We start from the raw sequence: 115343 nt of genomic DNA on the forward strand, positions 1-115343 counted from the left end.
ACCGTTGTCAGCCAGTTGCGGGCGATTTCATCGCCAAGCACATCATGACCGTACATTTTAAAGCCTTGAATGGCCATCCATTGCAGCGGCGCCCAGCCGTTGGGTTTATCCCATTGTTCGCCGCTTTCATACTCGGTGGTCATCAGTCCTCCCGGCGTCAGCAGGCGTGCGCGCACCGCTTCCGCCAGCCTGTCGGCCTGTTCGTGGGTGGCGAGTCCCACATAGAGCGGTACGATGCTGGCGGCGGAAAAGAGCGCCATCCGCTGGCGATGCCAGTCATAATCACGAAAACAGCCTTCCTCTTCATCCCACAAATAGCGGGTAACGGCCGCGCGCCGGTCTTCCGCCTTTTGGCGAAATAGCGTCTCTGTTTCTTTATCGCCTTTTAACACAGAAATATTGGCGATGGCGCTCTCCAGCTTGTAAAGAAACGCGTTGAGATCCACCGGGATAAACTGTGTGGTGCGAATACTGGCGAGGCGATGCACATCACGCAGCCAGCGTGATGAATAGTCCCACCCTGAAGCGGCGCCGGCCCGCAGATCCCGGTAAACCTCATTGGCCGGGCGGGTGGAGTGTTTTGCGGTTTCCACATCTTCCAGCCAGGACTCATCGCGCGGAGTATCCCTGTCATCCCAGTAGCGGTTTAACAGCGTACCGTCCGGCATCCGCACCACGTGGCGATAGGCCTGATTAAGCGACAGCGATTCGGCGCCGTCCATCCAGAAAGCATACTCTAGCAACAAATGATCCAGATAACGCCGGGCGCCGCGCACGCCGTCTTCTTCAAACAGTTCCACCATCAGTGCGAATACCGGCGGCTGCGAACGGCTGAGATAATAAGTGCGATTGCCATTGGGAATGTGCCCGTAGGTTTCAATCATCCAGGCGAAATTATCCGCCATACAGCGCAGCAGATCGTTGCGTCCGCTTTCCGCCAACCCCAGCATGGTGAAGTAGGAGTCCCAATAGTAGGTTTCGCTGAAGCGTCCGCCCGGCACAATATAGGCCTGCGGCAGCGCCAACAGCGACGACCACGGAATGTGATCCTGAGGCTCACGCGTCAACACGCCCCATAGATTATCGATATGCTCTTTGAGGGAGCTCTGCGGATTGGAGACGTAATCGTGGTTATCGTTTTCCGGCAGCCAGAAATGTTCTTCAATAAACTGCTTCAGGTCAAAACCGGGTTTATTTTTCACTCGCCGGTAGCGAATGAGAATATCCAGCGGATCAATTTTTGGCGCACAGTCGGGGAACGTTTTACTGTCGTCAAAAATACGCGAAGACTGGACGCGTTCAAACAATTCCAGATAGCGATCGGCGGGCGTTAATGCATCAGAAGGCGGCAGCCCTTCGATCATTTCCGGCTCCGGCTCCGCTTCTGGCATGATATCCGGTGTTAATTCGAGGGGGTCAAGCTCGTATTGGCGATTTTTATCGATGTCAAACTTCACTGATTCAGCAACGTGTAATTTCGAATTTAACATGTGCTACAAACCTCAGCATTGCGTCGTAAAAATACGGGATGTGATCCAGGTTGATTTCTCTCTATTAAGTGTAGACATTCGCTTCATCACTTACAGTAAAAAACGTGCTATCCATCACATTTTCATCTAGCACAAAAAACGAAGAGATTATATAACTCATTATTTATATTAATAAAAATAACAAATCCGCATAATGCGCCAAACCGTAATTTGGCGCATTTCATTTGCAACGTTTTATGAATAGCGCCCCGGTTGACGGGGCCGATTAAAAGAGGATGATGCCGCCGCCTGAAGACTGAGACGGCGTTATAGATGCGTCGCTTTGGCGACGGCGCTATGTGGCCTGGATGGCCAGCAGGTCTTTCAGGTAACTGTCGCACCAGTGCGTGACATCATTTTTGCGCAGTAGCGCCATCATGTCGTTGTAGCGGGAAATACGCTCGGCTCGCGGCATGGTCAGCGCTTGATCCAGCGCCGCCGCCACGTCATCCCGATCGTAAGGGTTGACGATAAGCGCGGCGGTCAGCTCATTGGCCGCGCCGGCGAATCGTGACAGCACCAGTACGCCGGGATCGTCAGGATCCTGCGCCGCCACATACTCTTTCGCCACCAGGTTCATGCCATCGCGCAGCGGCGTGACCAGGCCGACATCCGTCAGACGAAATATTTTCATCAGCAGCCGGCGGTCGAAATGCTGGTTGAGATAGTAGAGCGGCGTGCTGTTCAATGTTCCGTATTTGCCGTTAATCCGTCCGACTTCCATCTCCAACTGATGGCGGATATCCTGATAAGCCTGCACATCCCCGCGCGAGGTGGGGGCGATTTGCGAATAGCGAACCTTGCCGCGATGCTGCGGGTAGTTCTCCAGCAGGGCTTCATACGCCAGAAAACGTTCCGGCAGACCTTTGGTATAATCCAGCCGCTCGCAGGAAATAATATTCTGCGCATCGCTCAGTTCGCGTTTCATGGCGGCTATTTTGGGCGGCAGCGGACCTTCCGCCATTTCCTGAATACTGTCCGGCGCGATGCCTATCGGATAAACTTCCGTCATGAAAGTATGGCCGAAAGCGCGATGGGTTTTTGCCCCGATCGGCTGTAGCGCGGTTAGTTGCCCGAGGTTGTCGAGAAACGCCATCCGGTCGTTTTCCGTTTGGAACCCGAGCAAATCGTATTCGCACATCATTTTCAGCAGATCTTCACGGGTGGGCAGCGCATTGAAAATTTCCGGCGTAGGGAAGGGGATATGCAGGAAGAATCCGATGCGGTTATTCACGCCTAATTTGCGCAGCGCGGCGGCAAACGGCAGTAAATGATAGTCATGGATCCACAGAATATCGTCCGGTTTGATCAACGGCTGCAAGCGTTTTGCCAGCAGTTCATTGACCCGACGATAGCCTTCCCAGGCTTCGCGCTGAAACTGCACCAGATCGATTCGATAATGAAACGCAGGCCAGATGACGGCATTGGAAAACTGACAGTAATAAAGATCGTAATCGTTTTGATTGAGCGGAACGGAGGCATAAGTGATGCCGTCATTTTCCAGCAGATTCAGATCATCCTCATCTTCACCTGATATTTCACTTATCTCTCCGCTCCAGCCAAACCACAATCCACCGGTGGTTTTCAATGCATCCAGAATACCTACGGCCAATCCGCCTGCGCTAGACTTCGATTTATCGGGAATAGCGATACGGTTAGATACGACAACCAGACGACTCATAACCTTAACTCCCGTAATCTTACTTTAGTTGTAATAGTAATTGTTCAAGCCAGCGATAAACGTCCGCTACCTGCCTGAGGCGGTAGCGGGCGTGGCCTGAACCGTCTCCAACCTTAACGGAAATGCCTTGCATGGCGTTCACAGCCAGAAATCCTTGCTCATCCGTCAGGTCGTCTCCAACAAAAACCGGAATGCGCCCGCTGAAAGGCGCTTCCCGCATGAAGGCGCCGATCGCCGCGCCTTTATCCGTTCCTCGCGGTTTTACCTCTACCACGCACTTGCCGGGCTGTAGCGTCAGTTGAGGAAACTGCGCCACGGCGGATTCCGCCAGCTTCAGTATCTGCGGCTGATACGGCATCGCCTGGCGATAGTGCAGAGCGAAGGCCATGCCTTTGGCTTCCAGCAAGGTGCATGGCATGGCGGTCATACCTTGCTCCAGCATCTGCCGCAGAGGAACCGCCACTTCCGCCGGCAGCGTGACGCGATGCACGTTACCTTCGCCGTCGCGCCGCTCAGCGCCGTGTACGCCAGCCAGCGGCAGCTTGAGCGGCGCGGTCAGTTTATCAAGTTGTTCGATAGGGCGGCCCGATACCAGCGCCAGCGCGCCGTGACATGCCGTTGATAGCGCCTGCAAGTTGGCGCGGACGGCGGAAGGAATGGTAACGGCGTCCGGCTCCGGCCGAATTTCCGCCAGTGTGCCGTCGACATCGAAAAAGAAGGCGTATCGCCTGCCATCGAGTTCGGGGAGGGGCTCCGTGTCTGTCGTGTTGTCTGTTGCAATGGTGATCAAACGGGTTCTCCTGTCTGCATAGTGTTCGTACTGCACTGCGTCACACGCTATGGTGTTACGCGACCTGTCGTCGCGGAGCCACTGCGGGCGCGTCAAGTGAAGTTCCAGAATCGCAATCGCGCGAGGAGTGTCTGATGTCACGGTGAAGAGGGGATACGCTGCAACTGAAATAACATGAACATACAGCTAATGGGCAGGATAAAATCGCTGATAGCACGTTCTACAACTGAACAGATATAACCCAATAACCACAACATAACTGTGAACATCATTGCAATTCATTGTAGACGTTGCTGGATGTTTGTCCAGATTCCCGGCCTTTCTCATCACCGCCGGTGACATTCCCGGTCGTCTTTCATCTCTTCATAATGCCGGTAGCGGGTTAGATAAGTGTTTAGCATTATCATAGAGATACAGTCTGTGCCGGATGAGAAAAATAGCCGTGAAGCAATTCATTCCTTCACGGTGCCAGGAAGTTAATGCCAGCGGTCGTGTGAACGATGGGATTCATGCCAGCGTTTATCATCCTTATGATGGCGGTCCGGGGTATTATGGACAATGCAGCCACTGAGCAAGAAAACGGAAAGCAGGCAAACGGTGGCGATGAGCTTTTTCATAATCATTTCCTTCTTTTTTGTCAGACCTTTTTATTGGGTGAACACGGGATGCAACGGTGATTGAATTCATTAAAAACTAAACTGTATGGTATAGTTTATGGATTTGTTAATGAAAATCAACGGACATCGCAAGAGGAATGAATAATTAAGAATATTCCTTTCGGCATAAATGCAATGACATAATTTATGTTTTTAAATGAATTGATGATGTTGTACGGAAATCTTGGTAAACCCAAAGAGGGGGCATGAGAACATTGACTGAAGAACGGCGGCAGGCTTTTTTTACCTCTGCTGCTTATGCTCAGACAAAGGCCGGCCGCGGTAATAAACGCGGCAGATAAGGTTGACTTATCTGCCTGCGCGGAGAATGGGACGATCTTAGAACGCGTAGTTAAAGTTCACGCCGTACAGCCACGCTTTACCCTTGGAACTGAATTCATAACGTGGCGAACCGGCGCTATCGGCGATAGGTTCGCTGATATTGACTTTTGTACCATGCATGTAGGAAACACCGACATCAACAGAGGCGTCTCTGTTGAAAGCATAGGTTGTGCCTGCGCTCAACCAGAAACGATCCTGATCTGGAATGGAAATAGAACGCTTATCGGCCGGCACCGGGCTATCATCGAACGCGATGCCGCCACGGAAGGTCCAGTTTTCATCGTGGTAGTAGGTCGTACCGAGCGCGATACGGTACGCATCACGGAAGCCTTCTTCTTTCTGAAACAGCGTCTGCCCGTTACTGCCCGTGGCGCGCAGTTCCTGGAACTGGCTCCAACTGGTGTAGGCCAGGCTGTAATGGACAGCCCATTTGGGCGCGACGCGGTGATAAGCCGAGACTTCCCACATTTCCGGCAGATTCAGCGTCAGCTTGCCGGGGATGGTGGCACCGCCGGTGCCGCCCACCGCCGTTGGCAGATCGTTGCTATAATCGCCGTTGAAATCGATATCGACCTTGGAGCGGTAGGTCAGGCCGAAACGGTGATTTTCATCGACTTCATACAGGATACCGGCGTTCCAGCCAAAACCCCACTCGTCCCCTTCAAGATGCGCCAGACGAGAGGATGGGCCGGCGACAACACCCTGCAACCCTCCAGCGGCGACGGGGATGTTCGCTAATTCACCGGCTCTGCGTTCAATTTTCGCATCGGCATAGACCGCATTCACACCCAGGCCAAAGCTGAAGTGCTGGTTAAGACGATAGGCGGCGCTCAGGTTAATGTTGGAGGTGACCAGATCGGTTTTCCCCCCGATAGAGCCTGCGGCGTAATTGTCATTGAACTCGGTTGCCAGGCCGTAATTGGTCACGGCGGACGCCCCGACCGCCCATTGTTCATTCAGCGGCATAATAAAATGCAGGTTGGGTACCCAAGCGTGCGGCGCGATGTTTTTGGCGCTGGTATTCTGGCCGGTCAGGGAATTTTTTCCCTGAATATCAATATCCGGGTTGATATAAGTCACACCGCCGGAAAAGGAGGGACGATCGAACATGGTCATGGTCGCAGGGTTACGGCTACCTGAAGTTGCGTTGTCAGCAACGGCACCTTCGCCTGAAAACGCACGTCCCAGGCCCGATGATGAATATTCATTAAGCTGGAAACCAGCGGCGGATGCGTTTGCTGAAACCAGTGCCACTGCAACAGCTATTGCAGATTGTTTTAACAGGTTTTTCTGGCTCATGACCAAAACCTCTTTATGTGCTTGTTATTTAACTTTGTTACACGGAGTAACAAGGGACGCGCATTGTAGGGGGCGCATTCGGTCTGACAAATCAGACCAGTGGGCAAAGTATAAGTTGTGAATATGGGAATGTTGCGGTTATGTATTATAAATATGTCCAAAATGATACGAAAATTAGATCCGCTTAACAGTTTGGTTAATTTTACTGAGGGGGGATTACGCAAATTTTACTCTGCTCTAACAATGATATGTGATAGATATCACTAAATATCGCCGTGAACAGTAAGTTCTAGTGCTGACGTGACCCGACGAGTAAAATAAGCAGGAAGAGAAGGTTTTTTGAACTGGATCAAATCTGCTATGCGGGTTATTGCCCCTATGAGGAAAGAACGATGACAAACGCGATAAACAAATGTAGTGCTGAGGAAACTGCCGCCTGCTGCTGCGTTGATGTTGGCACGGTAATGGATAACACGGACTGTACCGCGTCTTACAGCAAGGTCTTTGCTGAACGTGCCGAGGCGGAATCCATGCTGAGCTTGTTAACCGAAAAAGCGCGCGCGGTCGAATCCGAACCTTGCCAGATCGACAGCAAGATTGAGGCCGTCGAGGGCGGTGTAAAGCTGGATATTGATTTCACTTTCTCTTGCCAGGCTGAAACCATGATTTTCCAGCTCGGCCTGCGTTAATTTACCTGGCTTAATCCGATCTGGCAGTTATCCGTATCGACGCGGTTGCCGCCAGATCGAGGCCGCGTTTTTATCCCCCTGCTCTGCGGCAACATGCCTGCCTCCCCCCAAAATAATGAGTACCCTCCATCGTCACATTTTTGTGCTGTACCCGTTTGCGTAATGTAACTATCTGGTTAACAATGAGATCAGGTCTGACCTGTTGTGCGCATGTTTAATTTCTCTGTCGAACAGGAGCGTTTATGAACGAGGTGTTACCACTGACAACCCGGCGTGGCGATCGCGTGGCGATTGTTAACGGGTTACGTACCCCATTTGCCCGTCAGGCAACGGCATATCACGGCGTGCCCGCGATGGATTTGGGGAAAATGGTGGTGAGTGAACTACTCATACGTACCGGAGTGGATCCTGAAATGGTGGAACAACTGGTATTCGGCCAGGTGGTGCAAATGCCGGAGGCGCCCAATATTGCCAGAGAAATTGTGCTGGGCACGGGCATGAGCGTCCATACTGATGCTTACAGCGTCTCGCGCGCTTGCGCCACCAGTTTTCAGGCCGTGGCCAATATTGCCGAGGGCATTATGGTCGGAACGATTGACGTGGGGATTGCCGGAGGAGCGGATTCTTCCTCGGTGCTGCCAATTGGCGTGAGCAAGAAATTTGCCAGAATGCTGTTGGATTTGAGCAAAGCCCGTACGTTGAGCCAGCGCCTCAAACTGTTGGCCCGATTGCGTCCCGGAGATTTGCTGCCTGTCGCGCCTTCCGTCGCTGAGTATTCCACCGGATTGCGAATGGGCGACACCGCTGAGCAAATGGCGAAAACCTATGGTATTTCGCGTGAGGAACAGGATGCGCTGGCGCATCGCTCGCATCGTCTGGCAGCCCGCGCCTGGGAAGAGGGGAAGCTGTTTGACGAGGTCATGACCGCCTATGTTCCTCCCTACCAGCAGGCGCTGCGTGAAGACAACAATGTTCGCCACGACTCGGCGCCAGAGCATTATGCACGACTACGCCCCGCCTTCGATCGCCGGCATGGCAGCGTAACCGCCGCTAACAGTACGCCTTTGACTGACGGGGCCGCCGCAATTTTGATGATGAGTGAATCCAAAGCCAAAAGTTTGGGGATCGCGCCGCTGGGGTATCTGCGCAGTTACGCATTTAGCGCCATTGATGTGTGGCAGGATATGCTGCTGGGGCCGGCGTATGCCTCTCCTATTGCGCTGGAGCGGGCAGGGATTACGCTGGCCGATCTGACGCTGATCGATATGCATGAGGCGTTTGCTGCTCAGACGCTGGCAAACCTGAAGATGTTTGCCAGCGAGGCGTTTGCCCGTAATAAGCTGGGACGACATTCGCCGTTGGGCGAAGTGGATATGGAGAAATTCAATGTACTTGGCGGTTCTATTGCCTATGGGCATCCGTTTGCGGCCACCGGCGCCCGGATGATTACCCAGACATTGAATGAATTGCGTCGACGTGGCGGCGGATTGGGACTGACCACGGCCTGTGCTGCGGGCGGACTGGGCGCCGCCATGGTTCTGGAGGTGACACCATGATCGACAAACCATCTTTATCTGCTGCATCTGCGGAAAACTCGGCTTTTTCTCTGACTATTCGACCGGACAACATCGGTATCGTCACGATCGATGTGCCGGGAGAAAAGGTGAATACGCTGAAGAGTGAGTTTGCCGGGCAGATCACGCATGTCTTTGAACAAGCCCAGCAGCATGCGGCGCTCAGAGGGCTGATTCTGATTTCCGCCAAATCCGATTCGTTTATTGCCGGGGCGGATATTGCCATGCTGGATAAATGTACCAGCGCCGGACAGGCCGAAAGTCTGGCCAGACAGGGACAGGAAATCTTTGCCCGCTTTTCATCATTCCCTTTCCCGGTGGTCGCTGCGATTCATGGCGCCTGTCTGGGCGGCGGGTTAGAACTGGCGCTGGCCTGCGATCATCGGGTGTGCTCGCTGGATGATAAAACCATGCTCGGTCTGCCAGAGGTACAGCTGGGCTTGTTGCCCGGTTCCGGTGGTACGCAACGCCTGCCCCGTCTGATCGGGGTGGGTAAGGCATTGGATATGATTCTGACCGGGCGGCGTATCGGCGCGCGTCAGGCATTGAACATGGGATTGGTTGACGACGCGGTGCCCTACAGCATTTTGCTGCAAGCGGCGACGGAACTGATCAAAAAAGGAAAACGAAAAGTACGAACGCTGGGATGGCGCGCCCGTCTGTTGGGGAGTCCCGGAGTTCGGCGGGTGCTGTTTAAAATCGTTAAAGCTAAAACGCGAGCGAAAACATACGGTAATTATCCGGCCGCCGATCGAATCATTCAGGTGATTCGCCGCGGCATGGAACAGGGGATTGAGGAAGGTTACCGCCAGGAAGCCAGAGCATTCGGCAAACTGGTGATGACGCCAGAGTCTGCCGCGTTGCGCCACCTGTTTTTTGCTTCGACGTCCCTGAAAAAAGAATCTGGCTCTGCGGCCGGGGCCGGACCGCTTCATCGGGTGGGGATTCTGGGGGGCGGACTGATGGGGGGCGGCATCGCCAGCGTGACCGCGGTTCGCGGGGCGTTGCCGGTTCGGATTAAAGATATCAACGAACAGGGGATTAACCATGCCCTGAAATATAGCTGGCAGTTGCTCACCAAACGGGTACAGCGTAAGCGGATGAAACCGGCAGAGCGGCAGCGGGTGATGACGTTGATTTCCGGCAGCACCGATTACCGGGGGTTTGAATTCGTCGATATCGTCATTGAAGCGGTGTTTGAAGAGTTGTCCCTGAAGCAGAAAATGGTTGCTGAGATCGAACAGCACGCGGCGCCGCATACTGTCTTTGCCTCTAACACGTCGTCATTGCCCATCCATCAGATTGCAGCGCAGGCCCATCGTCCGCAGCAGGTGATTGGTTTACATTACTTTAGCCCGGTGGAAAAAATGCCGCTGGTTGAGGTGATCCCCCATGCGCAAACCAGTGCGGAAACGATCGCCACGACGGTGTCACTGGCAAAAAAACAGGGTAAAACGGCCATTGTCGTTGCTGACCGCGCGGGGTTTTATGTTAACCGTATTCTGGCCCCCTACATTAACGAAGCGGCCTATTGCCTGCTGGAAGGTGAGCCGGTTGAGTCCATTGATGATGCGCTGGTGCGTTTCGGTTTTCCTGTCGGCCCGCTGACCTTGCTGGATGAGGTTGGTATTGATGTCGCGACCAAGATTGTTCCGGTATTGAGCGAGGAACTGGGTGAGCGCTTTAAATCGCCACCGACGTTTGATGCCATCCTGAAGGATGGCCGTAAAGGCCGTAAAAATGCGAAAGGTTTTTATCGGTATAGCGAGAAACGTCGCTTCTGGCCTGCGAAAAGAGAAGTGGACAGCACGATTTACGCTCTGCTGGATGTCACGCCGAAAGCCCATATTGATCCCGCGTTGATTAGTCAGCGCTGTGTCATGATGATGTTGAATGAAGCGGCGCGTTGTCTGGATGAAAAGGTCATTCAGTGCGCCCGTGACGGCGATATTGGGGCGGTTTTTGGCATCGGTTTCCCTCCTTTCCTGGGCGGACCGTTTCATTATATGGATCGTCTTGGTATGGAAACGGTGGTGAAAACCTTGCAGGTGTTGCAACAACAATACGGTGAGCGCTTCGCGCCCTGTGAGCGTTTGCTGTCAATGCGGGACAATCAGCAGCGGTTCTACCCGGCCACGATCGATAACGCCGCGGGCGAATCCGCAGCCGGGCAGGAGGATGCCGACCGGGTTAGTTGATCGTCACGGTGACAGTCACCGTATCGGCGTAGCTCCCTTCCGGTTTGTTGGCCTGGCTGGCATTTACCCGGGCGGTGTAAGGAATGGTTTGCGCCAGCCCGGTTCCCGTTGCCGAATAGTCGTCGTTTTCCGTCCAGGCTACGTTGCCGGTGCGGTAGAGCTGATATTGCAGATAATAGGACGTATCGCCTGCCGTGGCGGTCATGCGGCGCCAGTCGGCATCATCCGGATGCGTGCTGGTCAGCTTTACGGTATACGCGCCCAGATTGGTGCAACGAACGCCCAGACTGTTGGTGACTTCAGGAAAGTCGGCCGGCAACGCCGCTGCGCCAAAGCTGATGTTCGGCGCGCTGGTTATCTGACAGTCATTGGTGATGTTCATGGTGATACTCAGCGTTGAGGTGATTGAGCCGGTGTCCTGAAAACAGAGGCCAAATAACCCTATCGCGCAAAGGTTGTAATCCCAGTTGATGGTGACCACATCGGTGTAGGTGCCAGCGGCGACGTTGTTGCCCACGCTGGTACGAATATAGATAGGCATGGTGCCGTCGGCGGAATTGAACAGGCCTAATATTCCCAGAAAGGTTGTCTGACTCCAGGTATAGCTGGACCCAATGTTATACAGCGTGCCGCAGCCGGAATCCATGCACAGACTATAGGGAATATAATCGCTGCTGGCGCCGCGCCGCATCCGCATGCTGGTGCCGCTGGGGTTGGCGTCACCCGCGATAGTGGCGGTGATGGTATTGGTGCCGGCGATGCTTAATAGGCTACCGCTGCACTGGAATCCGCTGCCGGAGGTAACGATCTGCGGTGCGCCCCCGTTCTCGGTTGGCCCGACGACCGACGACGCATACGGCCCCAGCGTAGTCGAACTGGAGGGGGCTGAACAGTCGGCAAAACTGTCGTGTGCCGCGAACAACCCGAAGAGAAGTATCAGACGCTGTAACCACGCTTTTTTTTGCATGCTGTTATCCTTTGGGTTCCACCTGACACGCCAGCGGCCCGATCGTCGCCATTATTGTCTGGGTTTCCGGCAGAGAGAATTCCACCTGACAAATTTGCCCGTCCGCTTGCTGAAAGCGCAGGCGGTTAAACGTGCGCAGGTGAGAGAAATAGGTCAACCCTTCATGACCACTGAAGGTGGTGTTACCGCTGAACGTATCGGTGACCGTCGTACCGATGGCGGGAGGCTGACCTGAGGTATCGCGTAAAGCGATATTGGCCGCCAGCACCTGATGAAGCGGGAAGGTCACCACGATACCGCTGCCTTCTCTGACCGAAACACGGTCTTCTATATGCGGCGTGTCCACGTTGGCGGGCAAAGCCAGTGAATCGATTTCGACTTTCGCCGGATAGTTTGAGGTGACCCACGGCACCAGCAGATGACCGCGCTTGTCGGTGACGCCTACTAACTGGTTCTCATATTTTACCGGCACCCCTTCATAGCCTTCGGTATCGACCACCAGAAAAGCGTCATTGATGCGATTGCTGGGGAACAGGCTGCCGTTCATGTAGATCAGCGCGCCGCTGAGTTCTCCCCAGCGGGTCGTGTTTCCTTCATTGCCGTACACGCCCCCCTGAAGCAGGTTGTAAGGCCCGCGCCAGCTCAGCGCGCCCTGATAATATGGCTCCCGGCCAGCGGCATAGGCGGCATTCCAGCCGAAACCGCCGTCGGTCGGGGTCGAGCGGGTGATGCCGAGACGCGGTGAGTAATCGTTGCGGGTGTTGCGCTGTAAGCTGGCGTTGATCGTGTCGTTTGAGCCAAACGGTATAACAAACTGCAACTGTGCACTGTAATCGTTGTCGCCCAATGTTTTATTGAGGGCGAGATAAACGGAACTGCCTTGCCATAATTGCCGGGTATAGGAAACGTTCAGCAACCGGGTTCGCGAGCCGTCAAATGCCTGGATATCGAAATAGCCGATGCCGGCCGTACCGTTTCCTTTGCCAAACAGCTGGCTGCTCAGGGTCGCCTGATTGCTCTGCCGGCTAAGCAGGCGGCTATTATGCAGGGTAGTGAGATCGCGGTAGGCGGCATCGCGTTTTGCATGCTGTAGATTCAGGCCAAACGGCTGAGTGTAATAGGAGTAGCCGAGGGTATATTGATGACCTACTGCCGCTTTCTCACTCTGGCTGTAAGAAGAACTGACGGTGCCCCAGCGGCCGACGGTGAAGTCTGCCCCTGCGCCCAGCAGAAACAGATCGTTTACCGCCTCCGTGTGGGTTGACAGCGTCAGCCAGTTTGTCAGGCCGTAGCGATAAATCCCGCTGACGACGGGGTCGGATGCGTAGGCCTCATTCCTGAAACCATAGTCCTGACGCAGTACGCCGACGGACAGATCAAAATCACTCAATCCGGCGCGTAATAAGGTATTGGATACGTAAAAAGGCACGGTTGTGGAGATTTGTCTGCCCTGAGCATCGGTGGTGATTACCGTGGCTTCGCCCGCGCCGTTGAGATAAGGGGTATTGGTGAGTGTAAAAGGCCCCGGATTTAGCGTCGAACTGCCCGCTTTATAGCCATTAATAAACAAATCCAACGTGCTGGGTACTGCCGCCGACCCGCTGTATTGTATTAACGGGTAGGTGACGATGTCGGGTCTGATGGCGAAGTTGCGGCTGAAGCGCACGCCTCCCATACGAACGGAATTACTCCAGGTCAGCGAGTCGCTGATCAAATCGCCCACCTGATAGGTCAGCATCCTGTCACTGTCGCTATAGCGCCAATAGGTATCAAAACGTCGATAGCCCTGCCGCTGACTGACCCCGTGGTTTCCCGTCGAAAAATTATAAATGCCGGTATTGGTCACCATGCCGTAGTCGCTGAAAAAACGCTGTTCCAACAGGGTGTTCAAGGTATCCGTACTCCCTGAGGGCGCCGCATAGTAAACGTTATAGTTCAATAGCAGACCTGGGCTGCTGCGGGGGGGAAGGCGTTGGGTGCCAGTCCCGGCTCCCGCCACTTCCTGAGCCGGCAGCCAGTGCGGCGGGACGTTCAACTTTAACTGCTGTTGGCTGGGATCGTATTCTACCGTCACCTCCGGCAGCGCATTAACGTTAATCAGCCCTGATGGTTGTGCCGGCACTTTGACCCTGTTTTGGAGCAGCACGACGGCATCAACATAATAGCTGCCGCTTCGGTAGGTTACCGGCACCACATTGTTATCGCTCTGCCCGTTGACCGTAATGGTCAAATAATAGATCGCTTCATTAATCACCGGCTTACCGTGTGGCGGAGCCGGTAAATCGGTAAATTCTTCCGCCGCCAGCAGCGCGGAATGAAAAAGGGGCATGATAATAGCGCTCCACAGTATCAGGGAGGCGGTATCGGCATATTTTCGTGTATAGAGAATGAGCTTTATCATAGACCTGCTACCGGACAGATATCATTCACGTTTAATCAAAACAGGTTCGGCGATGTCCGAGAGCTGGGTAAAAAGCTGGAGAGCGGAGCCCGGGGGCGATACGCCCGGCGGTAGCGGCCAGCGCATTGCCTGCCCGGGCAATACGTAGCCCAGAAAGCCGCTGTTGATCTGAATTTTGCCTACGTTGTTCGTTTGGGATGATGCCCAGAAAACGTTGCTCAGCCGGGCGCTGACAATGCCTCGATTGCGCACGTACAGGTGGGGTTTTCCGGAAACATGGGCGATTTTCCAGTACAAGTCGGGCAGGGTGGGGTCACGGGTGGCGCGTTTTTTATCTGGTCTTACCTGCGTCCATATGCCTTTGCCGTCAATAAACAAGGGCAGCAGATAGCGCATCTGAAACTGTAGCCCCATTTTCGGCGTCTCTTGCGCATTGTTATAAGGTTCGGCAATTTCATCAATAATGAGCCGGTACGATTGTTGGCTATTAACGGGCGCAGGCGTCGTGCGTATCAGTCGTATCATGTGCCGTTTGCCGGGTTCCAGCGTGGTGAATGGTGGTGTGGCGATCACCTCTTTTTGTTCGGCGTAGCGATCTTTAAAATCGATTTGTTTCCATGCCATGATGCGAATTTGCAGCGCAACAGGTTTTCCTCCTTTATTTTCCAGCCATAAAGCCGAACTGTTTTCGTCGGATTCGATGACCTGATAAATCGGCCAGACAAGCAGACTGTTAGCGGCGAAAGCCGATGCGCACATGATACCGAGAGTTAACATAATAAATTGAAAAATAACAACTATATTTATTTTCATGTGACTACCATGCATATTCTAATAGGTTAGGCTGACCGTTATGCTATCGGTGTATTGCCCGGCTGGTGGATAGGGCGACGCACCGAAGTATCGTGCGTAGACGGTGTAGGTTTGCGTGGCGCTGGGAAAGGATGAGATATTCAGTGCTGACGCATCGGTTCCCCACACCTGTGTACGGGCGGCATCGCGGTAGAGTTGATAGGGCAGTAAATGCGTTCCCGCCGTATTCATGACGTAACGCTGTGTGCTGTTTCCGCCGTGCAGGCCATAGTCCATCTCCACTGTCACCGTGATACCTGGCGTGCAGGTGATGACAATGGAACCATTACCCGCGGTGCTGGCCACATCGACATTGCTGGCTGCCGCACTTTGCGTACCGAAATTAATGGTTCCCATAGCGGATTGGCTGCTGTTGACGCTACTACCGAACGCGCACCCTTTTTGAATGCTGGCGTTCACGGTAAACGAACTGCTCACCGTTAAGGCGAATAACGGTGAGGTCAGAAGCGCAAAAAATGAAAACCATGCCGACTGAATACGCATCCAGAGTACCTGTACCTGTGATTAAGACGGATGCTGACTGGTTGAATCGATTACCATTCCACTGTCGCCGCCACGGTGTCGGTGTAGGTTCCCGCCGCGGGTGATAGCACGGTCTGATCCGCAGGCAGGATCCGGGCGTGAATGGGGATTGATTGCGGTATTCCGGTTGAGGTAAGCGGGATCCCGGTCGTGTCATTCAACGGAATTTCGTTGGATCTGGCCGAGTCTGTGTAGAGACGATAGGGGATATTGTAGGTGCCGCTGCTGGGAGCCAGCGTGCGCAGCGTGCCGGAGTCATTCGCGCCCGCGCCGATACGCACGATAACCGGCGTACCTGTTGAACAGGTTACCGTCAGGCCGCTACCGGCGGTGCTGGTGACATCGGCGTCAATGTTGTCGGCCAGACTGTCATGCGATCCGAAGTCCAATGTTCCCCAGGTGGAGCCTGCTCCGGCGCCGTTATCAACCGTACAGGCCGTTGTAATGGTCAAGGTAACGTCGATATTGCCATTGATGGTGACCGCGCCAGCTACAGATGAAACACCCAACGTAAGTAAGGCAGCCAAAGAGGAAAGTATTGTGCTCTTCGCGTTCATAGCGATTCCTTTATATTGATATTGCATTTATTTCACCAATAAAAAAACGATTTTCGAAATTCATATTGCAGATATCGCTTACGGCTCAGCTGGTTTATTTTTCTGCTTTTAATAAGCATGATAATTATTTCTATCATCACTTAAAAATAAGCTAACCGATCACCATACCGAACCGGCTAAAATTACCGTGTTCGTCTTTTTTTGTTGCGGTGGTCAGGTGTGAATTCCAGTCGCCTTATTTTTGGCGTTACTGCTGTTAATCATTCCCCTATTTCCGGGGGTTGGAATCCATTCGATACACCGTATTTTTAGATGCTTTTACCTGGTGAGTTATAAATGTAAATAAAAGAACAGCTGGATAACGTTATCACCTTGTATACACTTATCTTCGCTCCGTGTGGTGGATGGTCCGTGTATTATGATTTGAGTAAATAAAATTAGCGTGCGATTGAAGAAAATAAATGTCTGCTTCTATCTGTTTTTAAATTTCGTTTCTTTATCGATAAATCATAACCGCAGTTATCCTTTATATTTTTTTTATTTCCTATTATATCCGTTAGTCTGCAATTTGCCGGTGGCATTATTAGCATGAATATCGTTGTTTCAGTTTCATGAACGATATTTTGCTATCGCGCCTTGCTTCCCGATATTTACCGGGTACAGGTTAATCCGTTAAATTTAAAGATAGAGGCTGTGTTAAAATTTAACAACGCGATAAAATTATTATGTGATAAAAAAGTTATAACCCACATAAAGGGAAAGTTTTGTGCTTTTTTATATCAAATTTTTCGTGTTTTGTAGTGTTTTAATTCATAAAAAATAGATTTTTTGCTATGAGATTGACTCTCCTTTATACGTACTATGGATGCGCCAGCCATAAGTGAGGTAAAACGCGTTTTACTTAGTGATTAAATTTACAGCGGGAATCTGCGATAATAGGTTTCTATCGTAGTTTGATACCGTATCGGTTTAAGCCGTTTTTACAATTCAACTTGTTGTTTTGTAAATTTTTTTAATTGCAATGTGTTCGTCAACATAGCGGTGTGATATGCAAGTTTTGATAATGCGTCACGGTGATGCTGTACCTGACGCCGCCAGTGATGCGCTACGGCCGCTCAGCGTTCGTGGTTGTGATGAATCGCGTCAAATGGCGTTTTGGTTGAACGATCAGCAAATAGACATTGATCGTGTCCTGGTAAGCCCTTATTTACGCGCGCAGCAAACGCTGGCAGTGGTGCAGGCCATCCTGCCTTTGCCTGAAGAAAATGACTGCTTAACCGAACTGACGCCGGGCGGCGATGCGCAGTTGGTCAGCTATTATCTGCAAACGCTGGCGAAAGAGGGGACGAACGCGGTGCTGGTGGTGTCGCATCTTCCGATGGTGGGCTATCTGGTGGCGTCGCTATGTCCGGGAGAAACCGCGCCGATGTTTGCCACATCTGCGATTGCCTGCGTCACTATCGAAACGCAATCGGGCAACGGGATTCTGGATTGGCAGATCGGCCCGGCGCAATTAACGCGGAAGTCCTGACCGTTCCGCGAGGCGCGCAGCGCGCCTCTGGTTCCTGACGATATCTTATTCAAGACCGGGCGCTTCCAACGCCACCAGCACCAGTAGCGCCGCATCGCCGCCGAACTCCTTGGGGGCCTGATGAAAAGCCAGCACGTCCGGGTGCTGTGCCAGCCATAACGGGGTTTGCTGCTTAAGAATATGTTTGCCATGACCGTGCATGACGCAGGCGCAGTAAACATGTTCCCGGCGGCAGGCCGCCAGCAGGGCGCCCAGCTCCTGTTTGGCCTGCAACTGGGTCAACCCGTGCAAATCCAGAAACAGTTCAGGAGAGTAATCCCCTCTGCGTAGTTTCTTCAATTCATAATGACTGGCGCCGGGACGCACGTAGCGTGTCGGTCCTTCACTTTCCAACTGTGGCTGAAATTCGTCTGAAAAGTAAAAGCTGGCGTCGACCTGTTCCTGTAAGCGTCGTTGGGCTGGCACTTCGCCAACTTTTTTGCGGCGTGGCTTATGGGTATAAGTATCCTGGCGCAATTTTTTAGTCCCGGAGATTGACGAGCGAAAAAGCTGCAATTCGTCATCACTCAGTGAATATTTATTACTCATCGGTCGTTCACCCTGCATCAACATCCGGCCAGTTTACCCTGTCTCTGTTCCGTCGCTAAATAAAAGTCGGGATAACCGTTAGTTCTACCGGTTATATCTGCTGATTTGTCGCGGGCTTCATGGCAAACTAAGCGCCAATTTTCTATTCCGATGTGTCTGCGGAGGCAACCTTGGACAAAATTTTCGTCGATGAAGCCGTCAGCGATCTTCATACCATTCAGGATATGTTGCGCTGGGCCGTCAGTCGGTTTAACGCAGCCAACGTCTATTACGGTCACGGTACGGATAATCCCTGGGACGAAGCGGTTCAACTGGTCTTGCCCAGCTTGTTTCTGCCGCTCGACATTCCGGAGGATATGTATACTTCCCGTCTGACGTCCAGCGAGCGTCATCGCATCGTCGAGCGCGTCATCCGCCGGGTCAATGAACGTATCCCGGTCGCGTATCTGACCAATAAAGCCTGGTTCTGCGGTCTGGAGTTTTATGTTGATGAGCGGGTTCTGGTGCCTCGTTCGCCTATTGGCGAGTTAATCAGCGATTATTTCGGCGATCTGCTGCCAAAAGCGCCGAACCATATTCTGGATATGTGTACCGGCAGCGGCTGTATTGCCATCGCCTGCGCGCAGGCGTTCCCGGAAGCCGAGGTCGATGCGGTGGATGTTTCCAGCGACGCGCTGGCGGTGACCGAACAGAATATTCAGCAGCATGGCGTGGAATACCGCGTTACCCCGATTCGTTCCGATTTGTTTCGTGAATTGCCAGCCATCCAGTATGACCTGATTGTGACCAATCCCCCTTACGTCGATGAAGAGGATATGTCGGATCTGCCGCAGGAATTCCGCTATGAGCCTGAACTGGGGTTAGCGGCTGGCAGCGATGGTTTGACGCTGGTACGGCGTATCCTGGCCTGTGCGCCGGATTACCTCAGCGATGATGGCGTGCTGATTTGCGAAGTCGGCAACAGCATGGTGCACCTGATTGGTCAATACCCGGATATTCCTTTCACCTGGCTGGAGTTTGAAAACGGCGGGGACGGGGTATTTATGCTGACCAAGGCGCAGTTGATTGACTGCAACGCGCATTTCCACATTTATCGAAATTAAGCGGTATGGGCCCGGCGCGTCAGCGCTAAATCCATGCCGATACGCTATCCAATAGATTTCGAGCGGCGCAAAGGCGGCGAAAGCGCCAGCCGCTCGAAAGATAACGGGTATAAACCCTATATGCATACGCTAAGGAGTTGTGATGGCAGGAAACAGTATTGGACAGTTTTTCCGCGTCACCACATTTGGTGAGTCCCACGGCATTGCTCTGGGATGTATTGTTGACGGCGTTCCGCCGGGGATCCCACTGACAGAAGCCGATCTGCAACGCGATCTGGATCGCCGTCGTCCGGGGACTTCCCGCTACACGACCCAACGTCGTGAGCCCGATCAGGTTCGCATTCTGTCCGGCGTGTTTGAAGGGGTGACCACCGGCACCAGCATCGGTTTACTGATTGAAAATACCGATCAGCGTTCGCAGGATTACAGTGCTATTAAAGATGTGTTCCGTCCCGGTCATGCCGACTATACCTATGAACAAAAATACGGCCTGCGCGATTATCGCGGCGGCGGTCGCTCGTCTGCGCGTGAAACCGCAATGCGCGTGGCCGCGGGGGCCATTGCCAAAAAATATCTGCAACAGCAATACGGCGTAAAAATTCGCGGTTATCTGTCGCAGATCGGTGATGTCACGTGCGAACTCAAGGACTGGGATCAGGTTGAGCAAAATCCCTTTTTCTGTCCGGATGCCGATAAGCTGGAAGCGTTGGATGAACTGATGCGCGGGCTCAAAAAAGAGGGAGACTCTATCGGGGCCAAGGTCAGCGTGGTTGCAGAGTCTGTCCCCGCTGGATTAGGCGAACCCGTATTCGACCGACTGGATGCCGATTTGGCCCACGCGCTGATGAGTATTAACGCGGTAAAAGGCGTCGAGATTGGCGACGGTTTTGCCGTGGTGACCAAGCGTGGCAGCGAGAACCGTGATGAAATCACGCCGGAAGGTTTCCAGAGCAACCATGCGGGCGGCATTTTGGGCGGCATCAGCAGCGGACAGCATATTATCGCGCATCTGGCGCTTAAACCGACATCCAGCATCATGGTGCCCGGCAAGACGATTAATCGTCAGGGGGAAGCGACGGAAATGGTTACGCGTGGACGTCACGACCCGTGCGTTGGGATTCGTGCGGTGCCGATTGCCGAAGCGATGATGGCGATTGTTCTAATGGATCACCTGCTGCGTCAGCGTGCGCAGTGTGGCGATGTGGTGAGTCAGGTTCCCCGTTGGTAGAAAATCATGAGAAAAGGGTTTATTGGGGTTCTCGTATTGGTATTCAGTGCGCCGTTGTTGACAACGTCATTGTTGACAACATCATTGTTGACAACAAAGGCGTGGGCGAAAACGCCCTGGCAGGAAATGACGCACCCGGTTGCGGGTACGCCGCAGGCCATAGGCGGTTTTTCCAATGGTTGTATTATCGGCGCGCAGCCGCTGCCGTTGCAGTCGCCGGATTATCAGGTGATGCGTGTCGATCAGCGACGTTACTACGGCCACCCCGATTTGCTGGCGTTTATTCATCGCCTGAGCGCGCAGGTGAAACGCCGCACTGCCGCCAATGTGTTGGTCGGCGATATGGGGATGCCGGTTGGCGGACGGTTCAGTAGCGGTCATGCCAGTCATCAGTCCGGTCTGGATGTGGATATCTGGCTGCAATTGCCGAAACAGCGCTGGAGCCAGCAGCAACTGCTGAAGCCGCAACCGATTGATCTGGTGATGGCAAATGGCCGTCAGGTTAATCCGCGAGTCTGGCGGCCTGAGATAACCACGCTGGTGAAGCTGGCCGCGCAGGATAGCGACGTTACGCGTATTTTTGTTAATCCGGCGATTAAAAAGCAACTATGTACCGAGGCGGGCCACGATCGCGACTGGCTGCGGAAAGTTCGCCCCTGGTTCGGACATCGCGCGCATATGCATGTTCGCCTGCGTTGCCCGGCAGACAGTCTGGAGTGTCAGGAACAAGATCCGCCGCCAGCGGGGGATGGGTGTGGCGCTGAGTTGACCAGTTGGTTCCAGCCAAAACAACCGGCCAGCGAGCCTCCGGTGAAAACATCTCCACCCCCTTTGCCTCCGTCCTGTCAGGCATTGATTGACAGACATTTTGCTGCGGAATAATTCATGGACTGGTTTGTCGTAGGGCCCGAAATGTTGGGCATTCTGTTCTTCGTCGCCGTGTTGGCCGGATTTATTGATTCCATCGCCGGCGGCGGCGGTTTACTGTGCGTACCCGCTTTACTTGCCGTGGGACTGTCGCCCGCACAGGCGCTGGCGACGAACAAGCTGCAATCTATGGGCGGTTCCTTCTCTGCCAGCCTGTACTTTATTCGTCGCCGGGCGGTGAACCTCGGGGAGCAGAAACTGGCCATTGCGCTGACTTTTCTGGGATCGACGTTTGGGGCCTGGATGATTCAGCAGATTCACGCCGATTTCCTGCGGCAGTTGCTGCCCGTGTTGATCATCGGTATTGGACTTTATTTTCTGTTGTCGCCCAAAATTGGCGATGAAGATCGGCAGCGTCGTCTTTCCGGTCTGCCTTTTGCTGTTGTCGCGGGTGGCTGTGTCGGGTTTTATGACGGTTTTTTTGGACCCGGAGCCGGATCTTTTTATGCGCTGGCGTTTGTCACCCTGAGTGGCTTTAATCTGGCAAAGGCGACGGCACATGCCAAGGTTCTCAATTTCACGTCGAATTTCGGCGGTCTGCTGTTTTTTATGCTCGGCGGAAAAGTCGTGTGGGGGCTGGGCGCGGTGATGCTGGCGGGGCAGTTCATTGGCGCGCGTCTCGGCGCCAAAATGGTGCTGAGTAAAGGCCAGAAGCTGATCCGGCCTATGCTGGTGATGGTTTCTGGCGTCATGAGCTGCAAACTGATCTATGACAGTCACGGCTCGGAGATTGGCGTCTGGCTGGGGCAATTTTTCTGATGACGATGAATAATGCGATGGATACTCATCACTACCAGCAACTGATCGATATCTTCGACGGCTGTTTCAGCGGTGAATACAATACGCGCTTGATTAAAGGCGACGATGAACCTATCTACCTGCCTGCCGATGAACAGGTGCCGTATCACCGGATTGTTTTTGCCCACGGTTTTTACGCCAGCGCGTTGCACGAGATTTCCCACTGGTGTGTCGCGGGAGCGCAGCGCCGTTTGCTGGTTGATTTCGGCTACTGGTATTGTCCTGATGGGCGGGATGCCGCCACACAGAGCCAGTTTGAGGTGGTGGAAATCAAACCACAGGCATTTGAATGGCTGTTCTGCGTTGCGGCGGGTTTTCCGTTTAACGTCAGCTGTGACAATCTGAACGGCGACAGTGAACCGGATCGCATTGATTTCCAACGGCGTGTGCATGCGCAGGTCATGATGTATCTGGAGCAGGGGATCCCCCCACGCCCTGCGCGCTTTATTAACGCGTTACAATCGTTTTACAATACGCCGCCGCTGACGGCAGAACGCTTTCCGTATCCAGCCGATCTCTGCTGAATATGAAAGGAACAGATTAACCGAGGGTAATAAATGATCGCAGAATTTGAAGCGCGCATTCTGGCGCTGATTGACGATATGGTAGAGCATGCCAGCGACGATGAACTTTTTGCCGGTGGCTACCTGCGCGGTCATTTGACCGTATCGGTGGCGGAAGCCGAAGAGCTGGGGGAGCATACGCTGGAAGCCCTGAATGCCCGCGTCAGCGAAAGCATTGATAACGCTATAAAGAATGGCGAATTGTCGCCGCCGGATCAGATTCTGGTTAACCGCATGTGGGAAAACTTATTCCAGCAGGCGCAGAACCTGCAAACGCACTAAATCATCACGATGCTGACGGGGCGGTTATCGGTTCGTCAGCGACCTTCCTTGCTGTCAGACCGGTCTGCCTTTTAATAACTTCCTGATCCAGAAACGATTCGGATTCAGCGCCGCCAGCGTTTCTCTGTCTAACGGCAGCGGTTCGCCATAAATCTGCGAGGCCAGTATTTCCGCCGACAACGGGGCGGAGCAGAGTCCGCGCGATCCTAACGCGCCGATGATAAACAAATTCGGATAGACGGGTGCTGGCGGCAGGTCTTCCGGGCAGTGTTGCCGATGAAGCAAATCCTGATAACCGTCGAGAGTTTGCCGGTAGTCAGGAACGGCCCCCAATAACGGCAGGTGATCGCGCAACGCACAGCGCACGCCCTGACGTGCGCTGTGGTGGCTGATATCAATTTGCGATGCCCAGTCGGCACCGGGCAGGCAGTCTGACAGGCGCTGGCGATTTTCTTGCTGTTCCGCTTCCCGATAATCATTACTGGTATCACCACGTTGGTAGCTGGCGCCAATACAGTGTTCCTGATGTTGCGGGCTGACCGGCGTCAGATAGCCGTCATAGCACAATACCTGTTGCAGTCGCTGTAATACCGGTGTGGTAGGAATATGACTGACCTGACCGCGCACCGGATAGCAGGGTAACTGGCGGGTTTGCGGCCAGTCGGATAGCTGATGGCCATTCGCCAGAATAAGCGTGGAATGGGAGGCCGGTTGTCCCTTGTCGAAGGTTAATGTCCAGCCGCCAGCGGTTTGCTCAATGGCGGAAACCGGGGCGCCCATTCTGGCGATAAGCCCTTGCGCCTGGGCCAGCGCCATGGCTGAGGCGGTTAATTCCGCCGGGCATAGCCAGCCGCCGTCAGGATAGGTCACGCCTCCCGCGCCCAGAACCAGACCATTCTGTTCCTCAAGCTGTTGAGCGGTGACGCCTGATACCAGTTCCGCCGGCCATTCGCCCTGTAGAATATGTTCGATCTTGCGGGTGCTCTTTTCGTCATAGGCAAGCTGGCTGACGCCACACCACTGATGTTCGAATATTACCCCTTGCGCCGCCAGCGCAGCATACTGACGGCGGGCGAAGGTGAATGCGGCGGCGAAAAAACGTGAAAGTGCGTCATGCTTGTCGTTCAGTAACGGGTAAAGCGCGCCTTGTCGGTTACCGGACGCGCCTGTGGCGGGGAGTGCTTGCGCACAGTAGAGCGTGACGTTGGCTCCACGCCTTTGCAGGGCGAGAGCGGTTAATACGCTGGCAACGCCGCCGCCAACGATCGCGATATCACGGGTATTCGTTGCCGCGGGACGCGCATACCACGGCGTTGGCGAAGGGGCGGGAAGCGCCGCAGGGAGGATGCCGCTCAGCATCTCGCGCTTCTGACCAAATCCTTTGACCTTACTGACGCTAAAGCCGGCTTGTTGTAGCCCGCGACGAACGAATCCCGCGGCGGTAAACGTGGCGAACGTGCCTTGCCCGCGGCACAGACGCGCCATGGATTGAAACAGATTATCCGTCCACATATCCGGGTTTTTTGACGGGGCGAAACCATCCAGAAACCAGGCATCAACCTGATGATTTAATGAATCATCTAACGCAGGCAATAGCGCATTCACATCGCCAAACCACAGATCAAGAGTAATTCGCCCTTTATCCAGAATCAGCCGATGGCAGCCCGACAGCGGTAAAGGCCATTGCTGGCGTAGCGCGTCTGCGTAGATTGCCAGTTCTGGCCACTGCGCATGTGCGGCCGCCAGATCGTGCTGACGCAGAGGGAATTTCTCAAAACTGATGAAGTGCAGGCGCTGTAACATCGCTTCTGGCGACTGCGTTCTGAATTGGTCAAAGGCTTGCCACAACGTCAGAAAATTAAGCCCGGTGCCGAAGCCCGTTTCCGCAATAACGCAACTGGCGCGCGGATGCGTCAGAAACCGTTCAGGGAACCGATTGCCCTGTAAAAAGACATATCGGGTTTCTGCCAGTCCATCCTGATTGGAGAAATAGACGTCATTAAACTGTTGCGATACAGGTGTACCCTGTTCATTCCAGCTTAAGGACGCATGCTGGATGGGACGGTTATTCACGGCAAATGACTCATTATTCAAGCGATGCGGCGATTCTAACCAGCGGAATGCCGTGGCGCAAATTTAGCAAAAGTTCGGCTGATCGGACTTGTTCAGCTTACAACTGTACGCTAAAGTGCGATGCGAAATCCCAAATTTTATAAGTGGAAGAGGTATTTGATGAAACGTGCAGTGATTACTGGTCTGGGGATCGTATCAAGCATAGGTAATAACCAACAGGAAGTTCTGGCGTCTTTGCGTGAAGGGCGTTCGGGTATTACTTTTTCTCAGGAGTTGAAAGATTCCGGCATGCGTAGTCACGTCTGGGGCAATGTAAAACTGGATACTACCGGACTGATTGAACGTAAAATTGTACGTTTCATGAGCGATTCTTCTATCTATGCCTATCTGTCAATGGAACAAGCCATTGAAGATGCAGGTCTGGCTCCTGAGGCATATCAGTGCAACCCGCGCGTCGGACTGATTGCCGGTTCCGGTGGTTCTGCCCGTTATCAGGTGTTCGGCGCTGACGCCATGCGCAGCCCGCGCGGCCTGAAGGCCGTTGGCCCTTATGTAGTCACCAAAGCCATGGGATCCGGCGTTTCCGCCTGCCTGGCAACGCCGTTCAAAATTTACGGCGTCAACTATTCCATCAGTTCTGCCTGCGCCACTTCCGCACACTGTATTGGTAATGCGGTTGAACAAATTCAGATGGGCAAGCAGGATATTGTATTCGCCGGCGGCGGCGAGGAACTGTGCTGGGAGCTGGCCTGTGAATTTGATGCCATGGGCGCGCTGTCTACCAAATATAACGAAACGCCGGAAAAAGCGTCCCGTACTTATGATGCGGATCGTGATGGCTTCGTTATCGCTGGCGGCGGCGGAATGGTCGTAGTCGAAGAGCTGGAGCACGCGCTGGCGCGTGGCGCGCACATCTATGCTGAAATTATCGGCTATGGTGCAACGTCTGATGGCGCCGACATGGTTGCGCCTTCCGGTGAAGGCGCGGTGCGTTGTATGAAGATGGCGCTTCAGGACGTTAAAGCCCCGATTGATTACATCAACACGCACGGTACGTCTACCCCGGTGGGCGATGTGAAAGAACTGGGCGCAATCCGCGAAGTATTCGGTGACAACATCCCGGCGATTTCCGCCACCAAAGCGATGACCGGTCACTCACTGGGCGCCGCAGGGGTACAGGAAGTCATTTATACGCTGCTGATGCTGGAACACGGTTTTATTGCGCCAAGCATTAACGTTGATACGCTGGATGAGCGTGCGGTGGGGATGAATATCATTACTGAACCTACCGAACGTAAGCTGACCACGGTGATGTCGAATGGCTTCGGCTTCGGCGGCACCAACGCCGCGCTGGTGATGAGCAAACTCGAGAAGTAATCGTTACTTAATCATCGATGAACATAGCGGGTGCGGCGACAGCCGTTATGTTCAATATCCCCTGGTTATCTTCCAACATTTTCCCGCAGTGTCGCATATTGACACATTGACTGCTTCCCTGTTTACTGGTCGGGTTCTACAGTAGCCGATTCCGGCGCTGCGTAAGCGTTCACGTGATCCAACGCACCCGTTGTCTGCGGTTTTTCGCGGACGGAGAGGGCGTTGGGATTTATAGACCGCTCCTGCCTTCTCGCTTCATTTGTTGTTGATTTGGAGTAAGAGATGTCTTTGTTTGTTTTTCATTTGCGTCACGATTCTGCCGAGCGATCGCTGCTGTCGTTGACCTGTGCCGTTTTTCTTTCCTATTTGACTGTCGGACTGGCTTTGCCGGTGATCCCGCTGTACGTGCATCACGAATTGGGGCTGAACAACACCATGGTTGGGATTGCCGTCGGCGTTCAGTTTCTGGCGACGGTGCTGACCCGCGGTTATGCCGGGCGTTTAGCCGATCAGCAAGGCGCAAAGCGTTCAACGTTGCAGGGCATGGGCGCCTGTGCGTTGGCCGGCGTCGCTTATTTATTGGTAGCGCTGTTGCCGTTACCGGTAATGGGTAAATTTGCGCTGTTGGTTGCCGGCCGTTTGATTTTGGGTTTTGGTGAAAGCCAAATGTTGACGGGGAACATGACCTGGGGAATGGGGCTGGTCGGGGCACAGCGTTCAGGAAAGGTCATGTCATGGACCGGTATGGCGATTTATGGTTCGCTGGCCGCCGGCGCGCCATTAGGCCTGTGGCTGTATCACGGCTGGGGATTTATGGCGTTGGGTCTCTCTGCGCTGGCATTACCCATCATTGCCCTGTTGATGAACGGGCGTATTCCGGCAATCGCGGCCCATGGCGGCATTCGCCCTTCGTTCTGGAAAGTGGTCGGCCTGATATGGCAACCCGGTGTTGCACTGGCGATGCAGGGCGTAGGATTTGCCGTGATCGGTACGTTTGTGTCTCTCTATTTTAGCGTGCAGCAGTGGGGCAATGCCGGATTTGCGCTCACGGCGTTTGGTTTGTCGTTTGTCCTGATGCGTTTGGCTTTTGGTCATCTGCCTGACAAGATCGGCGGCAGTAAAGTCGCCATGATTTCTTTGATGATCGAGATCGTTGGATTGGTCGTGTTGTGGTTGGCGCCTTCCGCCGGGCTGGCGCTGTTGGGGGCCGCGCTGACGGGATTGGGTTGTTCGCTGATTTTCCCCGCGTTAGGCGTGGAGGTTGTGAAACGCGTACCCGTATCGGTACGCGGTACGGCGCTGGGCGGATATGCCGCCTTTCAGGACATTTCGTATGCGTTTAGCGGTCCGTTGGTCGGTATTCTGGCTACCGCTCAGGGCTATTCTTCCGTGTTTATGGCCGGCGCCGTTTGTGCGGCACTGGGTATCGCCGTAACGCTGAATTTCGCGGTGAACCAGCGATCAGAGCAAAATCCATAACAGAAAGACGGCGACACAGGCGCTGACAATCACCAAAAATAGAGGCTTCTGGAATAAGGATTGCCAGTTAAGCGGCAATGAAGCAATCAATGGATTGAGCAGCGGTTGCGGATACAGCGGCGATGTCGCCCAGTCGCTTTCCTGCGATCGCTGTATGCGTTGTGTAAACAGGAACGTTAAAACGTCGTTCATTTGCATCGGCGTGAGCGGCGTTTGTAATCCAACGTTAAAACGATTCTGCGTGTAATCCAGCAGCATTTGCTGTTCCTGAGCAGAAAGCGGCTGCTGTAACGCACTTTGCAGTACGGCGAGGCTGGAGGTGGCAAACGCTGTCGCCGTCTGTGAGCCGGATTGTGATGTCAATAGGGGCGCGTTGGCCGTTGTTTGCGTATTGCCGGAGGCGGGTTGTCCCCGGATGGCACTGTTCGCCGTGTCGGTCTGTGCAGGTTGCTGCTGCTGTTGCTGTGATGACGCCTGTAATAATGATGACGTTGGCAGCGACTTCGTTGCCTGCTGCAACATGATTTGCGTTTGCAGAAACTGGGTCAGCAATGACAGATGTTTGAGGGGGATAGATTCGCCCGCTTTTAAATTCTGCATGGTCATCAGCGCAGTCCAGATTTTGGCGGGCTGTTCTTCGGTCTGGGATGCCAGACGGTTTACCAGTTGATTCAAACTGTTCTGCTCGGCAGGAAGCAGCGGACGGTCAGGCGCATTAATCGCAGCCTGAGAAGCGTTTGCCGCGCTAGTCGCTTGGGGGGGCGCCCCATTTTGCAGTAGCGTCACCACCTGTTGTAACTGCGCCTTGCTGAGCGAACTGAGTACCGTATGACCGAACTGCTGACGGATAAAATCACTGACGACCTGGCGGTTATTCCCCTGCGGCAGCATGTCGGTCAGACGTTGCAGCAGTTGCTGGCGTCCGCTGTTATTATCCTGTACCTGTGTTAATCGTGTTTGTAGCAACTGCTCTGCGGGCTGATAGTGACGAGACTGTAGTTCAGCGTTTTCCGCCAGTCCGAGCCCTTGCTTGACGTTACTCCAGATTTCGGTGGCTTTTGATGTCGTCAGCGCCGCCACTTTGAGCACCAGATTCTCAAGCGTGGTGCGCTGTGCCGGCGTGAGCGGTTGATCGCCGCTGCTGACGCCGGATCGGCCGGTTGTTGATGAGGACGTCGTCGTGTTGACCGCTTGTTCGCCCGGCAGCGGGGCCCCGGGGCCACTTACTGGTTGCATACTGGCTATCCTCACTGCTGGCGGTTAATGTGGGGAATCATAGCAAGCTCTATCCGCCTTCGATAGTCACAAAACAACGTAAAACCCGGCGTTAATCGTGATGACTCCGCTTAACCAGCGGACGTCTCAGACGCTGCGCCAGTATGACGCCCAGTAACGTCACGCCGCCACCGATCAAATGATAGCCGTGCAGCGATTCATGCAGGAAGATAATCGCAATAACGGCGGTGAATAACGGTGTCAGGTTCATGAAGATGGAGGCGGTGCTGGCGCCCATTCGTATCAGGCCCTGAATCCACATAAACGGCGCGATGATGGACGCCAGAATGCCGGCAAAAGCCACCAGCGGAATGTTCTGACTGTTAAGCTGTACGTTGTCTGCGAACAGAAAATTAGGCAGCAACAGCAGTACGCCGAAAGCGATCTGTACATACAGCGACAGCCAGTTGGGCAAGGGAATATGCCAGCGTTTGGTTAACACACCGTAGAGCGCGTAGGCGGCGGCCGCGCAAAACATCATGATTTCCCCCGGGCCGATGCCCTGCCCAAGAATCTGTTCGGGGTGGCCCTCGCTGATAAGCCAGACAATGCCCGCGAGTGACAACACGCCGCCCAGCAGAATACCGAGCGTAGGCGCGATGCGAAGCAGCGGAATACTGATGATGACCGTTAGCAGCGGCACCAGCGATCCCAGTATTCCCATCATCAAGGCGCTGATAGTGTGCGCCGCGTAATAAGCCAGACTCTGATACAGCGCCATCCCCAGAAACCCAAGCAGCATCAGTTTCCAGCCATACTGACGAATCGTGCGCCAATGTTTGCGGACACCCGGCAGCATAAAGGGCGTCATCACCGCAAAGGCCAGGAGCCAGCGATAAAAAGCGATCGCTGCCGGATCAATCACCGCGGCAGAGAGCTTATTGACGATCACGTTAACTGACCAGATCAGGACGGCGACGGTGGGAAACAATGCGTTCAAATTAATACTTCTCATCAGGAACGGGAAAGCATTCAGTTTAACACTGCCGCTTTCAATGTGCCGAATGGCAGTGTCTTCGCCATCTGCGTATAAAACACCTGACTGATTTTTTACTGTTTCTGCGGTCAGTCATGACAGACACCGGAGCGGAGAATAAGCCCTTGGGCTTCCCCATCATTCAGTGGCAAAATAGCCTCCCTCTTTTTGACAGGGTAACCGATTACCGGGGAAGAAAATGAAGATTCTGGTTGATGAAAATATGCCGTATGCCCGCGAGCTGTTCAGCCGTTTGGGTGATGTGCAGACCGTGCCGGGGCGTCCGCTGCCGTCTGAAACCCTGCAAGGCGCCGATGCCCTGATGGTGCGTTCGGTGACGAAGGTTAACGCTGAACTGCTGACGGGAACATCGGTGACGTTTGTCGGTAGTGCAACGGCGGGCACCGATCATGTCGACCAGAACTGGCTTGCAGCGAACGGTATCCGTTTTTCTGCCGCGCCGGGCTGTAATGCCATCGCGGTTGTCGAATATGTCTTTTCTTCCCTGCTGATGCTCGCCGAACGCGATGGTTTCCAACTGCGTGACAAAACGGTGGGAATTGTTGGCGTGGGCAATGTGGGCGGCAGGCTGAATGCCAGGTTGCAAGCGTGGGGCGTAAAGACGCTGCTGTGCGATCCCCCCAGAGCTGAGCGCGGCGATGATGAAGATTTTCTGCCGCTGGAAACGCTGGTCAGGGATGCCGATATTCTGACTTTGCATACGCCGCTGTACGCGGAAGGTCCTTACCGGACAAAACATCTGGTTGATGAGTCCGTGCTGAATCGCTTTGCCGACGGCCGTATCCTGATTAATGCCTGCCGTGGCCCGGTGGTGGATAATGCGGCATTGCTTGCCGCCCTGAAGCGCGGGGAAAAACTCAGCGTGGTGCTCGATGTCTGGGAGCCGGAACCCGCCTTGTCCACCGAACTGCTGGCTCGCGTCGATATCGGTACGGCGCACATCGCTGGCTATACGCTTGAAGGTAAAGCGCGCGGCACGACCCAGGTTTTTGAAGCCTGGAGTGAATTTATCGGTAATCCGCAGCAGGTTGCCTTGTCCTCGCTATTGCCCGCGCCGGAGTTTACCCGCGTGACCCTGACGTCGCCGCTGGATGAAGCGTTATTAAAGCGGCTGGTGCATCTGGTGTATGATGTGCGCCGGGATGATGCCCTGTTACGTCAGGCTGCGCATCAGGATGGCGGGTTTGACCGCCTGCGTAAGCATTATCAGGAACGACGCGAATGGTCGTCGCTCCATGTCATCTGCGCCGATACTGCCAGCGCGGAATGTCTGCATAAGCTGGGATTCAATGCGACGATGGCAGCCGATCTTTGACGTATTTTCATTGTCATGACGAGATTAGTCGACGGGGATGGTTTATCGCCGTGGAAGTTTATTCATCAATTTGGGGAGAAGAACCACATGTCTGACGGCTGGAATATTGCTCTGCTGGGCGCAACGGGCGCGGTGGGTTCAGCGTTGCTGGCGTTGTTGCAGGAACGTGAATTTCCGGTGGGTGAACTGTATCCGCTGGCCAGCGAACGTAGCGTGGGTGAAATCATACGTTTTAATGGAAAATCCTGTCCGGTTGAGAATGTTGCGGATTTTGACTGGTCGCAGGCGCAACTGGCGTTTTTTGTCGCCGGTCAGGAAGCCAGCGAGCGTTATGCGGAAGAAGCCGGTAACGCGGGCTGTCTGGTTATTGACAGCAGCGGCCTGTTCGCGTTGGAGCCGGATGTACCGCTGGTTGTGCCGGGCGTGAATACGCATGTGCTGGCGGATTATCGTAATCGCAACATCGTCGCGGTTGCGGACAGTCTGACCAGTCAACTGCTGGTGGCAATCAAACCGTTGACGGATATCGCGGGTCTGTCCCGTTTGCAAATCACCGCCATGCTGTCGGTTTCCGCGCGTGGCAAAGCCGCCGTGGATGATTTGGCGGGACAAAGTGCGCGTCTGCTGAACGGTATTCCGCCCGAAGCGGGAATATTTCCGAAACAGCTGGCGTTCAATCTGTTGCCGCTGCTGCCGGATAACGAAGGCAGCGTGCGTGAGGAACGCCGTCTGGTGGATGAAGTGCGTAAAGTGTTGCAGGATGAGGGATTGCCGCTTTCTGTCACCTGTATACAGTCACCGGTGTTCTACGGTCATGCTCAGGTTGTTCATCTGGAAGCATTGCGCCCGCTGTCTGCGGAAGAAGCACGTGACGAACTGCTGCAAGTGGGGGAAGTTCAGGTGAGTGATGAACAGGATTACCCGACCCAGGTGGAAGACGCTTCCGGCAGTATACAACTGAGTATCGGTTGTCTGCGCAATGATTATGGTATGCCTGAACTGCTGCAATTCTGGTCGGTGGCGGATAACGTTCGTTTCGGCGGCGCACTGATGGCATTGGAAACGGCGGAATGTCTGGTGCAGGAGTATCTGGGGTAATGTCAGAACCGATGTTGGCGGGGGCGACTCAGCAAGGAGAGCTTGCCCCGCTGAAAATTGCGCTGGGCATTGAATATGACGGCAGCCGCTATTATGGCTGGCAGCGTCAGGCGGAAGTCGACAGCGTGCAAGGGGGCCTTGAGCGGGCCTTGACCAAGGTGGCGAATGAGCCGATCACGGTTTTCTGCGCGGGTCGTACCGATGCGGGTGTACATGCAACGGGGCAGGTGGTGCATTTTGTGACACAGGCGGTGCGTAAAGACGCGGCCTGGACCATGGGGGTAAATGCGAATTTACCGCCGGATATCGCCGTTCGCTGGGTAAAAACGGTAAGGGATGATTTTCATGCCCGTTTTAGCGCTACCGCACGCCGCTATCGTTATGTCATCTATAATCATCGCTATCGTCCGGCCATACTGGCCCAGGGCGTCACGCATTGCTATCTGCCGCTGGACGCAGAGCGGATGGAACGGGCGGGTCAATGTCTGCTGGGTGAGAACGATTTTACGTCGTTTCGCGCCGTGCAATGCCAGTCGCGGACTCCGTGGCGCAATGTAAATCATTTAAAGGTTACGCGTCATGGCGCTTATATCGTGGTAGATATTAAGGCCAATGCGTTTGTACACCATATGGTGCGCAATATTGTCGGCAGCCTGATGGAAGTGGGCTGTGGCAATCAGCCGGAAACGTGGATAGCCGAACTGCTGGCGGCAAAAGATCGCTCACTGGCGGCAGCGACGGCCAGGGCGGAAGGGTTGTACCTGGTTTCGGTGGACTATCCAACGTGTTTTGCTTTACCTCGACCCCCAATGGGGCCGCTGTTTTTGCATGACGAATGTTGAATGATTGGTTTTGCATGATGGGCTTTTTACGTCATGCACGTTGGCGTAACCGATGTTTGCGTGGCGATGCTGTGATCGATAAAGCGGGTGCTCATGGATGGAAAAGTGCAGTCGAGAGTGGTGTATAGCGGCACTTTCTATCGAAAGAGATGTTTTTATGGAATTCATACAATTTATTATTGATTTTATTCTGCATATTGATGTGCATCTGGCGGAACTGGTCGCGCAATATGGTGTCTGGATTTATGCCATTTTGTTTCTGATCCTGTTTTGTGAAACCGGGCTGGTCGTGACCCCGTTTCTGCCGGGCGATTCCTTGTTGTTTGTCGCTGGGGCGCTGGCTGCGCTGCCATCGAATGACCTGAATGTGCATACGATGGTTTTCCTGATGATTACCGCGGCGGTCATGGGGGATGCAGTGAACTACACGATTGGCCGTTTGTTCGGTGAGAAGTTGTTCAGTAATCCGGATTCAAAAATTTTCCGCCGCAGCTATCTGGATAAAACACATCAGTTTTACGCACGTCACGGCGGCAAGACAATAATTCTGGCGCGTTTTGTCCCTATTGTGAGAACATTTGCGCCGTTTGTCGCCGGCATGGGGCATATGAGTTACCGTCACTTTGCGGCTTATAACATAATCGGGGCGCTGCTGTGGGTCATTTTGTTTACCTACGCGGGATATCTGTTCGGTGACCTGCCGATAGTGCAGGAAAATCTGAAATTACTGATTGTCGTGATTATTTTTGTCTCTATCCTGCCGGGTATTATCGAGGTCGTCCGGCACCGGAGAGCGGCAATGCGTGGCAATGTGAAATAAGTGAACAGTATTTTAACATCCGGTTTGACCAGTTTTTTATCCACAGCACCGGATCGTTATGGTTTAATGGGCAGCATTTATGGTCTGTTCTTGGAACAACCCTTGACGCCAATGCCCTGGTGCCGCGATTGACGCGGGTCTATGGCATTTTTCAATTGGCTGTGTTGTCAGGGAATGGTTGAGGCATGAACAGCGGACTGGCATGTGCCAGGTTCAAGCAGAAAGGTTATCAATGAGCTGGATTGAACGAATTCTTAATAAAAGCAATATCACCCCGACCCGTAAAGCGAACATTCCTGAGGGCGTTTGGACTAAATGTGATAGTTGCGGTCAGGTACTGTATCGCGCAGAGCTGGAGCGCAATCTGGAGGTTTGCCCGAAGTGCGACCACCATATGCGTCTTTCCGCTCGAGCTCGCCTGCAAGCGTTCCTGGATAAAGAAGGGACAGTGGAGTTAGGCAGCGAACTGGAACCGAAAGATATCCTGAAATTCCGGGATTCGAAAAAATATAAAGATCGTCTGGTTGCAGCACAAAAGCAGTCTGATGAAAAAGATGCCCTGATCGTCATGAAAGGGACATTATATGGTATGCCAGTGGTAGCCGCTTCCTTTGAATTTGCTTTCATGGGCGGCTCTATGGCCTCTGTCGTTGGCGCGCGTTTCGTTCGTGCGGTTGAACAGGCGCTGGAAGATGGCTGCCCGCTGGTCTGTTTCTCCGCCAGCGGCGGCGCCCGTATGCAAGAAGCGTTGATGTCGCTGATGCAGATGGCGAAAACCAGTGCGGCATTGGCTAAAATGCGCGAGCGCGGCTTACCGTATATCTCCGTACTGACCGATCCGACGATGGGCGGCGTATCGGCCAGTCTGGCGATGCTGGGCGATCTGAATATCGCCGAGCCTAAAGCCCTGATCGGCTTCGCGGGGCCGCGCGTTATTGAACAGACGGTACGTGAAAAACTACCGCCGGGTTTTCAGCGCAGTGAGTTCCTGATTGAAAAAGGCGCTATCGACATGATCGTTCGTCGGCCGGAGATGCGTTATAAACTGGCGACGATTCTTGCCAAGCTGACCAATCAGCCGGAGCCAGGCAACGATGTGGTTGAACACCACAGCGACGCCGTGTCCGAATCACAGGATGAAGCGTAGCTGAACCGATGAACAGGAAGCGTGAGTCCGCCTCAGGCGACATGCGCGCTTCCTGTATAAAATGAACCGTAAGCCAGTGAACGGGACTCATGGATAATCTTCAAATACCCCAAGCCACGTCGCCTATGGTCACGTGGCTTCATTATCTGGAGCACCTGCACGCCAAGACCATTGATTTGGGACTGGAGCGCATTAAGCAGGTTGCCGAACATCTTCAATTACTACAGCCCGCCAAGGTTGTCTTTACCGTCGCAGGAACCAATGGCAAGGGCACGACCTGCTGTACGCTGGAATCAATCCTGATCTCTGCCGGACTGCGTGTCGGTGTCTACAGCTCCCCCCATTTGCTGCGTTATACCGAGCGGGTGCGAATTCAGGGCGCAGAGTTGCCCGAATCACATCATTGTCAGGCTTTCGCCGCTATCGAAGCCGGAAGAGGGGAGATCTCTCTTACCTATTTTGAATTTGGTACGCTGGCCGCGTTGCACTTGTTCAAGCAGGCGAATCTGGACGTTGTGATTCTGGAAGTCGGTCTGGGGGGGCGCCTCGATGCGACTAATATCGTGGACGCCGACGTGGCCGTCGTGACGAGTATTGCGCTCGACCATACCGACTGGCTGGGTAAAGATCGTGATAGCATCGGCAGAGAGAAAGCCGGGATATTCCGGCAGGGTAAGCCGGCCGTGGTGGGCGAACCCGATATGCCGGTCTCGATAACCGGTATCGCTGATGAGAAAGGCGCGGTGTTGTTGCGTCGTGGCCGGGACTGGGATTTCTCGATCCAACGCGATGGCTGGAGCTGGCAGAACAAGCAGCGCGAGCTGTCAGGATTGCCAATGCCGAATGTTCCTCTGGCCAACGCCGCCACTGCATTGGCCGCGTTGAACTATTCACCGCTGAATGTGAGTGAAGAGGCCATTCGTCAGGGCGTGAAGCAGGCGTTGCTCCCTGGCCGTTTCCAGATCGTTCGTGAAAAACCCATGCTGATTCTGGATGTGGCTCATAACCCTCACGCCGCGGCGTATCTCGCCAACCGTCTGGCAACCCTGCCAAAAGCGGGGAAAATCCGCGCGGTGGTGGGCATGCTGGCAGACAAAGATATTCCCGGCACGCTGAGCTATTTGCAGCCGCTGGTGGATGAATGGTACTGCGCCACGCTGGAAGGTCCGCGGGGCGCGACGGCGGCGCAGCTGGCTGAACATCTGAATCAGTGCCAGTCGTTCTCCGACGTGGTCAGCGCCTGGCGTCAGGCGATGGCGGTATCAACGGAGCAGGATATCGTCATTGTGTGTGGATCTTTTCATACGGTAGCGCATGTAATGGAAGCGCTGGATGAGGAACAAGCCTATGGCGAGTAAATTTCAGAATCGCCTGGTCGGTACCATTATTCTTGTTGCACTGGGCGTGATTGTATTGCCCGGTCTGCTGGATGGTGAGAAGAAGCACTATGAAGATGAGTTTGCGGCTATCCCGCTGATCCCCAAGCCGGGAGACAGCGATGAGATGGATTCGTTGCCTCCGCTGAACCAGTCCTTGCTGACCCAGCCGCCTGAAGGGGCAGAGGCGGCGATGCAGGATAAGCCGCCAGCCGCGGACGGTACGGACACCGGCGTTCCCGCGGAGCGTGTTCCCCCCGACGCGAATGCGCCTGCGGTTGTGACGGCGCCGCCTGCCGTGGTGGAACGGCCACCCGTTCAGACTCCGGCTCAACCTCCCATCGCGCCAAAAGTACAGCCTAAACCGGAGGTGAAGCCAAAAGTTGAAACCAAACCGGAACCCAAGCCTGAAGTCAAACCAGAAACGCCGGCCGCAGAACCAGCGCCCGTCGGACAGGCCTATATCGTTCAACTCGGAGCGCTGAAAAATGCGGACAAGGTGAATGAAATTGTCGCCAAGCTTCGTCTTTCCGGCTATCGGGCTTATACCGTACCCGCAACGCCCGTGGCGGGGCAGATTACCCGTATCTATGTCGGCCCTGATGCATCGAAACAGAAGTTGCAGGCATCATTGGGTGAGTTGCAGCAACTGAGCGGTTTAAGTGGTCAGGTGAGGTCGCATAGCGTGCGTTAAGGAGTGGCATCCGTCTTTATTGTCTATTGATAAAATCGGCGGAAATACGCTACGCAAACGTTTTCTTTTTCTGTTAGAATTCGCCGCGAACAGGATGATGTCGCGGCTTACCGGTAGCATCGTTCATTATTAGGATCGTTCATGGTTTGGGTTGATTACGTCATTATTGGCATCATCGGATTTTCGGCTCTGGTTAGCCTGATTCGAGGGTTTGTTCGTGAAGCGTTGTCGCTGGTAACCTGGGGATGTGCATTTTTTATCGCCAGCCATTACTACGCCTATCTGGCGATCTATTTCACCCGTTTTGATGACGAACTGGTACGTAACGGCATCGCTATTGCCATTCTGTTTATTGCGACGTTGATTGTGGGTGCTATCGTCAACTATGTGATTAGTTCACTGGTTGAACACACTGGATTATCGGGCACCGACCGTGTATTGGGCGTTTGCTTTGGTGCGCTGCGCGGTGTGTTGATTGTCTCCGCACTGCTATTCTTTTTGGATACCTTTACCGGTTTTTCACAGAGTGACGACTGGAAGCAGTCCCAGTTAATCCCGCAGTTCAGTTATATTATCAGGTGGTTTTTTGACTACCTGCAAAGCACGTCAAGTTTCTTGCCGCAGCACATTACACTGCGGTAGCGCTGATGAGGAAAAGACACCATGTGCGGTATTGTCGGTATCGCCGGTTTTACACCGGTCAACCAGTCGATTTATGACGCGTTAACGGTGTTGCAACACCGTGGGCAGGACGCTGCGGGCATTGTCACCATTAATGACTCAAATTGCTTCCGCCTGCGTAAGGCCAATGGCCTGGTGAAGGATGTGTTTGAAGCAAGACACATGCAACGTTTACAAGGGAATATGGGCATCGGCCACGTGCGTTATCCCACCGCGGGCAGTTCCAGTGCGTCGGAAGCGCAGCCTTTTTACGTTAACTCCCCCTTTGGGATCACGCTGGCACATAACGGTAATCTGACTAACGCGCATGAACTGCGTAAAAAGCTGTTCGAGCAGGAACGCCGTCATGTCAACACCACGTCTGATTCCGAAATTCTGTTAAACATTTTCGCCAGAGAGCTGGACCGTTTTCAGCACTATCCGCTGGAAGCCGATAATATTTTTGCGGCGATTGCTGCGACGCACCAGCAAATTCGCGGTGCTTATGCCTGTGTCGCCATGATTATCGGTCATGGGATGGTTGCTTTTCGCGATCCCAATGGCATCCGTCCGCTGGTGATCGGTAAACGCGATCTGGAAGATGGGCGCAGTGAATATATGGTTGCGTCGGAAAGCGTCGCGCTGGATACGCTGGGCTTTGAATTTCTGCGTGATGTTGCGCCGGGAGAGGCGATTTATATCACTGAAAAAGGGCAGTTGTTTACCCGGCAGTGCGCCGAAAATCCGAAGAGCAATCCGTGCCTGTTCGAGTATGTTTATTTTGCGCGCCCGGATTCTTTCATCGATAAAATTTCCGTATACAGTGCCCGCGTCCGGATGGGGCAGAAGCTCGGTGAAAAGATTGCACGCCAGTGGGAAGATCTGGATATTGATGTCGTTATCCCTATCCCTGAAACCTCCTGCGATATCGCGTTGGAAATTGCGCGCATCATTAACAAGCCGTATCGTCAGGGATTTGTGAAGAACCGCTATGTCGGCCGGACGTTCATCATGCCGGGCCAACAGGCGCGTCGCAAATCAGTTCGGCGCAAACTGAACGCTAACCGTGCGGAATTTCGCGATAAGAATGTGTTGCTGGTTGATGACTCCATCGTGCGCGGCACCACGTCCGAGCAGATCGTTGAAATGGCCCGCGAAGCTGGCGCCAAGCGTGTGTACCTGGCCTCGGCGGCACCGGAAATCCGTTTCCCGAACGTGTACGGCATCGATATGCCGAGCGTGAATGAACTGATTGCCCACGGGCGTGAAGTCGAAGAAATTCGCCAGCTCATCGGTGCTGACGCGCTGATTTTCCAGGATCTGGACGATTTGATCGCCGCGGCGCGTGAAGATAATCCAGACATCACACAGTTTGAATGTTCGGTATTCAACGGCGTATATGTGACGAAGGATGTCGATCAGGGTTATCTCGACTATCTGGAAATGCTGCGTAATGATGATGCCAAAGCGTTGCGTAGCCAGAATGAAGTCGAAGATCTGGAGTTACACAACGAAGGCTGAGTCTGAGTGTTATACCTGTAATAAAGCCAACGCGCATGCAACTTGACGTATAACGGGTATAAACATTTTTTAGCGGTGTAATGAGCGAAAAAAGGAGTACGTTCTGACGTGCTCCTTTCCTGTTTTTATCTACTTCTTGCTTATCGTTAATCATTACGGCAAAGTCGGCGCAGATCACTTATTCGCATCAGTTAATCGCATGCGATCAGTCAGAGGCGGTATTGATGAAACGACTCATTATTGGTATTTCCGGTGCCAGCGGTGTGATTTATGGCATTCGTTTGTTGCAGGTTTTGCGGACTGTGGAAGGGATAGAAACTCACCTTATCATGAGCAATGCGGCCCGGCAGACGCTCACTCTGGAGTCTGATTTCAATCTGCGTGACGTCCAGGCGCTGGCCGATGTTGTGCATGACACCCGCGATATCGCCGCCAGCATCTCTTCTGGTTCGTTTAAAACCGCTGGCATGGTGATCCTGCCCTGTTCAATAAAAACCCTGTCGGGCATTGCGCACAGCTACAGCGATAATCTGCTTACGCGTGCGGCGGATGTAGTGCTGAAAGAGCGTCGTCCGCTGGTGCTTTGCGTGCGCGAAACGCCGTTACATCTGGGGCATTTGCGGATGATGACCGCTGCCGTAGAACTCGGGGCGATTATCATGCCGCCCGTGCCGGCTTTTTACCATCGCCCGCAAAGTGTGCAGGATATTATCGATCAGACGGTGAACCGTGTGCTTGATCAGTTTGATATCGAATTGCCGGAAGAGCTGTTTACCCGCTGGCAGGGCTCGTAATGGTCACTTGTTTTTTGCTGTTTCTGGCGAAACACTGTCTATAATAAATAAGGCGTTATGCTTGCTTATAGTGCATTTTTATAACATTGCGCTATTTTTGTGCGCTATTGCACTTTATTGGAGCGAAACGATGTTCATTTACACGCAATCCTTCTCAAATTTTACGCTCTTCCTGGAAATATAGATTAATAAAATCAATTAAATAAATTGTTACTCTGCGACGGGTTACTTTCAGCCGCGTTTCTGGGGTTGTTTTGTCAATGTGGCATGAAAACTGCTATGTTTCGTAATGAGAAATAAACAGCAATCACGTCATTCATATTTACATCGATAAAAACCGTTAAATATCTACGACTAACTTTTGACCTCAATCACTTATGGTAAGGGTAGCAATATGAAAAAACTGGTAAAAATTCTGCCGTTGGCATTAATTCTGGCCGCAGGAAGTGCGATGGCCGCCATTCCCGAAAATATTAAAATTGGTACCGATCCTACTTATGCCCCTTTCGAATCTAAAAATTCCAGCGGTGAACTCATCGGTTTTGATATCGATCTGGCCAAAGAGTTATGCAAACGTATTGAAGCCAAGTGTACGTTTGTCGAAAGCGATTTTGATGCGTTGATCCCGTCCCTGAAAGCCAAAAAAATTGATGCCATCATCTCTTCACTTTCTATTACTGAAAAACGTCAGCAGGAAATCGCTTTCTCTGAGAAATTGTATGCCGCCAATGCCCGTCTGATTGCGAAAAAAGGCGCCAATATCGAACCTACGCTGGCCTCGTTAGGGGGCAAACGCGTCGGTGTATTACAGGGAACGACTCAGGAATCCTACGCGAATGCACTCTGGCAGCCGAAAGGCGTTGAGATCGTCGCTTATCAGAATCAGGAATTAGTCTATGACGACTTGACGGCCGGCCGTATCGATGCCGCGTTTCAGGATGAAGTGGCGGGCAGCGAAGGCTTCCTGAAGCTGGCAGCGGGGAAAGACTATGAGTTTGCCGGCCCTGCGGTTAAAGACGACGTATATTTTGGCGTGGGCACCGGTATTGGTCTGCGTAAAACGGATACCGAGCTGAAAGCCGCGTTGGATAAAGCATTTGAAGAAATTCGCAAAGACGGTACTTACGATACATTTGCCAAAAAATACTTCGATTTTGATGTCTACGGCGGCTAAGACCTCCGTGGTCTGGATTCGGGGATGAGGGCTGTGGCCTCGCCCCGATGTTTTTGAGATATCTTGTCTGGTAATGATGTGCGATGTCATCAACCTCGATGTTTACTCTGAACGGGTATGATTAATGCTTTATGGCTACTCCCAACTCATTCTGGATGGCGCGGCCATGACGCTGGAGCTGGCGGTGAGTTCACTGCTGCTGGCGCTGGTCATTGGTCTGATTGGCGCGGGCGCCAAGCTTTCCGCCAGCCGATTGCTATCGGGATTTTTCTCCGGCTATACCACGTTGATCCGCGGCGTGCCTGATTTGGTGCTGATGTTGCTGATCTTTTATGGTTTGCAGATCACGCTGAATACGTTGACGGAAGCGTTGGGCGTCGGTCAGATCGATATCGATCCGATGACGGCGGGGATTATCACGCTGGGGTTCATCTACGGCGCGTATTTCACCGAAACGTTCCGTGGCGCTTTTCTGGCGGTTTCTCCCGGACAAATTGAAGCCGCCGTGGCTTTCGGTTTTTCACCGATGAAAGTGTTTCGCCGGATATTGTTTCCTTCCATGATGCGTTTTGCCTTGCCGGGCATCGGTAATAACTGGCAGGTCATTCTAAAGGCAACGGCATTGGTATCGTTACTGGGCCTCAATGACGTCATCAAGGCCACGCAGCTGGCTGGTAAAGGGGCGCATGAACCCTTTTACTTTGCGATCGTTGCCGCGGCGCTGTATCTGGTTTTTACCACGCTCTCCAACGGAGTGTTGTGGTGGTTGGAAAGACACTACTCGCAGGGAGTCAAAAAAATAAACTATGAGTGAGATCCTGCAACAATATTGGCAACCGCTGCTGTGGAGTGATGGTTACCGTATGACAGGGCTGGCGATGACCCTGTGGCTGCTGATTTCCTCGGTGGTGATGGGCGGTGTGCTGGCGCTTCCTCTGGCGGTGGCGCGTGTTTCGCCGCGGCGACGATTCAGTTTCCCGGTCTGGTTATTTACCTATGTTTTTCGCGGTACGCCGCTCTACGTTCAGCTATTGGTTTTCTATTCTGGCGTTTATAGTCTGGAATTTGTGCGGGGGACCGACCTGTTAAACGCCTTTTTCCGCAGCGGGCTGAATTGCGCCATTCTGGCGCTGGCGTTAAATACCTGTGCTTATACCACCGAGATTTTCGCTGGTGCGATTCGTTCGATTCCTCACGGTGAAATTGAAGCGGCCAGAGCCTATGGTTTCTCACGCTTTAAACAATATCGTTATATCATTTTGCCGGGCGCGCTACGCATTGCGTTGCCGGCTTACAGCAACGAAGTGATTTTGATGCTGCACTCCACCGCGTTGGCGTTTACCGTCACGGTGCCGGATATTCTGAAAATTGCCCGTGATATTAATGCTGCCACCTACCAGCCGTTTTATGCGTTTGGCATCGCGGCAGTGATCTATCTGGTCATTTCTTTTACGTTAATCGGGTTGTTCAAAAAAGCGGAACAGCGCTGGTTGCGTCATCTTCGTATCCGTTCATCTCATTAAAAGCAGGAACAGAGTATGTCGAATAATAAGCTGATGGTAACGGATCTGCATAAACGTTATGGTCAGCATGAAGTGCTGAAAGGCATTTCATTGCAGGCTAAGGCCGGGGACGTTATTTCCATTATCGGATCATCCGGTTCCGGTAAAAGTACGTTGCTGCGCTGCATCAACTTTCTGGAAAAACCCTGTGAAGGGACGATTCACGTCAACGACCAGGAAATCCGGGTGGTGCGCGATAATGATGGTCAGTTGAAAGTGTTTGATAAGAAGCAACTTCAGCTATTACGCACGCGCCTGACCATGGTATTTCAGCACTTTAATCTGTGGAGCTTTATGACCGCGTTGGAAAACGTGATGGAAGCACCGGTGCAGGTATTGGGGTTGAGCAAAGCCGAAGCACGCGCACGCGCTGTTTTCTATCTGGATAAGGTGGGGATTACCGGGGCGGCGCAGGATAAATATCCGGCTAATCTGTCCGGCGGTCAGCAGCAGCGCGTATCAATTGCGCGCGCGCTGGCGATGGAACCGGAAGTGCTGCTATTTGATGAACCGACGTCGGCGCTCGATCCCGAGCTGGTTGGCGAGGTGCTGCGTATTATGCAGCAACTGGCAGAAGAGGGGAAAACGATGGTGGTGGTCACGCATGAAATGGAGTTTGCGCGCCACGTTTCCAGCCATGTAATCTTTCTGCATCAGGGAGTGATTGAAGAGGAAGGGCCGCCGGACGCTGTGTTCGGTAGCCCTAAGAGCCTGCGTTTACAACAGTTCCTGTCCGGCACGTTGAAATAATCCCTGTCTGGCTGCCCTGCGGGTCAGCCAGCGTTCTTCACGGTATCTTTTGGTGTTATCACCTCTTTCAAGGCTTCTTCCAGTTCAAAGAAACGAAAGCCGAACCCTGCGGCCTCAAGCCGGTGCGGTAATGCGCGTTGTCCCCCCAGCACCAGCGTTGACGCTTCTCCCATCAGCAGTTTGATAACGAAACCCGGTACGCGCAGAAAGCCGGGCCGATCCAGTACGTGCGCCAACATGGCTGAAAACTGTTCGTTGCGAACCGGATAGGGCGAAACCATGTTAAATGGCCCGCTAAGTATCGGATTATCCAGCAGATAAAGAATCCCGTTCACCATGTCATCAATATGAATCCACGACATGTATTGTTTTCCCGATCCGATTGGCCCGCCGAGTCCCAACCTGAAAATAGGCAACATCCTGGCCAGTGCGCCGCCTTCCGCAGAAAGCACGATGCCGGTACGCAACAGACAAACGCGGGTTTTGTCGCTTTCCGCGGATTGCGCCAGCGCTTCCCAACGGGCGCACAGATGATGGGTAAACTCATTGGCGGGCGTTTCATCTTCGGCGACCAGTGCCGCGCCCTGATCGCCGTAATAGCCCACGGCGGAACCGGAAATAAACACGGAAGGGGGTTCGCTGCTGGCGTTAATCAGTCTGGCGAGTTGTTCGGTCATGTTCCAGCGGCTCTGGCTCAGGCGCAGTTTTTGCTGTGGCGTCCAGCGCTTGTCGGCAATAGGTTCACCCGCCAGATTAATGACGCCATCGAAACCGTTGAGTGAGGTTTTATTGTTCAACGTGGACCAGTATTCCACCTGGTCGCCCAAAACCTGTCGGGCTCGTTCGGGATCGCGGGTCAAAACGGTGACATGATGAGAAAGCAGTAATAACCGTTGAATCAGATGGCGTCCGATAAGACCGGTTCCACCGGTAATGAGTAATTGCATGTCTGGCCTCGCTTATCCCTTCATTGTGCAGTCAGTTTCTTGACCATGATGACGGGCTTACTCCTTGTGATAACGCATGGTCATGGAGACAGAATCGGCGTATCGCAAGGCAAACAGTTTATCCACTTCTACTTCAGCATAGGTGATCCAGTCATGATCGCTGGCGATATTGAGCACCTCCTGCGTTAATTTCTCCAGCAGCGCGAAGCGGTTCTCCTCAACGTGGCGAATGATATTTTTGGTGATGGTGCGGTAATTTAACGCATCCTCAATATTCTCGCTGTTGCGTGAACGTTCTGCTGGGTAATGGATCACAACGTTAATAACAACATCTTGTTTGTTATTAATCTCTTCTTCTTTGATGCCAATGAACGTGCGTAGTCGCAGGTTTTTTATGCGAATAATGGCGTCAGTATTTCTGTATGACATTCATTAGTCCTCGGTTTTCCTTTTTGACCTGAAGTTGTCACGTTGGCCGTTGTCGCGTATCGGGCTGATTGCAATCCGCGCCCGGCAAAGGATTCGCGCCTCGTCAGGCCCCGGCGCCGCTTGTTGTGCGCATCGGTAACAATACCAGAAGGTAGCGGCAGGCCGGGCACCATGAAGAGGAAATGACTATTCCTCTGCCAATTTATAGGCGCGTTCCGTCGCCGGACGTTCGCTAATGCGCGCATACCAATTTTTCACCGCCGGATAATCATCCAGATCAACACGTTGACGAGCGTAGGGGACAACCCAGGGATAGGTCGCGATATCGGCAATACTGTAGCGATCGCCGGCCAGCCAGGTGTTTCCCTGAAGCTGTTTGTTCAGTACGCGATACAGGCGCTGCGTTTCCTGCTGGTAACGTTCAATGGCGTAGGGCACCGGCTGAGGAGCATAGTGATTGAAATGGTGGTTTTGCCCCAGCATGGGGCCAAACCCCGCCACTTGCCAGAACAGCCATTGCAGGGTTGCGGTACGCTCACGTAAATCTTTACTGAGCAGGACGTCATGTTTTTCAGCCAGATAGAGCAGGATGGCGCCGGATTCAAACAGGTTGATGGCTTTGCCGCCGTCGGCGGGCTGCTGGTCGACAATCGCCGGAATTTTGTTGTTAGGCGAGATGGCAAGAAACTCGGGCCTGAATTGCTCACCCGTACCGATATTCACGCGGTGAAGCTGATAAGGCAGATTGGCTTCTTCAAGGAACAGGGTGATTTTATGGCCGTTGGGTGTAGGGGCGTAATAAAGATCGATCATGAGTGGCATCTCCGTTTCACTTCAGAAAAACATCGTGGCGCTGCGTGACGGTTGAGCACGCCGATGCTCCGTTAAACTTTCGTATTGGATCAAGCGGGTGTTTCTGAAAAGTCGGAAGATTACCCTACCACTTTCCCGCAGGGAAAATAAGCGGCGGTGATGGCAAGTCATTATGATTAACTTGAATGGTTGTGCGGATTGTCGCGCCGGCCTTAACCGAAGGGGGTGGGGTATGACCGGGAATTGGCGTTACATTCGCCTGGTACACCGGTGAAATGCCCTTAAAGCACGCATCAACTGCCGCATTACGGAGCGGAATGTCCCAAAACGGGGCAGCATCCTATCGGGCGGGGGTGGAAAGAATCAATATCTTACCTGCGATGAGCCCTTCTTCTCATCTGGTACACTCTTTGCAATGTCCCCGGATATTATATTGATACAAGGGATGGCAGGATGGAAAACAACAAAGCAGAACCGGGGTTAAAACGGACATTGGGCAGCTTCCACTTGTGGGGCATTGCCGTGGGTCTGGTGATTTCCGGTGAATATTTTGGCTGGAGTTACGGTTGGGCGCAGGCTGGCACATTAGGCTTCCTGATTACGGCGCTGGCGATTGCCGCGATGTATTGTGCGTTTATTTTCAGCTTCACCGAACTGAGCACCTCGATTCCACACGCAGGCGGACCGTTTGCCTACGCCTATCGCGCGTTTGGCCCGACCGGAGGGTTTATCGCCGGGTTTGCCACGCTGATTGAATTTGTGTTTGCACCCCCCGCCATTTCAATGGCTATCGGCGCCTATCTGAATGTGCAGTTCCCGTCGCTGGATCCGAAATGGGTGGCGGTCAGTGCTTATCTGATATTCATGGGACTCAACATTCTTGGTGTAGGCATTGCCGCGACGTTTGAACTGTTGGTCACGCTGTTGGCCATATTCGAGTTGCTGGTGTTCATGGGCGTGGTTGCCCCGGGCTTTGAATGGGGCAACTTCATCAGCGGCGGCTGGGCCGGTTCTGACGTATTCAGCTCGGTGGCGATATCCGGCATTTTTGCCGCCATTCCCTTTGCTATCTGGTTCTTTCTGGCGATAGAAGGGGCCGCGATGGCGGCTGAAGAAGCCAAGGATCCCCGCCGTACCATCCCTCGCGCCTTCATCTGCGGTATTCTGACCTTAACGATGTTGGCCATTGGCGTGATGCTGTTTGCAGGGGGCGTGGGTGACTGGCGTCAACTGTCTAACATCAACGACCCGTTGCCTCAGGCGATGAAGCTGATCGTCGGCAGTAACAGCGGCTGGCTGCATATGCTGGTATGGCTTGGACTATTTGGTCTGGTGGCGTCTTTCCACGGCATTATTATGGGATATTCCCGCCAGATTTTTGCGCTGGCCCGTGCCGGCTATCTGCCTAAACCACTGGCCCGTGTGCATACCCGTTTCCGCACTCCGCACCGCGCTATTCTGGCCGGGGGCGTTGTCGGTATCGCCGCAATCTTCTCTGATTCGCTGGTGACTATCGGCGGTCAGCCGTTAACCGCCAACATTGTGACAATGTCGGTATTCGGTGCCATTGTTATGTATATCACGTCAATGGCGTCGCTTTTCAAATTGCGTCGTAGCGAACCGGAACTGGCGCGTCCGTTCCGTGCGCCGTGGTATCCGTTTGCGCCGGCGTTTGCGCTGGTGATGGCGGTGATTTGTCTGGCTGCGATGGTGTATTACAACACGCTGCTGGCCATGATTTTTGCGGTCATGATGCTGCTGGGCTATGGCTGGTTTCGTCTGACCAGCACGTCGCGCGATGCCGCGGTGTTTGACCCGCAGTTGACGGTTTCCAAGTAGCGAACGTTTTCATATCATCAAAAATGACGGCCCGCTATCTGCATGCGGGCTGTTACCACATAATGATCGAGGCGAATGGATGTATCAGACAACGCTGAGTCACCGCAGCTATCGTTTTCACGATTTGCGTGAGCTGATGGCGAAAGCGTCACCCGCCCGTTCCGGTGATTTTCTGGCGGGCGTGGCGGCGCAAAGCGCAGAAGAACGAATGGCGGCCCGCATGGCGCTGGCGGATTTGCCGCTGAAGGCCTTTTTGCAGCAGGCGCTGATTCCTTATGAACAGGATGAAGTCACGCGGCTGATTGTCGATTCGCACGATGATGCGGCGTTTGCGCCTATTTCTCACCTGACCGTCGGGGATTTCCGCGACTGGCTGTTAAGCGAACGAACGGACAGCGCACTACTGGCCCGGATCGCTAAAGGGATTACGCCGGAAATGGCGGCCGCAGTCAGTAAGCTTATGCGTAATCAGGATCTGATTCTGGCGGCGAAGAAATGCCGGGTTATTACGAAGTTTCGTAATACGCTTGGATTAGCGGGCCATATCAGCGTGCGCTTGCAGCCCAATCATCCGACGGACGATTTGAAAGGCATCGCGGCCAGTATGCTCGACGGGCTGCTGTATGGAAGCGGTGATGCCATGGTGGGGATCAATCCGGCCAGCGACAGTTTGCCGCTGCTGGAAAAACTGAATTACATGCTGGACGATGTGATCAGCCGTTTTGACATTCCGACGCAGTCCTGTGTGTTGACACACGTCACCAATACGCTGCAACTGATGGAGCGCGGCGCGCCGGTTGATCTGGTTTTTCAATCCATTGCCGGTACTGAAGCAACCAATAGCAGTTTTGGCTTTAATCTGGCGACGTTGGAAGAGGCGCATCAGGCGGCGTTAAGCCTGAAACGCGGTACGCTGGGCAACAACGTGATGTATTTTGAAACCGGGCAGGGGAGCTGTTTGTCAGCCAACGCGAATCACGGCGTCGATCAGCAAACCTGTGAAGCGCGCGCCTATGCGGTTGCCCGGCGTTTCTCTCCGTTTCTGGTGAATACGGTCGTGGGCTTTATCGGCCCGGAATACCTGTATGACGGTAAACAAATTATCCGGGCCGGTCTGGAAGATCATTTTTGCGGCAAGCTGATGGGCGTCCCGCTGGGATGCGATGTGTGTTATACCAACCACGCCGAGGCCGATCAGGATGACATGGATACCTTGTTGACGTTGCTCGCCAATGCCGGGCTGACCTTTCTGATGGGGGTTCCGGGCGCGGATGACATCATGCTGAACTACCAGAGCACTTCTTTTCACGATGCGCTTTATGTCCGTGAGCTGTTGGGACTTAAACATGCCCCAGAATTTGGTGAGTGGCTGGAGAAAATGCGCATCATTGATGCGCAGGGGCGTTTGTGTGATACCAGCAGTCAGCATCCGCTGTTGCAGCATCAGCCCTATCTGGAGGGAAGCCTATGAGTCGGGTGATCCACGACAACCCCTGGGAGACGTTACGTGAGTTTACGGGGGCGCGCATTGCGCTGGGGCGTACCGGCGCGAGCCTGCCGACCCGTGAACTGTTGAAATTCGGCATGGCTCATGCGCAGGCGAGGGATGCCGTTCATCAGGTTTTTGATAGCGAAGCGCTGGCGAATGCATTGGAAAATGCCGGATTGAAAACGCTGACGGTTCACAGTGCGGCGCAAACGCGGGAACAGTATCTGTGCCGGCCCGACTTAGGCCGCCGGTTGTCTGAATCGAGTCGAACGCTGCTGATGAACTCATCAGTCCGGCAGGCCGATTTGCTGCTGGTGATTGGCGATGGATTGTCTTCCAAAGCGGTGCATCGGCAGGCAGTACCATTAGTTTTAGCGTTACAGCCGTATCTCGAACTGCTGGGCTTGTCTTTGGCACCTATCGTATTAGCTCATCAGTCCCGCGTCGCACTGGGTGATGATATCGGTGAATGCATTCAGGCCAAAGCGGTTGCGATCCTGATTGGCGAGCGCCCCGGCTTATCGTCGCCGGACAGTCTGAGCGTCTACATGACCTGGGGACCGCATACCCGGCGGCTTGAATCAGAGCGTAACTGTATCTCGAATATTCGCCCTGAGGGGCTGGATTATCCTCTGGCGGCATTCAAGCTGGCCTGGCTGCTGGAACAATCTTTCCAGCGTCGTTTGTCGGGCGTTCAACTCAAAGATGAAAGTGATAATCCGGCGTTGCACGGACGGATTACGCCACCCCCATCCTTGCTGATGTCGCGTTAATGACCGGCTGTCGCCATACGTTTGATATCGGATACACATTACGTCGTTATTAATACCGAATTCATACTAAGGTCGATGGTACAACTTTGTTAAACTAGATCCCGATTGTTTGGATGGCGATTGTTTTGATAACAATAGTTTTGATAACAATTGCTTTGATGACAATACGTTGACGACGACACGCGGGGGATAAAACGATGAAGTTGATGTTTGCATCTGACCTACATGGCTCTTTGAGTGCGACAGAACGGGTGCTGAGCCTATTTGAGCAAAGCGGCGCGACTTGGCTGATTCTATTAGGGGATTTTCTGAATCATGGGCCGCGGAATCCGTTGCCGGACAACTACCAGCCTGTGGAAGTGGCGGCCTGTCTGAATGCCTATGCCAAACGGATTATCGCGGTGCGCGGGAATTGCGATAGTGAGGTGGACCAGATGCTGCTGAGTTTTCCTATCACCGCGCCTTGGCAACATGTGCTATTGCCGAAAAATCGCCTTTTCCTGACGCACGGTCACCTCTATCATCCTGACAACTTACCACCGTTAAACGTCGGCGATGTACTGGTTTATGGACATACTCATATTCCGGTCGCCGCACAGCGGGGGGATATTTACCATTTTAATCCGGGTTCGGTCAGCCTGCCTAAAGGCGGCTATCCGGCTAGCTATGGAACGCTGGAAGACGATGTTCTGCGCGTTCTTCCTTTGTCTGATGGTGAGCCTATTGCGCAGGTGACCATTAGGCACTAATTTATTTGTGATTACACAGTTAGTGAAGTCTACTATTTAAACAGATACGCGTTGCAACGCGTCAATACTAAAGGGTTTCAAAGGATGGCGGAACAAAGTCAGTCAGCAGACACAGAGTGGGTAGATATCGTCAATGAAAACAATGAGGTAATCGCTCAGTCCAGTCGTCAGCAGATGCGTGCCCAGAGTCTTCGTCATCGAGCTACCTACATTGTTGTGCATGATGGCATGGGCAAGATTCTGGTTCAGCGTCGTACCGAAAGCAAAGATTTCTATCCAGGGTGGTTAGATGCAACGGCGGGAGGAGTCGTGCAAAGCGGAGAGCAGATGCTTGAGTCCGCGCGTCGCGAAGCTGAAGAAGAGCTCGGTATTGCCGGTGTCCCGTTCGCTGAACATGGCCTGTTTTATTATGAAGCAGAGAACTGTCGCGTATGGGGAGGGCTTTTTAGCTGTGTTACGCATGGACCTTTTGCGTTGCAGGAAGCTGAAATTGATGAAGTCAGCTGGTTGTCGCCGGAAGAAATTACCGCGCGCTGTGATGAGTTTACGCCTGATTCACTCAAAGCCTTGTCGCTGTGGTTAACGCGCTACAATGACCAAAACTACGGTAAACCGCTGGCGCGTGACAACAGTGTCAACAACGACAGCCAGAGCCGCGCTGAAGACGGTGGCTTCATTGAACTGGAGAAGTGAGGTTTTCTGTTCGCCGTTATCCCCGTGAAAACGGGGATAACGCTGATAGTCAAGGCGTTGAAATTAAGTCAGCCCGTGGGATTAACGGACAATAATACCCAGCAGAATGCCCAGCGCACCGAAGTCCGCATCACTGAATGTGGTGTTGGCAAAACCGATTTCGCCCAGCACCGGCAGCAGGAACACCGGCAGAAAGGTGATTAGCAGACCCTGAGCAAAAGCGCCCAGAATCGCCCCGCGCCGACCACCGGTCGCATTACCAAATACGCCTGCGGCGGCGCCGACGAAAAAGTGCGGAACGACACCGGGAATAATCACCGTCATATTGAGCAGATACAGCGCGAACATACCGAGAATACCCGCGGCAAAGCTGCTGAGAAAACCGACCAATACCGCGTTTGGCGCATAGGGAAACACGATCGGGCAATCAAGCGCCGGTTTGGCATTGGGCACCAGTTTGTCAGAGATGCCTTTAAAAGCCGGGACGATTTCGGCAATTACCATTCGTACACCCTGTAAAATGATGTAGACGCCCGCAGCAAAGGTAATCGACTGGATAATCGAGAACATCAGCCAGTTCTTGCCGCCACTAATGCTCTTGACGAATTCCGGTCCGGCGAACAGACAGGTAATAATGAAGATAATGCTCATGGTGAACGCGATCGCGACCGGCGTATCCCGCAGAAACAGCAGGCTTTTCGGTACGTTCATATCTTCAGTTGAATGCGCTTTGTTGCCAAACCGGCTGCCGATGAAGCCAGCCAGTACGTACGATAATGTTGAAAAATGGCCGATCGCCACTTCGTCGGAACCGGTGACTTTTTTCATGTACGGGTGAGCAATCGCCGGGAAAAAAACCATCGCCGTGCCAGTGACCAGTGAACCAATGGCAATCAGCGCCACGCCGGAGATGCCTGCGGTAGCCAGAATAACCGCCACCATCATCGACATGAATAGCGTGTGATGTCCGGTAAGGAAGATGAACTTCCAGGGAGTGAAACGGGCGATCAGAATGTTAATTACCATGGCGAAGAACATGATCATCGCCATCTCTCTACCAAAACTTTTCTGCGCTACCGAAACAATCGCCTCATTGTTTGGCACGACGCCCTGAATACCAAACGCGTGCTGAAAGATGTTGGCAAAATCGCCCAACGAGGCGACAACCAGACCTGCGCCCGCGCCGAGTATGATAAAACCCATGATGGTTTTGACCGTGCCTTTAATGCATTCGGTAACGGGTTTTTTCTGGGCGACAAGACCAATCAATGCAATCAGACCGACCAGAATCGACGGTTCGGACAGCACGTCACTCATCAAAAAATGAAAGAAATCCATACTGACCTCCGGTTACAGGGCGCCTAGTTCGGTAAGCGCAATGGACAAACGTTCTTTCATGGCGTTTTTGTCGATCATGTTATCGAGCGAAACGATTTTTCCGTTGACGGACTGCGCAATTAGCTGTTCCGCTATGTCTTTGGTGCCGACAAAAATATCGCTTTGCGTGCCTTTGGCCGAACCCAGATCCACGTGATCAACCTCGGCACTGACGCCCAGATCCCGGATGATGGTTTTAATGCTCATTTCCATCATCAGGCTGGTACCTAAACCGTTACCGCATACGACTGTGATTTTCATTTATTTACTCCGGGGCAGGTAATTAATAGCGCTCAATAATCGCAATAACATCTTGCGGGGTGTTGGCTTGCATGATGGCGGCAATATCATCGCTGTTGTCAAATAATGCCGCCAGCTGTGAAATGGTGTCGATATGGCTGTTACTGTCGGAAGCGGCCAACACCACCAGCAGCTTAACGGGATCGTTTTCGCCAGCCGAAAAATTAACGCCGTTGCGGATTACCGTCAGACTCAATGCCAGACGATTCACGCCTTCTTCCGGACGCGCGTGCGGCATGGCGATGCCGGGACCAATGACGTAATACGGGCCTATCGCCTGGTGTGAGCGATAGATGGCGTCCAGATAACGGGGTTCGATAGCGTGATTGTCGATGAGCGGCCGACAGGAAACGGCCACGGCGTTCCGCCAGTCATCGACGCTGTCAATCAGTTGGATCACATCCGGCGTTAACAGATCTTTTAACATTTATTTTGCTCTCTCTTTACGTCATGCCGCAGAGCGTAGCCGCTTTATACCGCGATTGATGAGATGTTTATCACATTTGGTAGCGCTAACCGATAGCGCTACCAAATTATGTGATAACGATATCATTAACAATGCGATGATCTTTGATGATGTATCTCTGCGGCGGTTATAATAGCTATATATGTCATCTACCCGTTTAGGGTGTGGCGGGGCTCTATGACGGAAGCAGGGAATACCAGAATGGAAAAATTGCGTAAACGCCGCACGACCGGACGGGTTACCCTTCAAGATGTGGCGAATTACGTCGGTGTTGGCATGATGACCGTTTCGCGTGCGCTGAGAACGCCAGAACAGGTATCGGATAAGCTGCGTGAAAAAATAGAGCAGGCGGTGGAATCGTTGGGGTACATTCCAAACCGCGCGGCGGGGGCGTTGGCTTCCGGGCACAGTAATACCGTCGCTGTGCTGATCCCTTCTCTGACCAATCAGGCCGGTTCGCTGTTTATGCAATCATTGCAACTGGCGCTCAATCGCAATAATTACCAACTGCTGTTGGGTTGTCATGATTATAACCAGCAGAAAGAAGCCAGCATTCTCGGCACGTTACTACAGAATAACCCCGATGCGCTGGTCGTATTTAGATCGCAGCTTGCCGACAGCACCTGGCAGTTCATTGAACGGGCTTCCGTACCAACCCTGAATATTGTCGGAGCCGGCAACCCGAATGCCAGACTGACCCTCAGCGTCGATTTTTCTGCCGCTGCGGAAGAGCTAACCCGGCATTTACTGGCGCGGGGGTATAAGAATATCGGCTACGTCTGTGCGCATATGGATAATCGCCTGCAAAAACAGCAGTTGAACGGCTGGCATAAAGCCATGCTGCAAGGCTATCAGAATGCCGATCTGGTCGTGGCGACGCCTGACGCATCCAGCATGCAGTTTGGCCGCCATGCCCTGATGGAACTGCTGCTCAGACAGCCGGAGCTGGATGCGCTGGTCTGCAGCCATGAAGATATTGCGCTCGGGCTGTTGTTCGAGTGTCAGCGCCGGTTGATCAAGGTGCCCGGAAATCTGGCGATAGCCTGTCTGGACGGTAGCGAGAACAGCGATCAAACCTATCCGGTATTGACTTCAGTGAGGGTAGATTATGCAAAAATGGGGCGTGAAACGGGCAAGCTACTGATATCCATGCTTAAGAAAGGAGTGGAAGAACCAATCAGTCTTCCTTTCAGCTATCGGTTTGAACCGGGAGGAAGCAGTTAATATCCCAGGTAAATATGCATGGCTGACGGCGTCGTCAAAGCAAAGCGCAACACACGCTATGTACAACATAACCGGTGGATTTGTCAGTAAGCGCAATGATTGCGCATGCATAAAAAAATCCCCGCTTGCGCGGGGATCGGTATGTGGCAGACGGAGAATTAAAGCTGGGTTGCCTGAATCGCCGTCAGGGCAACGGTGTAAACGATGTCGTCTACCAGTGCGCCACGTGACAGATCGTTGACCGGTTTGCGCATACCCTGCAACATCGGCCCGATGGAGATCAGGTCTGCTGAACGCTGTACCGCTTTATAAGTGGTGTTACCGGTGTTCAGATCGGGGAAGATAAACACGGTGGCTTTACCTGCAACCGGAGAGTTCGGCGCTTTGGATTTCGCCACGTCGGCCATGATGGCGGCGTCATATTGCAGCGGACCGTCGATGACCAGATCCGGGCGTTTTTCCTGAGCCAGACGAGTTGCTTCACGAACTTTTTCCACATCGCTACCGGCACCGGAATTACCCGTAGAGTAGGAAATCATCGCAACGCGTGGGTCGATGCCGAAAGCAGTGGCGGAATCGGCAGACTGGATCGCGATTTCAGCCAGTTGTTCAGCGGTTGGGTCCGGGTTGATGGCGCAGTCGCCGTAAACCAGAACCTGCTCAGGCAGTAGCATGAAGAACACGGAAGAAACCAGAGAACTGCCCGGCGCGGTTTTGATCAACTGCAACGGCGGACGGATGGTGTTAGCGGTGGTATGAACCGCGCCGGAAACCAGACCGTCAACTTCGCCCTGTTCCAGCATCAGTGTACCCAGGACGACGTTGTCTTCCAGTTGCTCACGCGCAACCACTTCGGTCATGCCTTTGCTCTTGCGCAGTTCAACCAGACGTGGAACATAACGTTCGCGCACGGCAACCGGATCGACGATTTCAATACCTTTACCTAATTCTACGCCCTGAGCGGCAGCGACGCGCTGGATCTCTTCCGGGTTCCCCAACAGAACGCAGTGAGCGATACCACGTTCGGCACAGATAGAGGCGGCTTTAACAGTACGCGGTTCATCACCTTCTGGCAGAACGATACGCTTGCCGGCTTTACGCGCCAGTTCGGTCAACTGATAACGGAACGCAGGTGGCGACAGGCGGCGTGAACGTTCGGATTCGGCGCTCAGCGAGTCAATCCACTGGGTATCGATGTGGCGAGCCACGTATTCCTGAACTTTTTCCACGCGCTGGTGATCGTCTGCCGGCACTTCAAGATTGAAGCTTTGCAGGCTGAGCGAGGTCTGCCAGGTATTGGTTTTAACCATAAAGACAGGCAGTCCGGTCTGGAAAGCGCGTTCGCACAGTTTGCTGATGCTCGGGTCCATTTCGTAGCCGCCGGTCAGCAGCAGGGCGCCGATTTCCACGCCGTTCATTGCGGCCAGACAGGCGGCAACCAGTACGTCAGGGCGGTCTGCGGAGGTGACCAGCAGTGAGCCTGGACGGAAATGCTCCAGCATATGAGGAATGCTGCGCGCGCAGAACGTCACGGATTTCACGCGGCGAGTCTGAATATCGCCTTCGTTGATGATACGGGCATTCAGGTGTTTGGCCATATCGATTGCACGGGTGGCAATCAGCTCAAAGCTCCACGGAATGCAACCCAGTACCGGCAACGGGCTATTGGCAAACAGGAGTTTCGGATCGATATTGGTAACGCTGGCTTTGCTGGAATCATCAAAGATTTCAGACAGGTCAGGACGCGTACGACCTTGATCATCCACCGGGGCGTTCAGTTTGTTGATGATCACGCCGGTGATGTTTTTATTCTTGCTGCCGCCGAAGCTGGAACGGGCCAGTTCGATACGTTCTTTCAACTGTGCGGGCGAGTCGTTGCCCAGCGCCAGTACGAAAACGATTTCCGCGTTCAGCGTTTTTGCGATTTCATAATTCAGCGCGTTGGCGAACTGATGTTTGCGGGTCGGAACCAAACCTTCGACCAGCACCACTTCCGCATCTTTGGTGTTTTCATGGTAGCGGGCAATGATGTCTTCCATCAGCACGTCCTGCTGGTTGGAACTCAGCAGCGCTTCAACACGGTTCATCTGCAACGGTTCTGCTGCATTGATGGAGGAGTTGGCGCGAATGATGGTCGTGGTCTGGTCTGGCGTATTGTCGCCAGTGCGAGGCTGAGCGATAGGTTTGAACACGCTCAGGCGGACGCCTTTTTGTTCCATGGAACGGATGACACCCAGGCTGACGCTAGTCAGACCAACGCTGGTGCCAGTTGGGATCAACATGATTGTACGGGACACGGCTAAACCTCTTGACGGTTGCTCGTTAGTCAAAAACAACTCCGTCAGCCTGAGCTGACGGAGTTGGCGTTCTTTATTTTTACGCTGTCAGACGGAGGGCGTCCTGAGCGATGACCAATTCTTCATTGGTCGGAATGACCAGCGCCGGACGGGTACCCTCTTTAGCGATGTTGCCGCCTTTGCCGAAACGTGCGGCCAGGTTGCGCTCGTGGTCGACGTCAAAGCCCAGCAGGCCCAGTTTTTTCAGCGTCAGTTCACGTACCATCGCGGCGTTTTCACCGATACCGCCGGTGAAGATGACGGCATCCAGACGACCTTCCATCAGGGCGCTGTAAGAGCCGATGTATTTAGCCAGACGGTGGCAGTAGACATCCATTGCACGTTTGGCATCTTCTTTGGTCATATAGTTGTCTTCAACATAGCGACAATCGCTGGTGACTTCCGTCAGCCCCAGCAGACCGGACTCTTTGGTCAGCAGTTTATTAATGGCTTCAACGCTCATGCCCAGCGAGTCATGCAGGTGGAAAACGATGGCCGGATCGATATCGCCGCTGCGAGTACCCATTACCAAACCTTCCAGCGGCGTCAGCCCCATAGAAGTATCAACGCATTTACCGTTACGAACCGCCGCCACAGAACCGCCGTTGCCCAGGTGGCAGGTAATGACGTTCAGTTCATCAACCGGCTTATTCAGGGCTTTAGCCGCCTGTTGAGTAACGAAATAGTGGCTGGTGCCGTGTGCGCCGTAGCGACGGATGTGATGTTCTTTATACAGTTTGTACGGCAGGGCATAAAGATAAGATTCTTCCGGCATGGTCTGGTGGAACGCGGTGTCGAAGACAACCACGTTCTTGTCGGCCAGTTTAGGGAAGGATTTCAGCGCTTCTTCGATACCGATCAGGTGTGCTGGGTTATGCAAAGGTGCAAAAGGTATGGAATCTTTGATACCCTGCAAGACATCGGCGTTGATAACGGCGGACTGAGTGAATTTCTCGCCGCCGTGAACGATACGGTGGCCGATGGCCACCAGTTGTTCAGACAGTTCCGGTTTTTGAGCCAGAATGTTGCTAACGATGAAGTTCAGCGCTTCGCTGTGAGCTGCGCCAGCACCCAATTCAGCTTCTTGTTTGCTACCGTCCATCTTCCATTTGATACGGGCTTCAGGAAGGTGGAAACATTCGGCTAAACCGGATAGGTATTCTTCCCCGTTAACAGCATCGATGATGGCAAACTTCAGGGATGAACTACCACAGTTAAGAACCAGTACTAACTTACTCGACATGGAAGTACCTACTTGTTATACATGGTTAAAAAAATGTCATACAGAGGTAAGTCTATCGCACACCACTGTTGGCATTTATGATTAACATCATGCCTTGGTGTGATACACCTGACATGACGATGAAAAAATGTCGATGTCTCTAAGCGTTGATACCGAATGAACAGTATACTGAACATGACGCCAACGTGATGAGACCGCAGCTTATTAAAAGCGATGAATAACCGCGTTATGGCTGTTGGCAGCGCTTGTTGTAGTGAGGGAACGTACTCCCTGCGTATAGGCATACGATTTTAGTATATAGCAGCCAAATATATAGCGGCCAAAAGGCCGTTCTAGAATACCGATAGCGTACGGCAAACACAAAATATATTTTAACCTTATCAAATTGAGTTGTTGGTTTGTGCAAAAGTTTTATTTTTTATCTTTAAAGTTGAGGTGTGACTATGGCAACGAAACCTAGCGGTAGAATCAGTTGGCTACAGTTACTCCAACGTGGGCAGCACTACATGAAAACGTGGCCTGCCGATAAGCGTCTGGCTCCTGTCTTTCCTGAAAATCGTGTGGCGCGTGCGACCCAGTTTGCCGTTCGTTTTATGCCGCCGTTGGCGGTGTTTACCCTGACCTGGCAGATTGCCCTTGAAGGGCAACTAGGCCCCGCCATCGCCACCGCGTTATTTGCCTGTAGTTTACCTATGCAAGGGCTATGGTGGCTTGGACGTCGCTCCGTGACACCGCTGCCGCCTACGCTATTGAATTGGTTCCATGATATCCGCCATAAGCTGCTTGAGTCTGGTTTGGCGCTGGCGCCGCTGGAGGAAGCCCCTACGTACCAATCGTTGGCCGATGTGCTGAAACGCGCTTTCAAACAGCTTGATAAAACGTTTTTGGACGATCTGTGATCTGAATCCGACTGGGCGTGCGTGGACGGTGATTTTTCTCCTTCCTGCTGTTTTAAATCAAAAAATCGTCTGCTATTGCTATCACGAAACGATTCAGTATGCGATTCTGCTGTCAATAACGATTCTGTTATCAATAACATGGTAATCGGCGGTATGCCGGGATGTGGTTCAGGAGAGCACGATGGAAATGACAAATGCCCAGAGATTGATCCTTTCAAATCAATACAAAATGATGACCATGCTTGATCCGGAGAACGCAGAGCGTTATCGCCGGCTGCAAACTATTATCGAGCGGGGCTATGGTTTACAGATGCGCGAATTGGATCGTGAGTTCGGCGAGCTGAGTGAAGATGTCTGCCGCACGATTATCAATATAATGGAAATGCACCACGCCTTGCAGGTGTCGTGGGACAATCTGAAAGATAAACAGGATCTGGACGAACGTCGCCTGATCTTTCTGGGCTTTGATGCGGCGACGGAAGCACGCTATCTCGGCTTTGTCCGTTTTATGGTGCACGTGGAAGGGCGCTATCCGCATTTCGACTCGGGTACGCATGGCTTTAATGCCCAGACTAAAATGTGGGACAAGTATGGCCGTATGCTGTCCATCTGGCAGTCTTGTCCGCGCCAATATCATTTGAGTGCGGTTGAGATCGCACAAATTATCAACGCCTGAATGATTGCAAAGGGGCTTTCTGTGGAGTGTAAAGGTTTTCTGTTTGATTTGGATGGTACGTTGGTTGATTCATTACCTGCCGTAGAACGTTCCTGGATTAACTGGGCAAAAGCACACGATATCGATCCACAGGAAGTTCTGGATTTTATTCATGGCAAGCAGGCGATTACTTCTCTGCGGCATTTCCTCCAGGGACAGAGCGAGGAGACGATTCAGCAGGAATTCTATGCGTTGGAAAAAATTGAAACGATGGATACGCAGGGTGTCGTCGAAATGCCCGGGGCGAAAGCCCTGCTAGATCGATTGGATGAACTGGGTATCCCGTGGGCAATCGTCACATCGGGGACGATTCCGATTGCCAGCGCGCGTCACCGGGCCGCGGGGTTGCCTGCACCGAAAGCGTTTATTACCGCGGAACAGGTTGCTCAGGGTAAACCGCATCCTGATGCTTACTTGCTCGGCGCCCAACAGCTGGGCCTGAATCCGGCAGAGTGCGTGGTGGTCGAAGATGCGCCGGCAGGCGTATTATCTGGGTTGGCGGCAGGGTGTCGGGTTATTGCGGTAAAAGCGCCGTTGGATACGCCGAAACTGGATCAGGTCGACCTGGTTTTAAATTCGCTGGAACAGATTCGAATAGAGAAGTCTGACAACGGCGTTAGTATCGTCTATGGTCAATAAGTTTTTGTAATTTACTGACAAAAGTATGATTAAATATGATCGAACCTCGCATCAGCGAGGTTTTTTTATGGCAGACTATCCCTGTCTGCCACCCTAAAAAATGCATCGGTTTTTTATGGCATTTTGAATATATTTCCTATCAATGAACTCTTTCCGTCAGGGGAACCGTTTTGAATAGCGAACTTCTCTGGGTTTTATCCCTGTTGCTGATCGCCATTGTGTTGTTTACCACCAATAAATTACGCATGGATGTCATTGCACTATTGGTCATTATCGCGTTTGTTTTGAGCGGAACGCTGACATTACCCCAGGCGTTGGTGGGATTTAGCGACCCTAATGTGATTTTGATCGCGGCGCTGTTTGTTATTGGTGAGGGTTTGGTGCGTACCGGCGTTGCCTATCAGGTGGGAGACTGGCTGGTGCGAGCCGCGGGCAGCAGTGAAATCAAAATGCTGGTGTTGCTGATGGTGACCGTTGCCATGCTGGGTGCATTTATGAGCTCAACGGGCGTGGTGGCTATCTTTATTCCTGTGGTGCTGAGTGTTTCTGCCCGCATGAAAACATCACCGGGCAGATTGATGATGCCATTGAGCTTCGCCGGGCTAATCAGTGGGATGATGACGCTGGTGGCGACGCCGCCCAATATGGTCGTCAGCAGCGAACTTATGCGCGAAGGTATCGCGGGGTTCGGTTTTTTCAGTATGACGCCAATCGGTATGGTGGTGTTATTGATGGGCGTGGCCTATATGATGGTGGCGCGTTACTGGCTCAGCGGTGCGGAAACGGAAGCCTCAAAAGATGCCTGGAAAAGAAAAACATTTCGCGACCTGATTCGGGATTATAAGCTGACGGGCAGGGCGCGTCGTTTGGCGATCCTCTCCGGTTCCCCTTTGATTGGTCATCGCCTGGACGATCTTCGTCTGCGTCAGCGCTATGGCGCCAATATCGTCGGGATTGAACGCTGGCGAAAATTTCGTCGCGTGATGGTCAGTGTGGCGGGCAACACCGAGCTTCGCCTGAACGATGTCCTGCTGATTGATATGTCGGCGTCGGAAATGGATCTGCGTGAGTTCTGTACCTCGCAGCGTCTGGAACCGATGGTGCTGCGCGGGGAATATTTTTCAGAACAGGCTCGTGATGTCGGCATGGCGGAAATGTCGTTGATTCCCGATTCCGAGCTGTTGGGAAAAACGCTCTATGAAGTGGGGTTCCGCAGCCGCTACGGATTGAGCGTAGTGGGTATTCGTCGCAACGGTGAGGCGCTGGAAGGGATTTTGGCAGACGAGCAACTGCAACTCGGTGATATTTTGCTGGTTATTGGTGACTGGCGAATGATCCGGCAGTTGCACACGCAGAAAAACGACTTTTTGTTGCTGAATTTGCCCGCGGAAGTGGATGATGTCGCACCTGCGGTCAGTCAGGCTCCCCATGCGTTATTTTGTCTGGCGTTGATGGTCGCCATGATGCTGACGGATGAAATTCCCAATGCGATTGCGGCGCTGATCGCCTGTTTATTAATGGGCAAGTTTCGCTGTATTGACATGGAAGGCGCTTATCGGGCGATTCACTGGCCCAGCATTATCCTGATTGTGGGAATGATGCCGTTTGCACTTGCCTTACAGCAAACCGGCGGGGTGGCGCTGATCGTGAATGCGCTGATGGAAGTCGCCGGGGAGGCTGGGCCTCATGTCATGCTGGTCTGTCTGTTTATATTGTGTGCGGTTATCGGGTTGTTTATCTCGAATACGGCGACAGCGGTGTTAATGGCGCCGATCGCCATTGCGGCAGCCAAACAGATGGGCGTTTCGCCCTATCCATTTGCCATGATCATTGCTATTGCGGCTTCAGCGGCGTTCATGACGCCGGTGTCATCGCCGGTGAATACGCTGGTATTAGGGCCGGGGGGATACAAGTTTGGCGACTTTATCCGTGTCGGTGTGCCGTTCACCATCCTGGTGATGATAGTGAGTGTGATGATGGTACCGTGGTTGTACCCTTTCTGATCGTTTTTGGTTCAGGCAACGGCATCGGCGAGACGGATTGCCCCGCTGGAGCAATCCATTATCCTGGCGCGTGATTGCTGGCTATCGTGGAGAAAGCACCGCAATCTCATCAGCATTATAGCGGGGAATCCTGACTGATTTCATCCAGCGACAGACTAAAGCTTGGAATAAAGACATCCATGAAATAGTCCATTTCCGGGCTGTTGCGCAGCTGCAATGTTTTCTCTAACCGGGCTTTGGCCAGCGTAAATTCGGTATTACCCGCAGACAGTTCTTCCAGACATTTCAGATAGGCGCAAAGCGCATCGGCCTGTTTGACAATCGCCCGCTCGTCCTCGCTCATATATTGTGCATCCAGAAGCGAACGGTAGTCCTGTTGCAATTCTTCCGGAAGCATCTCAATCAGTTTTTGCTGTGCGATCTTCTCAATCTTTTTGTACTCATGGGCAATTTGCGCATTGTAATACTTGATTGGCGTAGGCATATCCCCCGTCAACACTTCGCTGGCATCATGGTACATCGCCAGTAAGGCAATTCGTTCCGCATTGATGTTGCCGTTGAACTTTCGGTTTTTAATTACCGCCAGAGCGTGGGCGACAAAAGCCACCTGTAGGCTGTGTTCAGAAACATTTTCTGTGCGGACGTTTCGCATCAGCGGCCAGCGGCTAATGAGTTTAAGACGGGATAGATGGGCAAAAAAGTGACTCTGATTCATAACATCTCTCAGACAGCAGCACGACAAGAATCTATTGTGAGCACTTGGGCAGGATTATGCAATCAGACAAAATAACGCCGGACAGGGAACTGCCCGGCAAGGCGCGGCATGGGTTATTGGTGATAACCTTCCAAAAAACGCCCCAGTTTGTGGACTGCCATATCCAACTCGTCAATGCGTGGCAGCGTCACAATTCGAACGTGATCCGGGTAAGGCCAGTTGAACGCGGTTCCCTGTACCAGCAGCACTTTTTCCTGCAATAGAAGATCCAGAACCAACTTCTGATCGTCATGGATATTGAAGCGTTTGGCATCAATACGCGGGAACATATAGAGCGCGCCGCTGGGTTTGACGCAGGAGACGCCAGGAATCTGATTGATCAGTTCCCAGGCGCGGTTGCGCTGTTCATACAAACGTCCACCGGGTTGGATAAATTCGCTGATGCTCTGATAACCGCCAATGGCGGTTTGAATGGCATGTTGCATCGGTACGTTTGCGCACAAACGCATTGATGCGAGCATTTCCAAACCTTCAATATACCCTTTCGCATGCTTTTTCGGGCCATTCAATACCATCCAGCCCTGACGGAAACCGGCGACGCGATAGGTTTTTGATAAACCATTAAAGGTGACGGTCAGCAGATCGGGGGCGAGCGCGGCAATAGAATGATGCTGGGCGTCATCATAGAGAATTTTGTCGTAAATTTCGTCAGCGAAAATAATCAGGTTATGTTCGCGGGCGATGGTCACGATCTCAAGCAGCAGCGCTTTGCTATAGACTGCGCCTGTCGGGTTATTGGGATTGATGATGACAATACCGCGGGTACGCGGCGTGATTTTTTTACGAATATCGTCCAGATCGGGAAACCAGCCGGCTTCTTCATCGCAGAGATAATGTACGGCATTGCCGTTGGAAAGTGATACGGCAGCCGTCCACAGCGGGTAGTCCGGCGCAGGCACCAGCATTTCGTCGCCGCTGTTCAGCAACGCCTGCATTGATTGCACAATCAGTTCGGAAACACCGTTGCCGATATAGACATCTTCAACCGTCATTTCGCGCATGTCCCGAGCCTGATAGTGCTGGACGATGGCTTTACGCGCGGAATACAGGCCTTTTGAGTCACAGTACCCTTGTGCTGTCGGCAGATTGCGGATAACGTCGACGAGGATTTCATCCGGAGCTTCAAAGCCGAAAGGGGCGGGATTACCAATATTCAGCTTGAGGACTTTATTCCCTTCTTCTTCAAGTCGTTTGGCTTCCTTCAGAACCGGACCACGAATGTCATAACAAACGTTCTCCAGCTTTTTGGATTTTTCAATCGGAGACATAAATATCACAAACCTTTTGCGGGAAAAGCGTATTCCTGTGTGGAATAGCATAACCCGCTTAATGTACTCCTCCCGTTGTACCTTTTGAAGAATGTTTATCTCGATATCTACAAATATCAGTGCCGGCATACTATGGCATTGTGTACTAGTTGATTAGTGCGCTATGGTAGGTTCAGAGGGCGGTCTTTCATCAGTTTGTAACTGTTTTCTCTACTACAACCGGTCTCAGGTTATTTTAAATAACAGAGATTGTTTATTTTTTAGAGTGAAAAAAAGCGGAAACGATTTTTTATTCTGATAAAGATTAAGATTGATGAATCATTTAAAATAAAGATGAGACATCAATTGAAAAGACGATAGGGGTAACGAAATATAAGTATTTTTTTGCCCTTACCGTGCGTCTGCGATAGTGTCTTCAAATGTATGGGTCGTTCCCAATACATGTAATAAAACACCAGGAATGCTCTTGTTAAAAATTAAAATAGATAAGTGAATAATCGTATGACCAATGCAAATCGACCAGTACTTAATCTCGATCTTGATCTATTGAGAACGTTTGTCGCTGTTGCAGATTTAAACACCTTTGCAGCCGCCGCTGTTGCCGTATGCCGGACCCAATCGGCCGTCAGCCAGCAAATGCAACGTTTAGAACAACTCATCGGAAAGGAGCTGTTTGCCCGTCATGGGCGTAATAAGCAGTTAACCGAACACGGTATCCAGTTTCTCGGATACGCCAGAAAAATATTACAATTCAATGACGAAGCTTGCGCTTCATTAATGTATAGCGATATTCAGGGGACGCTGACGATCGGCGCTTCCGATGATACTGCGGATACTATTCTTCCCTATATTTTACACCGGGTAACTTCTGTTTTTCCTAAATTATCGATAGCGGTAAGTGTGAAACGCAGTGCTGAAATGTTGGAAATGCTACATGAGGAAAAAATTGATCTGGTGATTACCACGATGAATAGCGTTGGCTTTCCCCATGTTTTATTACGCAGCTCTCCTACGTTATGGTATTGCGCCGCGGATTATCAATTCAGATCTGAAGAACCGGTTCCGCTCGTCGTATTGGATGAACCCAGTCCTTTTCGCACATTGGCCATAGAAAGGCTGAAAGCGGCAGGGATACCCTGGAAGATTTCTTATGTGGCGTCAACGTTGTCCGCCGTACGCGCAGCGGTCAAAGCCGGGCTTGGTGTAACGGTTCGTTCGGTCGAGATGATGAGCCCCGAGTTGAAAGTGCTGGGGGAGGAGGATGGGTTACCCAGACTGCCTGAAACCCGTTATTTCCTGTGCAGAAACCCGCATCATGAAAATGAGTTGGTAACCGCGATTTTCAACGTGATTGAATCAGGGAATAAATCGCATGTGATCCCTGTTTCAACGGCGCAGGATTGAGCAGCGAAGGTCGGCTTTTCGATCTTATCGCTGAGGGATACGGTGTAATTTTATGATAAACCTGACATTATTCGGGCAACAGGGACACAACCCGAATGATGGCGGCTTGTCGGTGATGCGTGCGTAAAGCACGCTATCCAGCTATCAGATATCCTATAAATGCCTCGGCTGAAAGGGGACGTTGCTACAGGATCGCATTCCTTTGCTTTTTATAAAACGATAGTTTGATTTTTTTAAAAGGTTGTTGCAAAAATTCACCTCCTGCCTAAAGTCAACCCCGCCAATTTTTTTACTAACTAAATTGAAAAAAATGTGTGCTGGATCAAAAAATATCCCTAATAACCCTATGGGGGAACAGGCATTCCTTGTGAAAATGGTATAGTGGCATCGCGAATCAGAGTTTTCTACAGTCGTAATTTGTTAACGAGTCACGAAACTGACTCGATTTAGCCGAAGGTAAGGACACAAAATGTTAACAAAACTACGTGCATGTAAACTAATGTACTGTTATTTTTAGTAAGGTTGAAAAAAGGTTACAAAATTAGGGACTCAACCACGCCGAATGCCGCTGACCTGATACGTTTCCGTGCTTTTCGTGTGGTTATTTATCCTTCCTTTTAATCGATGTGGCGCATTAACTGCCGGAAAAAGAGCAGATGTGTTACCCGCCACTTTTGATGAGTAAGCAAAGAGTATGTCAACAACTACTGAAGTCCTCGCCCACCATTGGGCGTTTGCGCTATTCCTTATCGTTGCTGTGGGCCTGTGCGGTTTCATGCTGGTAGGGGGATTCTTGCTTGGTGGGAGAGCAAGGGCCAGAGCTAAAAACATTCCTTATGAATCCGGTATTGATGCGGTGGGTTCAGCGCGTTTACGTCTGTCCGCTAAGTTTTATCTGGTCGCCATGTTTTTCGTTATCTTCGACGTTGAAGCCTTATACCTGTATGCCTGGGCTGTCTCTATCAGGGAGAGCGGCTGGGTCGGCTTTATCGAAGCAACCATTTTCATTTTGGTGCTGTTGGCTGGTTTGATTTATCTGGTACGTATCGGGGCGCTGGACTGGATCCCTGCTCGTTCCAAGAGACAAGTCGTCAAATCAGACATGATCAACACTACCGATACTCATCAGCAGTAACAGCGAGGCATTTTAAGATGGACTATACGCTCACCCGCATAGAGCCGGACGGTGAGAATGACCGTTATCCCCTGCAACGGCAGGAGATCGTTTCCGACCCTCTGGAGCAGCATGTTCACCGCAGTGTCTATATGGGCAAACTGGAACATGCATTACACGATACCGTGAACTGGGGTCGTAAACATTCTTTATGGCCATATAACTTTGGCCTTTCCTGTTGTTACGTTGAAATGGTGACGTCGTTTACTGCCGTTCATGACGTCGCGCGTTTTGGTTCTGAAGTATTGCGTGCTTCACCGCGCCAGGCCGACTTTATGGTCGTTGCCGGAACATGCTTTACCAAAATGGCGCCCGTCATCCAGCGTTTGTATGAACAAATGCTGGAGCCTAAATGGGTGATTTCCATGGGAGCCTGCGCCAACTCCGGCGGCATGTACGATATCTATTCCGTTGTTCAGGGCGTCGATAAATTCCTGCCGGTTGATGTGTATATTCCTGGCTGCCCGCCGCGCCCTGAAGCCTATATGCAAGCTCTGCTACTGTTAAAAGAGTCCATTGGAAAAGAGCGCCGTCCTCTGTCATGGGTCGTGGGGGAACAGGGCGTTTACCGTGCCAATATGCAATCCGAACGGGAACGCAAACGCGGTGAGCGTATCGCAGTGACCAACCTGCGTTCGCCCGATGAGATTTGATCTGTAAATGATGATTACGCTGGCCGTGTAATATCACGATAACAGTGTGCGGCCATGATCAGATACAGCAATAGCACATTTAATGTGGTGACATTTATGACAGATTTAACGACGCACGATCTCGCTCTGCCTGCCTGGCAAACCCGCGATCACCTTGACGATCCGGTCATTAGCGAACTGCGTAACCGTTTTGGGCCGGATTCATTTACTGTACAGGCAACGCGCACCGGCGTTCCTGTCGTGTGGATCAAGCGTGAGCAATTACTGGAAGTGGTGTCTTTCCTGAAAAAACAGCCGAAACCGTATGTCATGCTGTTTGATTTACACGGTGTGGATGAACGTTTGCGTACGCACCGTGAAGGTTTGCCTGCTGCTGATTTCTCTGTTTTTTACCATCTGATTTCCATCGAACGTAACCGCGACATCATGTTGAAAGTCGCGCTGGTTGAAAATGATCTGCACTTGCCGACCATGACCGGCCTGTTCCCGAACGCCAACTGGTATGAGCGTGAAACATGGGAAATGTTCGGTATCACCTTTGACGGCCACCCCCATTTAACGCGCATCATGATGCCGCATACCTGGGAAGGTCACCCGTTACGTAAAGATTATCCGGCGCGTGCGACCGAATTCGATCCTTTCGTGCTGACCAAGCAGAAAGAAGATCTGGAAATGGAATCGCTGACGTTCAAACCAGAAGATTGGGGAATGACGCGCGGCACCGAAAATGAGGACTTCATGTTCCTCAATATGGGGCCGAACCATCCCTCGTCGCACGGCGCTTTCCGCCTCATCCTGCAACTGGATGGCGAAGAAGTGCTCGACTGTGTGCCCGATGTGGGTTACCACCATCGCGGTGCGGAAAAAATGGGTGAGCGTCAGTCCTGGCACAGCTACATTCCTTATACCGACCGTATTGAGTATCTGGGCGGCTGCGTCAATGAAATGCCGTATGTTCTGGCCGTTGAGAAACTGGCCGGCATTGAGGTGCCGGATCGCGTGAAGACGATTCGCGTCATGCTATCCGAACTCTTCCGTATCAATAGCCATCTGCTCTATATCAGTACGTTCATTCAGGACGTTGGCGCCATGACGCCAGTGTTCTTTGCCTTTACCGATCGCCAGAAGATCTACGATCTGGTTGAAGCGATTACCGGTTTCCGTATGCACCCAGCCTGGTTCCGGATCGGCGGTGTGGCGCACGATTTGCCGCGTGGTTGGGAACGCCTGCTGCGCGAATTCCTCGACTGGATGCCGTCCCGTCTGGACACCTATGTCAAAGCCGCCTTGCAGAATACCATCCTTAAAGGCCGTACTCAGGGCGTCGCCGCCTACAATGCCAAAGAGGCATTGGAATGGGGGGTAACGGGCGCAGGCTTGCGTGCAACCGGTATTGATTTCGATATACGTAAGCGTCGTCCGTATTCCGGCTATGAAAACTTTGACTTTGAAGTACCGGTCGGCAATGGCATCAGTGATTGTTACAGCCGGGTGATGCTGAAAGTTGAAGAACTGCGTCAGAGTCTGCGGATCCTGGAACAGTGCCTGAAGAATATGCCGGAAGGGCCGTTCAAGGCGGATCATCCGCTGACCACGCCGCCGCCGAAAGAGCGCACGTTGCAGCATATTGATACCCTGATTAACCACTTCCTACAGGTTTCGTGGGGGCCGGTTATGCCTGCCAATGAATCATTCCAGATGATTGAGGCAACCAAAGGTATCAATAGCTACTACCTGACCAGCGATGGCGGCACCATGAGCTACCGCACCCGTATTCGCACGCCGAGTTACGCGCATCTGCAGCAGATTCCGTCGGTAATCCGAGGATGTCTGGTATCCGATTTGATCGTTTATCTCGGCAGTATTGATTTTGTCATGTCAGATGTGGACCGCTAATTATGCACGATCATAACAACACTCACGATCATATCGACGCTCAGGGGCAACCCGCCGCCGATTCACTGACGAAAGAAAATGTTTTTGTGTTGAGTGACGCAGAGCGTGACGCGATTGAACACGAAAAACACCACTATGAAGATGCCCGCGCGGCATCCATCGAAGCACTGAAAATCGTGCAGAAGCAGCGTGGCTGGGTGCCGGATGGCGCCATCTCGGCGATTGCCGATGTACTGGGCATCCCGGCCAGCGATGTTGAAGGTGTTGCGACATTTTATAGCCAGATTTTCCGTCAACCGGTTGGACGTCACATTATTCGCTATTGCGACAGCGTGGTGTGCCACATCAATGGTTACCAGGGCGTTCAGGCCGCGCTGGAGCGCAAGCTCAGCATCAAACCGGGCCAGACAACCTTTGACGGACGTTTCACGTTACTGCCGACCTGCTGTCTGGGGAACTGTGACAAGGGGCCGTCAATGATGATTGACGACGATACCCACAGCCACGTGAAGCCTGAAGATATTGAATCGTTATTGGAGCAGTATCAATGAGTAAAAACATTGTCCTGACTGCTGAGCAACATCCTTTGACCTGGCGTTTGCGTGAAGATAAACAACCAGTATGGCTGGATGAATATCGCAGCAAAAACGGCTATGCCGGCGCGCAAAAAGCATTAAGCGGCATGGCGCAGGATGAGGTGGTTTCTCTGGTCAAAGATGCCGGACTGAAAGGGCGCGGCGGCGCCGGCTTTTCGACGGGGCTGAAATGGAGCCTGATGCCGAAAGACGAAAGCATGAATATCCGTTATCTGCTGTGTAACGCAGATGAAATGGAGCCAGGGACATACAAAGACCGCCTTTTGATGGAGCAGCTTCCCCACCTGCTGGTGGAAGGCATGGTGATTAGCGCGTTTGCGCTAAAAGCCTACCGCGGCTATATCTTCCTGCGCGGCGAGTATATCGAGGCGGCAGAGAATTTACGCCGCGCGATTGAAGAAGCAAAAGCAGCAGGGTTGCTGGGTAAAAATATTCTGGGCAGCGGATTTGATTTTGAGCTGTTCGTTCACACGGGGGCGGGCCGTTATATCTGCGGTGAAGAAACGGCGCTGATAAATTCTCTGGAAGGCCGCCGCGCCAACCCGCGTTCCAAACCGCCTTTCCCGGCGTCTGCCGGCGCATGGGGCAAACCGACCTGTGTGAACAATGTCGAAACCCTGTGTAACGTACCTGCAATTATTGAATATGGTGCGGCGTGGTATCAGGGGCTATCGGCGGGCAAGAGTAAAGATGCCGGTACGAAGCTGATGGGTTTCTCCGGCCGCGTCAAAAATCCCGGATTATGGGAACTGCCATTCGGTACGACCGCCCGTGAAATTCTTGAAGACTATGCTGGCGGTATGCGCGACGGATTGAAGTTCAAAGCCTGGCAGCCCGGCGGCGCGGGTACGGACTTCCTGACGGAAAGCCATCTCGATTTACCGATGGATTTTGAACATATCGCGAAAGCCGGCAGCCGTTTAGGCACGGCACTGGCGATGGCCGTCGATCACGAAATCAACATGGTTTCGCTGACCCGTAATCTGGAAGAGTTCTTTGCTCGCGAATCCTGCGGCTGGTGTACGCCTTGTCGTGACGGCCTGCCGTGGAGCGTTAAACTGCTGCGCGCGCTGGAACGAGGGGAAGGGCAACCGGGCGATATTGAAACGCTGGAACAGCTATGTCGTTTCCTTGGGCCGGGCAATACCTTCTGTGCGCATGCGCCAGGTGCCGTTGAGCCTCTTCAGAGCGCCATTAAATATTTCCGGGAAGAATTTGAGGCGGGAATTTCTCCACAATATCTGGGTAATCTTAAAGCGATTGGCGGTATTCAACCCAACCTGTTGAAAGAACGCTGGTAATAAGTACTGGCCTGATAAGTGTGAGATGCAGTCAATGTATCCGCCGGGTGGCGCAAATAAGCCACGCCGATAATAGAATTTTTGATTAGCGCTCGTGGCAACACGGGCCATTATGGAAGCATGCTGACTATGGCTACTATTCATGTAGACGGCAAAGAGTATGAAGTAAACGGAGCGGACAATCTTCTTGAAGCCTGTCTGTCTCTGGGGCTTGATATTCCTTATTTTTGCTGGCACCCGGCGCTGGGAAGCGTCGGATCCTGCCGCCTTTGTGCGGTAAAGCAATACCAGAACGCGGAGGATACCCGAGGTCGTCTGGTGATGTCATGTATGACACCTGCCACACCGGGAACGTTTATCGCGATTGAGGACGAAGAAGCGCAGCTATTCCGTAAAACGATAGTTGAGTTTCTGATGACCAATCACCCTCACGATTGTCCGGTATGTGAGGAAGGCGGTAACTGTCATCTACAGGATATGACGGTGATGACGGGACAGAACTTCCGTCGCTATCGTTTTACCAAACGTACCCACCGCAATCAGGATCTCGGCCCCTTCATTTCTCATGAAATGAACCGCTGTATCGCTTGCTATCGCTGTGTGCGTTACTACAAAGATTACGCGGATGGCAAAGATCTCGGCGTCTACGGCGCGCATGACAATGTCTATTTCGGTCGTCCCGAAGACGGTACGTTGGAAAGCGAATTTTCCGGTAATCTGGTCGAAGTCTGTCCTACCGGCGTATTTACCGACAAAACGCATTCCGAGCGCTATAACCGTAAATGGGATATGCAGTTTGCACCGAGTATCTGCCAACAGTGCAGCATCGGTTGTAATACCAGCCCCGGAGAGCGCTATGGCGAGCTGCGCCGAATTGAAAACCGGTTCAACGGCAGCGTAAACCATTATTTCTTATGTGACCGCGGCCGTTTCGGCTATGGCTACGTTAATCTGAAAGATCGTCCTCAACAGCCATTGCAGCGTCGTGGTGACGACTGGATCGCGCTGAATGCCGATCAGGCGCTGCAAGGCGCCGCTGATGTTTTACGTCAGGCGAAGAAAACCATCGGTATTGGCTCGCCTCGCGCCAGCATCGAAAGTAACTTTGCTTTGCGTGAGCTGGTTGGCGCCGAGAATTTTTATACCGGTATCGCTCAGGATGAACAAAATCGCCTGCAACTCATGCTGAAAGTATTGCGTGAAAGCGGCGTGCGCACCCCCGCTCTGCGTGAGATTGAAAGTTATGATGCGGTTCTGATACTGGGTGAAGATTTGACTCAGACGGGAGCGCGTATTGCACTGGCCGTGCGTCAGGCGGTGAAAGGCAAGGCGCGTGAAATGGCCGCCGCGCAGAAAGTCGCGGACTGGCAAATCGCGGCCATCATGAATATCGGCCAGCATGCCAAGCATCCTCTGTTTATCACCAACGTGGATAATACCCGTCTGGATGATATTGCCGCCTGGAACTATCGTGCGCCTGTCGCCGATCAGGCCCGGCTGGGGTTCGCCATTGCCCATGCTCTGGACGAAAATGCCCCGGCGGTGACCGATCTGGCGCCGGGGTTGGATCAGAAGGTCGATATCATCGTACAGGCCTTGTCCGGCGCGAAGAAACCGCTGATTATTTCAGGCACCAACTCCGGCAGCGAAGAGATCATCGCGGCCGCCGCAAACGTGGCGCAGGCGTTGAAACATCGTGGTGCTGATGTCGGGATTACTTTTGTCGCTTCCGCCGCAAACAGCATCGGCCTGTCAATGATTGGTGGCGGTTCGCTGGATGAGGCGCTGGCGCAGTTGGAAAGCGGAGATGCGGATAGCGTTGTCGTGCTGGAAAACGATCTCTATCGCCATGCTTCGGCTGCGCGTGTCGACGCCGCACTGGAAAAGGCGGTTAATCTGGTGGTTCTGGATCATCAGCGCACCCCGATTATGGATAAAGCCAGCCTCATTCTTTCATCAGCCAGTTTTGCTGAAAGCGATGGAACGTTAGTCAATCAGGAAGGCCGCGCCCAACGCTTCTTCCAGGTTTACGATCCAACCTACTACAACGATAAAGTCGTCATGCTGGAAAGCTGGCGCTGGCTGCATTCCCTGTTTATCACCTATAACAGCCGTCAGGTTGACTGGACTCAGCTCGATCATGTGATAGATGCCTGTGTCAGCGCCTTGCCGCAATTGTCTGCTATCAAGCAGGCTGCGCCGGACGCTTCATTCCGCATCCGTGGGCAAAAGCTGGCGCGTTCGCCGAACCGCTCCAGCGGGCGTACCGCAATGCGCGCCAATATCAGCGTGCATGAACCGCGTCAGCCGCAGGATAAAGACACGATGTTTGCTTTCTCGATGGAAGGAAACAACAGTCCGACCGCCGACCGTCAGCAAGTCCCGTTCGCCTGGGCTCCGGGCTGGAACTCACCGCAGGCCTGGAACAAATTCCAGGACGAAGTGGGGGGGCATCTGCGTCATGGCGATCCGGGCGTGCGTATTATTGAAGCTGGCGAAGGCACGCTGGGGTATTTCGACAATATTCCCTCTGCGTTTGTCGCAGAAGCCGGTCAATGGCGGGTTGCACCGTATTATCACCTGTTTGGCAGTGAAGAGATGTCACAGCGCGCTTCGGTTATTCAACAGCGTATGCCGGAACCCTATGTGATGGTTAACCCTGCTGATGCGGCCGAGCTTGGCGTCAATGCCGGCGCTTTGCTGGAGTTGACCTGCGATGGTCTGACGCTGCGTTTACCGCTGCGCTTAAGCGCTGAACTGAGTCAGGGACAGGTTGGTTTGCCGCTTGGATTCCCGGGAATCGCCCCGGTTCTGGTGGGTGCAACCGTTGAAAATCTGCGGGAGGCAGCACAATGAGTTGGTTAACACCGGAAATTATCGAGATTCTGAGTTCAGTCGGAAAAGCGATCGTGATCCTGCTGGTTGTCGTGACCTGCGGGGCATTCATGAGTATGGGTGAACGTAAGCTGCTGGGATTGTTCCAGGGGCGCTACGGACCGAACCGGGTAGGTTGGGGCGGTTCGTTGCAGCTTGTCGCCGATATGATCAAAATGTTCTTCAAAGAAGACTGGGTGCCGAAGTTTACTGACAAAGTCATCTTCACCCTGGCGCCGATGATCGCATTTACCTCGCTGTTGCTGGCTTTCGCCATAGTCCCGGTCACTCCGACCTGGGGCGTTTCTGACCTGAACATCGGCCTGTTGTTTTTCCTGATGATGGCGGGACTGGCCGTTTATGCGGTGCTGTTCGCCGGCTGGTCAAGTAACAACAAATACTCACTGCTGGGTGCGGTTCGTGCGTCGGCGCAAACGTTGAGTTATGAAGTGTTCCTTGGGCTGTCCCTGATGGGGGTGGTTGCTCAGGCCGGTTCATTCAACATGCGCGATATTGTGGATTCACAGGCGCATCTCTGGAATGTGATCCCGCAATTCTTCGGCTTCATCACTTTTGCTATTGCAGGCGTTGCGGTATGTCACCGTCATCCGTTTGACCAGCCGGAAGCAGAGCAGGAACTGGCCGATGGTTATCACATTGAATATTCCGGTATGAAATTCGGTTTGTTCTTTGTGGGCGAGTATATCGGCATCGTGACGGTTTCCGCACTGATCGTCACCCTGTTCTTCGGGGGCTGGCATGGACCGCTGCTGCCGCCATTTATCTGGTTTGCGTTAAAAACGGCATTTTTCATGATGATGTTCATTCTGATTCGTGCGGCTTTACCCCGTCCGCGTTATGACCAGGTGATGGCTTTCGGCTGGAAAGTCTGCCTGCCGATAACGTTATTGAACCTGCTGGCGACCGCCGCCGTCATTTTGTACAACGCTCAATAAGGGGTGAATAAACCATGACATTAAAAGAGTTAGTGGTTGGTTTCGGCACCCAGATACGCAGTATCTGTATGGTGGGATCGAATGCTTTCAGAAAGCGCGAAACCAAAATGTATCCCGAGGAACCTGTTAATCCGCCGCCACGTTACCGTGGCCGTATCGTGTTAACGCGCGATCCGGATGGTGAAGAGCGTTGTGTAGCCTGTAACTTGTGCGCGGTGGCTTGTCCGGTTGGCTGTATTTCTTTGCAGAAAGCCGAAACCAAAGATGGACGCTGGTATCCCGAGTTTTTCCGTATCAACTTCTCGCGTTGCATTTTCTGTGGTTTCTGTGAGGAAGCCTGTCCGACCACAGCCATTCAACTGACGCCAGATTTTGAAATGGGGGATTACAAACGCCAGGATCTGGTTTATGAAAAAGAAGATCTGCTGATATCGGGGCCGGGTAAATATCCGGAATACAACTTCTACCGGATGGCCGGAATGGCAATTGATGGGAAAGATAAAGGCGAAGCCGAAAACGAAGCCAAACCCATTGATGTCAAAGGCTTATTGCCCTAAGGAGCTAGCATGGAATTCGCTTTTTATATCGCGGGGTTGATAGCGGTGCTGGCGACATTACGCGTCATTACCCATACCAACCCAGTGCATGCACTGTTATATCTGATCGTTTCCCTGCTGGCTATCGCGGGTGTGTTCTTCTCGCTGGGCGCTTACTTTGCCGGCGCGCTGGAAATCATCGTTTACGCGGGCGCCATCATGGTGCTGTTCGTGTTCGTCGTCATGATGCTTAACCTCGGTAATTCAGTGGTAGAGCAAGAGCGCGCATGGCTGAAACCGGGAGTCTGGATCGGTCCCGGCCTGTTGTCGCTTGTGTTGCTGACGGTGATTGTGAAGGCGATTCTTAGCCTGAGCGATCAGAACATCACCGGTGAAATGGTGGACGCGAAATCCGTAGGGATTAGTCTGTTCGGGCCTTACGTTTTAGCGGTTGAGCTTGCCTCAATGCTGCTACTGGCTGGATTGGTCGTTGCTTTCCATATTGGTCGTGAAGACAAGCGTGGCGACGTCATCAGCAAAGAAAGCGCGAATCAGGATGTTGAGAAAAAAATAACGGGGGAACGCGCATGATTCCGTTACAGCATGGCTTGATTTTAGCCGCTACGCTGTTTGTTTTGGGGCTGACCGGATTGCTGATTCGCCGTAACTTGCTGTTTATGTTGATCAGTCTTGAAATCATGATCAACGCCGCCGCACTGGCATTTGTGGTGGCAGGCAGTTACTGGCAACAGCCGGACGGGCAGGTGATGTACATTCTGGCGATTACGCTGGCGGCTGCCGAGGCAAGTATCGGTCTGGCGCTGCTGCTGCAAATGTATCGTCGTCGTCAGACCCTGAATATTGATACAGTCAGTGAGATGCGCGGATGAACTTACTCTATTTAACAATATTATTTCCGCTGCTCGGATTTTTGTTGCTGGCTTTTTCCCGCGGTCGCTGGTCAGAGAATACCTCTGCGACCGTAGGGGTTGGCTCGATTGGTCTGGCAGCGTTGGTTACCGCCTGGGTTGTGGTCGATTTTATGGGCCAACAGCACGGTGGCGTTACCTTCTTTAACCAGCATTTGTGGACATGGATGGCGGTTGGGAACTTTGACATCGGCGTGACGTTAACGCTGGATGGTCTGTCGGTGACCATGCTTTCCGTGGTGGTCGGCGTCGGTTTCTTCATCCACCTGTTTGCCTCCTGGTATATGCGTGGCGAAGAAGGCTATTCGCGCTTTTTTGCCTATACCAACCTGTTTATTGCGAGCATGGTGGTGTTGGTTCTGGCGGATAACCTGCTGCTGATGTACCTCGGATGGGAAGGAGTCGGCCTGTGCAGTTATCTGCTGATCGGCTTCTACTATACCAATCCGAAGAATGGCGCAGCGGCCATGAAAGCGTTCGTGGTCACCCGTGTTGGTGACGTGTTCCTGGCATTCGCCCTGTTCATTCTCTACAAAGAACTGGGTACGCTGAACTTCCGTGAGCTGATGGTTCTGGCTCCGCAACAGTTGGCAGAAGGCTCCCCGGCGATTACCTGGGCAACCTTGATGCTTCTCGGCGGCGCGGTAGGTAAATCAGCGCAGTTGCCATTGCAGACCTGGCTGGCAGACGCGATGGCCGGTCCGACCCCTGTTTCAGCCTTGATCCACGCCGCAACCATGGTAACCGCGGGGGTCTATCTGATTGCCCGTACGCATGGTCTGTTCCTGATGGCGCCGGATATTCTGCATCTGGTCGGTATTATCGGTGCGGTAACGCTGGTATTGGCAGGATTCGCCGCACTGGTTCAGACCGACATCAAACGTGTTCTGGCGTATTCCACCATGAGCCAGATTGGTTACATGTTTCTGGCGCTTGGCGTTCAGGCATGGGATGCGGCCATTTTCCACCTGATGACGCACGCGTTCTTCAAAGCGCTACTGTTCCTTTCCTCTGGTTCGGTAATTCTTGCCTGCCATCACGAACAGAACATTTTCAAAATGGGCGGCCTGCGTAAAACCATCCCGTTGGTTTATGTCTGCTTCCTGGTCGGCGGTGCGGCGCTGTCGGCGTTGCCGCTGTTGACGGCGGGTTTCTTCAGTAAAGATGAAATTCTGGCCGGCGCATGGGCGAACGGACATATCAACCTGATGGTGGCGGGATTGGCTGGCGCCTTCATGACCTCGCTGTACACCTTCCGTATGATCTTCATCGTGTTCCACGGTGAAGCAAAAACGCAAGCGCACGCCGGGAAAGGCATTTCCCATCATTTACCACTGATTGTGTTAATGGTGCTGTCAACTTTTATCGGTGCGATGATTGTTCCTCCTTTGCATGGCGTACTGCCGGAAACAACGGAGCTTGAGCATAGTCAGGTAATGACTCTGGAAATTGCTTCCGGCGTAATTGCCATTGCGGGAATTTTGCTGGCTGCCGTGCTGTGGCTGGGCAAACGTCAGGTTGTTGATAGTATCGCGAAAAGCGCGCCTGGACGTTTCTTCTCGACATGGTGGTTCCATGCCTGGGGCTTTGACTGGGTATACGACAAAGTCTTTATCAGACCTTATCTGGCGATTGCGAAGCTGTTGCGGCGCGATCCACTGAACTTACTGATGAATATTCCGGCTTTCATTACCCGCTGGGGAAACCGTGGGCTGACAGTAAGCGAGAATGGTCAAGTGCGCTGGTACGTTGCCTCGATGAGTTTGGGTGCTGTCGTGGTGCTGGCCTTGTTATTGCTGATTTAAGGCGGTACCCGGTAACGTGCGAAGGGCGGGGCATTCCCTGGGGGAGTCCCTGCCACGGCAAAGTTTTCAGATTTCTTTAATTTAGGGACACAAAACGCCATGCTACTACCTTGGCTAATTCTTATCCCCTTTATCGGCGGTCTGCTGTGTTGGCAGCTTGAGCGTTTTGGTACGAAAGTACCGCGCTGGATCGCGTTGATTGCTATGGGGCTGACTCTGGCGCTATCTCTGCAACTGTGGTTGCAAGGTGGCTATTCGCTGGCAACACCCAATGGACTGCCGCAGTGGCAGGCCGAGTTCAATGTTCCATGGATCCCTCGTTTTGGTATTGATATCCATCTCGCATTGGATGGCCTGTCGATACTGATGGTGGTGTTGACCGGTTTACTGGGGGTTCTGGCGATCCTCTGTTCGTGGAATGAAATTCAACGCTATCAGGGTTTCTTCCATTTGAATCTGCTATGGATTCTGGGCGCCGTCATTGGGGTCTTCGTCGCTATCGACTTGTTCCTGTTCTTCTTCTTCTGGGAGATGATGCTGGTGCCGATGTATTTCCTGATCGCACTGTGGGGACACAAAGGCTCCGACGGTAAAACCCGTATTACCGCCGCGACCAAGTTTTTCATCTATACCCAGGCCAGCGGGCTGGTGATGTTGATTGCGATTCTGGCGCTGGTATTTGTGCACTATAACGCGACTGGCGAGTGGACATTCAACTATGAGAAGCTGATCGATACCCCGATGTCCCGTGGCGTCGAATATCTGTTGATGCTCGGCTTCTTCATCGCTTTTGCCGTGAAAATGCCGGTGGTGCCGCTGCATGGCTGGTTGCCGGACGCGCACAGCCAGGCGCCGACGGCGGGTTCTGTCGACCTTGCGGGTATTTTGCTGAAAACGGCGGCCTATGGTCTGCTTCGTTTCAGCCTGCCGCTGTTCCCGAATGCTTCACATGAATTCGCGCCTATCGCCATGTGGCTTGGCGTGATCGGGATTTTCTATGGCGCATGGATGGCCTTTAATCAAACCGATATCAAGCGCTTGATTGCCTATACCTCCGTTTCCCACATGGGATTCGTGATGATTGCCATTTATTCCGGCAGTCAGTTGGCCTATCAGGGGGCGGTCATTCAAATGATTGCGCACGGTCTGTCCGCCGCGGGCCTGTTTATTCTGTGCGGCCAACTGTACGAACGTCTGCACACCCGCGATATGCGCGAGATGGGGGGCCTGTGGGCACGCCTGAAATATCTGCCCGCGCTGTCGCTGTTTTTTGCAGTGGCCACGCTGGGGATGCCGGGCACGGGCAACTTTGTCGGCGAATTCATGATTCTGTTCGGCAGCTACCAGGTGGTGCCGATGATCACGGTGATTTCAACATTTGGTCTGGTATTTGCGTCGGTGTATTCGCTGATCATGATGCAACGCGCTTACTATGGCGCGCCGAAATCCGATCGGTTGTTGCAGAGTATGTCGATGCGTGAATTGTCCATCGTGATGTTGTTGGTGGTATTGCTGGTGTTGTTAGGGGTGTTCCCGCAACCGATTCTGGATACCTCCAGTGCCGCGATGTCAAATATCCAGCAGTGGTTCATGTCGTCTGCTCCAGATTCAATAATTTCAACAACAAGGCCGTAATTCGCCATGACAATAACTCCTCAACAACTAATCGCGCTATCGCCGCTGTTAATCGTCGGATTGACGGTAGTGGTTGTGATGCTGTGCATTGCGTGGCGACGCAACCATTTTGTTAACGCAACCGTGACGGTTATCGGCCTGAATATTGCGCTGCTGTCGCTTTACTTTGTCGGCCAGGCAGGGCCAATGGATGTGACGCCGTTACTGCGTGTTGATGGCTTTTCCATGTTTTATACAGGACTGGTGCTGCTAGCCAGTCTGGCAACCAGCACCTTTGCTTATCCGTGGCTGGAAGGCTATCCGGATAATCGTGATGAGTTCTATTTACTGGTTCTCATTGCTGCGCTAGGGGGGATTTTGCTGGCGAGTGCGAATCATCTTGCTGCGCTGTTCATCGGTATTGAATTGATATCTCTGCCGCTGTTCGGCCTGATTGGTTACGCATTCCGTCAGAAACGCTCGCTGGAAGCCAGTATCAAATACATGTTGCTTTCCGCCGCCGCATCTTCTTTCTTGCTGTTTGGTATGGCGCTGGTGTACGCCGAGTCCGGCGATCTGAGCTTTGCCAGCCTGGGTAGCAGCCTGAGCGATCAGCAGATTCACGAACCGCTACTGTTGGCGGGGCTGGGGATGATGATCGTGGGTCTGGGCTTTAAACTGTCTCTGGTTCCCTTCCAACTGTGGACTCCGGACGTATACCAGGGCGCGCCTGCCCCCGTGTCAACATTTCTGGCTACTGCCAGTAAAATTGCCATTTTTGGTGCGGTCATGCGTTTGTTCCTCTACGCGCCGATGGTCGATAGTGATTCTATCAGAATGGTATTGGGGCTGATTGCCATTGCTTCCATCCTGTTTGGCAACGTGATGGCGGTCTCGCAGAGCAATATCAAACGTTTGCTGGGGTACTCGTCTATTGCGCATCTGGGTTACCTGTTGGTTGCGCTGATTGCGGTGCAAAGCCATCAGATGGCGCTGGAAACCGTGGGTGTGTATCTGGTGGGGTATCTGTTCAGTAGCCTGGGCGCGTTCGGTGTGGTCAGCCTGATGTCCAGCCCGTATCGCGGCCCGGATGCTGATTCACTGTTCTCTTATCGCGGCCTGTTCTGGCATAAACCGATTCTGTCCGCAGTGATGACGGTGATGATGCTGTCGCTGGCGGGTATTCCGATGACTCTGGGCTTTTTCGGTAAATTCTATGTTCTGGCCGTCGGTGTGAATGCCGAACTATGGTGGTTAACCGGCGCTGTTGTGCTGGGGAGCGCCATCGGTCTTTACTATTATCTGCGCGTGATGGTCAGTCTGTATCTGAGCGCGCCGCAAGTGCTACAGCGTGATACGCCAAGCAACTGGGCGCTGACCGCAGGTGGCGTGGTGGTTCTTATTTCCTCCATCGCCGTACTGTTCCTTGGGGTCTATCCACAACCGCTGATCTCTCTGGTGCAATTAGCGCAGCCAATGATGTAATCACAGACGACAGTCTGATTGATAAAAAAGCCGTTGATGAGAATCAGCGGCTTTTTTTTATCCGTTATTCGCAGAAAAAGGGCACTTTAGGAATGATCCGCCCACATCTGACGCAGAAGGCGCGCAGAATTGTCTATAGTTAATCGGACAATGATTTTTCATAGAAGAGGGAGAACATTATGGCAGCAGCAAAGCAACAGCCTGAAGAAATTCGTATTGATGATGACTTAAAACTTTTGTCCGAGACGTTGGATGAGTTACTGCGTTACTCTGGGGATCAGGCCGATAAAGCCTATCTGGATTTGAAAAAGGGAGCAGAGAAAGCCTTGCTGGAGGTGAAAGCGCGTATTGGTGCAACCGATAGTTACTATGCACGGGCAAAGCAGGTTGCGGATAAAGCTGACGTCTATGTACACGACAAGCCATGGCATGGTATCGGTATTGGTGCAACCATCGGACTGGTTCTGGGGTTATTACTGGCAAAACGCTAGTGGTCTGATGAAAATATGTAATGCCCAACTGAACTGATTTTCACACATGGCAGGCTAAATGCAGCAAACATTCTGTAGCGGTATCATTTCGACAGAATGTTTGCTTTTAGTGCGAAGTCATCCCGATATGCCTATTGCTTCTTTTATTATCATTTCTCACCGCACTTAAATCTTATCCTCCCGTTCGGGCATCCCTTGTACCCAATAAATGGCCTCAAAAGGCCGTAGCGTCAATGTACCCGGTTGGTCGGCTGCATCGACATAGTTGCTCAATAGCAAGCGCCAGCGACGATCGTCAGCGTTGATAATAGGCGGCGATTGCCAGCTTTGGGGCGTTTTCCCAAGATTCGCCACAACCAATAGTCGCTGACCACGCCAGCATCGCTGATAACACCAGAGGGAAGGATGATTGGGCAGTAGATCCTGATAATCACCGTGGGTGAGTAGCGGAAGCTCTTTACGCATAAGGATCAATTGCTGATAGGTATAGAAGATCGAATTTTTATCGGCCAGGGCCTGTTCGATATTAATCTGCGGATAATTGCTGCAAAGTTGCAGCCACGGAGTACCGGTGGTAAATCCCGCCTGTTCACCCCCCTCCCACTGCATTGGCGTTCGACTGTTATCCCGCGAGCGGGCCGCGAGGATTGCCAGTAGACGCGCATCCGACTGCGCGCCGCCGCTTTGTTCGGCAAACATGTTCAGGCTTTCCACGTCCCGATACTGGCTTAATGCTGTGTAGCCGGGATTGGTCATGCCGATTTCTTCTCCCTGATAGATATAAGGCGTTCCCTGCATACCGTGTAGCACCATCGCCAGCATTTTGGCGGAATGAACCCGGTATTTTCCCTCATCGCCGAAGCGTGAAACGATGCGGGGCTGGTCATGATTACACCAGAAAAGCGCATTCCAGGCGTGGTTGTGCATTCCCTGTTGCCACTGATTCATTACCTGTTTCAACTGAACAAAATCCGGTTGTGCCTGAGTCCACTTTTCCCCATTGGGATAATCAACTTTCAAATGATGGAAATTGAAGGTCATGGAAAGTTCGCTGCCGTCTAATGCCGCGTAACGACGGCATTGCTCAAGTGAGGTGGATGACATTTCTCCCGCGGTCATCAGTCCGCGTGGCTGAAAAACATCCCGGCTGAATTCTTGCAGATAGTGGTGAATGCGCGGACCATCCGTATAGAAGCGTCTTCCGTCACCGTGTTCGTCGTCAGGAAAATCTTGCCGTTTGGAAACCAGATTGATGGCGCCCAGTCGTAGCCCGTCGATTCCCTTATCTGCCCAGAATTCGCAAACCTTTTTCAACGCTTCACGTACCCGCGGATGTTCCCAATTGAGATCGGCCTGTTCGGTGGCAAAAAGATGCAGGTAGTACTGTTCGCTTTCGGCATGCCATTGCCAGGCCGGGCCACCGAATTTGGAACGCCAGTTATTCGGCAGATCTTCGCCGTTACCTTCCCGCCAGATATAAAAATGGCGATAAGCACTGCGACGATCCTGAGCGGCCTGGAACCAGCGGTGCCGCGTCGAGGTATGATTAAAAACCATATCCATTATGATGCGGATACGGCGCCGATGCGCTTCGGCAATCAGCGTTTCCATATCCGCCATCGTGCCATAAGCGGGATCGATAACGCAGTAGTCGGCGATATCGTAGCCGTTATCAATCTGTGGAGAGAGGTAAACAGGGGTAAGCCAGATAGCGTCAATGCCCAGAAGTCGCAGGTAATCAAGCCGCGAGGTAATACCTCTGATATCGCCCATGCCATTGCCTGTGCTGTCCTGAAAGCTTTTCGGGTAGATCTGATAAATCACACCGTTTTGCCACCAGGGGAGGGATGTAGCCATGACGCTCTCCTCGTTTAGTCAAGGTATGAAAGCGGTTCGATGTCTGCCCGCTTGCGGCCAACCTATCCAGTTTAATAAGACGATCAATGTCCTGCGGCTGTAACCCTGTCCTTTACGTCTGGATCGCTAATCGAATGGGATAAAAAAGCGAGAGAGACAAGATAAGCATAGCGCATTGAGCTGTTTTTAAACGGGAAGTTTACATCACCCGTCTGGCGTGTTTTTCCACCGGGGAGCGTATGGCGGGGAGAGTAAATATCCGCCTGCGTTGAGGCGGATTTTAAGCCCTTATTCAGGCTGGGTAGTGATAAATGTTCTGGTCGAAATCACAATCGCCTATTCTCTCCGCATTTTTGTCTAGCCGATAAAAACGAAAGCCGAGTCGTTGCGCCAGCGCATTGCTGCGCTCGTTCTCAACCGACGCTTTGATGACGCAGCGTTCGATGATTCCGGCAGAAAGATACGCCTTGATCATGGTACTCACGGCCAGAGAAACAATGCCTTTACCTTCAAATGCTGCGGCAATCCAATAACCAATTACCCCCGTTTTATGCCGGAGGGTATTGAATGAAACGATACCGGCGATAGCATCATCCCAGCGGATAACGTATACCGCCGCCGTTCCGGCCGCGAAGGCATCCCGGTTGGCTTTGATCGTCTTGCGTGAGTCATCAATGCAGGTGACGGAATCAGGCCAGGGCAGCGTTCTGCGCAGGCGCGGTTTTTCTTGCTGAATCAGCGCAAAAATGGCAGCAGCATCACTCTCATCCTGAATGCTCAAATGTAAATGCGGTGGATAATGCAGCTCAGACAGTGTTTTCATCATGACTTCCCCAATCAATGTTTCTGTCCTCCTTTCATCGTGATATTACGCTTGTAGCGTACCGTCGATAATCGTCACGCTGTGCCCGCCGACCCACGGTTCATCGTTCAGATAAGTGATAAAAAGTCGGCCGTCACATTGACGCCTGATGCCTTGCCGGACGCTGTAACCCAAATCTTCGGTAATATTATCCGGGTAATGCTGATGCCGCAGTAGCGCAGCGATACAGGCATTGGCGCTTCCGGTGACCGGATCTTCCTTCAAAGTATCCAGTTCAATATAAAAAGTGCGGACTTCATAATCCGCCGGAGAGGCGCGATCGTGAGGACCGTAGATAGCGATGCCATCCGTTTTACAGGTTTGCTGTAACATCGCCAGCGATGGTGCGTCAGGCGTGATATCCAGACAGGTATTGGCGCTGTCCAAACGGATAACCAACCAGCGTATTCCCATATGAACGTTCGCCGGCGGATAGCGTTTATCGATTCTGGTGCTGCCGAGCGTCCGTTCCAACAGCGGATATAGTTCGGTATCGAAGGGGACGATAGCGGCCTGCGGCACATGAAATGCCAGCATACCGTCATCTCCTATATTGATAGGCACCAGGCCGAGGCCGCATTGCTGGACGATCTGACCCGGCGCTTTAGTCTGTAGCCCCGACTCCAGCAGGGCGTGTGCGGAACCGAGCGTCGGATGACCGGCAAACGGCAGCTCGGACTCCGGGGTGAAGATCCGCACACGATAATCGGCCACAGGATCGGTAGGCGGTAATAAAAACGTGGTTTCCGACAGATTGGTCCAGCGGGCGATCCGTTGCATTTGTTCATCGCTCAACCCGTCAGCTTCCATGATGACTGCCAGCGGATTCCCTTTGAAAGGCTGCCGGGTGAAAACATCGACTTGTTTAAAACGGCGCGGCAATAACATATGTTCGTCTTCCTTTGGTGGCTATCGCTTAAATATTACTCAAAACTAACCGCGATCCTGTCGCGCGCTTGTGGCATAATGCGCGCCAAATCACATTTTTAACTTGAGTGAGTGCTGTGTTAAGTACCAACAATATCACCATGCAGTTCGGCAGTAAGCCGTTGTTTGAAAACATTTCCGTTAAATTTGGCGGCGGTAACCGCTATGGTTTGATTGGCGCGAATGGCTGCGGTAAATCAACGTTTATGAAAATTCTCGGCGGCGATTTGGCGCCGAGTTCCGGTAACGTTTTCCTCGATCCCAATGAGCGTTTGGGTAAATTGCGTCAGGATCAGTTCGCATTTGAACAATATAGCGTACTGGATACCGTCATCATGGGCCATGTGGAGCTGTGGGCGGTAAAAGAAGAACGCGATCGTATTTATTCACTGGCGGAAATGAGTGAAGCGGACGGCTATAAAGTTGCCGATCTGGAAGTGGAGTACGGTGAGATGGATGGGTATAGCGCGGAAGCTCGTGCCGGTGAACTGCTGCTGGGCGTCGGTATTCCAGTGGAACAGCATTACGGCCCGATGAGCGAAGTGGCGCCCGGCTGGAAACTGCGTGTGCTGTTGGCGCAGGCGCTGTTTGCCGATCCGGATATTCTGCTGCTGGACGAACCGACCAACAACCTGGATATCGATACGATCCGTTGGCTGGAGCAAGTGCTGAACGAGCGTAACAGCACCATGATCATCATTTCCCATGACCGTCACTTCCTGAATATGGTCTGTACGCACATGGCGGATCTGGATTATGGCGAACTGCGTATTTATCCCGGTAACTATGATGAATACATGACGGCGGCGACGCAGGCGCGTGAACGTCTGCTGGCGGATAACGCCAAGAAGAAAGCCCAGATTTCCGAACTGCAATCGTTCGTCAGCCGTTTTAGCGCCAACGCGTCCAAATCTAAACAGGCGACGTCTCGCGCTCGCCAGATTGATAAAATCCAGTTGGAAGAGGTGAAGGCCTCCAGTCGTCAGAACCCGTTTATTCGCTTTGAACAGGATAAGAAACTGTTCCGTAATGCGCTGGAAGTGGAAGCGCTGGCGAAAGGTTTTGATAATGGTCCGCTGTTCAGCAAACTGAACCTGATGGTGGAAGTGGGTGAAAAAGTCGCGATTCTGGGGACTAACGGTATCGGTAAATCGACGCTGTTGAAAACGCTGGTTGGTGATATGCCGCCGGATAGCGGCACCGTTAAATGGTCTGAAAACGCTAAAATCGGTTATTACGCGCAGGATCATGAATATGAATTCGACGACACTCTGACCGTATTTGACTGGATGAGCCAGTGGAAACAAGAAAAGGATGACGAGCAGGCCGTTCGCAGCATTTTGGGGCGCTTATTGTTCAGCCAGGATGATATCAAGAAGAAAGTGAAAGTGCTGTCCGGCGGTGAGAAAGGCCGTATGCTGTTTGGCAAACTGATGATGCAGCGTCCGAATATTCTGGTGATGGATGAACCGACCAACCACCTGGATATGGAGTCGATTGAATCTCTGAACATGGCGCTGGAAATGTACGAAGGGACGCTGCTGTTTGTCTCTCACGATCGTGAATTCGTCAGCTCGCTGGCCACCCGTATTCTGGAAATCACGCCGAATAAAGTGATCGACTTTACGGGAAATTATGAAGATTACCTGCGTAGCCAGGGCATTCAGTAACCGGCTTTCGCGCGTAATTTCCTGCTCAGGGCAGCATATGGCCGAAGCCGTTGCTGCCTTTTTTATGGCGGGCGTTTTCCTGTCTTCCCTTGCCGCCGTGTTTAAACGTGCTTCCGGCGAATGCCAATTGACGTGATATAAGCGTAATTTTATCCCTGACGGGAAACGTGAATATGGCCTGTGTTTATTTCCCCTAAATATTGCAAGATAAAACATTGCATTTGCCTGTGATTCAAAAAAATTTGGCGTAAGGGTGGTTTTTTAACTAAAAAATTTAAAGTAATTATTTTGATTATGAGTTGTGTGAGCAAAAAATTATTTTTTTATGTGTTGAAAAATAAATAAACAAGGCTAATGTCTTTGTGACTTTATATTATTTTATTTCAGCTAGTTACCATCATTAAATAAGGTGATTACGTCCGGTGGTTAATCGATTTAGCTCACGAATAATCGAGGTTTCAATAATATATTGCCGTTATTGCGATTATTTCTCATTTAAACTATCCCCGCTTTTCTTTAAATAGATTCGTTGCGTATAAAGTCACAGTTATAACAGAAATAAGAAATCTATTGTCCCAGCGATTGATGAAGATCAAGTCTGTTAACTTAATTTAGTCATTACCATATCCCCACACATACTGTGTGTTATACCCATCATCTTTCAGGTTGCTGGTGCATTGGCTGTATTACCAGTCCATCCGTGGGCCTCGCCCCTTTAGGGCTGATGCAGGCAGCGTTCAAATCTGCTCCAGGCAGAGGTAACTCGGAATTTACTGGGTAGGCTCCGTTCAGGTTACAGGAGAATAATAAAAAATGAGTGGGGAAAATTTAATGCTTTCCCATCACGGTGTGAATCGTCGTGATTTTATGAAGTTATGTGCAGCACTCGCCGCGTCAATGGGGCTGGCGGACTCTGCTGTGGCAGAAATTGCCCAGTCAGTCAGCTCTCCACAGCGTCCACCGGTTATCTGGATCGGCGCACAGGAATGCACCGGGTGTACAGAAAGCCTGTTACGGGCGACCCACCCAACCATTGAGAACCTGCTATTAAACACCATCTCGCTGGAATATCACGAAGTGCTTTCTGCCGCTTTCGGTGAGCAGGCGGAAGAAAACAAGCACCGTGCCATTGAGCAATATAAAGGGAAATTTGTTCTGGTCGTTGATGGATCGATACCGATGAAAGATGGCGGTATTTATTGCATGGTGGCGGGCAAGCCGATTGTGGAGCATATTCGTGAAACGGCGGAACACGCCGCGGCGATTATCGCCATCGGCTCCTGTTCTGCCTGGGGAGGCGTACCGGCAGCGGGAAGCAACCCGACGGGAGCCGTCAGTTTGCAGGATGTGCTCCCCGGAAAAACCGTCATTAATATTCCGGGCTGTCCTCCTAATCCACATAACTTCCTCGCCACCGTTGCACACATCATCACCTACCAACGCCCGCCTGCACTGGATGCGGAGGGACGGCCGACTTTTGCCTACGGTCGTTTGATTCATGAAAACTGCGAGCGTCGTCCACATTTTGACGCCGGACGTTTTGCGAAAGAGTTCGGTGATGAAGGCCATCGTCAAGGGTGGTGTCTCTACCATCTGGGCTGCAAAGGGCCGGAAACTTATGGCAACTGCCCAACGCTGGAGTTTTGCGATGTCGGCGGCGGTATCTGGCCTGTGGGTATCGGGCATCCTTGCTATGGCTGTAACGAGAAGGGTATCGGATTTACCAAAGGTATTTTCCAACTGGCCAACGTAGAAAATCCGACGCCGCGGGTAGAAAAACCGGCAATCCATAGTCCGGAAGGCGGGCAGATGTCTGCGACGGCCGTCGGGTTGATTGGCGGCGTTCTCGGTGTGGTGGGGGGCGTTAGTCTAATGACCTTGCGTGAGTTGGGACGTCAGCAAAAGCAGAGTCAAAGCCAGCAAGACGGCGGAAACGCATCCCGGGAGGGTTAAGCCGTGAACAGACGCAATTTTTTCAAACTGGCTTCTGCCGGTGCGTTACTGGCCGGTACGCCTTTGGCAGGACACGCTGCCGCTGAAAATAAACCGCCGATCCCCGGCGCGTTAGGCATGCTGTATGACTCAACGCTGTGTGTCGGCTGTCAGGCCTGTGTGTCGGAATGTCAGCAGGTCAACCAATCGGCCTATAATCCCGACAGCAAGATCTATGCTGGCGGTTCGGCGACCTGGTCTAACAACGACAAGTTGAGTCCTTACACCAATAATATCATTCAGGTGTGGAGTTCGGGCGACGGGACAAACAAGGATCAGGTCGACAACGGCTACGCCTACATCAAGAAACAGTGTATGCACTGCGTTGATCCTAACTGTGTGTCGGTATGTCCGGTTTCCGCATTGAAGAAAGATGCCAAAACCGGCGTGGTGCACTATGACGCCAGCATCTGTACCGGCTGCCGTTACTGCATGGTGGCTTGTCCTTTCAATATCCCCAAGTACGACTACGAAAATCCATTCGGCAAGCTGCACAAATGCGAACTGTGTAATCAGCCGGGCCTGGAACGCTTGGACAAGGGCGGCCTGCCGGGCTGTGTGGATGTCTGCCCGACGGGGGCGGTGATTTTCGGCACGCGTGAAGAGCTGCTATCCGAGGCGAAACATCGTTTATCGTTGCAGGCGGGAGAGGAGTACCACTATCCGCGTCAGACCCTGGCGAAAAAGGATACCTACCTTCACACCGTGCCGAAATACGATCAGCATGTTTACGGGGAAAAAGAAGCCGGCGGTACGCAGGTACTGGTGCTGGCGGGCGTGCCTTACCAGAACCTCGATCTGCCGGAACTGGCCGAACTGTCTACCGGCGCGCGCTCCGAACATATCCAGCATACGCTCTACAAAGGCATGGTGTTGCCGCTGGCGGTTCTGGCCGGGCTATCCGTTCTGGTGCATCGCAACACCCGGGCCGACCGGTTGGATCACGATGACCCTCATACGGATGCCGACAAGAAACAGGAGAACAATCATGACGGCGCATAAAACGAGCCCATTGGGCGGACGTCTGGTCAGCTGGCCGGTGATGTTGTTGGCGCCGTTGGTCATTCTGTGCGCGATGTTGATCGTAAAACGTCTGGTGTTTGGCATCGGCGATGTCGCGGCGCTCAATGGCGGCTATCCGTGGGGGATCTGGATTGCGTTCGACCTGCTGGTGGGCACCGGTTTTGCCTGCGGCGGCTGGGCGTTGGCCTGGGCGGTCTATGTGTTTAATCGCGGCGAATACCATCCGCTGGTTCGTCCGGCGCTGTTAGCCAGTCTGTTCGGTTATTCACTGGGGGGACTGTCGATCACCATTGACGTCGGGCGTTACTGGAATATTCCCTATTTCTTTATCCCGGGCTTTTTTAATACGTCATCCGTGCTGTTTGAAACGGCTGTCTGCATGATGATTTATATCGGTGTGATGGCGCTGGAGTTTGCCCCCGTCATATGCGAGCGCATGGGATGGAAGATTACTCTCAAGCGTTTGAACAAAGTGATGTTCTTTATCATTGCGTTGGGGGCATTGTTGCCGACCATGCATCAGTCATCCATGGGATCGCTGATGATTTCCGCCGGTTATAAAGTCCATCCGCTATGGCAAAGCTATGAATTATTGCCGCTGCTATCGCTACTGACGGCCTTCATCATGGGCTTCTCGATCGTGATGTTTGAAGGTTCGCTGGTACAGGCCGGGTTGAAAGGCCGTGGGCCGAATGAAAAACACCTGTTCGCCCGTTTGACGCAAATCATTCAGGTCTTACTGCTGCTGTTTATCGTGTTGCGCTTTGGCGAAATTATCTGGCACGACAAAGTGGGTTATCTCTTCAGGGGCGATCGTTTTGCGATGACGTTCTGGTGTGAAGCCGCGCTGATGTTTTTCCCGCTGGTTATGTTCCGTTTCAAACGTTACCGCCATGATTCCCGTCTGCTGTTTGTGGGCGCGCTGAGCATGTTGTTCGGGGCAGCCTTATGGCGACTGAGTTATTCCCTGCTGGCTTTCAACCCCGGAGGTGGCTATCACTACTTCCCCGCTGCATCTGAAGTTCTGATCTCCATCGGTTTTGTCGCGATTGAAGTCTGCGCATACATCTTGTTAATCCGGCTGTTGCCGGTACTTCCTGCGCTGGAAGGCGTTCATAAGAATTATCAGGCCGAGGTAAAGCATGAGCCAACGCATCACCATTGATCCTATTACCCGTATCGAGGGACACCTGCGCATTGACTGCGAAATTGAACAGGGGAAAGTCACCAAGGCCTGGTCATCCGGCACGATGTGGCGCGGTATGGAGGAAATTGTCAAAGGTCAGGACCCGCGCGATGCGTGGATGATTGTGCAACGTATCTGCGGCGTCTGTACCACGGTGCACGCCATTGCTTCGGTGCGTGCGGTCGAAAATGCCCTGAAGCTGAATGTGCCGGTCAATGCCCAATACATTCGTAACCTGATTCTGGCGGCGCATAGCATCCACGACCACATTGTCCATTTCTATCAGCTCTCCGCGCTTGACTGGGTTGATGTGACCTCGGCGCTTAACGCCTCCCCGGAAAAAGCGGAAGCGTTGCTGAAAGGGTTGTCCAACTGGCCGTTGAACAGTACCGCCGAATTCACCAAAGTACAGCAAAAGCTGAAAGATCTGGTCGCCAGCGGTCAACTGGGCATTTTTGCCAACGGCTACTGGGGGCACCCGGCGATGGCGCTGTCACCGGAAGTGAATCTGATTGCGGTCGCACACTATCTGCAAGCGCTGGAATGTCAGCGTGACGCTAACCGGATTGTGGCGATCCTCGGCGGCAAAACGCCGCATATCCAGAATCTGGCGGTAGGCGGCGTGGCTAACCCGATCAACCTGGATGCGCCCAGCGTCCTGAACCTTGAACGCCTGATGTATGTGAAGTCGTTCATCGATCGGTTAAGCGACTTTATTGAGCAGGTCTACAAAGTGGACTGCGCGGTGATTGCCGCGCACTACCCGGACTGGCTGCATTTGGGTAAAGGCGCCGATCATTACCTTAGCGTGCCAGAATTACCGACCGATAATCAGGGCGGCAGCTTCCTGTTGGCAGGCGGTTATCTGGAGAATGGCGATTTTGCGCAATATCACCCGATTACCAGTCACAGTGACAGCTTCCTGATCGAGGGTATCAAAGAAAGTGGCAAACACGCCTGGTATCAGGACGATGAACCGCTGGCGCCGTGGGAAGGGTTGACGCGTCCGCAATACACCGGTTGGCAGGAAGATGGCAAATATTCCTGGGTAAAAGCGCCGACCTTTTACGGCAAGACGGTCGAAGTGGGGCCGCTGGCGTGGCTGTTGTGCAGTCTGGCCGCCAAACACCAGGATACCGAAACGCATTATGCGCAGGTTGCGGCGGCATACCAGACACTGACGGGACAGACGCTGGAAGTGAAACATCTGCATTCCACTCTGGGCCGCGTGATCGGTCGAACGGTGCACTGCTGCGTGCTGAAGGATACGCTGGCTCAGCAATGGCAGGCGCTGGTCACCAATATTGGTAAAGGCGATCACCAGACGTTTATCAAACCTGATTTATCGCCGGATACTGAATTCCGCGGCGTAGGGTTCGGGGAAATGCCGCGCGGGATGCTGTCGCACTGGATCGTATTCAAAAACGGTAAGATCACCAACTATCAGGCCGTGGTTCCATCAACCTGGACATCTGGTCCGCGCAACTTCGAAGGCACGCCGGGGCCTTATGAACAGTCGCTGGTTGGCACACCGATAGCCGATCCGCATAAACCGCTGGAAGTGGTGCGAACCATCCACTCGTTTGATCCATGCATGTCCTGTGCGGTGCATATTGTGGATACGGTAGATGGCAGCGAAGTGACCCGGGTGAAGGTGCTGTGATGAACATACTGGTGTTGGGCGTCGGTAATCTGCTTTTAAGCGATGAGGCGGTTGGGGTGCGTATCGTTGAAGCGTTGGAACAGCGCTATACGTTTTCACCGCAAATAGACATCGTGGACGGCGGTACATGCGGGCTGGAGCTTATGGAAGCAATGGCCAACCGCGATCATCTGATCGTGGCTGACGCGGTACTGACAGGGCAGGCGCCGGGGACGGTGACGATACTGCGTGACGGTGAAGTGCCGGCGCTGTTTACCCGCAAGATTTCCCCGCACCAGTTGGGTTTATCCGATGTGCTGATGGCGTTGCAATTGACGGATGAATTTCCGCAAAAGCTGACGCTGATTGGCGTCGAACCCGCTTCACTGGATGTGCATATCGGTCTGACGGAAACGGTACAGCAGGCGCTTGAGCCTGCTTTACGACACGTTGTTGCCGTATTGCAGCAAAGCGGCATTACGGTAAGTGAACGATGCGAGGTTTGTAGTGAATAGTGCATCTGATGTGAATGATTTGCACAAGATGTCGTGCGAACGCAAAGAATCGTTATCCGCTCTCTGCCATGATGAACATCCGGCAGCGTGGCTGGAACAGATGTTCACGCAAATTGCCGATGAAAAAATGCGATCGTTGCCGTTTTTTCGTGAGGGCATCCCGGTTCGCGCCTGTGGATTTACCGTGTTTGAACAGCAGTGGGTCGGTTGTCTGCTGACGCCCTGGATGATGAGCTTGTTGGTTCTCCCCGGTCCGGGACAAATCTGGCCGATCAGGCCGTTGGCCGATCGTCTGGCGCTGGCGCTGCCCTGCGGTAACGTGACGTTTATCGTTGGTGAGATGTCCGGCAAGCAATATCTGTCCTGCTCGCTCATGTCGCCGATCGATCGCCACCTGCATGGGGAACAGGCCGTTTTGCTGGCGGAGCAGAGTGCCAGAATGGCGCTTTCGCTGCCCGTCAGCGATGGCAATGCTCCGCGGAATAGCAGCTTGCGAGCGCTTTTTAGCCGTAACCGGAGTGAGCGACATGCATGAAATTTCCATGTGCTATAACGCGCTGGAATTGATTGAACAGCAGGCGCGCCAACATCAGGCTCGCCGGGTAACCGAGGTCTGGATGGAGGTGGGGGCGCTTTCCTGTATCGAAGAGAGCGCGTTGCGTTTTTGTTTCGAATCGGTCTGTCGGCAAACGCTGGCGGAAGGCTGTCAACTGCATGTCGCTATCCGTCCGGCAAAGGCGTGGTGCTGGGAATGCAGCGCCATGGTGGAAATCCTGAAACACGATGAGGGGTGTCCGCAGTGTGGCAGTCACAACCTGCGAGTCGATGACGGTGACAGCCTGCAAATCAAGCAGTTGGCGATTGAGTAACGCTTAAGACGCTATTTTTAGTAAGCACGTTTAAATCGGGAGGAGATCCCTATGTGTACCACATGCGGTTGCGGTGAAGGGGAACGTAGAATCGAAGGTGACGAGCATCCTGAAGCCCACGAACATCACCACGATAACCATCATCACGATCACCATGACCACGCGCATGGCAGCCATTCTCATAAACACAAGTATATCTATCATACGCACGTACATGGCCATCGCGGCTCAGGTGAAAATGAACCGCGCTACGTGATTATTCACCACCATCATTACCACCATCATGGCGATGTTCATCATCACTACTATTCCGGGGCGTTACCGGAGAATAGTGCGCCGTTGGTCGATCCGGCAGACGATGGCCATCATCACCATCATGAGCACGAGCATTCGGAAGCGCCGTTTCAGCCGGAGGTGAATCAGCAGGATCTGCATTATGGACAGGGGGCGGCCGGAACCCATGCGCCGGGTGTGGGACAGCAGCGGTTATTGCAGATTGAAATGGACGTACTGAGTAAGAATAACCATCTGGCAGAGCATAATCGAGAGCACTTCAGCGCGCAGAACATTCTGGCGCTCAATCTGGTTTCCAGCCCCGGCTCCGGTAAAACCACGCTGTTGACCGCGACGCTGAATCATATCAGCAAGCGGCTGTCCTGTGCGGTGATCGAAGGCGATCAGCAAACGACTAATGATGCGGAACGAATTCGGGCGACGGGCGTGCCCGCCATTCAGGTGAATACCGGCAAGGGTTGTCATCTGGATGCGCAGATGGTGCACGATGCCGCGCATCGCTTACAGCTGCCGGATAACAGCCTGCTGTTCATTGAGAATGTCGGTAATCTGGTTTGTCCGGCAGGGTTCGATCTGGGCGAACGCGCCAAAGTCGCGGTACTGTCAGTGACGGAGGGGGAAGATAAGCCGCTGAAATATCCTCATATGTTCTCGGCGTCGTCGCTGATGATTATTAATAAAATCGATCTGCTGCCTTATCTGGATTTTAATCTGGAAGAGTGTGTCGCCAATGCCCGGCGCATAAATCCGGACATTCAGGTCATCGCGTTGTCCGCCCGCACGGGTGAGGGCATGGATGAATGGCTGGGCTGGCTGGAGGCGCAGCTATGTGCCTAGGCATTCCGGGTAAAGTGGTTTCCGTCGGGGACGATATTCATCAGCCTGCTTATGTTGACATCTGCGGGGTACAGCGCGCGATCAATATTGCGCTGGTGTGCGAGGACTCGCCCGCCGATCTGGTGGGCCAATGGGTGCTGGTGCATGTCGGTTTTGCCATGAGCCGGCTGGATGAACAGGAGGCGCAGGATACGCTGGAGGCGCTGCAATCCATGCGTGCGGTGGGACTGGAACTGGATGAGATGCGGCAGAGCGGAGAGGACCATGCAATACGTTGATGAGTTCCGCGATCCCGAATTGGCTAAAGCGTTGCTGCAACGCATTCGGGCACTGGTGGCGGATATGCCCCGGTTGCGGGAACGTCCGTTGCAACTGATGGAAGTATGCGGCGGGCACACCCATGCGATCTTCAAATTTGGACTGGATCGGCTGTTGCCGCCGGAAATCGAATTTGTGCACGGTCCAGGATGTCCGGTGTGTGTACTGCCGATGGGACGTATTGATGCGTGTCTGGAAATCGCCGCGCATCCTGAAGTGATCTTTTGTACCTTCGGCGATGCCATGCGTGTGCCGGGCCGTAACGGCTCGCTACAGGATGCGCGTCGGCATGGCGCCGATGTGCGCATGGTTTATTCGCCGCTGGATGCGTTACTGCTGGCCGAGAAAAATCCGGATCGTCAGGTGGTCTTTTTCGGTCTGGGATTTGAAACCACCATGCCGAGTACCGCTCTGACGCTGCAACAGGTCAAACGTCGCAATATCACCAACTTTACTCTGTTCTGTCAGCACATCACGATTGTTCCTACGCTGCGCAGCCTGTTGATGCAGCCCGATTTGCGTATTGACGGCTTTCTGGCTCCCGGGCATGTGAGTATGGTGATTGGCGCTTATCCTTATCAGGCACTGTGCGATCGATTCCATAAGCCGTTCGTCGTCACCGGGTTTGAGCCGCTGGATATTTTGCAGGCGCTGCTGATGTTGGTCAGCCAGATTCATGCTGAACGCTGCGAGGTGGAAAACCAGTATCGGCGTATTGTGCCGGATAGCGGTAACCAACTGGCTCAGCAGGCAATGGATGAGGTATTTGAAACCAAAGCCAGCAGTGAATGGCGCGGTCTGGGGGAAATTGCGGATTCGGGTATGCAGTTGCGGGCGGCCTATGCTGATTTTGATGCCGAGCGCCGTTTCAACCCACGGCAGCAGTGCGTGGCGGATGAGCCGGGATCGCGCTGTGGTGATGTCCTGACGGGGCGTTGCAAACCGGCGGATTGTCCGCTGTTTGCCAAACGCTGTACCCCGCAAAATGCGATCGGGGCGCTGATGGTGTCTTCCGAAGGCGCGTGCGCGGCTTATTATCAGTATCGGCGGGAGTGTGCCTGAATAACGGGGTGTGATTGAATGAGTAGTACGACACAGCCAAGAGATCTTTCTTTAAAAGAAATGTTGCCTAAAGAGATTACGCTGGCGCATGGCAGCGGTGGTCGGGCAATGCAGCAGCTGATTGAACAACTTTTTTTACAGGCGTTTGATAATCCGCTGCTGGAGCAGCGTGAAGATCAAGCCAGACTGCCGCTGGCGCCGTTGACACAGCTGGGCGATCGGCTGGCTTTCACCACCGACAGCTATGTTATTGATCCCATTTTTTTCCCCGGTGGAGACATCGGGAAGTTGGCGGTTTGCGGTACGGCGAATGATATTGCCGTTAGCGGCGCTCAGCCGCGTTATCTTTCCTGCGGTTTTATCATTGAAGAAGGTTTCTCCGGCGCCGATTTGCTGCGCATTGTTGAATCCATGGCCGACACCGCGAGGAATGCCGGCATTGAGATTGTGACCGGTGATACCAAAGTTGTGCCGCGTGGCGCGGTTGACAAGATTTTCATCAATACGTCCGGCATTGGCGTTATCCCGACCGCCATTCACTGGGGGACTGATGAAATTCGCCCCGGCGATAAAATTATTGTCAGCGGTACGCTGGGCGATCATGGCGCGACGATCCTCAACCTGCGCGAGCAGTTGGGGCTTGAAGCCGAGCTGTCGAGCGATTGCGCCGTATTGGCGCCGTTGATCGCGCCGTTGCGTGAGATCGCTGGCGTGCGTGCCCTGCGTGACGCGACGCGTGGCGGTGTGACCGCGATTCTGCATGAGTATGCGCAGGCCAGCGGCTACGGTATGGAAGTCAATGAGAGCGATCTGCCGGTGAAGCCGGCGGTGCGCGGCATCTGCGAAATTCTGGGGCTGGAAGCACTGAATTTTGCCAATGAAGGCAAGCTGGTGTTGGTTGTTTCTGCTGAAGCCGAGGCTTCGGTGCTGGCCGCATTGCGGGCGCATCCGCTGGGGCAGGACGCCGCGACGATTGGCGTGGTAACGCCAACGCCGCAGGTACGGCTGTGCGGGGTGTTTGGCGCTTTGAGGCTGCTGGATTTACCGCATAATGAGCCAATGCCGAGGATATGCTGAATCGGTGGGGAATCCACTATGAAGTAATGAGTAAATTTCGTACGCTGGTTAGTCTGTGGTTTATCTGCAATGACGTCGCAGAAAGAAAACGCGTTTACCCGCGCACGAAATTTTCTCTGAACCGGCATGAATAGCAAAGGAATATCCCCGGCGTGAACACGGCAAAAACCGGCATTGAGATCCGCGTAAAAGGCAAAGTGCAGGGCGTAGGGTTCCGGCCCTATGTCTGGCAATTGGCGCATCGGCTCAATCTGTGCGGCGATGTCAGCAATGACAGCGCGGGGGTGCTGATTCATCTTTATCCGTCTGAGAACGTCGAGCGTTTTCTGGCGGATTTGTCTGCCCTGTGTCCACCGTTGGCGCATATCGACAGCGTTACCTGCCAGCCGTGGCCGTGGTCAACAATACCGACGGCGTTTGTGATTGAGCACAGCGGCGCCGGCCAAATGGATACGCAGGTGGTGCCGGATGCGGCAACCTGCGACGCCTGTCGACACGAACTGCAAGATCCGGCTAATCGCCGCTATCACTATCCGTTTATCAACTGCACCCACTGCGGCCCGCGCTTTACCATTATTCGAAAAATGCCCTATGACCGGCCATTTACCTCAATGGCGGATTTCCCGCTTTGTCCCCAGTGTCTGGCTGAATATCAGCATCCGGCAGATCGCCGTTTTCATGCTCAGCCAAATGCCTGCCCGCAGTGTGGCCCGCAAATCTGGCTGGCTGATGGTGCTGCAAACCGGTTGGCCGACGGAGATGACGCTATCCGTTTGACGGCGAACGCGTTACTGGACGGTAATATCGTCGCAATTAAAGGATTGGGTGGTTTCCATCTGGCCTGTGATGCGACCCATTCACCGGCAATACAACGACTTCGTCAACGGAAACGCCGCCCCGGTAAGCCGTTGGCGGTGATGCTGCCGGATACGGACTGGCTCGCGGCGTGTACCGCCGTGGACGATATTCCGGCAGCGCAACGCTTGCTGAAAAGTACGGCGGCGCCCATTGTATTGCTGCCGTTACGTCAGGAGGGGCCGTTGTCTGAACTGGTGGCGCCGGGATTATCGGAAGTCGGCGTGATGCTGCCGGCCAATCCCTTGCAGCATCTGTTAATGGCGCAGGTTAACCGGCCGCTGATCATGACGTCCGGTAATGCCAGCGGCAAACCGCCGGCGTTGACCAACGAACAGGCGACGGAACAGCTGGGTGATATCGCCGATTTGTGGCTGCTGCACAATCGCGAGATTGTACAACGTGCCGACGATTCGCTGGTCCGGTTACATCCGCACAAGGCTGAGATGTTGCGTCGCGCCCGCGGCTATGTGCCGGACGCCCTGCCGCTGCCACCGGGATTGAGCGGACAACGTTCGCTGCTGGCAATGGGGGCCGATCTGAAGAATACGTTTTGTTTGCTGCGCGATGAAAATGCGATTGTCAGCCAGCACCTTGGCGATTTGGAAGACAGCGATATTGAGCAGCAATATCGTCAGTCCATTGCGTTGTTTGAGGATATTTACCGTTTTGTTCCCGACGCGCTAGTGGTCGACGCGCATCCCGGCTATATCAGTCATCAATTGGGGAAGACGCTGGCGCAGCAGCGGCAGATCCCCTGCCTTGAGGTGTTGCACCATCACGCGCATATTGTGTCCTGTATGGCTGAACATCAGTGGCCGCATGACGCCGGGCCGGTTGTCGGGCTGGCGCTGGATGGTATCGGATTGGGGGCCAATGGACAGTGGTGGGGCGGAGAATGTCTGCTGGTGGATTATGCCCACTGCCAACATATTGGCGGCCTCCCGGCGGTTGCCTTGCCCGGCGGCGATCTGGCCGCGCGTCAGCCGTGGCGTAATTTACTGGCGCAATGGCTGCGGTTTGTGCCGGATTGGGCCTCATTGCCGGAATCCACGGCGATTCCCGCTGAGCCGTCGGTATTGCTCAGCAAGGCGATTGAGCGAGGTATTAATTCGCCATTGGCTTCATCAACCGGTCGGCTGTTTGACGCTGTCGCGGCAGCGAGCGGATTTCCCCATCACAGTCAGCGTTGGGAAGGCGAAGCGGCCTGCTGGCTGGAGGCGCTGGCGTGGCAAAGTCCGCTTCAGCAATCAATGGCGGCGATATTTCCCGTCCCCGTCACTATGCCGCTACAGATGGATAATCAGCTTGATTTACAGACATTCTGGCGCCAGTGGCTGACATGGCGGGCTGAACCGGCTGACAAGGCGTATGCCTTCCATTATGCACTGGCACAGGGACTGGCAAGATTGGCTAAACGTACCGCGACGCAGTACGGCATTAATACGGTGGTGCTGTCCGGCGGCGTAATGCATAACCGCCTGCTTTCCCAACTGTTGCATCAGCAATTACAGGGGATGACCCTGTTGCAGCCAGAGCGGTTGCCGGCGGGAGACGGCGGGCTGGCGCTGGGGCAGGCATTGATTGCGGCTGCGCGGTTATCCCTGCCGGACGCCGCATCTCAGCCCGCCTTTGACGACCGCGGCATTACCTGACCGTCAGGGATAAAATCCGTGATTCAGCGCCTGTACCGCTTCGGCGACCCGCGGTCCCATTCCCAGTAAAATAGCCTGGTCGAGCGCGATGATACGTTGGTTTTTCCAGGCCGATGTTTGCGTAATGCCCGGTACCACCGCTAACGATTCGATACCGTTTCCCACACTTTGCGTGGTTACCACAATCACGTCAGGATTGGTGGTGATCATGGCTTCTCCGCCGTAGGTGCGATACTGCGAATGGGTGGCAATATTGTCGCCGCCCGCCAGGGTGATCAGACCATCGACCACGGTGTTTTTCCCTGCCACCTGTGCCGCGCTGTTGCCAACGCTCAGAAAAAACGCCACTTTTACGCGTGCTTTCCGCGTATCCATACGACGGGCAACCGTACTCAACTGATGTTCAATCCTGCTGATTAACCGTTCGCCGGCCGATTCGCGATTGAGCAATGCCGCCGCCTGACGGATATTGGTAAACAGCTGGGCTGGCGTACTGGGCGTTCTTTTAAACAAGGCAACGTTGACGCCGGCCTGCGTAAGCTGGTTAAACACCTGTGGCGGTGAAGCATCCTGCCAGGTCATCAGCAGGGAAGGGCGCAGTGACAAAATCCCTTCGGCATTGAGCTGCTGCCAGTTGCTGATCCTGGGCAATGACTGCGTTTGCGGTGGATAGGTGGTGGTTTGATCCACGCCGACGACGTTGTCCCCTCCTTCCAGCGCATAGACAATTTCCGCCAGCGAGCCGCCGGCAATCACAATGCGCGGTTCGGCCGCGCAAGTGAATGAACATAGCCCGAGAATCAACACGACTATCGCCGCTTTCATATTCTACTCCGTCAGAAAGAGAAGGATGCGCCGATGGCGGTACTGAAGCCGGATGCCGGAATACTCTCATGAGCCGTGGTGTAGCGTTTATCCAGCAGGTTATTCAACGCCAGCGTAACCTGATACTGGCTTTCGTCACCGAAGGTGCTGGTGAATTCCAGGTTTGCGGTGGCCCAGCCGCTGTATTGGGTTTCGGTATCCGCGGTATGATCTTTGGCGCGGGATGCCGTACGGATATACAAGTCTGATTCCAGCTCCATGCGATCAAACAGCGTGATGTTTTTCACCCCGGCCCGAGCGGTAAAGGTGGGTTCGCCCGTGTGATAGGTCGTGCGGGCCGGTAATTCCAGCTCCCGGCGAATCACGTTTCCGTTGATATAAGGCGATACCGCCCAGCCGGTGTACTCTGCATACAGTTCCATACCGTACGTATTGGCGCGGTTGGCGTTGGCGTAGTAACGGCTCCCGGCGGAGGTGTTGCCGGAGCAGACCGCACTGCCCGCACAATTGAGCGTGGTAATGTAATCTTTTGCCCGGGAGTGGTAAATCGCACTATCCAGCAGCCAGTTATCATCCTTGTAGCGCATGCCGATTTCATAATTATCCGAACGTTCGGCCTTCAGGTCGGCATTACCGTAGGTGGTTTCCCCGCCTGCCGACGTATTGTAGAACTTGTGCGTCAAGGTTGGATAAACATAACCCTGAGCATACGACGCCCGCAGTTGAATGTTATCGAAACCGGAATAACGCAGGCTGCTGGCGGTCACCAGCGTGTTGTCGTGCGTGCGTTCGTTACCGCTCTGGCTGTTGACCGGCGTCGTGCCGTTCGCGCCGGTGAAAGCGGGGAAACCGGATAAGGTCAGGCTGCCTCGTTGCGAGCCGCCATAGGATAACGATTCCACCCAGTATTGGCGCGCCCCCACCGTCCAGCTCCAGTCCGAGGCCAGCTTCCATTCATCCTGTGCGAACAGCGCCCAGCTGGTTTGCTGCCAGTGGGCATCGGAAGTTGATTGCGGGTTGATGTTCACGTCGTAATTGGTGCCGAGAACGGTAATTCTGCCCCCGACATTGACATCGGAGTAAGCGGTTTGTTTTACATCATCCCGCGACCACTGTCCGCCGACAATCAATGAATGATTGGTCAAGGGTTCCAGATCGGCCTGAAGCGTGATGCCGTCGGTGATTTGCTTGTCGTCCGTTCCGGTTTTGAGCGCCATTGATGCGTTGGTCAGCGTTCTGCCCATGGTGGTATAGGTGACGCCGCTTTGTGCCAGATCGTTGCGAAACTCGCGTTTGATATTTTGCCGGTAGGCATCCATGTGCAGATTTTTCAGCACCTCGCCGTCAATTTTCCAGTCATAGAACAGCCCGATTTTCTGGCGTTCCAGTTCTGGAATTCGCACGCTGAAACTATCGTAATCCGTTGTGTCCGTGTAGGTTTGCGTACTGAGTTTGAAACTGTCCAGCGACAGGCCGAATTTATGCTCGCCAAGGCGATAGCCCAGCCAGGCGGATTGACCACTGTTGCGGAAATGGGTATCCGGCAAGCGCCCATCCGGCGTACTACGGTTCCCCTGATCGCTGTAGCTGCCGCTTAAGCGGTAATCGAAATTGCCAATCGAGCCATAAGCCAGTGCCGATTCCTGCCAGCCGGCCGTCGCGCTGTCATAGACGGCTTTGATTTTCCCGCTTAGCGGTTTATCGCCCCCTTTACGGGTAATAAAATTGATGACCCCGCCGATTGCCTGCGAACCATATAATACCGAGTGCGGTCCTTTCACCACTTCTATTCGTTCAAGATAAGAGGGATCGATTAATAGCCCCAAACTGTAATTGGGGCCCGCTCGCTGATAGGTCACTTCTTGCCCGTCGATTAATACCAGAACGCGCGATGCCTCTTCACCACGAATTCTTATTTGCTTGCGCCCGGCAAGCGCGGTATCGGTAATATCGACACCAGGAATATCGCGTAATGCTTCAGCAATAGCATCGCCGGTATATTTATTCAGTTTTTCATTATCAATCACCTGCATACTGACAGGGCTTTCCCATAAATTCTGTTCCGTTCTCCCTGCGCTAATAACGGTTATTTCATCACTGTTAATGGCCGCATTAATTGTGTTGCTATAAATAAATGGCAGCATAAATATGACCATGGGGGTGGTCTTGTTATTCATATCTTTTTTCTCTAAAAAGCTAATGATTCTCATTTACATTATCATTCGGGTGTTTTTGCCGGAAATTAAATTTGGATGAATTTTTGATTGTGCGACTTTGATCGCGTTTTTTATAAAATAAGCACTTGAATTTTTTTAAGAGGGGGTGAGTTAATTAATTTTAATGAAGATGGCTTTTATTTTCATTTTTGTAACATCATGGAGTGAGGTGAATGGTAACGCCATGAAAAAGATAAAGAATAAAAAAAGTAACTTGTATGCGTAATTTTAAATAAAATATAAAAATCGGTTAATTAAAAATAGAATTAGCGCATAAAACGAAATACGGCATTCAGATGCCCATCTCGCCTTGTTGATAAATAAAAATAATTATCATTTAATTTATTACGTTGCTTTTGATGGGGGCCGTTAATGAATATCGATCTGACGCCATATTATGCTCAGCCAGGCGAACAGCCCTTTGGTTCGCGACGGATGGCTATGCCCTGGCGCAATCATGTGCCACTCTCACCTGAACAGATTCCCGCCAGTTGGCAGGCGTTGAAACAGCAGGTTTTACCCGCCCGTAAGCGCCTGTTGTATTTACATATTCCTTTCTGTGCAACGCATTGTACGTTCTGTGGTTTCTACCAGAATAAATTGCGTGAGGATAGTACTGAAATCTATACCCGTTATCTGTTGCAGGAACTGGCGATGGAAGCGGACAGCCCGTTGCATCAGTCGGCGCCGATTCATGCCGTCTATTTCGGCGGCGGCACGCCCACCGCGTTGGCGGCCAAAGAGTTAGCACAGATTATTACCGCCATTCGTTCGTCGCTGCCGCTGGCCCCTGACTGTGAGATTACGATCGAAGGCAGGGCGATGGATTTTGATGATGAGCGAATCGATGCCTGTCTGGATGCGGGAGCCAATCGTTTTTCCATTGGCATTCAAACGTTTGATAGCCGTATTCGCCAGCGAATGGCGCGTACTTCGGATAAACAGCAGTCAATCCGCTTTCTGGAGCGGCTGTGTCAGCGCGATCGCGCGGCGGTGGTTTGTGACCTGATGTTTGGTCTGCCGGGGCAAACGCCGGAGATCTGGCGTGAAGATTTAGCGATTGTCAGCAGCTTGCCGCTGGATGGCGTGGATCTCTACGCCCTGAATCTGCTCCCTACCACGCCGCTGGCAAAGGCGGCGGAAAATCAGCGGGTTGAACTCCCCAATGTCACCGCCCGGCGTGATTTTTATCGCACCGGCGCGGCATTTCTGGCCGATGCGGGCTGGCATCAACTGAGTAACAGTCATTGGGCCAGAACGACCCGGGAGCGCAATCTGTACAATCTGTTGATTAAACAAGGTGCGGATTGTCTGGCGATGGGGAGCTGTGCGGGCGGTAACCTGAATGGTCAGGCTTATATGATGGAACGCAATCTGGAACGTTATTACCAGACGTTGGATCAGGGACAAAAGCCTATCATGATGATGACGCCCGCCAACCCGACAGGCCCCTGGCAACACCAGCTACAGGCGGGGATTGAAGTGGGGCGGATCGTATTGCCGCAGCTGACGCGCCGCGCCGATGAACTTCAGCCGTTGCTTAGCCAGTGGCATCACGCGGGATTAACCCGTGACGACTCCACCTGCCTGCGTTTAACCGATGACGGCCGTTTCTGGGCAAATAATCTGATGCAGGCATTACAACAAATTATTCCGCAGTTGAATGCCGAAGAACATGCTCATTAAGGAAAACTTGCCATGACATTGCATGACTTACTCGCGACTAACCCAGATGGCACGTTGGAAGATATCGCCAGCCAGTACAACACCTCCCTGTTCAACGTGGTTAACGCGCTGCCGGCGTCTCAGTGCGTCATTGCGGCGGGAGAGCGGTTTGACTCTGTGTGGGATGCCATCGCCGGGTGGGGAGAAGTGACGTTAATCAGCCACACCGCAGACGCCATTCTGGAATTCAAAAGCGAATTGCCGACGGGAACACATCGCCACGGCTACTTCAATCTGCGCGGTAAAAATGGACTCAGTGGACATATTCGCGCGGTTAACTGTCAGCACATTGCGTTCATTGAACGTAAGTTTATGGGAATGGACACAGCCTCTGTGGTGTTTTTTAATGCCGACGGAGCTGCTATGTTTAAAATCTTTCTTGGACGGGATAGCCACCGCCAGCTGTTAACTTCGCAAGTTGATGCGTTCCGCGCATTGGCCAGAGAGAACCGCGGCGAGTGAATACTATCCGCAAGTGAGTAAAACAGGAGCAGATATGGCGTGGCTACTTTTTGGGGCAGGTCAGGGCGTGGGGGCCTGTTTATTACAGCGAGCCATTGAGTGTGAACAGCCCGTGGTGTTGGTGCTGCGTGATGCTGAACAGGCCGCGCGCTGGCGTGGGCAAGGGCTTACCGTGGTCCAGGGAGATGCCTGTAATGCCGACGTGGTGGCGCAAGCCTGCCAATTGGCGGGGAAATCCGCGATCGTCGTCTCCACGATGGGGGGCGGCAAGGTTAATTATCAGGGGCATCGCACGGTGATTGATGGCGCCGAGCTGGCGGGCATCAGGCGTATGTTGCTGGTGACGTCGCTGGGCTGTGGCGACGGTTGGCCTCAATTATCGGCACGCGCCAAAGCGGCATTTGGTTTTGCCGTGCGTGAAAAATCGCTGGCGGAAAGCTGGTTGCAGACCAGTACGCTGGATTACTGTATCGTGCGGCCCGGCGGCCTGCTGGATGTGGTCGCCACGCATAACGCCAGACTGACACAAGGGACGGCCACGCTAGGTCTGGTGTCGCGTCAGGATGTGGCGCTGACGGTCGATCGGCTGTTGCAACAGCCGGTGTTTGGCAATCAGATTTATAACCTCATCGATCCTGAACTTGAACTTCCGGCCATGCCGTAGCCTGATGCGCTCGTCGGCGAGCGTGCCAAATCCGATAAACGGCCCTGCCAATCCCCCTCCTGATACAACCGATGACAGCGTAGCGCGGTAATGCTACGTTTGTCGCAGCGGCGCGTTAATCGCGCTGTTTCCGTTAAATTTCAGAGATGGCAGGTAAAGTAGAAAAATGGGCAAAAAGGTATTGCTGGTGATTCAGATGGGGGAACCGCCGGAGGGGATTGCTTCTCAGGTCGGTCAACAAGGGAAATGGTTTACGGAGGCTTTAGCGGGCGAAACCGGGAATGTGCAGATTGTCCGCCCGGATCGCGGGGAGCCGCTGCCGCCGTTTGTACGCCTGTCGGCGGTGATCATTTCCGGATCGTGGTCAATGGTAACCGACAGACTGGAATGGAGCGAGTCGACGGCTGGTTGGCTGCGCGAGGCCTATCAGGCCGATATACCGATGCTGGGGGTTTGTTACGGGCATCAACTGTTGGCTGACGCGCTGGGCGGCAGAGTCGGCGATAATCCTAACGGTAAGGAAATCGGGGTTCTGGCGGTGAAAACGCACCCCGGCGCCGAAGAAGACATCTGGCTGCAAGGCTATCCTCAACAGTTTGACGCCTACCTGACTCATCAACAATCGGTGCTGGAACCGCCTGCCGGCGCACGGGTGCTGGCAAGCTCACAGGCAGATGGCTGTCAGATCATTCGCTATAGCGACAAGGTACTGACCGTGCAGTTTCATCCGGAATTTAATGCGTCAGTGATGTTGGCTTGCCTGAAGTATAACGAAGCGGCATTGCGTCAGGGCGGGTGGGATGTTGACCAGATGATGCAATTGTCAGACGAACCCGTCTGGGCGCGAAAACTGCTGCTGGATTTCGTCCGGCGCCATGCCGTTCAGTAAGCGGGCCTGCCGGCTCGCTTTTCACCATACCCGTCATTTTTAAAGTTACAAGAGGCCCTTGACGGGCCTCATTCCGTTAAATCTGTGACCGGCTGATTTGCCGCTCATCCGAATGAAAAAGGCTAAAATTGAAGCAGTGGTATTTTACTTTGTGCATTATTTGCATTTTCACGCGGTAAATAATGTTTTTACCCAAACGCGTATGTATTTTTGTGTAATTAAATTAATGATGAACCATAAATAATATAAAGAATAATATCTTGTTATATCGTTATTATTTACTAACGGTATTATCGTCATTATATATTTCATGCCATTGATAATCATTCCCGAATAAAACAAAACAACAATTCGATATGTAAAATTTTATATAACGAGGTGTCGTGACGTCTATATGAAATTGATAATTATTTTCATTTAATGGTTTGTTTTGGACGATAAATGGGCGTTTTAAGCTGATTTTGTGATTCAAATGTTATTGTTTGGATAAATAGTTGAGGTTTTTTTATTTCGACGCATAATGCTTATCAATAGTGTGGTTTTTCACCGTACGGCGGTCGATTTATTCTTTCAATATACCCGTCATACTTCAGGTGGCAGATGCGTTGGCTGCATTCTTTCGTAAAGGGACAACGCTTTGCGTTGTTCAAAACGATAACGTTTTGTCCTGCGACTCGAATTATTTAGGGTTTATAAAAAAATAAAGGTTTTATCCCGACTTTTACTGTGAGCGATGTGGTGTGAGGAGCTTTCCATGCAGGTCAGCAGACGACAATTCTTTAAAATATGCGCGGGTGGCATGGCCGGAACAACGGTGACAGCATTGGGTTTTTCTCCCGCTGTTGCGCTGGCTGAAACTCGGCAATATAAACTTCTGCGTGCCAAAGAAACACGCAATAACTGTACTTATTGTTCCGTTGGGTGCGGTATTTTAATGTATAGCCTTGGCGATGGGGCCAAAAACGCCAAACCTTCTATTTTTCATATTGAAGGCGATCCAGATCATCCGGTCAGTCGCGGTTCGCTATGCCCTAAAGGCGCGGGGTTGATTGATTATATTCACAGCGATCAACGTCTTAAGTACCCTGAATATCGCGCGCCCGGATCGGATAAATGGCAACGCATCAGTTGGGATGAGGCTTTTGAGCGCATCGCCCGCCTGATGAAGGCCGACCGGGATGCCAACTTTGTCGAGAAAAACAGTGATGGCGTAACGGTTAACCGCTGGCTGACCACCGGGATGCTGTGCTCGTCTGCGGCCAGCAATGAAACCGGGATGCTGGATTTTCGTGTTACCCGTGCGCTGGGCATGCTGGGAATTGACACCCAGGCGCGCCTTTGCCACGCGCCCAGCGTGGCGGCGCTGGCGCCAACCTTTGGCCGCGGCGCCATGACCAACAACTGGGTTGATATAAAAAATGCCAACGTGGTGCTGGTGATGGGCGGCAACCCGGCGGAGGCCCATCCGGTTGGGTTTAAATGGGCCGTTGAAGCCAAAATTAAAAACGGCGCAAAACTGATTGTTGTCGATCCTCGTTTTAACCGTACCGCATCGGTCGCCGATCTTTATGCTCCGATCCGTGCAGGATCGGATATCACCTTCCTGCTGGGCGTCATTCATTACCTGCTGAGCAATAACAAAGTGCAGATGGAGTATGTCAAGTCATACACCAATGCCAGCCTGCTGGTGCGCGAAGATTACCACTTTGATGATGGTCTCTTCAGCGGGTACGACCCGCAGTCGCGCAAGTACGACCGCACCTCATGGCAGTATGAGCTGGACGAAAACGGCTTTGCCAAACGGGATCTTACCCTGACCGATCCCCGCTGCGTCTGGAATCAGCTTAAACAGCACGTCAGCCGCTATACGCCGGAGGTCGTCACCAGTATTTGCGGTACGCCAAAAGATGATTTTCTGACGATTTGCGACATTCTGGCTTCCACCTGCGTGCCGGACAGAACGGCGACCATTCTGTATGCGCTGGGCTGGACGCAGCATACCACCGGTTCTCAGATGATTCGCACCGCCGGCATGATCCAACTGCTGTTAGGCAATATCGGTATGATCGGCGGTGGGATTAACGCGCTGCGCGGACACTCCAATATTCAGGGTTATACTGATCTGGGTCTGTTGTCCCTGCGTCTGCCCGGTTATATGGATCTGCCATCGGAAAAACAGACGAACTTGCAGGATTATCTATCGCAAATCACACCGAAAGCGCTGCTGCCCGAGCAGGTGAATTACTGGAAAAATACGCCGAAGTTCTTCATTAGCCTGATGAAAAGCCTGTATGGCGATAAGGCGCAGAAAGAAAATGACTGGGGTTTTGACTGGCTGCCCAAGTGGGATCAAAGCTATGACGCATTGAACTACACCCAAAGAATGATTGAGGGCAAGGTCAACGGCTATATCGCGCAGGGGTTTAACCCGATAGCCGCATTTGCGGATTCCAATAAAGCGCGTGACGCCCTGAAGAAACTGAAATTTCTGGTCATTATCGATCCGCTGGCGACGGAAACCTCTAATTTCTGGCAGAACCACGGCGAGTTGAATGAAGTGGATTCTTCACAGATCCAGACGGAGGTTTTTCGTTTGCCATCCAGCTGTTTTGCGGAAGAAAACGGATCGATTGTGAATTCAGGCCGTTGGCTGCAATGGCACTTTAAAGGCGCAGAGCCGCCAGCGGAAGCGCTGCACGACGGGGTGATTCTGGCGGGGATTTTCCTGCGCCTGCGGGAAATGTACGCCAAAGAAGGCGGCGCGAACCCTGAGCCGGTCCTCAATATGGCATGGGATTACCTCAATCCGGAAGATCCCTCGCCGGAAGAAGTGGCAAAAGAGGGTAATGGCTATGCGCTGGCGGATATTTATGACGATCGGGGCAATCTGGTGCTGAAGCAAGGCCAGCTGCTGTCTGACTTCTCGCAACTGCGCGACGATGGGACTACGGCCAGCTTCTGCTGGGTTTACACCGGCTGCTGGACAGAGCAGGGAAACCAGATGGCGCGGCGGGATAACGCCGATCCGTCCGGACTGGGTTGCACGCTGGGTTGGGCCTGGGCGTGGCCGCAAAACCGCCGCATTCTGTACAACCGCGCGTCGGCTGATGAACAGGGAAATCCGTGGGATCCGAAGCGCGAGCTTATTCGCTGGAATGGACAGCGCTGGCTGGGAATCGATACCCCTGACTATGGCAATGCGGCTCCCGGCAGCGGTGTGGGCCCGTTCATTTTGCAGGCCGAAGGCATGGGACGCCTGTTCGGCATCGATAAACTCACCGACGGGCCGTTCCCTGAACACTATGAGCCCGTCGAATCGCCGTTGGAAAAAAATCCGCTGCATGAAAACACCCGCTTTAATCCGGTGGCCCGGCTGTATGAGTTTGATAAACAGCGCATGGGCAGCGCATCGGAATTCCCGTATGTCGCCACGACCTACTCCATTACCGAACTGTTCCGTCACTGGACGAAACATGCGCGGCTGAACGCCATCGTACAGCCTGAGCAGTTTGTCGAAATTGGCGAGGCTTTGGCTGAACAGAAAGGGATCCGGGCTGGCGACATGGTGAAGCTCAGCAGTAAGCGCGGCTATATCAAGGCAAAAGCCGTGGTCACCAAACGTATCCGCACGCTGATGATTGAAGGCAAGCCGATAGAGACGATCGGCGTGCCCTGTCATTGGGGGTTCGAAGGCACGACGCAGAAAGGGTTTCTGGCTAACATCCTGACGCCGCACGTCGGCGATGCCAATACCCAAACGCCGGAATACAAGGCGTTCCTGGTCAATGTGGAAAAGGCGTAGCGGAGACAGATTATGGCCATGCAATCACAAGATATTATCCGTCGCTCCGCGACAAATTCCCTGACGCCGCCGCCGCAGGCTCGCGATCATCAGCAAGAGGTCGCCAAACTGATCGATGTCACCACCTGTATTGGTTGCAAAGCCTGTCAGGTGGCCTGTTCGGAATGGAACGACATTCGTGATGAAGTCGGGCATAACGTCGGCGTTTACGATAACCCGACCGATTTAACGGCCAAGTCCTGGACGGTGATGCGTTTCTCGGAAGTCGAGGAAAAAGGCCGGCTGGAATGGCTGATCCGCAAAGATGGCTGTATGCACTGCGCCGATCCGGGCTGTCTGAAGGCCTGTCCGTCAGAAGGCGCCATCATTCAGTATGCCAACGGGATTGTCGATTTTCAGTCAGCGCACTGTATCGGCTGCGGTTACTGCATCGCGGGTTGCCCGTTCGATGTGCCACGGATGAACAAAGAAGATAACCGGGTCTACAAATGTACGCTGTGCGTGGATCGGGTGACGGTAGGGCAAGAGCCGGCCTGCGTTAAAACCTGTCCGACCGGCGCGATTCATTTTGGCACCAAGGAAGCGATGAAGAACCTGGCGGCGGAACGGGTGACCGATCTCAACAGCCGCGGCTACGATAACGCCGGGCTGTACGATCCGGCGGGCGTCGGCGGAACGCACGTCATGTATGTACTGCATCATGCGGATAGGCCGCAGCTCTATCACGGCTTGCCGGACAACCCGACGATCAGCCCGACGGTGACGTTCTGGAAGGGGATTTGGAAACCTCTGGCGGCGATAGGCTTTGCGGCGACCTTTGCCGCCAGCGTATTCCACTATGTCGGGGTGGGGCCGAATCGCGTGGAAGATGATGATGATGACGAGAACGCCGACGGCGAACATCATGAGGACAAGCAACATGAAAAAGAATAATCGAATTCAGCGCTATAGCGCGCCGGAGCGTATTAATCACTGGATTGTGGCGTTCTGCTTCGTGTTTGCCGCCATCAGTGGTCTGGGATTTTTCTTCCCCTCGCTCAACTGGATGATGAACATTCTGGGCACTCCGCAGCTGGCGAGAATTCTGCACCCCTTTGTGGGTGTGGTGATGTTCGTCGCTTTTCTGTTAATGTTTTTCCGCTACTGGAAACATAACCTGATCCGCCGCGATGACATTGAATGGGCCAAAAATATTCATAAGATTGCCAGAAATCAGGAAGTGGGTGACACCGGCAGGTATAATTTCGGTCAGAAGTGTGTGTTCTGGCTGGCGATTATCAGCCTGGTGCTGCTGCTGGCAAGCGGCATTGTCATGTGGCGGCCCTATTTTGCCGATGCGTTCCCTATCCCGATCATTCGCCTGGCCTTGCTGGTCCACTCGCTGGCCGCGGTAGGGTTGATTATCGTTATTATGGTGCATGTCTATGCGGCATTATGGGTGAAAGGAACCATTACCGCCATGGTGGAAGGCTGGGTGTCAGCGTCATGGGCGAAGAAACATCATCCACGCTGGTATCGTGAGCTACAGCGTAAACAACAGGAAAAGTAACCCTGATGAGTATCCGTATTGTTCCTCAGGAACAGTTAGAAAGTAATGAAAGATCAACATCGGTGGGAACCATTCCACCGCTGCTTTTTGCTAATTTGAAAAGCCTGTATAGCAGCCGTGCGGAGCGCCTGCGTCAGTTGGCGGAAGATCATCCGCTGAGTGATTACCTGCTTTTTGCCGCTGACGTGGTGGAAGCACAGATGAAGGTGATGCACGATCACCCGCTACAGATCGATCTTGGCGCGATCCTGAAACAGTCGGGCAACCGCCCGCCGCTGGATGTGTCGGTCTTTCCCCGGGATACGCACTGGCAGACGTTGCTGCGCGCCTTGATCGAAGAACTCAAGCCGGATGCCGGCGGACAAGTGTTATCGACGCTGGAGAATCTGGAAAAATGCTCAGCGCAAGAGCTGGAAATGATGGCGACATCCTTGTTCAGACATGAGTTCAGCGCAGAAAACAACGACAAGGCGCCGTTTATCTGGGCCGCGCTGTCGTTGTTCTGGGCGCAGATGGCGAGCCAGCTTCCCGGCAAAGCGCGGGCGGAACCAGGCGAACACCGCCAGTTTTGTCCGGTATGCGGCAGTATGCCGGTATCCGGCGTCGTTCAACTGGGTTCCAGCAGCGGGTTGCGTTATCTGCATTGCAACCTGTGCGAGAGCGAATGGCACATGGTGCGGGTGAAATGCAGCAACTGCGAAGAGTCCGGTGATTTGAATTATTGGTCGCTGGATAGTGAAAATGCCGCGATTAAAGCGGAGAGCTGCGGCCACTGCGGCACCTATCTTAAAATCCTGTATCAGGAAAAAGATCACCGTGTTGAAGCGGTGGCCGACGATCTTGCGTCGCTGGTGCTGGACGTGAAGATGGAAGAAGAGGGATTCTCCCGCAGCAGTATTAACCCGTTTTTGTTCCCGGAAAGTGCTATCTGATTTCTGTTATCGGATGACGGTCTGCTCTGCATGGTTGTTGCAGAGCAGATACCGGGCTGTGCCGTCGATAGCCTGATCAGGTAAATATTACTGCCGCTGGTATTTGACCAGCACCAGCGAGCCGATCGACAGCGCATAGCAGATGACGATCACCAGCGCCATGGACAGCGCCGATGTTCCGTTCAGCCCGGTCAGCGGCACGCTGATCGCCCCCAGCGCAAACATGCTGACGCCAATCAACGCGGACGCGCTGCCGGCTTTATCTCCCTGACTCTGCATAGCCAGCGCCGATGCGCTGGGGCCGACGATCCCAATAATGATAACGGAGAAGAACAACGGCACCAGCAGCCCGATCAGCGGCGCTTGCAGGTATCCCGCCAGCAATAGCAACAGGGACGATACTGCCGCGATCGCCAGCCCCAGTTTCAGTACCCGCATATCTCCCCAGTGCTGACTCAGGCGTGATGAAAGTTGGGCCGAGAAGATGAGGCCCACGCCATTGATAGCGAAGCACAGGCTGAACATTTGCGGGCTGAGTTGATAAATATTCTGCAAGACAAACGGTGAGGCGCCGATATAGGCAAACATGCCCGCACCGGCGAACCCTTGTACCAGACAGAGCCCCATAAACTGACGCTCGATCAGTAAACTGCCGATGGAAGATAGTAATGTGCCGATTCCGCCGGTTACCCGTCGTTCTTCCGGCAGCGTTTCCTGCAAGCGCGAGGCTGAGAGCATCAGTAACGGTACGGTAACCGCCGCCAGCGTAATAAAGATGCCGCGCCAGTCAACAATGCTCAGCAGTGCGCCACCCAGCACCGGCGCAATGATGGGCGCCAGGCCGTTGACCAGCATCAACAGGGCGAAGAAGCGGGTGAGCTGATGCCCGGTATAA

At 53.0% G+C, this 115343-nt stretch carries 102 protein-coding genes (2 of these 102 only partly in view); 72 read left to right on the top strand and 30 right to left on the bottom strand.

What is annotated here, in order from left to right; all coding sequences use genetic code 11:
- From DDT52_RS01365 to fadL, 5 genes are all read right to left on the bottom strand, one after another.
- Nucleotides 1-1490, bottom strand: the 5' portion of a protein-coding gene (locus DDT52_RS01365; protein WP_136154769.1) for an alpha,alpha-trehalase. 163 nt of this gene lie to the left of the window's left edge; the window shows 1490 of its 1653 coding nt (coding positions 1-1490); the start codon lies at nt 1488-1490; the stop codon falls past the left edge of the window.
- 334 nt (nt 1491-1824) lie between these two features.
- Complete coding sequence (gene otsA / locus DDT52_RS01370; protein ID WP_136154770.1) at nt 1825-3210, bottom strand: alpha,alpha-trehalose-phosphate synthase; 1386 nt, start codon at nt 3208-3210, stop codon at nt 1825-1827.
- Nucleotides 3211-3229: 19 nt separating this feature from the next.
- Nucleotides 3230-4000, bottom strand: coding sequence for a trehalose-phosphatase (otsB, locus tag DDT52_RS01375; protein WP_136154771.1), 771 nt, complete (start codon nt 3998-4000; stop codon nt 3230-3232).
- A 476-nt stretch (nt 4001-4476) separates the two neighbouring features.
- Entirely contained in the window at nt 4477-4617 is a 141-nt protein-coding gene (locus DDT52_RS20885) for a hypothetical protein (RefSeq protein WP_168709715.1), read from the bottom strand.
- A gap of 378 nt (nt 4618-4995) precedes the next feature.
- Entirely contained in the window at nt 4996-6297 is a 1302-nt protein-coding gene (fadL, locus tag DDT52_RS01380; RefSeq protein ID WP_136154772.1) for a long-chain fatty acid transporter FadL, read from the bottom strand.
- Between the two features lie 392 nt (nt 6298-6689).
- On the opposite strand from fadL, the gene DDT52_RS01385 reads away from it, so the two are divergent.
- From DDT52_RS01385 to fadJ, 3 genes are all read left to right on the top strand, one after another.
- Nucleotides 6690-6986 carry a YfcZ/YiiS family protein gene (locus DDT52_RS01385; RefSeq protein WP_136154773.1) on the top strand — a complete coding sequence of 99 codons (297 nt, stop codon included), beginning with the start codon at nt 6690-6692 and terminating at the stop codon, nt 6984-6986.
- Nucleotides 6987-7228: 242 nt separating this feature from the next.
- Complete coding sequence (gene fadI / locus DDT52_RS01390) at nt 7229-8542, top strand: acetyl-CoA C-acyltransferase FadI (RefSeq protein WP_136154774.1); 1314 nt, start codon at nt 7229-7231, stop codon at nt 8540-8542.
- On the top strand, nt 8539-10758 hold the full coding sequence (gene fadJ, locus DDT52_RS01395; RefSeq protein ID WP_136154775.1) for a fatty acid oxidation complex subunit alpha FadJ: 2220 nt from the start codon (nt 8539-8541) through the stop codon (nt 10756-10758). Before fadI ends, fadJ begins: the two co-directional genes overlap by 4 nt.
- Here the strand turns inward: fadJ and DDT52_RS01400 are convergent.
- The 5 genes from DDT52_RS01400 to DDT52_RS01420 are packed head-to-tail and all read right to left on the bottom strand — an operon-like array spanning nt 10751 to nt 16078.
- Nucleotides 10751-11725: a Csu type fimbrial protein gene (locus tag DDT52_RS01400; protein ID WP_136154776.1), complete on the bottom strand. Its 975-nt coding sequence runs from the start codon at nt 11723-11725 to the stop codon at nt 10751-10753. The genes fadJ and DDT52_RS01400 overlap by 8 nt on opposite strands.
- 4 nt (nt 11726-11729) lie before the next feature.
- Nucleotides 11730-14126: a fimbria/pilus outer membrane usher protein gene (locus DDT52_RS01405; RefSeq protein ID WP_136154777.1), complete on the bottom strand. Its 2397-nt coding sequence runs from the start codon at nt 14124-14126 to the stop codon at nt 11730-11732.
- A gap of 21 nt (nt 14127-14147) precedes the next feature.
- The gene (locus tag DDT52_RS01410; RefSeq protein ID WP_136154778.1) at nt 14148-14939 is read right to left on the bottom strand and encodes a fimbrial biogenesis chaperone; all 792 of its coding nucleotides are present in this window, start codon (nt 14937-14939) and stop codon (nt 14148-14150) included.
- Between the two features lie 18 nt (nt 14940-14957).
- Nucleotides 14958-15482 carry a Csu type fimbrial protein gene (locus DDT52_RS01415; protein WP_136154779.1) on the bottom strand — a complete coding sequence of 175 codons (525 nt, stop codon included), beginning with the start codon at nt 15480-15482 and terminating at the stop codon, nt 14958-14960.
- A gap of 50 nt (nt 15483-15532) precedes the next feature.
- Nucleotides 15533-16078 (bottom strand): Csu type fimbrial protein, encoded by a 546-nt coding sequence (locus tag DDT52_RS01420; RefSeq protein ID WP_136154780.1) that lies wholly within the window; start codon nt 16076-16078, stop codon nt 15533-15535.
- Between the two features lie 1048 nt (nt 16079-17126).
- Between DDT52_RS01420 and sixA the strand changes: the two genes are divergently transcribed.
- Nucleotides 17127-17609, top strand: coding sequence for a phosphohistidine phosphatase SixA (gene sixA / locus DDT52_RS01425; protein WP_136154781.1), 483 nt, complete (start codon nt 17127-17129; stop codon nt 17607-17609).
- 45 nt (nt 17610-17654) lie between these two features.
- Here the strand turns inward: sixA and smrB are convergent, their stop codons facing one another.
- Nucleotides 17655-18197 carry an endonuclease SmrB gene (gene smrB, locus DDT52_RS01430; protein ID WP_136154782.1) on the bottom strand — a complete coding sequence of 181 codons (543 nt, stop codon included), beginning with the start codon at nt 18195-18197 and terminating at the stop codon, nt 17655-17657.
- A gap of 170 nt (nt 18198-18367) precedes the next feature.
- On the opposite strand from smrB, the gene prmB reads away from it, so the two are divergent.
- From prmB to DDT52_RS01460, 6 genes are all read left to right on the top strand, one after another.
- Nucleotides 18368-19300: a 50S ribosomal protein L3 N(5)-glutamine methyltransferase gene (gene prmB / locus DDT52_RS01435; RefSeq protein ID WP_136154783.1), complete on the top strand. Its 933-nt coding sequence runs from the start codon at nt 18368-18370 to the stop codon at nt 19298-19300.
- A gap of 142 nt (nt 19301-19442) precedes the next feature.
- The gene (gene aroC / locus DDT52_RS01440) at nt 19443-20528 is read left to right on the top strand and encodes a chorismate synthase (protein WP_136154784.1); all 1086 of its coding nucleotides are present in this window, start codon (nt 19443-19445) and stop codon (nt 20526-20528) included.
- 6 nt (nt 20529-20534) lie between these two features.
- Nucleotides 20535-21410: a penicillin-insensitive murein endopeptidase gene (gene mepA / locus DDT52_RS01445; RefSeq protein ID WP_168709716.1), complete on the top strand. Its 876-nt coding sequence runs from the start codon at nt 20535-20537 to the stop codon at nt 21408-21410.
- 3 nt (nt 21411-21413) lie between these two features.
- On the top strand, nt 21414-22214 hold the full coding sequence (locus DDT52_RS01450) for a sulfite exporter TauE/SafE family protein (RefSeq protein WP_136154785.1): 801 nt from the start codon (nt 21414-21416) through the stop codon (nt 22212-22214).
- Between the two features lie 17 nt (nt 22215-22231).
- Nucleotides 22232-22777: an elongation factor P hydroxylase gene (locus tag DDT52_RS01455; protein ID WP_136154925.1), complete on the top strand. Its 546-nt coding sequence runs from the start codon at nt 22232-22234 to the stop codon at nt 22775-22777.
- Nucleotides 22778-22810: 33 nt separating this feature from the next.
- Nucleotides 22811-23098, top strand: a complete 288-nt coding sequence (locus DDT52_RS01460; RefSeq protein ID WP_109055605.1) for a YfcL family protein — start codon at nt 22811-22813, stop codon at nt 23096-23098.
- A gap of 54 nt (nt 23099-23152) precedes the next feature.
- Here DDT52_RS01460 and mnmC read toward each other — a convergent pair whose 3' ends face one another.
- Entirely contained in the window at nt 23153-25171 is a 2019-nt protein-coding gene (mnmC, locus tag DDT52_RS01465; protein ID WP_136154786.1) for a bifunctional tRNA (5-methylaminomethyl-2-thiouridine)(34)-methyltransferase MnmC2/FAD-dependent 5-carboxymethylaminomethyl-2-thiouridine(34) oxidoreductase MnmC1, read from the bottom strand.
- Nucleotides 25172-25330: 159 nt separating this feature from the next.
- Between mnmC and fabB the strand changes: the two genes are divergently transcribed.
- Entirely contained in the window at nt 25331-26548 is a 1218-nt protein-coding gene (gene fabB, locus DDT52_RS01470; RefSeq protein WP_136154926.1) for a beta-ketoacyl-ACP synthase I, read from the top strand.
- 282 nt (nt 26549-26830) lie between these two features.
- A complete protein-coding gene (locus tag DDT52_RS01475) occupies nt 26831-28027 on the top strand; it encodes an MFS transporter (protein ID WP_136154787.1) in 1197 nt (398 codons plus the stop codon).
- Here the strand turns inward: DDT52_RS01475 and flk are convergent.
- Complete coding sequence (flk, locus tag DDT52_RS01480) at nt 28010-29263, bottom strand: flagella biosynthesis regulator Flk (RefSeq protein WP_136154788.1); 1254 nt, start codon at nt 29261-29263, stop codon at nt 28010-28012. The genes DDT52_RS01475 and flk overlap by 18 nt on opposite strands.
- Before the next feature lie 91 nt (nt 29264-29354).
- Nucleotides 29355-30257 (bottom strand): DMT family transporter, encoded by a 903-nt coding sequence (locus tag DDT52_RS01485; protein ID WP_136154789.1) that lies wholly within the window; start codon nt 30255-30257, stop codon nt 29355-29357.
- A gap of 220 nt (nt 30258-30477) precedes the next feature.
- Between DDT52_RS01485 and pdxB the strand changes: the two genes are divergently transcribed.
- The 14 genes from pdxB to hisP all read left to right on the top strand — a co-directional run bounded on the left by pdxB (nt 30478) and on the right by hisP (nt 44052).
- Nucleotides 30478-31614: a 4-phosphoerythronate dehydrogenase PdxB gene (gene pdxB / locus DDT52_RS01490; RefSeq protein ID WP_136154790.1), complete on the top strand. Its 1137-nt coding sequence runs from the start codon at nt 30478-30480 to the stop codon at nt 31612-31614.
- Nucleotides 31615-31701: 87 nt separating this feature from the next.
- Nucleotides 31702-32712, top strand: a complete 1011-nt coding sequence (locus DDT52_RS01495) for an aspartate-semialdehyde dehydrogenase (RefSeq protein ID WP_136154791.1) — start codon at nt 31702-31704, stop codon at nt 32710-32712.
- Entirely contained in the window at nt 32712-33554 is an 843-nt protein-coding gene (gene truA, locus DDT52_RS01500; RefSeq protein WP_168709717.1) for a tRNA pseudouridine(38-40) synthase TruA, read from the top strand. Before DDT52_RS01495 ends, truA begins: the two co-directional genes overlap by 1 nt.
- Before the next feature lie 157 nt (nt 33555-33711).
- The gene (locus DDT52_RS01505; protein WP_136154792.1) at nt 33712-34374 is read left to right on the top strand and encodes a DedA family protein; all 663 of its coding nucleotides are present in this window, start codon (nt 33712-33714) and stop codon (nt 34372-34374) included.
- A gap of 232 nt (nt 34375-34606) precedes the next feature.
- The gene (gene accD, locus DDT52_RS01515) at nt 34607-35521 is read left to right on the top strand and encodes an acetyl-CoA carboxylase, carboxyltransferase subunit beta (RefSeq protein ID WP_109055615.1); all 915 of its coding nucleotides are present in this window, start codon (nt 34607-34609) and stop codon (nt 35519-35521) included.
- Between the two features lie 89 nt (nt 35522-35610).
- Nucleotides 35611-36879, top strand: coding sequence for a bifunctional tetrahydrofolate synthase/dihydrofolate synthase (folC, locus tag DDT52_RS01520; protein ID WP_136154793.1), 1269 nt, complete (start codon nt 35611-35613; stop codon nt 36877-36879).
- Nucleotides 36869-37591 carry a cell division protein DedD gene (dedD, locus tag DDT52_RS01525; RefSeq protein WP_136154794.1) on the top strand — a complete coding sequence of 241 codons (723 nt, stop codon included), beginning with the start codon at nt 36869-36871 and terminating at the stop codon, nt 37589-37591. Before folC ends, dedD begins: the two co-directional genes overlap by 11 nt.
- A gap of 141 nt (nt 37592-37732) precedes the next feature.
- Entirely contained in the window at nt 37733-38233 is a 501-nt protein-coding gene (cvpA, locus tag DDT52_RS01530) for a colicin V production protein (RefSeq protein WP_136154795.1), read from the top strand.
- A 21-nt stretch (nt 38234-38254) separates the two neighbouring features.
- The gene (gene purF, locus DDT52_RS01535) at nt 38255-39772 is read left to right on the top strand and encodes an amidophosphoribosyltransferase (protein ID WP_136154796.1); all 1518 of its coding nucleotides are present in this window, start codon (nt 38255-38257) and stop codon (nt 39770-39772) included.
- Between the two features lie 224 nt (nt 39773-39996).
- Entirely contained in the window at nt 39997-40566 is a 570-nt protein-coding gene (locus tag DDT52_RS01540) for a UbiX family flavin prenyltransferase (RefSeq protein ID WP_136154797.1), read from the top strand.
- 394 nt (nt 40567-40960) lie between these two features.
- Entirely contained in the window at nt 40961-41740 is a 780-nt protein-coding gene (locus tag DDT52_RS01545) for a lysine/arginine/ornithine ABC transporter substrate-binding protein (protein WP_109055621.1), read from the top strand.
- 124 nt (nt 41741-41864) lie between these two features.
- The gene (gene hisQ, locus DDT52_RS01550; protein ID WP_136154798.1) at nt 41865-42554 is read left to right on the top strand and encodes a histidine ABC transporter permease HisQ; all 690 of its coding nucleotides are present in this window, start codon (nt 41865-41867) and stop codon (nt 42552-42554) included.
- Nucleotides 42547-43263, top strand: coding sequence for an ABC transporter permease (locus DDT52_RS01555; RefSeq protein WP_136154799.1), 717 nt, complete (start codon nt 42547-42549; stop codon nt 43261-43263). The genes hisQ and DDT52_RS01555 overlap by 8 nt, the downstream gene beginning before the upstream one ends.
- Nucleotides 43264-43278: 15 nt before the next feature.
- Nucleotides 43279-44052 carry a histidine ABC transporter ATP-binding protein HisP gene (hisP, locus tag DDT52_RS01560; protein ID WP_136154800.1) on the top strand — a complete coding sequence of 258 codons (774 nt, stop codon included), beginning with the start codon at nt 43279-43281 and terminating at the stop codon, nt 44050-44052.
- A 23-nt stretch (nt 44053-44075) separates the two neighbouring features.
- Here the strand turns inward: hisP and DDT52_RS01565 are convergent, their stop codons facing one another.
- The 3 genes from DDT52_RS01565 to yfcG all read right to left on the bottom strand — a co-directional run bounded on the left by DDT52_RS01565 (nt 44076) and on the right by yfcG (nt 46241).
- Nucleotides 44076-44999 carry a TIGR01777 family oxidoreductase gene (locus DDT52_RS01565; RefSeq protein ID WP_136154801.1) on the bottom strand — a complete coding sequence of 308 codons (924 nt, stop codon included), beginning with the start codon at nt 44997-44999 and terminating at the stop codon, nt 44076-44078.
- Nucleotides 45000-45056: 57 nt separating this feature from the next.
- On the bottom strand, nt 45057-45428 hold the full coding sequence (folX, locus tag DDT52_RS01570; protein WP_109055626.1) for a dihydroneopterin triphosphate 2'-epimerase: 372 nt from the start codon (nt 45426-45428) through the stop codon (nt 45057-45059).
- Nucleotides 45429-45614: 186 nt separating this feature from the next.
- Nucleotides 45615-46241: a GSH-dependent disulfide bond oxidoreductase gene (yfcG, locus tag DDT52_RS01575; protein WP_136154802.1), complete on the bottom strand. Its 627-nt coding sequence runs from the start codon at nt 46239-46241 to the stop codon at nt 45615-45617.
- Between the two features lie 453 nt (nt 46242-46694).
- Between yfcG and eat the strand changes: the two genes are divergently transcribed.
- The 5 genes from eat to yfcD all read left to right on the top strand — a co-directional run bounded on the left by eat (nt 46695) and on the right by yfcD (nt 51784).
- Complete coding sequence (gene eat, locus DDT52_RS01580) at nt 46695-48080, top strand: ethanolamine permease (RefSeq protein ID WP_136154803.1); 1386 nt, start codon at nt 46695-46697, stop codon at nt 48078-48080.
- 79 nt (nt 48081-48159) lie between these two features.
- Complete coding sequence (locus DDT52_RS01585) at nt 48160-49551, top strand: ethanolamine ammonia-lyase subunit EutB (protein ID WP_136154804.1); 1392 nt, start codon at nt 48160-48162, stop codon at nt 49549-49551.
- The gene (gene eutC, locus DDT52_RS01590) at nt 49548-50342 is read left to right on the top strand and encodes an ethanolamine ammonia-lyase subunit EutC (protein ID WP_136154805.1); all 795 of its coding nucleotides are present in this window, start codon (nt 49548-49550) and stop codon (nt 50340-50342) included. Before DDT52_RS01585 ends, eutC begins: the two co-directional genes overlap by 4 nt.
- 197 nt (nt 50343-50539) lie before the next feature.
- Nucleotides 50540-51091 (top strand): phosphodiesterase, encoded by a 552-nt coding sequence (gene yfcE / locus DDT52_RS01595; protein ID WP_136154806.1) that lies wholly within the window; start codon nt 50540-50542, stop codon nt 51089-51091.
- Between the two features lie 84 nt (nt 51092-51175).
- A complete protein-coding gene (gene yfcD, locus DDT52_RS01600) occupies nt 51176-51784 on the top strand; it encodes an NUDIX hydrolase YfcD (protein ID WP_109055632.1) in 609 nt (202 codons plus the stop codon).
- An 81-nt stretch (nt 51785-51865) separates the two neighbouring features.
- Here the strand turns inward: yfcD and ulaA are convergent, their stop codons facing one another.
- Genes ulaA through DDT52_RS01615 form a run of 3 tightly spaced genes read right to left on the bottom strand, consistent with a single transcriptional unit; the run spans nt 51866 to nt 53888 of the window.
- Nucleotides 51866-53122, bottom strand: a complete 1257-nt coding sequence (gene ulaA, locus DDT52_RS01605; protein ID WP_048638092.1) for a PTS ascorbate transporter subunit IIC — start codon at nt 53120-53122, stop codon at nt 51866-51868.
- Between the two features lie 12 nt (nt 53123-53134).
- Nucleotides 53135-53422, bottom strand: a complete 288-nt coding sequence (locus DDT52_RS01610; protein ID WP_136154807.1) for a PTS sugar transporter subunit IIB — start codon at nt 53420-53422, stop codon at nt 53135-53137.
- Nucleotides 53423-53444: 22 nt separating this feature from the next.
- A complete protein-coding gene (locus DDT52_RS01615; RefSeq protein ID WP_136154808.1) occupies nt 53445-53888 on the bottom strand; it encodes a PTS sugar transporter subunit IIA in 444 nt (147 codons plus the stop codon).
- A 240-nt stretch (nt 53889-54128) separates the two neighbouring features.
- On the opposite strand from DDT52_RS01615, the gene DDT52_RS01620 reads away from it, so the two are divergent.
- On the top strand, nt 54129-55151 hold the full coding sequence (locus DDT52_RS01620; protein ID WP_048638095.1) for a LacI family DNA-binding transcriptional regulator: 1023 nt from the start codon (nt 54129-54131) through the stop codon (nt 55149-55151).
- Nucleotides 55152-55309: 158 nt separating this feature from the next.
- On the opposite strand, the gene pta is transcribed toward DDT52_RS01620, so the two are convergent.
- Together pta and ackA are read right to left on the bottom strand one after the other, a co-directional pair.
- Nucleotides 55310-57433, bottom strand: a complete 2124-nt coding sequence (gene pta / locus DDT52_RS01625) for a phosphate acetyltransferase (RefSeq protein ID WP_210732658.1) — start codon at nt 57431-57433, stop codon at nt 55310-55312.
- Between the two features lie 94 nt (nt 57434-57527).
- Nucleotides 57528-58730, bottom strand: coding sequence for an acetate kinase (ackA, locus tag DDT52_RS01630; RefSeq protein ID WP_136154810.1), 1203 nt, complete (start codon nt 58728-58730; stop codon nt 57528-57530).
- Nucleotides 58731-59173: 443 nt separating this feature from the next.
- Between ackA and yfbV the strand changes: the two genes are divergently transcribed.
- From yfbV to DDT52_RS01650, 4 genes are all read left to right on the top strand, one after another.
- Complete coding sequence (gene yfbV / locus DDT52_RS01635; RefSeq protein WP_109055639.1) at nt 59174-59629, top strand: terminus macrodomain insulation protein YfbV; 456 nt, start codon at nt 59174-59176, stop codon at nt 59627-59629.
- A 181-nt stretch (nt 59630-59810) separates the two neighbouring features.
- On the top strand, nt 59811-60305 hold the full coding sequence (locus tag DDT52_RS01640; RefSeq protein WP_136154811.1) for a YfbU family protein: 495 nt from the start codon (nt 59811-59813) through the stop codon (nt 60303-60305).
- A gap of 21 nt (nt 60306-60326) precedes the next feature.
- Entirely contained in the window at nt 60327-60983 is a 657-nt protein-coding gene (locus DDT52_RS01645; protein ID WP_136154812.1) for a sugar phosphatase, read from the top strand.
- A 170-nt stretch (nt 60984-61153) separates the two neighbouring features.
- Nucleotides 61154-62986, top strand: a complete 1833-nt coding sequence (locus DDT52_RS01650; RefSeq protein ID WP_136154813.1) for an SLC13 family permease — start codon at nt 61154-61156, stop codon at nt 62984-62986.
- A 115-nt stretch (nt 62987-63101) separates the two neighbouring features.
- Here the strand turns inward: DDT52_RS01650 and yfbR are convergent, their stop codons facing one another.
- Complete coding sequence (gene yfbR, locus DDT52_RS01655) at nt 63102-63701, bottom strand: 5'-deoxynucleotidase (protein ID WP_136154814.1); 600 nt, start codon at nt 63699-63701, stop codon at nt 63102-63104.
- Between the two features lie 113 nt (nt 63702-63814).
- Entirely contained in the window at nt 63815-65029 is a 1215-nt protein-coding gene (locus DDT52_RS01660; protein ID WP_109055644.1) for a pyridoxal phosphate-dependent aminotransferase, read from the bottom strand.
- A gap of 501 nt (nt 65030-65530) precedes the next feature.
- Between DDT52_RS01660 and lrhA the strand changes: the two genes are divergently transcribed.
- The 15 genes from lrhA (at nt 65531) to elaB (ending at nt 82743) form a co-directional block, all read left to right on the top strand.
- Nucleotides 65531-66433, top strand: a complete 903-nt coding sequence (lrhA, locus tag DDT52_RS01665; RefSeq protein ID WP_136154815.1) for a transcriptional regulator LrhA — start codon at nt 65531-65533, stop codon at nt 66431-66433.
- A gap of 694 nt (nt 66434-67127) precedes the next feature.
- Entirely contained in the window at nt 67128-67568 is a 441-nt protein-coding gene (locus DDT52_RS01670) for an NADH-quinone oxidoreductase subunit A (protein WP_136154816.1), read from the top strand.
- A 17-nt stretch (nt 67569-67585) separates the two neighbouring features.
- Entirely contained in the window at nt 67586-68260 is a 675-nt protein-coding gene (locus DDT52_RS01675; protein WP_109055646.1) for a NuoB/complex I 20 kDa subunit family protein, read from the top strand.
- Nucleotides 68261-68356: 96 nt separating this feature from the next.
- Complete coding sequence (gene nuoC, locus DDT52_RS01680) at nt 68357-70156, top strand: NADH-quinone oxidoreductase subunit C/D (RefSeq protein ID WP_136154817.1); 1800 nt, start codon at nt 68357-68359, stop codon at nt 70154-70156.
- Between the two features lie 2 nt (nt 70157-70158).
- The gene (gene nuoE, locus DDT52_RS01685; protein WP_109055648.1) at nt 70159-70707 is read left to right on the top strand and encodes an NADH-quinone oxidoreductase subunit NuoE; all 549 of its coding nucleotides are present in this window, start codon (nt 70159-70161) and stop codon (nt 70705-70707) included.
- Nucleotides 70704-72053 (top strand): NADH-quinone oxidoreductase subunit NuoF, encoded by a 1350-nt coding sequence (gene nuoF / locus DDT52_RS01690; RefSeq protein ID WP_109055649.1) that lies wholly within the window; start codon nt 70704-70706, stop codon nt 72051-72053. Before nuoE ends, nuoF begins: the two co-directional genes overlap by 4 nt.
- A gap of 129 nt (nt 72054-72182) precedes the next feature.
- Nucleotides 72183-74909, top strand: coding sequence for an NADH-quinone oxidoreductase subunit NuoG (gene nuoG, locus DDT52_RS01695; protein WP_136154818.1), 2727 nt, complete (start codon nt 72183-72185; stop codon nt 74907-74909).
- Complete coding sequence (nuoH, locus tag DDT52_RS01700) at nt 74906-75883, top strand: NADH-quinone oxidoreductase subunit NuoH (protein WP_136154819.1); 978 nt, start codon at nt 74906-74908, stop codon at nt 75881-75883. Before nuoG ends, nuoH begins: the two co-directional genes overlap by 4 nt.
- A 14-nt stretch (nt 75884-75897) precedes the next feature.
- Nucleotides 75898-76440, top strand: coding sequence for an NADH-quinone oxidoreductase subunit NuoI (gene nuoI / locus DDT52_RS01705; RefSeq protein WP_136154820.1), 543 nt, complete (start codon nt 75898-75900; stop codon nt 76438-76440).
- A 9-nt stretch (nt 76441-76449) separates the two neighbouring features.
- On the top strand, nt 76450-77010 hold the full coding sequence (gene nuoJ / locus DDT52_RS01710; RefSeq protein WP_109055653.1) for an NADH-quinone oxidoreductase subunit J: 561 nt from the start codon (nt 76450-76452) through the stop codon (nt 77008-77010).
- The gene (gene nuoK / locus DDT52_RS01715; protein ID WP_109055654.1) at nt 77007-77309 is read left to right on the top strand and encodes an NADH-quinone oxidoreductase subunit NuoK; all 303 of its coding nucleotides are present in this window, start codon (nt 77007-77009) and stop codon (nt 77307-77309) included. Before nuoJ ends, nuoK begins: the two co-directional genes overlap by 4 nt.
- Nucleotides 77306-79153, top strand: coding sequence for an NADH-quinone oxidoreductase subunit L (gene nuoL / locus DDT52_RS01720; RefSeq protein ID WP_136154821.1), 1848 nt, complete (start codon nt 77306-77308; stop codon nt 79151-79153). The genes nuoK and nuoL overlap by 4 nt, the downstream gene beginning before the upstream one ends.
- Nucleotides 79154-79252: 99 nt before the next feature.
- Nucleotides 79253-80788, top strand: coding sequence for an NADH-quinone oxidoreductase subunit M (gene nuoM / locus DDT52_RS01725; protein ID WP_136154822.1), 1536 nt, complete (start codon nt 79253-79255; stop codon nt 80786-80788).
- Between the two features lie 6 nt (nt 80789-80794).
- On the top strand, nt 80795-82252 hold the full coding sequence (nuoN, locus tag DDT52_RS01730) for an NADH-quinone oxidoreductase subunit NuoN (protein ID WP_136154823.1): 1458 nt from the start codon (nt 80795-80797) through the stop codon (nt 82250-82252).
- A gap of 179 nt (nt 82253-82431) precedes the next feature.
- Nucleotides 82432-82743 (top strand): stress response protein ElaB, encoded by a 312-nt coding sequence (elaB, locus tag DDT52_RS01735; protein WP_109055658.1) that lies wholly within the window; start codon nt 82432-82434, stop codon nt 82741-82743.
- Between the two features lie 165 nt (nt 82744-82908).
- Here the strand turns inward: elaB and treC are convergent, their stop codons facing one another.
- From treC to DDT52_RS01750, 3 genes are all read right to left on the bottom strand, one after another.
- Nucleotides 82909-84600, bottom strand: coding sequence for an alpha,alpha-phosphotrehalase (gene treC / locus DDT52_RS01740; protein ID WP_136154824.1), 1692 nt, complete (start codon nt 84598-84600; stop codon nt 82909-82911).
- Nucleotides 84601-84892: 292 nt separating this feature from the next.
- Nucleotides 84893-85423, bottom strand: a complete 531-nt coding sequence (locus DDT52_RS01745; RefSeq protein WP_136154825.1) for a GNAT family N-acetyltransferase — start codon at nt 85421-85423, stop codon at nt 84893-84895.
- A gap of 45 nt (nt 85424-85468) precedes the next feature.
- Entirely contained in the window at nt 85469-86350 is an 882-nt protein-coding gene (locus DDT52_RS01750; RefSeq protein ID WP_136154826.1) for a PhzF family phenazine biosynthesis protein, read from the bottom strand.
- A gap of 116 nt (nt 86351-86466) precedes the next feature.
- Here DDT52_RS01750 and DDT52_RS01755 point away from each other — a divergent pair, with 116 nt between their 5' ends.
- The 13 genes from DDT52_RS01755 to hypF all read left to right on the top strand — a co-directional run bounded on the left by DDT52_RS01755 (nt 86467) and on the right by hypF (nt 101384).
- Nucleotides 86467-88059: an ABC-F family ATPase gene (locus tag DDT52_RS01755; protein WP_136154827.1), complete on the top strand. Its 1593-nt coding sequence runs from the start codon at nt 86467-86469 to the stop codon at nt 88057-88059.
- A gap of 813 nt (nt 88060-88872) precedes the next feature.
- Complete coding sequence (gene hybO, locus DDT52_RS01760) at nt 88873-90012, top strand: hydrogenase 2 small subunit (RefSeq protein WP_136154828.1); 1140 nt, start codon at nt 88873-88875, stop codon at nt 90010-90012.
- 3 nt (nt 90013-90015) lie between these two features.
- Nucleotides 90016-91053 carry a hydrogenase 2 operon protein HybA gene (gene hybA / locus DDT52_RS01765; protein WP_136154829.1) on the top strand — a complete coding sequence of 346 codons (1038 nt, stop codon included), beginning with the start codon at nt 90016-90018 and terminating at the stop codon, nt 91051-91053.
- Entirely contained in the window at nt 91040-92239 is a 1200-nt protein-coding gene (hybB, locus tag DDT52_RS01770) for a Ni/Fe-hydrogenase cytochrome b subunit (protein WP_136154830.1), read from the top strand. The genes hybA and hybB overlap by 14 nt, the downstream gene beginning before the upstream one ends.
- Nucleotides 92217-93923 (top strand): hydrogenase 2 large subunit, encoded by a 1707-nt coding sequence (gene hybC / locus DDT52_RS01775; protein WP_136154831.1) that lies wholly within the window; start codon nt 92217-92219, stop codon nt 93921-93923. Before hybB ends, hybC begins: the two co-directional genes overlap by 23 nt.
- Nucleotides 93923-94417, top strand: a complete 495-nt coding sequence (locus DDT52_RS01780) for a HyaD/HybD family hydrogenase maturation endopeptidase (protein WP_136154832.1) — start codon at nt 93923-93925, stop codon at nt 94415-94417. Before hybC ends, DDT52_RS01780 begins: the two co-directional genes overlap by 1 nt.
- Nucleotides 94418-94445: 28 nt before the next feature.
- Entirely contained in the window at nt 94446-94952 is a 507-nt protein-coding gene (gene hybE, locus DDT52_RS01785) for a hydrogenase-2 assembly chaperone (protein ID WP_136154929.1), read from the top strand.
- Nucleotides 94945-95286, top strand: a complete 342-nt coding sequence (hypA, locus tag DDT52_RS01790; protein WP_136154833.1) for a hydrogenase maturation nickel metallochaperone HypA — start codon at nt 94945-94947, stop codon at nt 95284-95286. Before hybE ends, hypA begins: the two co-directional genes overlap by 8 nt.
- A gap of 51 nt (nt 95287-95337) precedes the next feature.
- Nucleotides 95338-96417, top strand: coding sequence for a hydrogenase nickel incorporation protein HypB (gene hypB / locus DDT52_RS01795; RefSeq protein ID WP_136154834.1), 1080 nt, complete (start codon nt 95338-95340; stop codon nt 96415-96417).
- Entirely contained in the window at nt 96408-96695 is a 288-nt protein-coding gene (gene hybG / locus DDT52_RS01800) for a hydrogenase maturation factor HybG (RefSeq protein ID WP_136154835.1), read from the top strand. The genes hypB and hybG overlap by 10 nt, the downstream gene beginning before the upstream one ends.
- Complete coding sequence (gene hypD, locus DDT52_RS01805; protein ID WP_136154836.1) at nt 96682-97797, top strand: hydrogenase formation protein HypD; 1116 nt, start codon at nt 96682-96684, stop codon at nt 97795-97797. Before hybG ends, hypD begins: the two co-directional genes overlap by 14 nt.
- 18 nt (nt 97798-97815) lie before the next feature.
- On the top strand, nt 97816-98874 hold the full coding sequence (gene hypE, locus DDT52_RS01810) for a hydrogenase expression/formation protein HypE (protein ID WP_425591526.1): 1059 nt from the start codon (nt 97816-97818) through the stop codon (nt 98872-98874).
- A gap of 143 nt (nt 98875-99017) precedes the next feature.
- On the top strand, nt 99018-101384 hold the full coding sequence (gene hypF, locus DDT52_RS01815; protein WP_425591528.1) for a carbamoyltransferase HypF: 2367 nt from the start codon (nt 99018-99020) through the stop codon (nt 101382-101384).
- Nucleotides 101385-101387: 3 nt separating this feature from the next.
- Here hypF and DDT52_RS01820 read toward each other — a convergent pair whose 3' ends face one another.
- Nucleotides 101388-102209 (bottom strand): heme/hemin ABC transporter substrate-binding protein, encoded by an 822-nt coding sequence (locus DDT52_RS01820; RefSeq protein WP_136154838.1) that lies wholly within the window; start codon nt 102207-102209, stop codon nt 101388-101390.
- Nucleotides 102210-102220: 11 nt separating this feature from the next.
- Nucleotides 102221-104386 carry a TonB-dependent receptor plug domain-containing protein gene (locus tag DDT52_RS01825; protein ID WP_136154839.1) on the bottom strand — a complete coding sequence of 722 codons (2166 nt, stop codon included), beginning with the start codon at nt 104384-104386 and terminating at the stop codon, nt 102221-102223.
- A 411-nt stretch (nt 104387-104797) separates the two neighbouring features.
- On the opposite strand from DDT52_RS01825, the gene hutW reads away from it, so the two are divergent.
- The 8 genes from hutW (at nt 104798) to fdhE (ending at nt 114448) form a co-directional block, all read left to right on the top strand.
- The gene (gene hutW, locus DDT52_RS01830; RefSeq protein WP_136154840.1) at nt 104798-106111 is read left to right on the top strand and encodes a heme anaerobic degradation radical SAM methyltransferase ChuW/HutW; all 1314 of its coding nucleotides are present in this window, start codon (nt 104798-104800) and stop codon (nt 106109-106111) included.
- 12 nt (nt 106112-106123) lie between these two features.
- Nucleotides 106124-106612 carry a heme utilization cystosolic carrier protein HutX gene (gene hutX, locus DDT52_RS01835; protein WP_136154841.1) on the top strand — a complete coding sequence of 163 codons (489 nt, stop codon included), beginning with the start codon at nt 106124-106126 and terminating at the stop codon, nt 106610-106612.
- A gap of 34 nt (nt 106613-106646) precedes the next feature.
- A complete protein-coding gene (locus tag DDT52_RS01840) occupies nt 106647-107276 on the top strand; it encodes an NAD(P)H-binding protein (protein ID WP_136154842.1) in 630 nt (209 codons plus the stop codon).
- 166 nt (nt 107277-107442) lie between these two features.
- Nucleotides 107443-108165 (top strand): glutamine amidotransferase, encoded by a 723-nt coding sequence (locus tag DDT52_RS01845; protein ID WP_136154843.1) that lies wholly within the window; start codon nt 107443-107445, stop codon nt 108163-108165.
- Nucleotides 108166-108919: 754 nt separating this feature from the next.
- Nucleotides 108920-111967: a formate dehydrogenase-N subunit alpha gene (fdnG, locus tag DDT52_RS01850; protein ID WP_136154844.1), complete on the top strand. Its 3048-nt coding sequence runs from the start codon at nt 108920-108922 to the stop codon at nt 111965-111967.
- Nucleotides 111968-111979: 12 nt separating this feature from the next.
- Nucleotides 111980-112900, top strand: a complete 921-nt coding sequence (fdxH, locus tag DDT52_RS01855; protein WP_136154845.1) for a formate dehydrogenase subunit beta — start codon at nt 111980-111982, stop codon at nt 112898-112900.
- Nucleotides 112887-113516 carry a formate dehydrogenase cytochrome b556 subunit gene (gene fdoI, locus DDT52_RS01860; RefSeq protein ID WP_136154846.1) on the top strand — a complete coding sequence of 210 codons (630 nt, stop codon included), beginning with the start codon at nt 112887-112889 and terminating at the stop codon, nt 113514-113516. Before fdxH ends, fdoI begins: the two co-directional genes overlap by 14 nt.
- Before the next feature lie 5 nt (nt 113517-113521).
- The gene (gene fdhE, locus DDT52_RS01865) at nt 113522-114448 is read left to right on the top strand and encodes a formate dehydrogenase accessory protein FdhE (protein ID WP_136154847.1); all 927 of its coding nucleotides are present in this window, start codon (nt 113522-113524) and stop codon (nt 114446-114448) included.
- Nucleotides 114449-114535: 87 nt separating this feature from the next.
- Here fdhE and DDT52_RS01870 read toward each other — a convergent pair whose 3' ends face one another.
- Nucleotides 114536-115343, bottom strand: the 3' portion of a protein-coding gene (locus DDT52_RS01870) for a multidrug effflux MFS transporter (RefSeq protein ID WP_425591527.1). 371 nt of this gene lie beyond the right edge of the window; the window shows 808 of its 1179 coding nt (coding positions 372-1179); its start codon lies off the right edge, out of view — the gene reads right to left on this strand; its stop codon occupies nt 114536-114538.

It is taken from the genome of Brenneria roseae subsp. roseae, assembly GCF_003115845.1.
Lineage (GTDB): Bacteria > Pseudomonadota > Gammaproteobacteria > Enterobacterales > Enterobacteriaceae > Brenneria > Brenneria roseae.

What these genes read in the sequence shown, in the direction of transcription:
- DDT52_RS01840 (WP_136154842.1), top strand. Translation starts at nt 106,647, where the DNA reads ATGGCGTGGCTACTTTTTGGGGCAGGTCAGGGCGTGGGGGCCTGTTTA.
- DDT52_RS01620 (WP_048638095.1), top strand. Translation starts at nt 54,129, where the DNA reads ATGGAAAAATTGCGTAAACGCCGCACGACCGGACGGGTTACCCTTCAA.
- hutX (WP_136154841.1), top strand. Translation starts at nt 106,124, where the DNA reads ATGACATTGCATGACTTACTCGCGACTAACCCAGATGGCACGTTGGAA.
- folC (WP_136154793.1), top strand. Translation starts at nt 35,611, where the DNA reads ATGGATAATCTTCAAATACCCCAAGCCACGTCGCCTATGGTCACGTGG.
- ulaA (WP_048638092.1), bottom strand. Translation starts at nt 53,122, where the DNA reads ATGGATTTCTTTCATTTTTTGATGAGTGACGTGCTGTCCGAACCGTCG.
- truA (WP_168709717.1), top strand. Translation starts at nt 32,712, where the DNA reads ATGTCAGAACCGATGTTGGCGGGGGCGACTCAGCAAGGAGAGCTTGCC.
- nuoF (WP_109055649.1), top strand. Translation starts at nt 70,704, where the DNA reads ATGAGTAAAAACATTGTCCTGACTGCTGAGCAACATCCTTTGACCTGG.
- DDT52_RS01675 (WP_109055646.1), top strand. Translation starts at nt 67,586, where the DNA reads ATGGACTATACGCTCACCCGCATAGAGCCGGACGGTGAGAATGACCGT.
- nuoN (WP_136154823.1), top strand. Translation starts at nt 80,795, where the DNA reads ATGACAATAACTCCTCAACAACTAATCGCGCTATCGCCGCTGTTAATC.
- fdoI (WP_136154846.1), top strand. Translation starts at nt 112,887, where the DNA reads ATGAAAAAGAATAATCGAATTCAGCGCTATAGCGCGCCGGAGCGTATT.
- DDT52_RS01405 (WP_136154777.1), bottom strand. Translation starts at nt 14,126, where the DNA reads ATGATAAAGCTCATTCTCTATACACGAAAATATGCCGATACCGCCTCC.
- smrB (WP_136154782.1), bottom strand. Translation starts at nt 18,197, where the DNA reads ATGAGTAATAAATATTCACTGAGTGATGACGAATTGCAGCTTTTTCGC.
- fdhE (WP_136154847.1), top strand. Translation starts at nt 113,522, where the DNA reads ATGAGTATCCGTATTGTTCCTCAGGAACAGTTAGAAAGTAATGAAAGA.
- folX (WP_109055626.1), bottom strand. Translation starts at nt 45,428, where the DNA reads ATGTCATACAGAAATACTGACGCCATTATTCGCATAAAAAACCTGCGA.
- DDT52_RS01420 (WP_136154780.1), bottom strand. Translation starts at nt 16,078, where the DNA reads ATGAACGCGAAGAGCACAATACTTTCCTCTTTGGCTGCCTTACTTACG.
- DDT52_RS01460 (WP_109055605.1), top strand. Translation starts at nt 22,811, where the DNA reads ATGATCGCAGAATTTGAAGCGCGCATTCTGGCGCTGATTGACGATATG.
- DDT52_RS01455 (WP_136154925.1), top strand. Translation starts at nt 22,232, where the DNA reads ATGGATACTCATCACTACCAGCAACTGATCGATATCTTCGACGGCTGT.
- sixA (WP_136154781.1), top strand. Translation starts at nt 17,127, where the DNA reads ATGCAAGTTTTGATAATGCGTCACGGTGATGCTGTACCTGACGCCGCC.
- DDT52_RS01640 (WP_136154811.1), top strand. Translation starts at nt 59,811, where the DNA reads ATGGAAATGACAAATGCCCAGAGATTGATCCTTTCAAATCAATACAAA.
- DDT52_RS01485 (WP_136154789.1), bottom strand. Translation starts at nt 30,257, where the DNA reads ATGAGAAGTATTAATTTGAACGCATTGTTTCCCACCGTCGCCGTCCTG.
- DDT52_RS01540 (WP_136154797.1), top strand. Translation starts at nt 39,997, where the DNA reads ATGAAACGACTCATTATTGGTATTTCCGGTGCCAGCGGTGTGATTTAT.
- nuoG (WP_136154818.1), top strand. Translation starts at nt 72,183, where the DNA reads ATGGCTACTATTCATGTAGACGGCAAAGAGTATGAAGTAAACGGAGCG.
- eutC (WP_136154805.1), top strand. Translation starts at nt 49,548, where the DNA reads ATGAGTCGGGTGATCCACGACAACCCCTGGGAGACGTTACGTGAGTTT.
- aroC (WP_136154784.1), top strand. Translation starts at nt 19,443, where the DNA reads ATGGCAGGAAACAGTATTGGACAGTTTTTCCGCGTCACCACATTTGGT.
- hypE (WP_425591526.1), top strand. Translation starts at nt 97,816, where the DNA reads ATGAGTAGTACGACACAGCCAAGAGATCTTTCTTTAAAAGAAATGTTG.
- nuoE (WP_109055648.1), top strand. Translation starts at nt 70,159, where the DNA reads ATGCACGATCATAACAACACTCACGATCATATCGACGCTCAGGGGCAA.
- hybC (WP_136154831.1), top strand. Translation starts at nt 92,217, where the DNA reads ATGAGCCAACGCATCACCATTGATCCTATTACCCGTATCGAGGGACAC.
- hypD (WP_136154836.1), top strand. Translation starts at nt 96,682, where the DNA reads ATGCAATACGTTGATGAGTTCCGCGATCCCGAATTGGCTAAAGCGTTG.
- DDT52_RS01845 (WP_136154843.1), top strand. Translation starts at nt 107,443, where the DNA reads ATGGGCAAAAAGGTATTGCTGGTGATTCAGATGGGGGAACCGCCGGAG.
- fdnG (WP_136154844.1), top strand. Translation starts at nt 108,920, where the DNA reads ATGCAGGTCAGCAGACGACAATTCTTTAAAATATGCGCGGGTGGCATG.
- DDT52_RS01610 (WP_136154807.1), bottom strand. Translation starts at nt 53,422, where the DNA reads ATGAAAATCACAGTCGTATGCGGTAACGGTTTAGGTACCAGCCTGATG.
- yfcE (WP_136154806.1), top strand. Translation starts at nt 50,540, where the DNA reads ATGAAGTTGATGTTTGCATCTGACCTACATGGCTCTTTGAGTGCGACA.
- nuoI (WP_136154820.1), top strand. Translation starts at nt 75,898, where the DNA reads ATGACATTAAAAGAGTTAGTGGTTGGTTTCGGCACCCAGATACGCAGT.
- eat (WP_136154803.1), top strand. Translation starts at nt 46,695, where the DNA reads ATGGAAAACAACAAAGCAGAACCGGGGTTAAAACGGACATTGGGCAGC.
- DDT52_RS01750 (WP_136154826.1), bottom strand. Translation starts at nt 86,350, where the DNA reads ATGTTATTGCCGCGCCGTTTTAAACAAGTCGATGTTTTCACCCGGCAG.
- otsA (WP_136154770.1), bottom strand. Translation starts at nt 3,210, where the DNA reads ATGAGTCGTCTGGTTGTCGTATCTAACCGTATCGCTATTCCCGATAAA.
- DDT52_RS01670 (WP_136154816.1), top strand. Translation starts at nt 67,128, where the DNA reads ATGTCAACAACTACTGAAGTCCTCGCCCACCATTGGGCGTTTGCGCTA.
- nuoK (WP_109055654.1), top strand. Translation starts at nt 77,007, where the DNA reads ATGATTCCGTTACAGCATGGCTTGATTTTAGCCGCTACGCTGTTTGTT.
- nuoL (WP_136154821.1), top strand. Translation starts at nt 77,306, where the DNA reads ATGAACTTACTCTATTTAACAATATTATTTCCGCTGCTCGGATTTTTG.
- pta (WP_210732658.1), bottom strand. Translation starts at nt 57,433, where the DNA reads ATGTTGATCCCAACTGGCACCAGCGTTGGTCTGACTAGCGTCAGCCTG.
- fadJ (WP_136154775.1), top strand. Translation starts at nt 8,539, where the DNA reads ATGATCGACAAACCATCTTTATCTGCTGCATCTGCGGAAAACTCGGCT.
- cvpA (WP_136154795.1), top strand. Translation starts at nt 37,733, where the DNA reads ATGGTTTGGGTTGATTACGTCATTATTGGCATCATCGGATTTTCGGCT.
- hypB (WP_136154834.1), top strand. Translation starts at nt 95,338, where the DNA reads ATGTGTACCACATGCGGTTGCGGTGAAGGGGAACGTAGAATCGAAGGT.
- DDT52_RS01660 (WP_109055644.1), bottom strand. Translation starts at nt 65,029, where the DNA reads ATGTCTCCGATTGAAAAATCCAAAAAGCTGGAGAACGTTTGTTATGAC.
- hutW (WP_136154840.1), top strand. Translation starts at nt 104,798, where the DNA reads ATGAATATCGATCTGACGCCATATTATGCTCAGCCAGGCGAACAGCCC.
- pdxB (WP_136154790.1), top strand. Translation starts at nt 30,478, where the DNA reads ATGAAGATTCTGGTTGATGAAAATATGCCGTATGCCCGCGAGCTGTTC.
- DDT52_RS01410 (WP_136154778.1), bottom strand. Translation starts at nt 14,939, where the DNA reads ATGAAAATAAATATAGTTGTTATTTTTCAATTTATTATGTTAACTCTC.
- hybB (WP_136154830.1), top strand. Translation starts at nt 91,040, where the DNA reads ATGACGGCGCATAAAACGAGCCCATTGGGCGGACGTCTGGTCAGCTGG.
- DDT52_RS01825 (WP_136154839.1), bottom strand. Translation starts at nt 104,386, where the DNA reads ATGAATAACAAGACCACCCCCATGGTCATATTTATGCTGCCATTTATT.
- DDT52_RS01450 (WP_136154785.1), top strand. Translation starts at nt 21,414, where the DNA reads ATGGACTGGTTTGTCGTAGGGCCCGAAATGTTGGGCATTCTGTTCTTC.
- elaB (WP_109055658.1), top strand. Translation starts at nt 82,432, where the DNA reads ATGGCAGCAGCAAAGCAACAGCCTGAAGAAATTCGTATTGATGATGAC.
- hypA (WP_136154833.1), top strand. Translation starts at nt 94,945, where the DNA reads ATGCATGAAATTTCCATGTGCTATAACGCGCTGGAATTGATTGAACAG.
- DDT52_RS01505 (WP_136154792.1), top strand. Translation starts at nt 33,712, where the DNA reads ATGGAATTCATACAATTTATTATTGATTTTATTCTGCATATTGATGTG.
- nuoJ (WP_109055653.1), top strand. Translation starts at nt 76,450, where the DNA reads ATGGAATTCGCTTTTTATATCGCGGGGTTGATAGCGGTGCTGGCGACA.
- DDT52_RS01555 (WP_136154799.1), top strand. Translation starts at nt 42,547, where the DNA reads ATGAGTGAGATCCTGCAACAATATTGGCAACCGCTGCTGTGGAGTGAT.
- DDT52_RS01415 (WP_136154779.1), bottom strand. Translation starts at nt 15,482, where the DNA reads ATGCGTATTCAGTCGGCATGGTTTTCATTTTTTGCGCTTCTGACCTCA.
- DDT52_RS01475 (WP_136154787.1), top strand. Translation starts at nt 26,831, where the DNA reads ATGTCTTTGTTTGTTTTTCATTTGCGTCACGATTCTGCCGAGCGATCG.
- hybO (WP_136154828.1), top strand. Translation starts at nt 88,873, where the DNA reads ATGAGTGGGGAAAATTTAATGCTTTCCCATCACGGTGTGAATCGTCGT.
- DDT52_RS01385 (WP_136154773.1), top strand. Translation starts at nt 6,690, where the DNA reads ATGACAAACGCGATAAACAAATGTAGTGCTGAGGAAACTGCCGCCTGC.
- DDT52_RS01400 (WP_136154776.1), bottom strand. Translation starts at nt 11,725, where the DNA reads ATGCAAAAAAAAGCGTGGTTACAGCGTCTGATACTTCTCTTCGGGTTG.
- DDT52_RS20885 (WP_168709715.1), bottom strand. Translation starts at nt 4,617, where the DNA reads ATGAAAAAGCTCATCGCCACCGTTTGCCTGCTTTCCGTTTTCTTGCTC.
- hisP (WP_136154800.1), top strand. Translation starts at nt 43,279, where the DNA reads ATGTCGAATAATAAGCTGATGGTAACGGATCTGCATAAACGTTATGGT.
- lrhA (WP_136154815.1), top strand. Translation starts at nt 65,531, where the DNA reads ATGACCAATGCAAATCGACCAGTACTTAATCTCGATCTTGATCTATTG.
- hybE (WP_136154929.1), top strand. Translation starts at nt 94,446, where the DNA reads ATGTCGTGCGAACGCAAAGAATCGTTATCCGCTCTCTGCCATGATGAA.
- yfbR (WP_136154814.1), bottom strand. Translation starts at nt 63,701, where the DNA reads ATGAATCAGAGTCACTTTTTTGCCCATCTATCCCGTCTTAAACTCATT.
- accD (WP_109055615.1), top strand. Translation starts at nt 34,607, where the DNA reads ATGAGCTGGATTGAACGAATTCTTAATAAAAGCAATATCACCCCGACC.
- yfcG (WP_136154802.1), bottom strand. Translation starts at nt 46,241, where the DNA reads ATGATCGATCTTTATTACGCCCCTACACCCAACGGCCATAAAATCACC.
- yfbV (WP_109055639.1), top strand. Translation starts at nt 59,174, where the DNA reads ATGGCAACGAAACCTAGCGGTAGAATCAGTTGGCTACAGTTACTCCAA.
- fadI (WP_136154774.1), top strand. Translation starts at nt 7,229, where the DNA reads ATGAACGAGGTGTTACCACTGACAACCCGGCGTGGCGATCGCGTGGCG.
- hybG (WP_136154835.1), top strand. Translation starts at nt 96,408, where the DNA reads ATGTGCCTAGGCATTCCGGGTAAAGTGGTTTCCGTCGGGGACGATATT.
- purF (WP_136154796.1), top strand. Translation starts at nt 38,255, where the DNA reads ATGTGCGGTATTGTCGGTATCGCCGGTTTTACACCGGTCAACCAGTCG.
- nuoH (WP_136154819.1), top strand. Translation starts at nt 74,906, where the DNA reads ATGAGTTGGTTAACACCGGAAATTATCGAGATTCTGAGTTCAGTCGGA.
- flk (WP_136154788.1), bottom strand. Translation starts at nt 29,263, where the DNA reads ATGCAACCAGTAAGTGGCCCCGGGGCCCCGCTGCCGGGCGAACAAGCG.
- ackA (WP_136154810.1), bottom strand. Translation starts at nt 58,730, where the DNA reads ATGTCGAGTAAGTTAGTACTGGTTCTTAACTGTGGTAGTTCATCCCTG.
- nuoM (WP_136154822.1), top strand. Translation starts at nt 79,253, where the DNA reads ATGCTACTACCTTGGCTAATTCTTATCCCCTTTATCGGCGGTCTGCTG.
- yfcD (WP_109055632.1), top strand. Translation starts at nt 51,176, where the DNA reads ATGGCGGAACAAAGTCAGTCAGCAGACACAGAGTGGGTAGATATCGTC.
- DDT52_RS01615 (WP_136154808.1), bottom strand. Translation starts at nt 53,888, where the DNA reads ATGTTAAAAGATCTGTTAACGCCGGATGTGATCCAACTGATTGACAGC.
- dedD (WP_136154794.1), top strand. Translation starts at nt 36,869, where the DNA reads ATGGCGAGTAAATTTCAGAATCGCCTGGTCGGTACCATTATTCTTGTT.
- treC (WP_136154824.1), bottom strand. Translation starts at nt 84,600, where the DNA reads ATGGCTACATCCCTCCCCTGGTGGCAAAACGGTGTGATTTATCAGATC.
- fdxH (WP_136154845.1), top strand. Translation starts at nt 111,980, where the DNA reads ATGGCCATGCAATCACAAGATATTATCCGTCGCTCCGCGACAAATTCC.
- fadL (WP_136154772.1), bottom strand. Translation starts at nt 6,297, where the DNA reads ATGAGCCAGAAAAACCTGTTAAAACAATCTGCAATAGCTGTTGCAGTG.
- fabB (WP_136154926.1), top strand. Translation starts at nt 25,331, where the DNA reads ATGAAACGTGCAGTGATTACTGGTCTGGGGATCGTATCAAGCATAGGT.
- DDT52_RS01780 (WP_136154832.1), top strand. Translation starts at nt 93,923, where the DNA reads ATGAACATACTGGTGTTGGGCGTCGGTAATCTGCTTTTAAGCGATGAG.
- DDT52_RS01565 (WP_136154801.1), bottom strand. Translation starts at nt 44,999, where the DNA reads ATGCAATTACTCATTACCGGTGGAACCGGTCTTATCGGACGCCATCTG.
- DDT52_RS01585 (WP_136154804.1), top strand. Translation starts at nt 48,160, where the DNA reads ATGTATCAGACAACGCTGAGTCACCGCAGCTATCGTTTTCACGATTTG.
- DDT52_RS01545 (WP_109055621.1), top strand. Translation starts at nt 40,961, where the DNA reads ATGAAAAAACTGGTAAAAATTCTGCCGTTGGCATTAATTCTGGCCGCA.
- nuoC (WP_136154817.1), top strand. Translation starts at nt 68,357, where the DNA reads ATGACAGATTTAACGACGCACGATCTCGCTCTGCCTGCCTGGCAAACC.
- mepA (WP_168709716.1), top strand. Translation starts at nt 20,535, where the DNA reads ATGAGAAAAGGGTTTATTGGGGTTCTCGTATTGGTATTCAGTGCGCCG.
- DDT52_RS01495 (WP_136154791.1), top strand. Translation starts at nt 31,702, where the DNA reads ATGTCTGACGGCTGGAATATTGCTCTGCTGGGCGCAACGGGCGCGGTG.
- DDT52_RS01745 (WP_136154825.1), bottom strand. Translation starts at nt 85,423, where the DNA reads ATGAAAACACTGTCTGAGCTGCATTATCCACCGCATTTACATTTGAGC.
- DDT52_RS01820 (WP_136154838.1), bottom strand. Translation starts at nt 102,209, where the DNA reads ATGAAAGCGGCGATAGTCGTGTTGATTCTCGGGCTATGTTCATTCACT.
- hisQ (WP_136154798.1), top strand. Translation starts at nt 41,865, where the DNA reads ATGCTTTATGGCTACTCCCAACTCATTCTGGATGGCGCGGCCATGACG.